The organism is Hyphomicrobium sp. (assembly GCF_003987855.1).
GTDB lineage: Bacteria > Pseudomonadota > Alphaproteobacteria > Rhizobiales > Hyphomicrobiaceae > Hyphomicrobium_B.
In genome coordinates this window covers 1-105242 of sequence record NZ_RXIZ01000003.1, presented here as the reverse complement: position 1 = coordinate 105242, position 105242 = coordinate 1, and the positions used below count along the sequence as shown (strand labels likewise).

Genomic DNA, 105242 nt, shown 5'->3' with positions numbered 1-105242 from the left:
GTCTGCGCTACCCTCAGCCGCCTTCGCCTCGAGGTTCCACGTTCCCTTCACCATCAAGTTTAGATTACCTTGGTTTCGCCGCCGTCGACGCGCAACGCCGTGCCCATCAACCACTGGCTTTCGGGTGAAAAGAGGAAGGCAATAGCGTTGGCTATATCCTCGGGCCGGCCGTAGCGGGCAATACCCACTTCAGCTGCAAAGCGCTCTGTCGCTGCTTCGAGACTAAGGCCGTTCGCGGTCGCGTAACCCTTTAGCATTGAGCGGCGGCGGTCGGTCATCACCGATCCCGGCAGAATGCTGTTCACTTGTACTCCATCTTTAATGCCACGATCGGCAAACGTTTTGGCAAGAGCCAGAATGGCCGCGTTTATGGTGCCGACCGCCGCGAGCGATGCCTTGGGCGTCAACGCGGAGGTCCCCGATGTGATCGCGACCGAACCGCGCGAAACCTTGAGCGCTTCCCACGCGGCGATGGTGAGCCGTCGGGCGGAATGGAATTTGAGCGCGAGCCCCTCTTCCCATTGCTCGTCGGTCAAATCGAACAGATCCTGCTGCGGGACTGCGCCGGCGATGCAGGCGACAGCGTCTATTCGGTTGAACCGTTCAAGCGTTGCGGCAACAACCGCGGCCGCCGCTTGTGGTTCTCGCAAGTCGCGAGCCACGACTAACGCATCGGCACCTGTGGACATGACCAAATCCGCTGTATTGCGAAGCGATTCTGGCGACCGCGCTACCAACACTATGGCGCTGAAGTCTCGGGCCAACCTGATCGCAGTTGCCCGGCCAATGCCGCGGCTGGCGCCGGTGACGATTGCGACGCGAGCCATCAGCGCCTCGCCTCGGCTATCGCCTGCGTGTCAATATACTGGCGGAAACGGGCGATCTTGCCGTCGCGAAGGGTCCAGACATGGGCGTATCGGGCCTCGGACCGCTTGCCCGACGTTGCGTGCACGCCGACAAACTCGCCAAGGGATACGACAGTGTCGCCTTCGGTGATGAACTCGGTCGGCACCAGCGAGAAGCTCGACCATTCGGCCATGAGCGGTTTGAACAAGCCTTCGGCAACACGGTCGGGGCCACGGCCGTTGACTTTGTAATGCCACATCGTGATCCACTCGATGTCCGGCGCCATCAGGCCAAGCGCGCCGGACGCATTGCCGTTGGAAAGGTAGTCGTAGAAGTTCCGGATAATGTCTTGCGAAGATTTCATGGTCCGTCTCCGAGTTGTTTTTATGAACGGTTCACCGCCAGTGGTGTGATGGTCCGGGCGGCTCGCGGTGCGACGACCGGACCAATGGGTGGTTAGCTCACGTGCTTGGCCAGGAATTCACGCATCGCAGCTCCGATCTCAGGCGCGTGGGTTTCGAGCGCGAAATGACCACTGTCGACGAAGCGAATGTCGGCCGCGGGAACGTCACGTTTGAACGCCTCGGCACCCGGCGGGATGAAGAACGGGTCATTCTTTCCCCAGATCGCCAGCAGTGGCGGCTGATGCTCGCGAAGATAGGCCTGGATGGTTTCGTAGAGCGCGACGTTGGTTTGATAGTCGAGCAGCAGGTCGAGCTGGATTTCGTCGTTACCGGTACGCGCTAGGTAATGGTCGTCGAGATTGCGGCCGTCAGGCGATACCATACTCGGGTCCGCAACGCCGTGGGTGTACTGGAACAGTGTCGTCTCGGGGGCGAGGAACCCGCGCAAAGCGTCACGATTGGTCTGGTTCGGTTCTTTCCAATAGGCCTGGACCGGCGCGAAGGCCTCCGACACGCCTTGGAGATAGGTGTTGCCATTCTGGGTCACGATAGCGGTGATGCGGTCCGGATGTTTCACCGCGATACGGAACCCCACAGGAGCGCCGTAATCGAATACATAAATTGCAAAATGATCGAGACCGAGCACCTCGGTGAAGCGGTCAACGACATTGGCGATATTCTCGAAAGTATAGGCGAACTGTTCACGCGCTGGTTGCTCGGTCATGCCGAAGCCGGGCAGATCCGGGGCGACCACGTGATAGTTGCTGGTGAGTTCGGGAATGAGATCCCGAAACATGTGGCTGGCACTTGGGAAGCCGTGGAGCAACAGAACAGTCGGGCGAGTTGCATCGCCAGCTTCCCGGTAGAAGACTTTGAGGCCATCAACGTCGGCGGTTTTGAAACGAACAGTCATAGGAATTCTCCTTGGTTTGAAGACGTGAGTTAGGGTTCGCGGACGCACAGTGTGCGCCTACGTCGTGGTGTTTTGCGTCGAGTGGGTTCAGGCGAACTTGCGTGCGCCTATGACGGGAAAGTCGATGTCAGTTTGAAGAGCGGAATTGGCGGTGCCTGCGAAAACATTGACGGCAACATGCGCAATGATCTCCACGATCTCGGCATCCGAATAACCGGCCTCTTTAACCGCTGCGAAGTCGGCGTCGCTCACCTTTCCGCGGCCGCGCGCCAATTTGACCGCAAAGCGCACGGCAGCGTTGGCACGGATATCGTTCGATGCGCCATTTCGGTTGGCCGTAATCTCGATGTCGTCGAGCAGGTGCCGCTCACGAACGCGATAGGTCTGCGCCGACACGCAATAGTCACTGCCGTTAACCTCGGCGACTGCCAGCGCGATGCGCTCACGCGTGAGCGGGTCAAGGTCGCCTTTCTCAAGAGCCTCGTAGAAAGCGATCAGGGCTCCCAGGGCCGCCGGGCTGGTGGCCACTATGCGATAAAGATTAGGTATCGCGCCGAGACGTTCGACCGCCTTCGCCAATAAAACCCGCGACGCCGCCGGTACACTCTCGATATTAAGCATAGGAATCCGCGACATTTTGAAATCCAAATTAAGCGTTCTCGCGACTTGCACCCAAAAAGTAGCGCCTTCCTGATTGGTTCAGCAGCCGCTAACTTGGAAACGAAGACTTCCGTAAAGCGAGAGGACCAATGGATAGGTTTGAGGCTATGCGCACGCTGGTGGCGGCAATTGACGGGGGAAGTCTCTCCGCTGCTGCCCGGGCGTTGAACATCCCTCTGCCGACGGTCAGCCGTCGCGTCGCCGATCTCGAGGCTTTTCTGGGATCTCAACTGGTTGTTCGCACGAGCCGCAAACTCCTGCTTACGGAGGCCGGCACGGCTTACGTCATCTCGGCACGCCGAGTACTTGACGAACTGGCAGAGGCGGAGCGCGCCGCTTCGGGCGAGTACCGCGCGCCGCGCGGCGAGTTACTCGTTACGGCGCCGATCGCGTTCGGCTCGCTCAACGTTGCGCCGATCGTTCACGACTTCCTGGCTGCCTATCCCGATGTAACGGTCAGGTTGGTTCTGTCCGACAACGTCATCGATCTCGTGGAATCCCACGTCGATGTCGCGGTCAGGATCGGACGCCTGCCTGACAGCTCCCTCGTCGCGCGGAGGGTCGGCGACATTCGATGGGTGGTCTGTGCGAGCCCAGACTATATTCAGAGACGTGGTGTGCCGAAAACGCCTGCGGCTTTGGCCGATCATGACTGCATTGCGTTCGAGGGACTGCAACGATACAGAGAGTGGCCTTTCGTCGATGGCAATGCCGAGCAGCAGGTGACGATCAACCCACGGTTCTCGATCAATACTGCTGATGGAGTAGTCGGAGGAGCAGTCGCAGGAGTGGGGATCGCGCGTTTACTCTCCTACCAAGCTGTTGAGAGCATCAAAGCAGGCACGCTGGTCCCGTTATTGGTCGATCGAGGCCCGCCAGCCATGCCGGTCCATCTGGTACATGCCGCCCACCAGCAGCAGCCGCTTAAGTTACGGGCGTTCATCGATTTTGTAGCGCCCCGGTTGCAGCAACGTCTGCAAGCTATATCGCGCGACGTTTCCGGCTTTGGCAAAGTGGGATCGACAGTCCCTTCGCCAGATGCGGACGCGTTTTCCTAAGAACGATTTCTCACGTCCGGAGAGTGGTCGTTTGCCCAATGGGCGTCGACCTGGCGTAGACTGGTCTCAGCACTGACCAACGTGATGTCGATCTTAACCGGGATTATGTGCGCCAATCAGAACATGCGTTGGTGCGGTCGTAGATCTCCAAACATGGGAAGTGCTGAAATCCGATCTTGGCTCCGCCGCATTGAGCGACGTCTCTATCAGAAACTCTTTTCTACCAGACGCTAACATCAATGGCAGATGAGTGGTTCAATAGGATTGCAGACGCTCCATCTCTTGCGTTCTGTCACCCGGGAAGGGCCGCGGAGCAGACGTCCGCTTTCTCGGCAAAGCAGCCAATCGTGATGTTGCCGCAAGCTGTCGCTGTCAGAGGCGCAGTTAGCCGAGTTGTAAGAAACACCGCTGGATTGTCGGTTCGGAAAACCGACCGTCCGCCCCAATTATGAAGAACCAGAGTAGGCAATTTTGGCCGCCCCACCCTGCCCCTGGGCTTGGGTCCCATACACCGGGGATCGTACGTGCACCCGGGGTGTGCACATCCTTGCTCACACTATCGGATGCGGATGCGATAGCGTTTTGCGCAAACTTCTCGTTTCGCGTTGATCGTTCGAACTCAAATCAACGACTTGATGTCTCAACGACATCGCACGTCGGCATGCCGGTGGGCGCGGCCGAGCACGTCACCAGGATGCACACATGACAACGAACTACGAGGAGCTCGTTAACGAGAAGACGCTATGTGAAGATCTTTGCTGTCACGATATCTTGCACGATCACTTTGCACCTTAAGCGGGTGAACCACCTTGATAAAGGCGGTAAGCATAGGCGCCGCCAACGACCGCTTGATCACCGTGAAAAACGTAATCGCCGAGAAGCGAGAAACTTCCGGCAGACGTGCCATCGACTTGAACGATTCTAATGCCCTCGACGGTCTGGGCGCCCGTGCCGCCGAGATTGATTACCTGCACATTCGTGCTGCCGGCCGTGTTGCGGCTGACGACGAGGCTATCGGTCGGCGACGCATCGCCGCCAAGCACAGACTCGCACAGAGTCGAAAGGCGAAAGGTGAGCGGAATACCATCCTCCAAGTTCATCGTGACCTTCGTTCGCTGTTGATGCAGGCGATCTGCGCGGCCCATCAATCCTCGTAAAAGGCGAAGTTATTTCGCCCGTTTTTTTTGGCACTATAAAGTGCCACATCGGCGGCCTTCATCAGTTGGTCGGCATCGCGACCATGCTGAGGCGCCAGAGCGATGCCAATGCTTGCGCCGGTGACGGCGATCTGACCAAGAATCGAGTGCGGCTCGTTTATCGTGCGCAGTAGCCGCTGCGCCAGCTCTTCCGCTGTGTTCCATTCTTCAACGCTGAACTGAAGAATGATGAACTCATCGCCGCCTAGGCGCGCCACCACGTCACTCTCACGTACCGATGCCCGCAGACGCTGCGCCACGTTTTGTAAAAGTGCATCGCCTGCAGGATGGCCGAGCGTATCGTTGACGTCCTTAAATCTGTCGAGATCTATCCAATGCAGTGCGAACCCAGTCGTCGGCCTCAGATTCAGAAGCGCGCTATCTAGGGCTTGTCGAAAATGCGTGCGGTTCGCGACTTCTGTGAGTGGGTCGTGGTGGGCAAGCCAGCTGATTTGTTGCTCTGCCTTACGCCGTTCGGTGATATCTTCTTGAACATCGACCCAGCCGCCATCGGGCAGTGGCTTGATCGTAACCAGTATGATTCGTCCATTCCTCAAGTTCTGGACGTGGCTGAACGTTGCGCCACGGCCGATTTCCCCGGCGTGCTGTTCGGCCCAAGCTCGCTGTTGGAGAATTTCTTCTGGGCCGTCTTTGCCTGTTTCCCTTACGACGTAGTAACGCGCAAGATCCGCCAGCGGAGTTCCTCGTTTGGTGAGCGCGTCGGGAAGATCGTAGAGTTCTTGGTAGAACTTATTGCAGACGATCAAGCGCTGCTCTGAGTCAAACATCGACAGCCCGCGAGCCATGTTGTTGAGGGCAATATCGAACCAGCCGTTAAGCTGTTTAAGCTCTTTCTCGCGTATGGAGAGTTCCTCGAGAGCCGCTTTCAGCTCCAGCGCGGTTTGATAGAAATCTTCCGGCGCCTCAGGCAGCCGCGATCCGCCAATCCTCGTTTTTGACGGTAAGTAATTGACGCGCCTCTTGGCCGTGCGCATTCGAGCGAATCCTCCTCCTCCAGGCGGACTCTATCTGCATGGGTGTGAGGCGAGCTTAAATTCCGAGTATCAATGCCTGTGAATCCGCTAGCATTCTGTTAAGCAAGTTGTTTGCGATTAAGCGCTTCAGCCGCTGAAACGGCGAGCCTGATAAATAGGACAACGAGAAACCACATGGGAAAGGACCCGTAGCTTTGCCGTGACGGGATCGCCGCGAAAAGGCAAATGCCGGAGCGAGCAAGTTCACGCTGCCAGCGGGTTGTTACTGCGGGAATTCTTGTTGCCGCTTCGAACTCGGGATTTGCTAGCAAAAGTCGCTCTATCCGACCTCAAACCGGAAAGGGCGACGTTAACAGAGTGCATCCGGCATTCTGACCGGTAAAGCCGGGGAGCAATGGTATCACCCGCCATCGCTCTTTTTATGCCAACGTCGACGAACGCGACGTGCTACACAGGGCAATGAAATATTCCATCCGCCGTTCGACGAAAGACCAAACTCTCCATCTCGTTTTCGAGGTAGGCAGCTTCGACAGTCTGCCTGAGCATGTTCGCGACCAGGGTCCGTGGCAGCACCTTAAGACTGGCGAACTCGACAATCTGCGCGAGGACTATTTGAAAGAAATAACCGCGCACAGGTACGTTATCGTCAGCCAAGCAGCGGCTGTATTTTCTGCCGAGACTTGATAATCGCGCAAGCAGCCGTTTCTGCGTAAGTGGCCTTGCATGTAAGAAACCCCGACCACTTACGCGGACGGGGCTAATATTCAAACCAACTTGTCGTCGAGACTAGTTGCAGTAGCGACGTCCATCTCGCCGATAGCAGTCGTCATTGTCCGCAGCCGCTGCTCCAAGGATGGCTGCACCTACTCCGAGCGCGATCCATTGACCGTTATGCCAATGGCCCCGCCCTCTGTAATGGCCGCCGTGGTAGCCGTTGTGTGAGTAGTGACCGCGACCGTGATCTTGACCACCATGCCTATGGAGGTCGCGAGCTTCGGCCATTGGAACGAACGCTGCAAATGATAGGGCGGCACAAAGCGCCGTTATCGTCCTGATATTTTTTCTCATCTTTTTTCCTTGAGTATAGAATGTTTCGGCTTTTTGCGAGCGGGCGCCAGGGCGTCGCTCTGCAAAGCGCCGCGCCAATTTCACTTGCCGATTTATTTGAGGACCCGTTTGACGGGGAAGAATAGCACTCAAACGATGACACGCCCGCATGCATTTCGGCCATCAGAACAAGAACGATTGAGAGGACGATTTAGTTGCGCGGCGTTTCAAGTTATTCGCGGGATGTACCGGAACCGTCAGTAAGATGGGCCATTAGCCTTCGAAGACATGTTGAACGAAAACAAATAGCAATATCATACTACGCATCGGGCATAGCCCAGAAAGACTTCCTATACCTTCGACACTGTCGCATCACTCGACAACGTAGACACCAACGCCTTTGCCATATCGAACGCTCTCGCCGAAGAAACCACGCCGCAAACATAATGGCGAGCGTCCAGACATTTACGCACCGACATTCAAGCTGACGCTTTCAACGCCCAACTCGACAACGCGTATCGCTCCCACATTGATGCGAAACTTCCGAAGTCTGACGTCGTCGAGCCAACACTTCGCGACCGAGCATGGCTTCTCCGTAGGCGGTCTATTCGGAGGAAAACTTCCGAAAGCGAAGGCCCCGAGCATTGCCAAATATGCGAACCCCACAGACCCCGCAGATACCTGGACAGGCCGAGGAAGAAAGCCGAATTGTCTTGTCGCAAGATGAAGAAGGGCGCGAAGCTTTCCGACTTCGAAATCTAGAATGCCATCCGGTTACCAACAATCTCCCGACTACGGAGGCCACCCGCCAGTCGATCCGCGCCGCGCGCATGAGGCGCATTCAATTGCTGCACATCCACGATAGTCAAATGCTAGATCCCCTCAGAGACTTAAGTTTGTGCGTCTCTCGCTCTGGCTCGTCGTGCATCGGATCGCGAAGCGATAAAGGCATGACGTATCTGCGACTGCTAATACCAATAATTCATCTAATCGCCGATTTTTTTGTTTGCCGCGCCTAGTAGACACGAACGCGAAAGCAATGAAAGATTGGCTTAGGGTCGAGGGGCGCTACCCCGAACTGGGATAGCAACATGACCGTGAGAAGAATATTAAAGGATCGTCGTGCGATCCTTACTTACTTAAGTATTGCTCTAGCATCATTTGGCATTTCTTCTGCGCGCGCTGATTGGGATGGGCCCGTCCTAGGTGCCATTGAAGGAGGTGAAGATTTTTGGCTGGCCACTGACGCCTATATTTACGGCTATCCCCTTGTGACAATGGAGATGACCCGGCGAGTGATCACGAATGTGGCTTCGCCCGAGGGCACACGCGCTCCAATGGGTCAATTGATCAAACTGCGGCAATATCCAAATGCGTCGTTTAAAGACGTAACCGCGCCAAACGCCGACACTCTCTACACGACCGCATTTATCGATGTCGGCAAGGAACCCTGGATCATCAGCGTCCCCGATATGAAGGGCCGCTATTTCTTGCTGCCGATGTTGGATGGGTGGACCAATGTGTTCCAGGTGCCTGGGAAGCGTACCACTGGCACCGGTGCGCAGACCTACGCGATCACCGGGCCGGGCTGGCAGGGCACACTTCCGGCCGGCGTCACGGAGTACAAGTCGCCGACGAGCATTGTTTGGATACTTGGCCGTATTTATTGCACGGGGACGCCTGACGATTACGCGGCAGTCCATGCTCTTCAGGATGAATTTAAGCTAGTTCCGCTCAGTTCTTACGGAAAACCTTACACGCCTCCCGCGGGATCAGTCGACCCATCGATTGATATGAAGACGGCCGTACGCGAACAAGTCAATCGGATGACGGCGGTAGAATATTTCACGCTGCTTGCACACCTTATGAAGTCTAATCCACCGGCAGCAGAAGATGCGCCTGAGCTTGCTAAGTTCGCAAAAATCGGCCTTGTCCCTGGTCAGGATTTTGACGCTAGCAAGCTCAAGGCCGACTTCGCAAAGCGTATCCCGCAAGTCGCTTTCGATCGGATCATGGTGCAATTCAAGATCAACAAGGACGTGAAGGATATCAACGGTTTTGCTTATACGACCAAGACCGGATTGTATGGAACAGACTATCTCATGCGAGCGCTCGTTACCGCCATCGGTCTCGGAGCCAATCGCCCCGATGATGCCGTATACCCGACCTCGCAAAAAGACGCCAACGGCGACGATTACGACGGGGCGAACAGTTATGTAATGCACTTCGACAAGGGCCGACTGCCCCCTGCCAAAGGCTTCTGGTCCCTGACGATGTACAACAGCAAGTACTTCTTCGTCGAAAACCCGCTGAACCGCTACTCCATCAGCGCCAGGCAAGACCTGAAACCGAACGCGGATGGTTCCGTCGATCTTTACATCCAGAACAAGTCTCCTGGAGCCGACAAAGAGGCGAACTGGCTACCGGCTCCGCCAGATAAGTTCATATTGATGCTGCGGCTCTACTGGCCGAACCCAGATGACCCCTCGATCCTTGACGGCTCGTGGACAATTCCTGCTGTTAAAAAGTCGCTACCCTAATTCGCTGCCACGGAACCTGTGGGCAGCATTCAAACGCAATGCTGCTCGCTTCCCTTGATTGCCCTTCTGCCAAGCATCCACTTCGTGTCATTAGCTAGAGGCGTCGACTGTGTTAGCGAAGATCACGCTAACACTTGTCGGAAGCTCCGGCTCATGGCTTCCCGCAACCAAGTATTGTCCGATTTTTTCATGTATTCATGTTTCTTCCAGCTTTGATCTTCCACGTACTTCAAATTCCAGCGCGAATACACAGGCGGATTTATTTTCAATAAAGCTCACGACTATTCTTGTTATGCACTAGGCGAAGGCCCATCTATTCAGTCGGATGGTTGAATAAATCTTGTTCTTATCATTCTTTTTCTGTGACTTTTTAGGAGTTTTATTATGTCCGAGAACATCGCCAACGCAACGCACCCTATCGGTATGCGCTCAGAAATCGCGGCTAAGTGGTCGAAGTTCAGTGCGTCGGATGTCGCTGCGCTCAAAAGCAAGGACGACCTCGTGGCCCAGGTTCAATCCAAGTACCAGTTGGACAAGGCCCAGGCCCAAAAGGACGTCGATGCATTTGCCAACGGCCGATCGCTCTAACGCTCCGCCTCTTTCGCGCGTCGCCTCTAGCATCAGCGCTAGGGGCGGCAGGAGGAACGGATCATACAAAGTGAGGCTAGCTTGCTCGACCGAACCACACGCAAATCCGTTACGTTCTCGCGCCCCTTCGAGCTGGCGGGCGTCAATGAAAAATTTGATGCGGGGACATACGAAGTCGAAACTATCGAAGAACTGATCGAAGGTTTGTCCTTCGTCGCTTACAGGCGTGTTGCCACAACTATAGAAATACCGACGAAAATATTGGGCGGCTTTGCGCGGCAAGTACTGACCATCGATCCTAATGATCTAGAAGCTGCCATTGGTGCAGACAGCCAAAGCGTAGCTCCGCGTAACATCAAAGCTACTTCTTAGGGGCGAGATTGCTCTCAGGGTTGAAGCGCAAGTCGAACATGAAATCATTTTTTGCGATAGCACATAGCCATGCCTAGCGAGGTTTTTCAATGCGCAGCGCGCTATTTGACAACATATCCGCGCGATTACGAATTGCGTCTAATGCAACGCTTAGACAACGTTATGTACGACGGCTAAGGCGGCATAGCTTCAATGATGTTCGCTCGGTCGCCCCGGTGTTTGAAGCACCATCGCCTGACGCATCTAAGCCATCTCCTAAATTAGGCCTCTGAACGAGCGCGTCGCGATTTGCGATTGTGCCCTCACCAGGGCTTGCGAAACGCGAGAAGCGGCCGACGGGAAGGACTCTCACGCTCCAACTGTAACAACAGCATTTGGCGTAATCGAAAGCGGACGCCGGAGAGAGAGACGACCGCCTTCGTACGCAAGACCGTGAATTGTCACGATGGACGTCAAAGCTTTGCAAAGAATGAAAAGGATGAGAATGGGCGTCAGCCGGGGGGGATGGCCGACGCCCACAAGTTGGTGCCGCACGGGGGGAGTGCTGGACCAACCATTCAGCCCCCCGAGGGCCAGGGGACCGAACAGTATGTCGTGTTTCGGTTTGGAGATTATCAGGGGGCAAGCGACCAAACCGCTTAAGATAGGCACAATCAACTCCACCTCGACGCCTTCACCCACACAAACTGATTAGCCCTCTGCCGCGCGTATGTCGTCAGGTGCCCTGCTGCGCTCGCCTTAATACGACAGGTCCACCCACGCTTGTGCCACTTCCTCGTCTAATCCATCGTAGTCAAAAGCAGGCTGCATAGCGACGGTCTCTTCTACGATGTGCTTTCGAATATCGAGCAACACCTGCGTCGTGGTCTCATCGTGTTGAGCATCTTCGATATGCTTGCGAGCTGGTGACATTCGCCTCTCTCTCCTCGTTGACAAGCTGGAAGTTGCTTCGAAAAGCTGCTACTCAGAATAGCAGTAGCAGGCGCTTTTATTGCTTAGAATCAATGCCTTATTCCCCGTCCCCTACGGGGCGCCAGTAACTTGTTGATATTAAAAGAAAAAATCCAAAAATTTTCTTCGGTCAGGCGGATTCAGCTTAGACATAGGCTGGGATCTAGGTCGCTAGACTCAGCTGTACGCATTCTGACGCGACGGTTGAAAGCAGCCATCTGCCTGCTGACGCTGTGGGCCAGAAGCGGAAAGGCAAATATTGCGACGGCATTGGCATGTTGCGTATCCCGGCAAGCGCTGCGGCGGCACGAGCGGCTAGTTTGATTTGCTCTCTAAAATCGACACACTAATCTTTTGTTGGCGTCACAAATGCGAAGTTCGTCTCACCTGAGCCGCGGAAGCGCTGTTCCTTGTGCCACAGCAGTTCACCGCTTTTAAGCCGAATGGCGAACACGTGGCCCATTGAGCCTGCAAGAATGATTTCGCCTACGATGCCTACGGTAACCGGCTGCCCTTCACACCCACTTGCTCCCTCCAGAGTGGCGAGAGCAACCGTCCACAGCCTTTCTCCCGAGGCCAATTGCACTAGATAAACATGTCCCGCGTGTCCGACGGCGATGACGCCTTCCGCGTTGATCATGTCCATGCGTGGCACCTCGACTTCTTTCATGAAGATGAGTCTAGATCCTCAATCGCGACGAAGATCAGCACCAACCCGAACAGGGAGGCAAATCTGAAGGCCGCCTCTTGACCATTCCAGGTCGCGGACTGCCACATTTGAAACCACTCCCCACCAATGACAAGGAAGCCGAAAAAGTAGAGGCCAAACCCAGCAGCCATCCCAACGACTGCAAGTGCTTTGGCTTCATTGAAGTACGCCGCTGGTCGTGCCCTTGCCGCGAATAGACGCCATGCCCCCGCTACACACAGAATTCCGACCGCCAACTCAGCTGCGATAATGCCGGCATACGCCGCGTGATGCGCCCAACCTAGGGTGATTGCCCGCCACATCAGCTTATTGCCGGGGAACGTAGTGTCCATGGACAAAACGTGCTGAACGAAAGCGAAGTTGGTTTCGTAATCGATGATGTTGTCGACACCGACGAGCAGTGCAAAAATGCCCAGAGCGAGAGTGAGCACAGACTTCGACACGCGAGTGCTCATGTGCGAGCTCATCTGCAAAGCTAGTTTCGCCAGAACGAGACCCCTTTACCTCGCAATCGCCTCAGCGATGATTTCAGCGGTCGTCCAGTATAAGTTCAGCTCACCCAAATCCACAACTGACGGTCTGGGCGGCCTTGGGTAAGCAAGGGGCGCGGGGAAGCGAGCGCTACCAGTCACGTCACTGGCAGATCCAAGTACGTGCGGATATCCGGTAGCGCCTGGGCGGTATCAGCTACGGGTCAAACGCGGTTGTTGATGTCATCACGAACGCTTCTGATTGACCACCGAAAGCCGACGTCGAGGCAGTCGCCGACAACGACCTTCCAAAACCACCTGCCGAGGTCCACTTCTGGGATTACGATGCCTCGAGGCCCGGTCGTCATCCCAACAAAAATGCGCATACGGATAAGAACGCCACAGGCGGCGCGATGATCTCCTCGGGGCCATGCAGGTCGGTCAAATTAAGAAGTAAAGAATCGCCCTTTGCGAGGAGGAAAGTCTGGCTCCCGCACCGAAAAAGAACGTGGCCCGCGAGCATATAAATGAAATTTGCTCCGGTCCGACCAAGCAAGTCGAAGTTTATCACGCGCTCGGTGAGAGTGATTAGATTGAACTCGGCTCGCAGACGCCCGAGCACGGTGTGGCCCAAGCGCTGGCTTTGATAACCGGGGATTATCACGTCTTTCGGCGCGTCCGCTGCTCTTGCATATGTGCAGTCGTGCTCCTCATAGAGCTGCGCGAAAAGTTCCGTAATTGGAACGTTCAATGCACGTGCGAGATTCTCAAGACATCCGACGGATGCTTCGACATATCCGTTCTCGATCTTCGAGACCATGGCGGTCGATACATTCGCCTGCGCTGCGAGCTCTTGGACGGTCAGGCCCAATTTGATGCGAAGAGCGCGAATCTGAAGTCCGGCTGCGGTTACGACGTGGGAGGATGTGCTTGGCTGAACGACATTTGCGACCGCTTTTCTTCGCCGCGTGAAAGTCGTGCGCTTGATCGGCAACGTCCACTCCTCGTCGCACACCTGCTTGCTCTTCAAGTGTCTTAGAGAGGGATCTGCGCGTCTATAAATAAGCTATAAAGAAAAGACGTCGAGTTATGTGGTTCGCGCCTCGCTGCGCCTAATCGCGAGCCAGCGATCTAAAGAACTGCTCATTCATTCATCACTTTCGGGGAGATGAAATCGAGCTTCAGATTTTCCACTGTGCATGATGCTTCATGCCCAAACTCGTTCGTTCGGGATCAAGATTTTTCTACCATTGCTCGCCTGGGAACCGTTCTCGAAGACAGCAAAATTACGATCATTGGGAGCGCTAAAACGCTTTATTAATCCGTATCCGGATTAATTCCAGAGAATGCAATAATTTTCGTCATGCGAAACCCAAAATTTGAACATCCTTCTTGCAGTTCAAAGATTTTTCATGCAAGGAAAGTTTAAAAACTTATTAGAAACAAGTACTTAGTGCATATGAGAGATGGCACATAAGTTGCCCTTCTCGCTGACGTTAGCTTGCCATCACGAGGCTCCGGCCAGGAAGGTTCAGCCAATGTCAGAAGTCGCAATTTCCAGTTACGAACACGAACTCGATGCAGGTCACCTGAAACGCGATATCGGGTGGGCGCACGCGACCTGGATCGCAACCGGTGCGCCCGCACTGGTGTTGTTCTCGATCGGCGCAATCGCGGCGACGGTCGGATCTCCATCATGGTTGGTGTGGGTGATCTCAGTTCTCATCGCCGTGCTTCAGATGTTTACCTACGCCGAGGTCGTGGGACTGTTCCCACATCGATCCGGTGGAGCGGCCATTGCTGGCGCTATGGCCTGGCTAGAGTACGGCAAGCCTATTCCTGCCATCTCAGTTTGGACCTATTGGCTTGGCTGGTCGCCGGTGATCGCGATCGGAACCGGCATCTTGTCAGGCTACGTTTTGACCGCGCTGTTTCCTGCGGATTCTGTAGTCAACACGTGGCAGCTCACCTTGGTCGATCTGCACTGGATCCAAGACGGTCTCTCGCTTCGCATCAACTCCAACTTTTTGCTGAGCGTAATCGTTGTCCTTGTCTCATTTGCCATTCAGCACGGTGGAATTCTCCAAGCGTCACGCGCGCAAATGATCTTTACGGTCGCGTCGCTGCTGCCGCTCGGCCTCGTCGGTATCGTCCCGCTGCTGACGGGTTCGGCGCCGCTGAGTTCCTTTACGCCTTTTGTCCCGCTCGCACATGACGCGAAAGGTGCCGTCATTCCAGGAAACTGGGATATGGCAGGCATCACGCTTTTTGTTGGAGGACTGTTCATCGCGGCTTGGTCGACTTACGGTCTAGAGACCTGCCTCGTCTACGTTCGCGAGTTCAAGAATCCGGCCAAAGACACGGTCAAGACGGCTATCGCAACCGGCCTCATTTGTCTTTTCTTCTATGCAATCGTGCCGATCAGCTTCCAGGCCTTCCTAGGACTTAAAGGATTGCTTGAACCGGGAATATACGACGGTTCGGGGGTCGCTGCCGCAATGGCAAAAATGGTGGGCGCAACGGGGATGGCAGCTAACGTTATCGTTGCCATGCTAGTTATTACGCTTCTTCTTTCAGTACTAACGGCAATCGCTGGTTCGGCGCGTACGCTTTACCAGGCTTCCGTAGACGGTTTCCTTCCGAAGTATCTCTCGAAAGTGAACATGCACGGCACGCCGATGAAGGCGATGTGGACTGACCTTGTTTTCAATATCATCCTGCTCACGATGTCGAACAGCGTGTTCCTGCTCGCGATCTCCAACGTTTGCTATCTGACCTTCATCTATCTCAACCTGCAATCAGGCTGGATCCATCGCATTGATAGACCGGGAGTTCCGCGTCCTTACAAGGCACCCAACTGGTTGCTCGCAATCGGCGCGGCACTCGGGTTCTTCGATATGTTTCTCATCGGCATGGGGGCCAACTCCTATGGCGCTGGCGTTCTGAAGGCCGGACTTATAACCGTGTTCCTCGCTGTGCCGGTCTTTTGGTATCGGCATTACGTGACCGACAAGGGCAAATTCCCAGCCGCTCTTGCGATTGACTGGCAACCGGGCAGCGCTTCGCGAGGCTTTGAGGCCAAAGCGGGCATTCTGCCCTATCTCGCGCTGGCCGGCGGGGCAGCGGCCGTCGCTCTCGGCTACTATCTCGCGGTCTACTGATGACAGGACGTGATCCCTTCACTGCGACAAGTTCCCTGTAGTCGGCATTGCGGTGGCGGCCAGTTACCAAGTCGCCACCGCTCCGCACCTCGTCGGGATCGTCTTTCTTCACCCGAGCTTTGCCTCAGATATTTGTCGGAGCGATCATGGAAGCGGCAGTCGTTGGTAACTCCAAAATCGATGAACTCTACAAAGAGCTAAAAAAGAAAGGCGTGAAATATTGTATCGGCGCTTACGTGGATATCCACGGAACGCCCAAAGGCAAGGTCGTGCCGATCGCTCACCTTGCCCATATGGCTGCAGGATCGGAACTCTATACCGGTTACGCGCTCGACGGCTTAGGACAGGAACCCAACGAAGATGAGTTCGCGTCGGTCCCGGATTTCTCTGGCGTCGTCCAGCTTCCCTGGGAGCCGAAACTCGCTTGGATGCCCGCCGATCTGACGTTTCATGGCCAGCCTTATCCGCTCAGCACACGTGTGGCTTTAAAAAACCAGTTGGCCAAAGCCGCGGAGATGGGTTTCGGCTTCAACCTCGGCATTGAGTGCGAAATTTATCTTCTGAAGAAGAATGCCGACGGGACCCTGTCCATACCCGACCCGGACGACAAACTGGCAAAGCCCTGCTACGACGTGCAAGGCTTCGTCAACGCGTTTGGCTGGCTCGACAAAGTCGCATCCTGCATGAACGATCTCGGATGGGATCTTTATTCTTTCGATCACGAGGATTCCAACGGACAATTCGAATTCGATTTTAGATATGCAGATGCTCTGACGACTTGCGATCGACTCACGTTCTTTCGCTTCATGGCAAAACATTACGCCAAAGAGGAAGGACTCATCGCGACGATGATGCCTAAGCCTTTCGCGCACCGCACCGGCTGCGGGGCTCACTTTAATATGTCGTTGTCCGATCTCTCCGACGGCCGCAATGCGTTCGCCTGCGATCCGGCCGACGATCCGCGTGGCCTGGGTTTAACGGAGACAGGCTACCACTTCATAGGCGGCATCCTCCGTCATGGCGCTGCGCTCTGTGCCGCTTTCGCGCCAACGGTCAACAGTTACAAACGGCTTGTGAGACAAGGCGCTATGGGCACCTTCTCGTGGGCACCCGTCTTCAACTCCTATGGATCGAACAACCGCACAAATTCGGTGCGCGTCCCTATGGGTGGCGGCCGGTGCGAATCGCGAAACGCCGACGGTTCGGTGAACCCTTATCTTGCAGCGACACTCGCCCTCGCTGCCGGCCTACAAGGCGTTCGTGATAAAATAGATCCTGGAAAGCCAAACGAAGATAATCTTTATGCGATCTCGGATGGAGAGCGCACGACACGGGGCATCGCGTTTCTTCCGCAGAACCTGCAAGAGGCTGTGGCGGCGTTCGCAGCCGATTCACTCGTCGAAGAAGCGCTCGGATCAGAGCTAAAAAGCGAATTCATCAAGTACAAGACCACCGAATGGGAGAGCTACCACCTATCGATCAGCGAATGGGAAATCGAGCGATATAGCCACCTCTTTTAGCTCTCATGTTCGGGTATGCGCGTTCTGACGCCGATCGTACGGTCATCCAGGAGACGCCAATGAGCACGCAAACGTCGATAAAAACCACCTGCCCGAGAGATTGCTACGATGCCTGCGGCGTCCTCGTCAAAATGGCCAGCGATGGCGGTGTTTCGATCGTTGGAGACCCGGACCACGACATGGCGCGGGGAAAGCTCTGCGGCAAATGCTCGATTGCTTATAACGGGGTGTGGCGCGACAAGTCAGAACGCCTATCGCGGCCATTAAAACGCGTTGGGCCCAAGGGGTCTGGTGAATTCATACCCGTTTCCTGGGACGCTGCTCTCGACGAGATTGCGGAGCGTTTGAAGACCATCCTCAATATCGGCGGCGGAAAAGCCGTTCTGCAAACGCACTACACTGGCACGTGCTCGCTTGTTGCCGGTAGCTTCCCACTGCGTTTTTTCAATCGTATTGGTGCGACCGAGGTTGACCCCGATACCGTATGCAACAAGGCGGGGCATGCCGCGCTTCAGTTGGTTTATGGGGAATCGACCCGCGGCTTTGATCCGCGCACTATCGGTTCGAGCCATTGCGTTCTGGTATGGGGCGCTAACCCTTCGGCATCCGCTCCTCACGTCCACGAGCATTGGCTCTTTGGCCATCGCGTGCCAACAATCGTCGTCGACCCGATACGCCATGCGACTGCGGCGCGGGCTGATATTCACCTCCAGTTGTTCCCAGGCACTGACGCAGCACTCGCGTTTGCCCTCCTAGCCGTTATCAAGAAAGCTGGGCGTCTCGACAAAGCTTTCATCGACGCCTTCTGCCAGGGTTGGGAGACGATCGAATCTCAACTCGACGCCTGCACGCTCGAATGGGGGGAAGCCGCGACTGGTGTTCCGGCGGATCTCATTGAAAAAGCCGCCCTAATGTATTCAAACGGTCCCTCCTTGTTATGGATGGGCCAAGGCTTCCAGCGGCAACGGTATGGCGGCAATGCCATGCGATCCGTCGCGTTGTTACCCGCGGCGACGGGCAACATCGGCAAGCTTGGCGCGGGATTTCTCTACCTCAACGGCTGGGATACGCGCGGTGTTGATGGTGCGTATCTTGCTGCGTCTCACCTGAACGCGGAGCCTTCCTCCATCAGTCACATGGACTTGGCTTCCCGGATCGAAGATCCAAGCATCAAAGCTCTCTTCACCTGGAACAACAACATCGCCGCTTCCAGCCCAGAGCAGAAACGACTTCGCAAGGCGCTAGCGCGCGAAGACTTGCTTCAAGTCACGATCGATCTTTTTCAAACCGACACTGCCGATCTAGCGGATTTTGTTCTGCCGGCGGCGAGCTTCTTGGAATTCGACGACGTCGTCATGTCGTACTTCAACCATACGCTTTCTGCACAGGCCCAAGCGCTCCCATCACCAGGAGAAGCGCTGCCAAACCAGGAGATCTTCCGACGTCTAGCGCAGAAAATGGGGCTGACGGAGCCCGAACTTTTCGAGACCGATAAGGAGATTATCGCGTCGATCTTGAGCCAAGCGCAACCAGGGTTGAACTTCGAGAGCCTAGCAGCCAAAGGCACGGTGAATACATCTGCCGACCCGACCATCCAATTTGAAAATCACGACTTCAAAACACCGTCTGGAAAAATAGAGATCTCCGGGAAACGGTTTGTGGAAGCGGGCCTGCCGTTCGCTCCCTCCCCCATTGTCGAAGATCGCCCATTGACCGGCGAATTTCGGATGCTTTCGCCGGCGTCGGAGTGGCTGATGAACAGTAGCTACGCGAACGACGGCAAAATACTTCGTCGGTTGAAGTTCTGCGATGCCTGGCTCAATCCGCTGGATGCCGCTGCGGTAGGAGTGACCGACGGGAGTCTCTTACAGGTAAGCAGCAAGGCGGGCAGCATCGAGCTTCGGATTGGACTATCCAGCGATATCCCTCAGGGCGTCCTCCTTGCACCTAAAGGGCAGTGGCCGAAATCATCTGCTTCGCATGCCAATATCAACATCCTCAATCCCGGAGAGAAGTCCGACTTAGCTCAAAGCTGCGCCGTTCACAGCATCAACGTATCAATCGCAACGACGTCGCCAAGAGTCGTTGATGCCTTGCAGACAGAAAGTTCACCTTTGGCAGACTAGCGGGCGCTGCGAGAACCACGAGCACGATTGGCAAACGGCCGATGAGGAGCGGGGAGCCGTGCACGATACCGATGCCTACCCGGTTATTATTTTTGTCTTGAGCTTTTATGCCTTCGGAACTTTGCTGGTTTATTCTCTCGCACGTGCTTGGGAACAAGCGCTCGCGCCTCGTCCGCCTTTGCCAAAGGTCGAGCTGCAGGCGCATGCGAATGGCGAGAGCTGTTTGTCGTCCGGGGCTCTTCCGACGAAAGCATCGGCCGGACACTCTGAGACAATCCAACATCAAGATCGCAGCGATTGAGTTCTATGGAACAGCTTCGCCAAAACTGCGGGAGCGGGGCGAAGACATGAGCCCCATCGTCGCTTATTCGTTACTTTTGATCGCCGCGATGCTTGAGGCTGCTGGGGATGCGCTCGCCCGTATGGGTCATCACGCGCTCGGGTCAGCATCCCGCCCGGGTTGGCATGTCCGCTTCCCTGCGAAGCAGTTGCCGAAGATGTCGTGCACATAATTGATCGTGCCGTTGGCGGACCCGGAGTTGGTGATCACCCGCGTGATCAGCTTACGTTTGACGACGCGCCTTCAAGCAGAAGCCAATAGCAGATTTTGAAGTGTATCTTCGGTAACCGCAGTTCATCGGCACCAAGCCGATAAAGGCCTCCTTCGGCGCCATTAGGGTGCGCTCGAAACATGGAGGTTGTCATGTTCACTTCACTCTACTCACTACTGGTATCGCGGCCGCAGGGGCTGGGGTACGATTCTGCATGGCAGAAGGAAGCCGATATCCTGACCGCCGCAGGTAGCAGCGTAAAGTAGTTTCGAGGCCCTAGAATCCAAGTCTAGGGCCGCCTCTAGTTAAGCCGAGAACCATCAGAGCCAAGATGAGAACTATCGGAGAAAAAATGGGCATAACTGATCACTTTTCTATGCTGATGCACGAACGTTTTTTACGCGTTCACGTATAGGTACGGATTCAGCACGCCAAGAGTTGCAACTCATTGCCGATGGGGCACGAATTCCCGCTGCATTGCTAAAAGCGTTACGAAGCCTTGCAGCTGCTTCGCCCGAAGCTCTCGGGCGACAAAGAAATGGTGGGTTTCAAGAAAAGCTGACGATGTTGCAGGAAGACGTCAGCCCACCTCATTAAAAGGCTCGCGCGGCGTAATCGGGGCGTGTTCGTTCGACTTTATCAACCGACAAGCCGGATCTATAGGGATCATGCTGCGCATCTTACTGCGGCCTTGCCTCACTCCATCAGTGATCTCGATCCACGCCGCTCGCTAGCGCGTAATCTCTCGCGCGAAACGATCTATATCGTCTAGGACTGGTGCCGTACCGCGCGAAAGTTTCGAAAGGGCCAGAAGTATGCCCGCGTGGGTCACACCGGGATAGATGCGTAGTTGGGCCCGGGCACCGGCTGCATCCATCATCATCTTTAGCCGTTGGCTATTACGCGGGCGGACGCGTTCGTCGGCCGCGCCGTGCAGCAGTAATGCCGGGGGGCTCGTGTGCGTTACAAAATTGACCGGCTGGGTTTCGCTAAGGCGGGGCCAATGCGAGAAGGCGGCTATGCTTGCTGGATCATCGAGCGGCAGGAAATCGAGCGGTGCGGCAAGAGCAGCGAAGCCGCGCACAGCTTTGTAATCGTCACCCAAAAAGCGCGAGTCTAGTGCCAGCATGGCGGCATTATAAGCACCCGCCGAATGGCCGACGAGAATAATGCGATTTGCATCGCCGCCGAGCCGTTGAGCGTTGCGCCTGGTCCAACGGACCGCGTCAGCGCAATCGAGGAGGAAATCCGGAAAATGGATCTCGGGAACCAAGCGATAATCGGGAATGATCACCAGATAGCCGCGCGAGGCGAGGGCTTTACCGACGAATGTGTAATCCTCCCTGCGCCCGCTGCTCCAAGCTCCGCCGTAAAAGAAGACGACAATCGGAAGGCTCTTTGCGGTGCGAACCGGGCGATAAATGTCGAGATGCTGGCGGGGGGTTTCTCCATATGCCACGCCACTGTCAATGAGGCTCGCTGCGTCATCTTTGGGAACCACAAAGTTGAAGGCCCTAAGCGGTTGCCAGACCGCTAGCCCTGATACCGCGAGGACAACTGCGGATACGGCGAGGAGTGGCCACCTGAGCCACATCAGACTTGTCATCATTTCTTCCCCGAGCATTCTGCTCCGCGCAACCGTCGACTTGGCGCTTGCTGCTCTGGCTATACGGCTGAATACGCGAGGGTGGTTTCACCACCTCGCATAATAATTTGCCGCGCTCGCCGCAGCCCAAAATTTTTTTTCCGCCGCGCATCCAAATTGGCTCGCTGCCCTGTTCTTGCGAACGACCACAGCAGAATGCGCATCCGTCAACTCGCGCACCTCATGGTCAGTCGGGTCAATCATCATGACTCCCGATCAACGCCGAACCAATTTTAGTTCCACAGGAGAAAGACCATGAAGTCGCTTTTCAAGTTTTCGATGATCGCGGCAATGCTTGCCATCGCCGCTCCCGCATTCGCAGAGAAGACCGTTGAAGTAGGCGGTGCCCCAATGTATCCGTCCAAAAACATCGTCGAGAATGCGGTTAACTCGAAGGATCACACCACTCTCGTCGCGGCCGTCAAAGCGGCGGGTCTCGTCGATACCCTCATGAGCCCCGGCCCCTTCACCGTCTTTGCTCCCGTGAATGCGGCATTCGATAAGCTTCCAGCCGGCACGGTCGACACACTTCTCAAACCTGAAAACAAGGGCACGCTGACCTCGGTCCTCACCTATCACGTCGTCGCCGGCAAGCTTTCGGCTGCGGATCTGAAGGCGAAGATCAAGGCTGGCGATGGCAAGGCCACACTGAAGACTGTCGAGGGCGATCAGCTCACCCTGTCGTCCGCAGGCCGGGCAATCGAGATCACCGACACCAAGGGCGACCAAGCAATGGTCACCATCGCCGACGTCAACCAGAGCAACGGTGTGATCCATGTGATCGATACCGTCCTTCTGCCGAAGTGATGCGGGCGGGGCTGGCTCCTTTCTCCTCCCCCCAGGAGCCAGCCCCAAATTTCTTGTAGGAATGCGAACTTCACGGAGGCACATGAAATGCCCCAAAGCACCACGCTGACTGTTCGTTCAGAGGCTTTACAAAAGCCTTCTCCACCCATTCATCCCTTGGCGATCCGCATCACGCACTGGATCAATGCGTTCGCAATGATCGTCATGATTTTGAGCGGCTGGGGCATCCACAACGCATATCCCACTTTGCCCTTCGCCTTCCCCGAATGGATGACGCTGGGCGGATCATTTCCAGGAGCGCTGCGCTGGCACTTCGCAGCCATGTGGTTGCTCGTCATCAACGGCGGGGTCTATCTCGCATACGGATTCTTGACAGATCGGTTTCGTCGCAAGCTTTTTCCGATCTGGCCTGGCGACGTTCTACGTGACGCATTGGCGGCGATGTCGGGCAAACTCGATCACGAGGATCTCTCGACCTACAATGCTGTTCAACGCGCGCTTTATGCCGGCGTAATTGCCGCGGGGGTGCTGGCGATTATCACAGGCCTTGCGATTTGGAAGCCGGTGCAGCTCAAGGAGATCACCTTGTTGTTCGGGGATTTCGACAACGCGCGCATCATGCACTTCGCGGCCATGTGCACAATTGTGGGGTTTCTTGCTGTGCACGTGACGATGTCGCTGATCGTTCCGAAGAGCCTCAGAGCAATGATAATTGGTCGCTGACAAACGGAATGCACACGCAAATGACGCCCAAGAAATCACCGCATCCTGACACGGGTCCCGCGCTGAAAGAGGCAGCGCGCCGTCTCGACGTACCGACTCGTCGTTTGTTCCTCCGCAACGCCCTCGGACTGGGAACGCTTACGCTCCTGGCTGGTCGGGAAGTCGTGGATGGAGCGTCGGCAGAGCAAGCGTTGTCTTTTATGTCCGACTTTAACGATCGCGTTCAGGCTTGGTTGTTCAATCCTGGCAAACTCGCGCGTGAATACCCCGAAAGCATGATCACCCGACCGTTCCCATTCAACTCGTTCTACCTTCCCAACTCGCCCGAAAAAGCTCCGATCGTCGATCCCACAACCTACCGGCTCAACATCACTGGGATGGTGGAGAGCAAAGCTGACTGGACGCTCGATCAGCTCTATGCACTGCCGCGGACGACCCAGATCACCCGACATATCTGCATTGAGGGGTGGAGCGCGGTAGGCAAGTTCACGGGCGTGCGCTTCTCCGAGTTCCTAGCAAGGATCGGTGCAGACAAGACAGCCAAGTACGTGACAATGCGATGCGACGATAATTACGTGACAAGCATCGACATGGCGACGGCACTTCATCCGCAGACGCAGCTTACGTTCTTCCTTGATGATCAGATTCTCCCGCGCCGACATGGCTTCCCCATGAAGCTGCGCGTGCCGACGAAGCTTGGTTTCAAGAACCCCAAGCACATCGGCGAAATTCAGATCGGCAACGAGTATACAGGCGGCTATTGGGAAACTTATGGCTATAATTGGTTCAGCGGTCTATGAAAAGCGCCGTTGACGGATTATTTTACGTTGCGGCAACAAGTGCAAATGGTCTTCCGCAGGCGAAAAACATCATCTATTGTGCCGCGCGAATGATCGGCGCAAAACCCAATTTCGCTCAGAACTCCCTCCTCGTTTCGAACGAGGATTTGCTCGTCGCAGTCGCTTCGGGCAACAAGAATGCGTTTCGCGAACTTTACGACGCCACCTCTTCCCGCCTTTATCCGATCTGCCTAAAGATGCTTCGGGACCGGGACGCCGCCAACGATGTTTTCCAAGAGGCGTATTTCCGTATTTGGCAGAAGGCTAACCTCTATAACCGAGATAAAGGGCCTGCTCTTGGCTGGATGGTCACAATTACGCGACGTTGCGTGCTCGATAGATTGGCTCAGACGAAACGAACATCCATATCGCTCGACGATGCAGACGAAGAACTTCTGTCCTCTGCTTCGGAACGACTTGGCGGAGGGTCGGTCGAAGCTCTGAGCCTCAAGCGGTGCCTTGAGAACCTCGATGCCAAGTATTCTCGCGCGATTTTGCTGGCATACTTCCACGGCCTGACACACGAGGAACTGTCATCGAAACTGAGCGTTCCACTGGGAACTGCGAAGAGCTGGGTAACCAGAGGGTTGGCGAAACTTCAAGATTGCTTGGCTTCATGACGACGAACGAGTTTGAAGAGCTGGTGGCAGGTCTGGTGCTCGGAGGCTTAAGTCAGGATGAGCGGAGACACGCTGGTGCGATTGAGCAACGTGAAGCCGATCTGCATCATGCGGTGGACGCAATCGCGATGCGGCTCTCCCCGCTTGCTACGCTCATTTCACCAGCTGAGCCTCCGCCCGATTTGTTTGCGGGCATCGAAACTCGCATAGCTGAGGCCGACGCCGCTCTGACTGGGACGCTTACTCTGCGGGCCGATGCCTATGATTGGCGACCGCTGTCGGATGGCGTCGAAACTGCGTTGCTGTGGCGAAATGAGAAAGCAAATCGTCAGTCGTCCCTCATTCGCATGAAACCCGGCGCCCGTTATCAGTCTCACGATCACGACGATGACGAAGAGTGCCTCGTGATTCAGGGCGATCTTAAGTTCGGCGATCTCCTGCTGAAGGCTGGAGATTTTCATTTCGCGCCGAAGGGCCGTACGCATCCATCGGCCTTTAGTCCTTCCGGTTGCTTGCTCTACATCACAGCCGGAATAACTTGATCAGTCATTTTGACGTTGCGCGCCGTTTATTCAGCCAACGTGCAAGAGCAGTGAAATAGAGCAGCGCCGGAACGATACCAAGCAGCATGACGACACCGCGACCAAAGTTGCCGAACGCTTCGCCGCAGTGAAGCGGATAGACCCATTCGTTGAATGTCTCACCTGCGGAAAACTTGTCACGATCTTGAATGGTGAGCACAGCCCCGCTGAATTGATCGACGACGACGTTGCGATACGTCGCGGCGCGGTTTGGCTCCTCTACCGACTGCCGGCCAACGATGTAAACGCCCTCGCGATTTTGCGGCAAGCTGAGAGAGTACAACTTCCCACCAGGAAGCGCCTCTTCAGCACGCTTGACAGCGTCTCCCGGCGAGATAGTAGCGCCCAGCGATGCCGCCGACCTGTAGCTATCCAATGGCTTTTCTGATCCCGCTACGAACGAGAGCAGACTGGGCATTACTTGGCGAATGATAACGTAGGTGCCAGTAAACAGCATCGCAATGAGTACAATCGATGTCCATGCCCCGGTAACCCGGTGCACGTCGAAAATCCGCCGTGCCGGGCTGGCGCCTCTTTTGATCGTAATGGCTTGGCGCCAGTTGCCATTGCGGGGCCACCAAAGATAGATCCCGGCAATGATGGAGATGATCATGAAGGTGGCGATGACAGCGACCAGAATTTCGCCGCCTTCGTTCAACAGAAGCGCCGAATGAAGGCTCATGAGGATTTGGATGAAGGGCATCGAAAGCGTGCGGCCGTCTTCCTGGATAGCACGCTGTCCGACCGTCGTCGCGGTGTAAGGGTCGATGCCTATTTCGTGGAGATCGATGACGCCTCCCGAGCGCTGAATTTCGTACAGCACCAAAGCGGCAGCATTCTCGTGTCGAGGCATGATTAAAATTCGTGCTTCTCCGCCCGGTTTCATCGCCGCCTTCGCCGAGGACATGATCTGGTCGATAGGGCGGTATTGACGATCTTCCGGTGGCGATGCAGCGACCAGCAGAACACCGGGGTTCAATGCTTCATCAATTGCCTGCCAGTAAGCAAGCATGCTCCCCGTCAGACCAATGACGACAAAGACGATGCCGAGCGTATGCCCAAGCGTTCGATGGAGGAAGCGCAGCATCCATCGAATGCGACCGGAAGAGCCAGCGACGGTTGCAGCCGAACCCGATGTAGCCATGCCGCTAATCATTTTCAGAACTCCGACCGCAGTGAAACAATGAATGTGCGCGGAGCTCCGGGTGCGATGCTGAAGCGATCGTAGGAATGCAGATAATACGTCTCGTCGAAGACATTCTTGACGTTGAGCTGCAAGGTCGCATTCTTTCCCCAGTCGAGCAGATAACGGGGCAGGCGATACATGATCATCGCGTCGACGCGGGCAAAGGCAGGAAGTTCAAAATCGTTCGTGTTATCGCCCTGCCGGTCTCCAAGCACCGTCACACCGCCGCCCAGACTTAGCCCCTTGAATGATCCGTCGGCATCGTACTTGATCCAAATGCCGACGGCGTTTTGCGGCACATTTGCCAGTCGGTGACCTTGATTGCCATTCGTGTCATCGAGGATTTTTGCGTCGTCGTACGCGTAGTTTCCGATGACGCTCCAGTGCTCATCAATGCGGCCCGCGATATCGAACTCGAAGCCACGGCTGCCCACCAAGCCTATCGTTTGATAGTAAAATGGATTGCCCGGGATCGGTTCGGCGACATTGGATTTCGTGATGTCGTAATACGCGAGCGTGGCGGTCAATCTGTTGTTGAAGAATTGCGATTTGACGCCGCCTTCCCACTGGGTTCCTTCCTCAGGAGCGAGCGGCGCGGAGCCGGGAAGAGGGCTATTGAAGGAATTCGTCGCACCGAACGATTTCGAGTAGTTGGCATAGAACGACAGCCAAGGCTGAGGCTGGATCACGATGCCGGCTCTCGGGCTGAAGGCTTCTTCGTGCGTGGTCCGGACGGAAGCTGCTGCCTCAGCGGCGGACGTGTTGCTGTATCCGTACCCCGTGTCTGCCCAATCATAACGGCCGCCAAAGAGCAGGTGCACCCGGTCGTTGAAGAATGACACCATGTCCTGAGCATAAACGCCGGCCCAAGACTCCTGAGCGTTGCCGTGGTCGTTGTTCGGTGGTTTCACGTAGCCTGAAAAGCTGTAATGCGGGTCGAAAATGTTGATCGGACCGATGACCGGATTTGTACCGTAATTCGGATCCGCATAAGCGGCATAGCCGTTCGGAATCTCCGAAAATTTCTGATAGTCGACGCCGAATAGGAGGGCGTGGTTGAGCGACCCAGTGCGAACATTGCCCTTGATATCGAGATTGGTGGCGTAAGCATCTCTCGATATGGCCTCGTCCCATAAACCGCGGTCTGCGATGCCGGTCGTCTCATTAAGCGACACAAGATTGGTTATTCGCTGGTTGTAGTCGGTGTGCTCGTAAGAAAAGCGATTGGTGACGCTCCAATCTCTGCTCAGATTATAGGTCCAGTCGTATCCGATGAGCGCGCGCTCCTGCGTGGTAGGGTCGGCAGCGGTCACCGCGGGGTCTTGAAGGTATCGGCTGATCGGAATAGGCGCTGGCCGGTTTCCAATTGCTGGAAGTGCTGTGTCGGCGTCGGCGACGAAGGTCGTGTTCTGATATTCGACGTCGACGTTCAATCGAAACGCGCTGTTGGGACGAAATGAAATTGTCGGCGCGATGAAGACATCCCGGTTCCACACGAAGTCTCTGAACGTGTCGCCATCGGAATAATTGAGATTGAGCCGGTAGAGCCAGGTCTTGTCTGGCGTCAGTGCACCTGTCGTATCGACAGAGGTATTGCTCTTGCCCCAGGAGTCGACCTGCTCCTCAACCGACGTGTAGGATGTGTCGAGCGGGCGCTTCAATACGAGGTTGACAACGCCACCGGGTTCTAGCCGCCCGAAGAACATGGCGGCTGGACCCTTCAGGACTTCGATCGACTGCAGATTGGACGTGTTGAGGTGCGACGAAGAGAGCGTCCGCAAATCGTTGCGGTAGATATTTGCCCTGTCGAAGCCGCGGATCGTAAATCCATCATAGAACGTGTCGCTCGAGGGAAGCACGCTTGAGACGTTGCCCACGATCGCATCCTGAACTGAAACCGCTTGCTGGTCGTCAAGGACCTCCCTCGGTACCACTTGAACGGCCACCGGGTTTTGCATCACCGCAATTCCATCCTTCGTCGAAACGGCGGATCCCACGACCGTGTAACCCGTAAAGCGGCCTCCGAGACCGGCGCCGCTTTGACTTGTCCCTGGTTCCGCATCGCCGATGCGTTCCCCGTTGACCGGGGTGAAGGCGTCGGATTGGATTGGCGCTGCCTTTTCCGCCCGAGAAAGGTTCTCGGCCGACGCGGGATTTGCTGTCATTTGTTTGGAGGCCGTCCTCTTCGCCGATTTGGCTTTTTTCCTTTCCTGCAAGACTTCGACGGCGGGCAATTCGGTTTTGGCGGAAGGAGAAGACGTGTTCAGCGTCGCTTCTGGCAGCTTGGCCTCCTCGCCTTGAGCGGCACGAAGGGTGCAAAGGAGAGCCATGATGGAAATGGTGGCGCGCACAGCAGCTGTTGGCTGCGTGCGAAAGCGCGAACAAGCGGTCGACATAGGAAAATGCTCCTGACAAGCCTCTGAACGAACGCCGCTACCGGCGTCGGGACAATCGGTTCAGTTCAGGAGAGTTGAGGGGGGCCGCGAGACCCGAGAGGAGGCCCCGCGCGTGCCGGAGGCAAGCCTGCAGCATCGTAGGTTAGAGTCGCTACGCTGTGATGACTCGGTACTGGCAGCCGAGCGTCTGCAAGGGAGGGCAAGGCGACTGCAGCCAAACCGCTGAAGGCGCAGGGTTGATGTTGGTGAGACGACTTTTGCCCGTGAACCGGTTTCCCATCCACGTCCAGGGTGAGATGCTCCAGTCCATTTGCGGAGCAAATAACAACCTGGAAGACGCCGTGAGAGGCAGCGCCGAAGTCGGGCATAAATCCGGCGGGGATCAGGGCGCGCAGCAGAAATGCGGCAAGAACGACGCGTACGATATTCGCGCGCCAGGTCCGGCCGTCGATTTTGCGCCCCTGGGCACTCATTATGATGCCGATTTCACAAACGTCTGTATTTCCGAGTGAAAATAGAATTGAACCTGCGCGTTTGGCAAAGGACTAATATCGCCCTCGTGAGGATGATCAATGCGCGTCACCAAAGCGCAACAATTGTAACGGTGCCCCGATCCCGTTCGGCGCGATCAACGTCGCCAATCGTCCACGGTTTTCACGCGGTTATCCCGCTACAACGGTCGGCCCTTAGGTAGTCGCTCGCGACTCGGCGCAATTGGTCAAGCCAGGCTCGGCACGAGAGGATTGTTTGCAACCATTCTTCCGGCGCATCGCAAGAGCGCGTGGGCGATCGGGGATAATGGATCTCGCTCCGACACGACGATGCCGATCGATTGGCTGTGTTTTGGGCCGACCAGTTCTACGAACGTGAGTTCTCTGCAACCCCGGAAGATGTAGGAAAAAGTGTGCGGGATTATGCTCGCCCATCCGCCGGTACAAACGTGCGAGCAGATAGCGAGATAGGAGTTGGAAGTAATAGAGGGTATGAGCTCGATCCCGAATGATCGAGCGAGGTTATTCAGAATGCGCCTGTTCTGCATGCTCTCGTTGAGGAGGCAGAGATTTTCCGCCGCCGCGTCGCGCCAGGAAACAGAAGGCATCTGTGCGAGTGGGCTGTCGATATGCGTGACTAACAGATATCGCTCTTCGTATAGCGGGATCTTCCGCACTTTTGTAAGCGGCTCATTTTCGAGATATGTGATCCCCGCATCCAAATCGAACTTATCGATGCCGACTTGAATTTCAGCCGAAGTCAGTGAAATTACGTTTACCGCCAGACCTGGATTCTGAGCGCAAAACGGAGCGGTCAGTTTTGCAACTGCGGGCATTGCTGCAGGCACTACCCCGAGGCGGAGAGTGCCCTTTAGGCCGGAGCGCAGTCCCGCAACATCTTGCTTCAGATTTTCGTAGTCAGATACGATATGAACGGCCCACGCAGCCACGCGCTCGCCTTCGGGGGTGAGGCCGATGAACCTGGATCCCCTTAGCACAAGAGGCATGTTCAGCTCTCGCTCCAGCGCTTTGAGCCCGGACGAGAGGGTGGATTGGGTCACACAGCAGCTTTCAGCCGCTCGCGTAAAATGCTTCTCGCGAGCAAGAGCTAACAGATAGCTCATCTGGCGAACGAACATCCGCATCTCCAACGATATAGCTATATGGCTATAGCTAGCACCTAGGCGTTGTGCAACCGATAACTGCCGTCGTTGGCCGTCCCGGCAGATTTCGCGTTAGTTCATCGACGGGATCGATCAGTCGAGAAATCCCTTCCGTTTGACGATGGCTCGCTTGAGCACGAGAACTCGGGCGCTTGATCGGTCATAGAGCTTCAAAAAGCCGGCTGCCAGGCGAGGAAACGCGAGAGGAATATGGGCAGCACTCCCAGGAGCGTTGCCAGCATCCCTCATTTTACGCTTACGTCAGCCGTTCGGCCCGCCGCACGGAGCGTCTCCTCATGTCCTATTCATCGAGGAATATGAGATGGCTAAAATCGTATGTGTGCTCTACGACGATCCCGTAAACGGATACCCCAAATCCTACGCGCGGGACGACATCCCCAAAATCACCAAATACCCCGATGGTCAAACGACCCCGACGCCACAAGCTATCGACTTCGTTCCGGGGCATCTTCTCGGCAGCGTGTCGGGGGAACTGGGTCTGCGCAGATACCTGGAAAGCAACGGCCATACGCTGGTTGTGACCTCTGACAAGGACGGCAAAAACTCAAAGCTGGACCAGGAACTGCCGGACGCTGAGATCGTCATCTCGCAACCATTCTGGCCGGCGTACATGACCGCCGAGCGAATTGCCAAAGCCCCGAAGCTCAGGATGATTGTGACTGCTGGTATCGGCTCCGATCACACTGACCTGCAGGCAGCCATGGATCGCGGCATAACCGTCGCGGAAGTCACATACTGCAACTCCAACAGCGTCGCAGAGCACGTTGTCATGCAGATGCTGTCGCTCGTCCGCAACTACATTCCCTCGTACAATTGGGTGATCAAAGGCGGTTGGAACATTGCTGATTGCGTGGAGCGGTCATACGACATTGAGGGTATGCACGTCGGCACGGTTGCCGCAGGGCGCATCGGCTTGCGGGTGTTACGCCTGCTGAAGCCCTTCGATGTGCATCTTCATTATATGGATCGTTATAAGCTCCCCGATGCAGTTGAAAGGGAACTGAATCTCACCCATCACACGAGCCTCGAAAGCCTCACGAAGGCCTGCGACGTCGTTACGTTGAATTGCCCGCTTCATCCCGAAACCGAGCATATGATCAACGACAAAACGCTGAAGAACTTCAAGCGCGGCGCATACCTTGTAAATACCGCGCGCGGCAAGCTCTGCGACCGGGACGCCATTGTTCGCGCACTCGAAAGCGGTCAGCTTGCTGGCTATGCGGGTGACGTGTGGTTCCCACAGCCACCGCCGCAAGACCATCCCTGGCGAACGATGCCTCATCACGGCATGACGCCACATATCTCTGGAACGTCGCTTTCGGCACAAGCGCGCTACGCAGCGGGTACGCGGGAAATTCTCGAATGTTATTTCGGCAAGAAGCCCATTCGCAACGAGTACCTGATCGTTCAAGGGGGTAAGCTTGCCGGTGTCGGCGCCCACTCATATAGCGCAGGCAACGCCACTTCCGGCTCGGAAGAAGCTGCGAAGTTCAAACGCTGACCCACATGGCGGCGCTGCTTCTGGTCAGCGGCGCCGCCGTTTCACTGCGCCCGCAACTTTGATTAAAGGCGGAAATATTGGGCACACCGGCACGACAAAGGTTCTTTTGGCTGACGCATGCGCGCTCCTGGCGCCCAGCCATTCTGGCGGGGGTTGGCGGCTTCATCGCGATTGGGCTGCTCGCCCTCGTGCGTGACATAAGCCAATTGAATTTGCTCGTCCCGCCGTTTGGCGCGACTTGTGTTCTGGCGTTTGGATTTCCCGCGAGCCCCTTTGCCCAACCGAAGAATATCATCGGCGGCCATGTGATTTCGGCAGTGATGGGATTATCGGCGTGCGCACTACTCGGCTATAGCGCCTTTGGTCTAGCGTCCGGTGTTGGCCTCGCCATCACCGCGATGATGCTGACGGATACTGTCCACCCGCCTGCTGGCGCCAATCCCATCGTTGTGGCCATGGCACGGCCGGGCCTCGAGTTCCTGGTCTTACCGATACTCGTCGGCGCCACTGCTATCGTCATCCTAGCCAGGATTTTCCGGCGAGTGACCCAGCACGGACCTTAGGCACGGCGGCTCGTTTGTGAGCCGCCGCAATGGAAGGCTTTATTGGCCAGGGCCTTTGCTAGCCGCTTGCGCTTCGGCCATGCGCTTCTGCATTTCGGCTTTGACCGCGTCGAGGTTGAAGCTTGCACCTCGCTGCATCGGTGGGAAGTCGAGGAACGTTTGTAGTTCCTTTCCGACAACCTGCTGGACGAATACGAAGCGCCAGAACTGATACTTGAACCAGTCGAAATATTGCTGAGCGCCTTCCTTGGTACCGTTATTTGGCCAACCTGTTCTCTCGAACGGATCGAGACGGAGGTTGGTGATATATGGAATGTCGGGGTGTGTCTTTTCGCCTAACCAGCCTGCAGGCTGATCGATGAAGCGAAACTTGTAGTCGTCGATCCGCACCGCACCGACGGTGCTTTCGCCGAGATAGAAGATTTCGTGACGCGCAGAGGGTCCTTTGCCGGTGATGCAGGCCAATTGATTGTAGCCATCCAGATGGTTCTTGTAGGTGCGGTCGCCGATCTGCTTACCCTTCAGCAATTCATCGGCAATGCTCGGATTTCCTGCCGCCGCAACGAAGGTCGGAAACCAATCAAGGCCTGAGAAGATCCCATTTTGCACGGAGTCCGCAGGTACGTGGCCCGGCCAGCGAACAATCGCCGGAACCCGGAAGCCGCCCTCAAGTACGGTTCCCTTGGATTGCGCAAAGGGCGTCTGTCCACCGTCCGGCCAAGTGAAGACTTCAGTGCCGTTGTCTGTGCTGAAGACGACGATCGTGTTGTCGTCGACGCCCATGTCCTTCAACTTTTTCATGACCAGACCGACGTCGTCGTCAAGTTGCGCCATGCCGGCTTCTTCTTCCGACCATCCATTGTCGGAGTTGCGCATGGCCTCGTATTTCGGGGAAAGGTGAGTGACGATATGCATGCGCGTCGGGTTCAACCAGACGAAGAAGGGCTTACCGTCGCTTTTTGCCTTCTCCATAAAGTTGAGCGCCAGGTCACGGATTTCGTCGTCAACCGTTTCCATGCGCTTGGGATAGAGCGGACCAGCGTCCTCTATCTTTTGCTTGCCGACTTTTCCCCATCGCGGCATGTCCGTTGGATCGTCGGTGTCGGTCGCCCAACTATGCACCATGTTGCGCGGACCAACGACATTCAGCAGGTTCTGCGGGTAGTTCGGATGAGCAGGATCCTCCATAGCGTCCAGATGATACAGGTAACCGAAGAACTCATCGAAACCATGGACTGTGGGCAGAAACTCGTTCTTGTCGCCCAGATGGTTTTTTCCAAACTGGCCGGTGGCGTAGCCCATTGATTTCAACACCGTCGCGATCGTTACAGCCTCGGCCGGCAGCCCTGTCGGAGCTCCAGCTTGCCCAACCGTGGTCATACCTGTGCGTATCGGAAGCTCGCCAGTGATGAAGTTCGCACGACCGGCCGTGCAGCTCGCCTCGGCATAATAGTCCGTGAAGAGCATGCCTTCCTTGGCGATCTTATCGAGATTAGGCGTTCGACCCGCCATCAAGCCGCGATGGTAAGCGCCGATATTCCACATGCCAATATCATCGCCCATAATGAAGACGATGTTTGGCTGCGTCTGAGCGTTGGCAGCGGGCGCCGAAATTTGCGAGGCGATCAATGAGGCGCCCACAGCCAGAGGAGCAATAAATTTAGTGGTTCGCGAGAAACACATTTTTCGACTCCTGTTGTTCTTAAAGATTCCAAGCGACAGCCTCCGGAACTACTGTTCTCCTTCCGTTAGCGTCGGTCGACGGACGACGCAGCGAAATCCAACGTGGCAAGTGGATGTATCGATTGGCTCGGCATGGCGTGCCGCCGGTCGATACCGGCGACAGTAATTCGGCGCACAGAGGTGAGAACCGCCCTTTAATACCTTGCGGGGGATGTGGATGTTCGGCTGCGAAGGATCGTAGCTTTGATCTTCTCTGGGGCCGCGCGGATTGCGAGGGATGCAGCAAGCCTTCTTCACATCCTCGGTGTGTTTGGGCCCATACCAATCACTGGTCCACTCCCAGACGTTGCCGATCATGTCGTAGATGCCGTAGCCGTTCGGCGGAAACGCCTTGACCGGAGAGGTCCGCTCGTAGCCGTCAAGCCCCAGGTTTTGATGCGGAAAGTCGCCCTGCCAGGTGTTGGCCATGTGCCGGCCTCCCGGTGTCAGCTCATTACCCCAGGCAAACTCCGCGCCATCGAGTGCGCCACGAGCCGCGAACTCCCATTCCGCTTCGGTCGGCAGCTCTTTGCCAGCCCAATGGGCATAAGCCTCGGCGTCGACGTAGGCCACATGAACAACTGGGTGGTCATCAATGCCTTTTATCCAGCTGCCACGACCATAGGGACGGCGCCAGTTCGCGCCGAAATGAAACTCCCACCATTGGGCCCAATTTCTAAGATCAACCTTGCCGGGCGGAGGTTTAAAGACAAGCGAGCCCGCCTTGAGCATGTGAGGAAGGGCGCCGGGATATTCGCTCGCCTTCGGCGTCAATTCGGCGAAGGTGACATGCCCAGTCTCCTCAACGAAACGGCGGAACTGCGCGTTGGTGACTGGTGCTTCGTCGATCCAAAACGGATCCACACTGACGAAATGCGATGGGGCCTCCTCGGGATAATGCTTGTCCGAACCCATTCGGAATGTGCCGCCTGGCACGAGCACCATCCCCTCGCCTGCCCCCTCGCCTGCTTGTTCCCTTTGCCTGCTGGGATCGATCAAATTCCTCACTGGGTAGGACGAGCATTCACTCATACGCTCTCCTCCGAAGAAGAAGAGCGTCCCCAAAAGCTCGCTGGCTGAAACGCGGGCGTGCTGTGGACGACGTCATGAACGACGTGCCGCGTTATCGCGGATTGCAAATCATAAACGAACGCTAGCATCAGCTGACTCGATGACGTTCGTAGTGGCCCGTCCATCCGCGAAGAACAGGACGCTCTCGTCCATTCGTCGTCAATTGAATTCGTCGTTGCGGTGCGAGCGGAGCGCTGGCTTGGTGAATACGTATATGCGTTCAGCAAATCCTAACGGCGAAAGTCAGAAGCGAAACCCGCGCACATCAATCCGCCGAAGCTTTCATTCCAGCGTCGAGCTTCTTGATATCTTCAGCCGACAATTGTGGGCGATCCACATTGATGGTCAGCTTGTTTAGTTTGGCTGATAGTGGGAATGGCGGAGTGTAATCGGCATCATTCACGCCGGTCAGGGTGTCGGAGCCAATATCAAAGCTCTCGTCCCACTGCAGGATCATGGGCAACGTTTTCGGCATAGTTTTGGAATCGACAGGGTTGCCATCGACTTTCAATGTGCCGGTGCCGGGGCGGCCGACGCCACTGAAGTTGTTGAAGGCCAGCGTGCCTGCACCAAGCCCATCGTACTTGAAGTCAAACTCTATCTTGTGTCTGCCAGGAGAAAGGGTATCTGGGCCTTGCCATTTTATCCGCTCCAAATCGACCATATTCCAAAGAAAAACCGGCTTGCCCTTGAGGAGATAAAAGCCATAGCCGCCGAAGCGCCCACCCGAAGTTAAAATCATGCCTTCGGCACCGCCTTCTGGAACATCGATGTCGGCAGATATCGTGTACGAGGTATTGAGCAGAACGGGTGAATCGCCCTGCGGCAACCCGGTCATCGGCCGCGTGTAGATGAATTCGGTACGCCCCGCTGTAATGTTAGGACGCGGCGCGACAATGCGTGCTGCAACCGAGGCGTCCATCGGGAAGACTTCATATTTCTTTGCTTCCGAGACGAACTCCTGACGCATCTGTGAAACCTTATCAGGATGGGCGGCAGCGACGTCCTCGGCTTGGCTGAAGTCGTTATGCAGGTCATAGAGTTGGAATACTTGGTTGTTCAGCGGATCGGGGTTCGCCGGTCCGAAGGCCTCCCACGGCGCGCGGTTCACTTTAGTGCTCAACAGCCAGCCGTCGTCGTAAAGCGCCCACTGGCCCATCATCTCAAAGTACTGCAGTTTATGACGAGCGGGCGCTTTGGCGTTATCCCGATCAAACGTGTAAGCAAAGCTTGTGCCTTCGATCGGTGATTGTTTGATGCCGTCGACGACCTCGGGCGCGGGGATGCCGGTGGCCTCGAGAATAGTTGGCACGACGTCGATGACGTGGATGAACTGCTCGCGCAATGCTCCCTTGTCGGTGATGCGGGCTGGCCATGATACGACCATGTTCTGGTTGATGCCACCTAGCCTCGACGCGTTCTGCTTAAACCAATCGAACGGTGTGTCGAAGGCCCACGACCAGCCCGCGCACATGTGATTATAGGTCTGCTCAGTACCCCAGACGTCGTAGAACTTCATCTGCTCTTCAGCAGGAATTTTGTTGAGGCCATTGAAGAACGCGACCTCATTCGGCGTACCCAGCGGTCCGCCCTCCGCGCTAGTGCCGTTGTCGCCGTTTATATAAATAATCAGCGTATTATCTTTCTTGCCCAGATCCTCCAGCGCTTGGATCACGCGGCCTATCTCATGGTCGCTATACGCCGCATAGGCAGCGAAGACCTCGACCTGACGGATGAAAAGCTTCTTCTCGATGTCCGTCAGCTGATCCCATGGTTTCAGGATATCATTCGGCCAAGGCGTCAGCTTGGTATCTTTGGGGATCACCCCGAGCCGTTTCTGATTTTCAAAGATGCGTTCGCGCAACTTCTCGTAACCGTCGTCGAACATGTGCATCGCGTGGATCTTGTCCACCCACTCCTGGGTCGGGTGATGGGGCGCGTGCGTTGCACCAGGTGCGTACTTGATGAAGATTGGCTTGGATGGATCCGTCTGGTGTATTCGGGTCATGTAGTCGATAGCATCGTCGGCCATACCGGTGACGAGGTTCCAGCCGGGCTTGCCTTCGAACGGATAGATCTGCGTCGTGTTGCGGAAGAGATTTGGCTGCCACTGGTTGGCGTCGCCACCAACGAACCCGTAAAAATATTCGAAGCCCATGCCGGTCGGCCACTGATCAAACGGTCCAACCTGGCTCGCCGCGAATGCGGGCGTGTTGTGATCCTTGCCGAACCATGCAGTGGAGTAGCCGTTATCGCGCAAAATGCGCCCGATCGTGGCCTTGTCCTTGCCAATGATACTATTGTAGCCGGGGAAGCCTGTGGACTGCTCCGAGATTACGCCGAAGCCGACTGAGTGATGATTACGCCCGGTGATGAGTGCTGCCCGAGTCGGGGAGCATAGTGCGGTCGAAAAGACCCGATTGTAGCGCAACCCCTCTTGCGCGATGCGGTCCATGGTCGGCGTCGGGATAACGCCCCCAAAAGTGCTTGGCACCCCAAATCCTGCGTCGTCGGTAATGATGAGCAAGACATTTGGCGCGCCCTTTGGCGGCACGATGCGTGGCGCCCACCACGGTGTCGATTGCAGGGCGCCGTCCTTGATCACGCCGCCGAATTTCGGGTCGGGAGGCGGAAGTTGCTTTCCATCAATCGTGGTCCTCGCCCCCGGCGATCCTAGCGTCCCGATTACTTCCTGAGCATCAGCCGAGCAGGTCAAGAGTGCTGCACCTGCAAACGCCAGTGACACGCCGGCGAGCTTTTTCATCACGCATACTCCATGACTTGTTCACCATGCTCCGCGGCCATGCAAAGCCACGGGCTCGTAATCGTTTCGGTGATGGAAGGAAATTCGACACGCTCTGCGGCGTTCGAAAGAATGGAAGTGTAAATGAATGCAAACAGCACTGCACATCCCAGTTCATCGCTGGATTACGTCAGTGCCCGACCCGTCTTGCTGATAATGACGATGCGCTGCGCACGTCCCGTGAGCAAGCGGAATCGTTGCTGCTTTGCAAAGGTAATCTGATGAAAATCAATTATTCAGCATAAGGAGGACCATCGCCGCCGCTAGATCCAGATGCCTTTCGTTACCACTTGCCTCGCTAACACTGCCTATTGGTGCGGCGAAATCCGAGGCTTCCGCCGCACTCTTTAATAGCTCACTCGTTAAACGCGCTATTTTGTCGTTGCGCTTGGTGTCGTCGGAGGCTTCACAGTTGCCAGGGCGTCTCGAACACTCGCAAGAACCTTCTCCGCCTCGGCTAGACGTGACTGGGACTCGGAGAGCTGCTTCTCAGTAGCTGCTAAACGCGACTTCGATTCAGCTAGAGCCATTTCTGCAGACGCCTTGGCGCCTGACTCGGTCGCGAGCTGTCCGCGGAGATCTCGCAACGAAGCATAGCAATATGCCGCTACTAGGATTGATCCAATCGTTGCGACGATCATGATAAATGTTCGAGCAAAATAGGTGGTATCGAAGGGTTCGTAGACAGGCGTAGGCTGTGCGGTCGATACCTCGGACCTCTCTTCAGGAAGCGGATTTTGGATTGGCTTCGCGTCGGCCGTGTCCCTGTCTTCCACATCGGTCTTCAAAGTATTCTGTAGGTCAGCGCGGAAGTCCTTTGCCGCCATCGGCCATGGCACGCTCCCCTCGTCATTTATATGGGTGTCGGGTTTTGCCGACTTCAGCGCCTCAATCGACTCCGGCCGCTCGAGCGTAATTTTAAGAGCTTGACCTTCTCTGCCCTCAGGGGATGTCGCATCTTTTTTGGCTTCAGAAGCTCGCGTTGCCCGTGGGAATTTCACCGCTTCCTGCATTTCATCGCTCCCTTGTTGACGTCACTTTTATTATTTCGGCCGATGAGATCGGCCCATCTAAACGTCGAGGCAGAACTTGGCTGGAGAGGATAGACCGCAGCAACCAAGCAGGTTCAACAATCAGAGAACATCTCGATAGCGAGCGTCAACAGGGGCCCATCCAAAGATTTGAATGGAATAGGATCCTCCAAGAAGCTGTTTCAAAATAAAAAAACCTCTGCCGGAACTGACTTTGTTACTTATGATGTCGGCAGATCAATTTAGACAGGCACGCGGGCAATAATAGCAATCTTCGAGAGCCACCCGGCGAAAGATAGACGTGCGGCGCTTCCTAACCGCGGCACGGCCGCACTGAAGACCTTTGCTCTCCAGTGCTCATCCCGGAAAAATCTGCAAGCGGGAGGCGGGCATCAGTGGACCGTCGCGGAGCACGAAATTCGCGTGTACTTCCGCTCGTCACCTATAAGCGGATGGGTCGATTTCTTCGGCCAGGGCCACGAGGGAAATTTCGAACAAGAAGGAAATTCATACGGACGCTTGGACCGTGGCTAACACCATTTCTTATCGCAGCACGCGATCAGTCTCCTGGGTCGCGGCAGCCGTTGCGCGAACTGCTTTGGTGATATCAGACAGCCCGCCAACGTGCTATGCAAAGCGATGCGATATTCAATCCGCCGCTCCATGAAAGATCAGAAGCTTCATCTCATTTTCGAGGAAGGTACATTCGAAAGCCTTCCTGAACATGTGCGCAACAGAGGTCCGTGGCAGCACCTGAAGAGCGGTGAACTCAACAATGTGCGAGCCGAATATATAAAAGCAATCACGGCGCATAGATACATCCTGGTCGAGCAATCATCGACTATCTTCTCTGCCGAAGTCGAGTAGGTCCCGCGACTGCAATCAAACTTGCATAGAGCATGCGCGGGTCGCGACCCACCATGGGCATCGCTCACTAACTGCATCGGTAAGCGAGGCCCGCTTTCTGTGAAGTTTCGCTCGAGCAAAATAGATATGAACCTAAAGAGGTGCGGTTGAGTTCCCCAAGCACAACTTATACCGAGGCTCGCAATGTCATCGAAAAGCAAGGCTCGGATATTAGTGGTCGAAGACGAATCCTTGATTCGTTGGGATTTAATGTTTCGACTTGAAGAGGCGGGTTTCGAAGTCGTGGAAGCAGGATCTGCAGCGGAAGCCACGCAGATCCTGGAAGGAAATGATGATATTCGTGCGGTTTTCACAGACATTCAAATGCCGGGGAAGATGGATGGGCTCGCTCTTGCCCATTACGTGCGCAAGCGTTGGCCGCCCACGGTTATCATAATCGCGTCTGGAAACATGGTCGGCTTTGACGAGCTGCCTGACAACGTTGCTTTGTTTTCGAAGCCATACGACTGGGACAAGTGGCCGAAGCTGCTCAACAGTATTATGGCTCAATTGGCGTGACGTGCGCGGCTTCAATAGCCGGTGGAACGCGCATTATTTGGTAACGCATCACCGCTATTCCTTTGGGTGACAGCGCCCCACCTGGCGTTCCCTGGAATGCGATCATCAAGGCACCCCACAAAATGCCATGCGCGTGGGCCAACGGAAATTTCGCATCGATGCCCCTCCCGCAGGCGCGCGTTGTCACGCGTGCAAAGATTGCCTATAGGGAACAAGCAAGAAAAAGAGGAAGGTCCGTTCGCGCTTGAGCCATCCTGACATAAGCAGCGTTCTGATCACCGACGTGCTGGATCTGCGCCCTCCTCCAATTCCCAATTACCTCCTCGAGAAAGTGGCTCTGCAGGATCTTGCCCATCAAATGGCGGAGTATCCTGCCGAAGTTCTGCCGAGGCTTGTGAAACTCGCGATGGAACTATGCGCAGCGGACTCAGCGGGCATCAGCGTGCTCGAGGGCCAGGAGTTCCGCTGGCTGGACCTTTCCGGCCGTCTATCGGACCTCGAAGATACACGGACCCCTCGCGGCTTCAGCCCGTGCGGAGTTTGTATCGACTCGATGAAGCCGGTTTTGATGGAACGTCCTGAGCGTGCGTACCAGTGGATCGCCGAGGCGGGTATTACCATTCCCGAGGTCCTTCTGGTTCCTCTCCAAATCAAGGGAAGCCCACCTCTCGGCACTCTGTGGGTGGTTGCCGAGGAGGGGCAACATTTTCACTCGGGCGACGCTCGCGTTATGATGGAACTCGCCGTATTTACTGGCGTAGCTTTGAAGATGATCCAATCGGAGAAAGAGCTAAGATCGGCTGTAGAACAGCGCGAAACTCTCGCTCTGGAGATGAGCCACCGAGTCAAAAATTTGTTTGCTGTAACCAGTGCGTTGGTAGAAATGGCCGCCCGTCACAGCAGCACCAAGGAGGAGATGAGGCAGAGCCTATCCGCACGGCTCAGGGCACTCGCCGATGCCCATGCCCTCATCAAGCTCGTCGAGAACGATAAAATATCGTTTGATGTTGTCTCCTTGAATGACGTAATCGAGGCAACACTCAAGCCATATAAGCCGCCCGTGTTGAACGGCCCTGATATCGCTCTCGGTGAACGGGCTATCAACTCACTCGCATTAGCTTTCCACGAATTGGCGACGAACTCGGCTAAGTACGGCGCTTACAGCAGGGGGGACGGCGAAGTCCAGGTTTCGTGGACCAAGCTTGACGAATCCTTAGTTCTGACGTGGCGAGAAATAGGAGCGGCGCACGTGGTCGCTCCGAGAGATATCGGCTATGGCACACGTCTAATTCTCGGTTCTATCCAGGGGCTGGGCGGGACGATCGAAAAAGACTGGAATCCGGACGGTATGGTCGCTCACATCACCCTGCCGCTAATCATGCTCCGAACGTGATGCCGACGGCGCTATCACTTCTTCTTGGTTCCGCTGGTCATCGTGGAACCCAGTGGGGCTTTTGTGAAACTCGCCGCGAGTTGACCAGGTTTCGATTTTGGAGCTTTCGGCTTCCGTATCTCGCGGTTGGTTCTTTGATTGCCTTTGGGCATCGCGTTCTCCTGAGTTTCAAATTTTTGTAGATCGACTTGGCCGCTGCTACACGAAGCTCGGCCACCTGTATCCGCGGTCCAAAAGGGACAAATAGCGTCCCATCGCGGGACCTATTCGGGACAACCTATCGGCACGAAAGTCTTTAACGAGGCGTTCCACTTCTGCCGAGCTGAATAACTGGAACGGCTCGTTTGCTGCCGCATGGCTCGAACGAGATTCGACAACAGCGTCATTGTAAGCATTGATGAGACGGATACTGCGTTCTCGCTCTTCTTGGGGCAGACGAGCAAAAGCCGCCAAGAACTCGTCAGTTTGTGACATTTCGGGCTCCAAACTTTCCTAGAGCTAAGTCAATTCGCTCGTATCCTCTACGAGCTCGTCCGCATCGTCATCCTCGGTCTCGATTAACAGTTCCTCGGCGGCTGACGGAATTTCCGCTTCATTATCGACTTGCTCGTCGACAACCTCGTCTTCGACTTTTGAGACTTCGATGGCTGGCTTCTTGGGCTCCGCCCACCGATTGCGTTTATTTGGACGGATCTTACCGAGCGTATCGAAGTTCAGCACAATCGCGGGGGTAGCATTGGACGGCGTGCCACAATAAGGGCATGCAGAGGGTTCCCGCTTCAGATCGTAGAACCTATTAGCGCATTCAAGATTTTCGCAGGTCTGCTTCAACCCGCGCTTGGCTAGCGCGGCAGATCTTGTGACGACGTGACTTGCTGTCATTATTTCTTTCTCTCGCGGTTTCTGCTGGATCCGTTCGGGTACACGGCAACAGCGAGATGCACAGCGCTAACGTCTTTTCCTACTCGAGGAGCATTGGATAGGTCAGGCTCGACGACGATTGCCGGATCGCTACTCCACTTTTGTCATCGACAAAGAGGATCAGCTTTCCTGAGAACGAGACGGCGCGTGCATAGGCGATTGCGTGAGCTTTCAAACGGAATGCGAGGAGCATGAGACTATGGGGCCCGCGAAACACAGTCCACGAGCCATCACGGCGCCGCGTGACGCGAATAAAATCCTCTTTCATGGCAGGCTCCTCATGCGCCCGGAATATCAGCTCCGAAGCAGCAACGGATCAGCAGAATTCAAGCTACAACGTCAGCTTAACGAAGTCGGCATCGATAGTGAGTTCGACAGCTGAACCGCGCGAAGTATGCCGAAGATAAGAGAGGCGCCGTCTGATGTTCATGCGCCTAACGCCATTTGTACGTTAGACCCTCGGGATCAGAATGTCCAACCTATTATCCGCTTCGTCCAAGGACGACCGCTGCAGCGACCGCTCGGCTCGCAATTCGTGTGTGACCCACACGGCGAACTTGCGGCATACAGATTTCTCTAAATCAAAGACATCAAACGCGCCCAAACCGCTGAGAGACGTGTTGCAGCGGATGGAATGCAAAAGTCACTTCTTCAGTGTGCAATGTGCGGGGAATGCTTCCACAGTCATCACACCGCCGGAGACTTGACTGCGTGCCGCATATTGCAATCTAAAGACCACAAAAGCGTCCTCACCACTGTCATCCTTCGCTCCAGTGAAGCCGATCCGGATCCGCGCCGACGCATCGACGAGTGAGGATGACGGTGACAATTTTTGAATACATTGATCGCGGCCCGTCGCCATATCATCTGCGGACTTGCCGGCCCCCTGGCTGATGCACGCGTCGAGTTCGTCCAGTCGAGGTAATTTCACTTGCACCGCTGCGCTGCCGTCGATCGCTTCTCCCATCTCGCCCGGCTGAATTTGTAATGGCGCGCGTGTCGCCGGAAGCGTGAAATCACCGAAGACGCCTCCCACCTGGAGTGTTCCGTGATCGGACCCGTCATATCGGAACGTCAACGGCCCATCCCACGCCGGGTTGACCACATCCGCGCGCGCGCAATGAAGTGAAAATTCGGCGGCTCGCAGCTCATGTGGAGTGGCTAAGATCACTATCGTTGCCGCGGCAAACTTGCATGCGCCGCTGTAGATTATCCGCCGCATACGCACAGAACTCCCTCTGCTCCGAGCTCAGTCACCTCGCACACAATTGTACGCTTGGATGCTCGCACTTAGGCGGGACCTCGCGGAACACATCGCCCACCCTGGTCTATAAATCCCGCCGGACAGACGCAGAGTCCGTCAGGATTTCGCGGCACCTTTCCGCCAGTGCAATTCGGGGGCGTCTTTTTCGGCGGCGGCTTCTGAATTTGCACGCACGTCTCATTGCGATTGACCGTGCCCGGCGGACAGATGCGATGACAATTAGGCGGCGTGCCCGTCATGTTAGGTCCGCACGATGCCGGCCGGCAGAACCCGCCTCGGGAGACGGTTCCGGCTGGACAATGGCAATTGGGAGGCGTGCCTTCTGGCGCACTTGGCGGGCACTTCTGCGACTGATCTGGCTCACAATAGGCACCATACTTGTTCGGACGGCGAAGGCGGTGGTAGCCCGGCGGGCATTTGCGATCATCCGGAGACGTCGTTCCGTTCGTGCCGCCAGAACCCTGGTCAGATGTTGAGGGGCGTCGGCAAGAACCGTTCCTGAATTCCATGCCGATTGGGCAGCAGTTCGGATACATGCCGATGGGTCGGAACGATGGGCACTTACGGGGTGGCAGTTCAGTGCCGGGAATGGTTCCATCCGCGCCGCCTCCCCCGGTCGGCGCACGTCGGCACGACCCGAACCGGAATTCCATGCCGAGCGGGCAACAATTCGGATACGTGCCGATGGGTCGGAAAGATGGGCACTTCCGCGATGGCGGTTCTGTATTCGGATAGGTGCCGTCCGCACCTCCCGTTCCCGGACCTGTCGTCCCGCGGCGGCGGCATGAGCCGTACCTGTATTCCATACCGAGCGGGCAGCAATTCGGATACGTGCCGACCGGTCGATACGAGGGACAGACCGGCGGGCGCTCCACCGCTGGCGGCGGGACTACGATCGGAGAAGGTCGGCGGCAGGCGCCGAATCGATAATCGGTTCCGAGCGGGCAGCAGTTCGGATAGATACCGACTGGCCGGAAGGCTGGGCACCGCGGCGGCTCCACAGGCACGACGACATTGCCCGGCTGGACGGCCGGATACGCGCCGCCCTCTCCGCCGTCTGAGAAGCAACGCCTGCCATTGAAGCGCGACCCTGGCGGGCACTGGCAGAGATTTCCGACCATGATCATGCCGCCGAAGCATTCGCGGGGCGGCGTTGTGACTACGGGCGCCGTCTCGCGCGGCGGAGGAACGGTTGTCACTACGGGCTTAAGCGATACCGGATGGCACGACTCGTCATCGCTCCGCGATTTTTCACCCGCCGTCACGCTTACGCAGTTGGCGAACTGCGTCGCGCTCGTATCGTTTGGCAACCGCACCACCATCTGGAAGGTCAGCGGTCCGCAGGCATCACCAGCCTTGGCGCCGATTTTCAGACACACGTTGCCAGGTGACGTGCACGAAAATGGAATTTGCGTCGGCTGCGTCGCACACGGCAACGGCGGATTGATCGATACGATGGTCGCGGACGACAAACCGTTGAGGTGATCAGTGATCGTTACCGGCGCGTTGTGATCGATCGGCCCAGGGTTGAAGAGATTGATCGCGAAATGGCAGTCGCCTCCTGGCGTGCATGACTGATCGCCCGTCTTCGATACCTTGACGTTGAAAGGGTCAAGCTTGACGGATTTGCATGCGAGATCGTCGGCTGGGTTGGTGTCGCTCTTGGAATTTGCGGGTGCGATCTTGGCGCAAAGCGTCAAGGTATCGTTCTTCTGCCAACCCGGTCCGGCAAGGACTTCGATCTCACCCGGCAACTGATTTCCTACGGCCAGCAGCTTTTGCTGAAGACCGTCTGAGCACTCTATCTTACCGCCGTTATTGGGGCTGCATATCCATCGGTTGTCACCCGCCTTCAGGCTTTGCGGAACATTTGGCGAGACAGTTGCGGTAAACCGGGCTCGTTCCGGAAAATCGACGGTGCCGTTGCTGCGAACGAGGGTTTGGAAGCGGCACGGCGAATTGATGGCGCATTCGCCGACGCCATCCGGTCCTTCATTGGGCGCCGTAAGCTGCATTAGAAGATTGGGTCCGGCATGCGCCGTATCTTTGACGACCGCGCATAGTGGACCGGCATCCTGATCGAAGGGACTGGGCTTTGCCTGGACTGCGGGATCGTATTGCACGCAGTTCTTATATTCTGGCGATACCGAGCTGATGTTGAACAGGATCACGCCGGAGATTGTCTCTCCGGGTCGCAATGTATTCGCGCCCTTGTTGGTCGAGATGCAGCCGATCGTGCCATTGGTACTCGTGCACGCGAAGGCGCTGTCGCCGATCATCTTGAAAGAGTCAAAGCCGTTTGCGGCCGTGAAAACGTCCTTCAGCACGAATGGCCCTTGCGCGTCGGTCGTACCCACGTTGCTCATCGTGATGATGAATTCGCAATTGGGTACGCAAGTCTGGGGATTGCCGACTGCGATCTTCTTGGCGCGGAGCAGCGGACCGTTCTCACCGAACGGTATTGTCACGCATTGCTGTTCTCCTCCGGGAAGCGAGGCGCAGTTCTTGACGGCCTTGGCTGTGGTGTCGCCCCCGGGGGTGAAGCTCATAGGGATGAGAATCTTCTTGCCGGGCGGTATCGTCAGCGAGGCACCGCTTGACGTGCAGTTCACGTCATTGCCGTTTTTCCTGCAACCGAGCACCCCGCCCTTGATCCCCGAGTCTGCCAGCGGGTTTATCGGCGTCTGGACCGTGACATTCGGGAACGGAGATCCGTCCGGTTGTGAAATATGATCCGTGAAGTCCACGGGACCGACGAAGTCGACTGCCGGATCAGGATTGAATACCGAGATAACGAAATCGCAGCCGCCGCCGGTCGAGGTACATTTGCCGGCAGCCGGATTTTTGGAGAGCGCGAGCTTGCCTGCCTGCTGCGGATTTGGGGCAGGCTTTTCCTCTAGTTCGACGGTTACGCATTGATTGCCGGCCGGCTGCTGAACCTGGTCGCCCCCCTGGCCATTCGCGCCATTGTCGTTGCCGGGATTGGCCGGTCCGCCGGCGCCGGGATCGCCTGCGCCGCCAGCGCCGCCGGGAGCACCTGCTCCACCGTCACCGTTCAACTTCGCGAGCTTGCAGGCGTCGAGTTTCTCCTGCACGCCCTGCACCAATGCCTCCGGACTAGCTTTTAAAGCCGCCGCTTTGCAGGCGTCCTTCGCTCTGTCCGGCTGCAATGACGGTATCGCGTCCTTGCAGTTGAGCGCTTTCATCTCGTCGTTCTTCGCGGCGATCGCGAGTCCGGCCTGAGTGCATTTCGCATCGAATGCGCGACAGGAGTCGAGCCGCTTTGTGCGCTCTTCTGTTTCGACGGGGATAGGACTGCCACCACCGCGGGTTTGCGCCATGCACCAATCGATATGCTCTTGCTTATTGAGCGAGAAACGGCCCGGACCGACAGAACCGCATTTCAGGCTTTGAAATTCCCTCACTGTCGCGATGGCGTCGTCGGCGTATTTTTGACAAAGGTCGTCGAGCGAACACTTGAACCAGATCTTACTGCTCTTGAACGTCGCGGTGTTGCCGTTTGAGGCTCTGTTCAAACCGGAAAAGTCGCCGTCGGGCTCGATGGTGCCCGTGTAATGGCCGCTTTTGACGTTGTTGTTCTTCCAATTGACCGTGAGATCGACCTGAGATCCGATGATGGTTCCTGTCACGGTGCCGCCCACCGGCCCGTCATTGGATATGAAAGAAGCCGTTCCGGTGACCTTGCCGTCGGGCCCAACTTTCACATCGCCGAAGCCAACGTGCGGTCCGTTACTCTGTATGATGTTGAAGCCGTTCTGCGGCATTCCCCATTGCTTGCATTTGTTCGGGCCGACGCCGCCGATATTGCCGCCTGCCCCACCCGTGAAATGCAAAAGCGACGTCGCGTGCGGTAGCGATTGCGGACGAAACGCTGCAAAGTCGAAAATCGCCTTTCTGCCGAAGGGAAAGAGATCCGACTTCTTGCCCGGCGCGAGCTGATTTTTCTGCTGGCCTTTTCCTCCCCCGCCTTGGCCCTGCCCAGCGCCACCTTGCCCACCTGCGGCTTGCGGCTGCGTCGGCACGGCGCAATTCTTCAATGACTTGGTACCGGCCGGCGCGTCGATATTCAGAGTTAGTGCGAGCGTTTTCGTTTCTTTCGGCTGAAGGGTGCCGTCGAACTTGCATTTGAATGGAGGTCCCGCCGCGTCGCACGAAAATGGCGCGGCGACCGGGGTGGCTATCGTGGCATTCGGCAGATCGATCGTGTCTTCAATTTCGATCGGCCCTTGTACGGGCGCGTTGGAGGCGTTCGTCACGTCAATGGTGAAGGCGCATGGTCCCTTGATCGCGCACTTCGCGGGCCCTTTTTTGTTGACGACGATCGGTCCGCTTGGCGCGATCGGAATGCTTGCGCACGCAGGTTCGGCCGGTCCGGCGTTACCCGGCTTCTGAGCGTCCGCGCCTGGCTCGGGCAGCTTGGCGTTGTCAACGAAGGCGACCGCCGCCGTTGCTTCGCCGGTGAGTGGCCCGAATGTGACGGCGCTCTTGTTTTGGACGAAATTTGCGTCCCCGCCTTCGGTGGTATCGACCGAATATGCGACGGACATCGTAAGTGCACCGTTCGGAGCGAGCGTCAGCTGATCCTGCGAGCAATTGAATTCGCGGCCTTCTGGCTGGCATGTCAGACCAGCAGGAAGCTGCATCGACTTTGCTTCATTCTTCGCCTGCGATTGTGTGCCCACGGCGAGCGTGTTGAAGATCTTTAGCGGCGCCGTAATTGGCTGGCCGGTCGTGTTAGTGATCGTGAGCTTGAACTCGCAATTGCCGGTCGCAGGCGAACAAGACGCAGCCGTAGGCGCCATCTCGACTTTCAGACCGCCGTTGTTAGTTCCACTCGGCGGGGGCGGAGGCGGCAGCGCTTGCTGCGGACCGTTTCCTTGTTGGTTTGCCCCGGCCGGAAACGCCGCGCAGTTCTTCAGTTCGGAAGCGCCAGCGAGCGAACCCGGATCCGGCGTGAAGGAAAGCGTGAGTTCGGTCGATGCCTTCGGCTGCAAGGGATCGGCGTTCGTGCATTGCATGCCCGGCGCCGCAGAGGCTTCACATTTCCAGGGAGCCGCAACGTCGCCCAACTTGAACTTCGTGAACGGGGCGCCGCCGATCGTTGGGTTGTCGGTGAAGACGATTTTGTCGACGGGCTTGTCGCCGTTGTTCGTGACTGTGATTTTGAAAGAGCACGATTGATTTTCCGCGCATGTCGCCGACCCGGGCGACTTGGTCATCGTCAGCGGACCGTTCGTCGTCGTGCCACCACCGCCTTGTTGATCATCGGTTACCGTACCGCCGCCGCCCTCTGCGGACTCGTCCACCTGGGGGAACATTTCGCCGCCGCCGGTCGCTCCTGGAGATCCTCCGCCCGGCTCGCCGCCTGCAACGGGAGGCATCTCTCCGCCTTCACCACCGGCCACTGCCGGGAAGCCGCCGGCACCGCCAGCGCAATCCCGTAAGACGGCAATGCCGCCTGCGTGGCCGCGCGCCGCCGGATCGTCCTGTTTGGCATCGAGATCGATAATGGAAGTTTGGACAGGCGGGGCATTGGCGGGCCGCACGCGTTCGATACTGCTAAGTTGCAAACCGAATGCGGTCTTCTGCGCTCCAAGCGCGTCGCCGGATGCGATGATGGTGCCGCTGCAGGTGCTGAGATCGATGCTGCCATCGTCCCTGTAGCCGTACTGAATCGCAAGACCACCGCTTGAGGCGCGAAAATCTTCGATATTGCCGACGGCGTATTCGTCCGGCGTGGGCTTCCACTGCCCCGGCGTTTGCGGATTGTCGGGGTTTTCTGGTGTGAAGCGGAGCGTTTGGGCCGGGCCCTTCGTCGTGAATTGCGAATAGTCTGCGGGATTGTCTTGTGTGCCGCGCTGCGTAATGATCATGCGACCGGCGGCATCAAACACGATCGCCGTAATTGGAAATGGCTTTACAGTCGACGGAGCCAACTCTAAGCGCGGGTCTTTGGTGAACTTGCCGCTTGAATCAATCCCGATCGACCAAATCTCGGGTCCGTCCGCGGCTGCGTAATAGAGGCGCCCGTCGTGAATGGCGATGGCATCTATACGCCGTTCTGTCTGCGTGAAACCCCACGTCGCAGGGTCGGAAGCGATGAATTCCGGTGATGAGATGTCCGCGCGCTTGCCATTATCACCAACCGCATTCCTTTTGCCAACCGGACGACCGTCGGCACCGTGATCAAACTGCGCGACGTCCGATCCATCGGCTGAAAATGCGTGAATGAGCCCCGTGTCGAGATCGGACGCGTAAAGGGTTTTACTGGCGGGGTCGAATGCCAAGCCGCCGAGTCCGGGCCCACTGTTCGCAATTCCATTCGTGGCGACGTTGCCGAAGACCCGTATGTCTCCGTTTGCCCGATCAATCTTGTAGATCGTTCCAGGCCCCGAGCTGGGCAGACCACCAAATTGTCCCGGCATGAATGCTGCGCCTGGCGCACCCTTCCAAATCCGAGTCGGACCGCCTCCATTCTTGTCGGGCGCGATGATCTGCAAACCGAAAGCCGACGAGGCTGCCGCGTAGAGAGCTGGCGGCGTGGACTTATCGGAGCTTGCCTTTTCGAAAGCCAACGCGAAGACTTGACCCAAATCGCGAGCCTTGCCTTCAAATACGGGACTCGCACCGAGAATTTGTCCCGTGGCGGCACTTGGCAAGTTGCCTAACGAATAGACGCGTAAAACAACTCCATCGGGGTCGAGAAAGGACTTCGATACTGGATCGACGCCGGGCGGCAGACTTTGGACAATGAGTTTCGTGCCCGAGAAGCTGCTGGCCGCGATATCGCCCGGTTTGAACACATCAATCGGGGGAGCGCCCGCTTCCGTTGCCGGCTCGATCGGCGGCATCGGAACATCGTCCGCATACGATGAAAGCGCGATACCAGGGCCGGCAGCAGCAATCGCTGCTATGACGATTAGCCTAGCGGTAACGGCTGTTCGGACTATTGCGAGAGCGCGGTGAAAACGCTTGAGTATCCCCCGTGGCTCCGTGCCCTGATCGATGGTTGTTTCGCGCGTTAATTCGCCTGCGCCGTGGGTCCGAGCAAGTTTTTGCATCGTTTGAATTCTTTAAAACGCAGCCACGACCGCCCGGAAGTTTGATCACCCGGGTTGAAAACGATCGGCATCAGACTGAGAACGTCAGTACTGCGCGGCCCTCGTTCCCTGAGCTTTCGTAGACGTCGTTATATTTTCTGGCATCAACCTTTCGGTTGATAGTCTAACGTGGCGTCGCGTGACGCGAGACGAACAAGGTCTGCTTGGCGACGCAGGCCTGTCTTCGAGAATATATGGTTTAGATGCGTCTTGACTGTCGCAGCAGAGATGCCGAGCCGTTCGGCGATTTGCTGTACTCCGCTCTCCTCCCATACAGCAGCCAGCACGCGTAGTTCACTAGGCGTCAGGAGGAAACGCGCGGCGATTTCTTCGAGTGGAGACTGAAGCGCCAATCTAACTTCGTTGACGAAGAGAGCCGCAACGGCGCCGCTCGTCGTGACGTCTCGCCGAGCATCGGACGCGAGACAAAGAACGTGAGCTACAAAGCGGCTCTTTCCACCATTGGCCAAGACTACTTCGATGCCTTTTACGCCCAGGACAGAGTCCCCCCTTGCCGCCGCCGCGAAGGCATCCTTGAGCGCGCGTTCCGCATCTCTATCGATAGCGTGCAGGATACCCTGATCCGCTCTAATGATGGCAGCGTGCGCCAAATATTCCTCCGATTTGGCATTCGCGAAAACGATGCGGCCGGTTGCATCCACCATCAGAGCAGCTGAAGAAATGAGATGTAAAGCGTTCTCTAGGAGGCGCTCGTGCGCGCGTCCTTTTTCGATAACTTTGCCGATCGAAACGGCTCTTCTGATATGTGGAAGAATAAGGTTACACCGTTCGCGAGCGCGCTCGTCGACGACCCCTTGGCGCTCATGTCGCTGCACAGAGAAAAAAGCCGTGCTCGTCAGTGTTCGTTCCAAGTTGGCGCCAAGAACGTCGATGTAGTTCTGCGGCTTTACCCATTCCATATAGAACCTGGTCTGACGAAACTCGTCGTGAGGGATAAGATCGCCACCGGAAACCACCTTACCAACCTCTACGAAGGCCAGCGCCGGGAAATACGGATTCAGGCTCGCGTATTTCTCCGTATACAGCTGCCCGTAATATGCGTCCTCGTTCCAAGAATGAAATACGGCGGCCTCGTTGGTCGCCAAGTCTTGCCAAAATAGATTAGCCGCTTCACCGCCGATGAACCGAGTCGTTGCCTCTAGAGCTTCATTCCACTTGGATGGATCGAGGACTGCATCGTAAAGTCGCTCGATGGAATATGATAATTCTTCGGAGTCGCTTGCCAACGCCAATTGCAATTCCCTCAATGAATTCGCATAAGGCTATCGAATCACCATAAGGACGCAAGCGTTTCATTTTTAATCCGACCGGCATTCCCACAATCAATTCCATTGTCCGGTAGGCGACATTTATGTTTTGATTGAACGGCGTTCCGGTGCACGTTGCCGGTGGCCCAATGCTGCTTTCGATTTTCAAACGATCAATGGCGAAATTCGACTGCACGTATTTTCTGCCACGAGATGATCTGACGACTCTCGCCCCCATCAACTCGGAAATGGCAATCGCGAGTTGCTCCAACCGGCGGTGCTTTGCGAGACGTGGAAGGTGGCCAAGCTTCAGGCAGCACTCATCCTGAGTGTCCTGGAGGTTGGTTCAAAGAAACACCGGCCGCGTTCAGCCCGGCGGCCGGTGCTTCCCGTGGATACCAGGCAAAACGTTTTCCGTGAAGTGAACGTGAGCGAGGCTACATCGTTACTTGCCGGTTGACCTGATCAGTAGCCGCTCACCAACATCTAAAACGGATTAATTAAACCAGTTTGATAGTGCTTACTGCGGTCTTACCACTCCGGCGATCAACTTCAGTCTCGAAGCTAACCTTTTGATTTTCGCGTAAGCCCGTCAGTCCAGCACGCTCCAGCGCCGTGGCATGCACAAAAACGTCATTGCCACCGCCATCAGGAGCGATGAAACCGTAGCCTTTTTGATCGTTGTAGAATTTTACCGTTCCGGTAGGCATTGAAACACCCTGTCTAAGATACTCGCCACTGTGGGCCGCCCTCTGTATCACGGAGTGCTGTTGGAGAACAGGTTTTAGACCGCTGTGATCTACCCATCTCGCTCGGAAACCTGACGGATGTTCGGATCCGTGACCACACCCCAGGCTCGCAAGGAGTGAAACTGACGACCAGTAAGCATTGCTCGCAAGCCTTTCAACAGCATAGGGCATGCCTCTGAAGGTAATTTGTGGTTGCCGGCAACATGCGCGGACGCTTCACGTCCCCCGCCCCATCTGCACTTGACCAGCGATTTTGCATGGGGCCATCAAGCATCGCACCCGCGGTTTGGGTTTAGGGAATTTCTTAGAAGATTAAGGCTGTGTGGGGCACCGATTTCTTCAGGAGCGATCGACGGGCAGATAGCCAGTTTCTATGGAAACCGGCAGAAACGAGCATTGGTCTTCAATGCTCGATCAGATCAGATTGGGATGTGAGCTGAGCCAACAGGCGAGACCGTGCAAGAGACTAGGATAAAAGGAGCTGATCCTTGACGCGCGCGTCGACACTTGCGGAAGCCTTCGCGGAGGTCTGCGCGATGCAAGCGCCCTTGAATGCAAGGCTCGCTGCTTATGCCGATAAACTACGCGAGTTGAACTTCCCGTTTGCCGAAGCTTACGACGATCTCGTCGCGCGCCTTTTTTCCGGCGAGGTTGGGAACATGGTCCCCGAGTTAGGCGCGGCACTCCCCCAGTTTGTGTTGCCAGATAGGTCTGGGCTTCTGGTCAGCCTAGAGGAACTAACAAAACAAGGACCAGTCATCCTCAGCCTTAACCGAGGCCACTGGTGCCCATTCTGCCGGATAACGCTGCGCACGATCGCAGAACATAACGACGAGATTGCAAAGACCGGTGCTCAAGTTGTTTCTATCATTCCCGATAGGCAGCAGTTCACAGATGATCTGAGACGAACAACTCAGCACAACATTCGCATCCTTACCGACGTCGATTGCGGTTATGCGCTGTCGCTTGGCCTCGTTGTATGGGTCGGCGAGCATCTGAAAACTTTGATGAAAGGGCGCGGCTACCACCTCGATACATATCATGGCAACGACGGCTGGTTCCTGCCGGCTCCGGCGACTTTCGTAGTCGACGGCGATGCCCGCATAATCGGCCGGTTTGTGGATCCTGACTTCCGCAAGCGAATGGAAGTCGACGATATTTTGTCGATCCTCACGCGCTTTCGCTCGGATCGTTGAGGACTCGGCTGATCCGAACTAGATTGGGAAAGGCCCAAGCAATGCCCGGAATTTCGAGCGCGGAGCCGCACTGAATGGCTGAGAAGACGCTTTCGGAAGCGCTGCATGATTGCACGGTGCGCTGCCAGAGTATGGAAGCGCCGCTCACAGCGAGACTGCAGGCCTTCGCCGCCGATGTGCGCGACCTCAGTCCCGATTTCGCCGATGTTGTCGACCGAATGGTCGCGCACTTAAAGGCAACGGGAGTTGGCGCGAATGCCCCAAGACCCGGTGAGCCCCTGCCGAATTTTATGTTGCCGGATCAGAAAGGGCGGCTCCATACTCTCGATGATCTGATCGCGAATGGGCCGGCGGTAATCGCGTTTCATCGCGGGCATTGGTGCCCCTACTGCCGCATCAATGCACAGGCGCTTGCCCAGATATATGGAGAGGTTAAGTCTCTCGGGGCGGAGATCGTCGCGATCACTCCTGAAAGCGAGCGCTTCAATTCGGAACTTGCGCCTGAAGTTCGAGACACTTTCCCAATCCTCTCAGACATGGACAATGGGTACGCATTGCTTCTCAACTTGGCGTTTCTGGTAAGCGACGAAAAGCGCGAGGCGATGACGGCTGCCGGCTGGGATTTCTCTACGTTTCAGGGCAACACGAACTGGACGCTTCCGATACCTGCAACGTTCATCGTAGGTCAGGATGGTCTTGTGAAAGCGCGGTTTATCGACCCCGACTACCGCAAGAGAATGGATACGGACGAAATTCTCGAGATCCTCAAGCAACTCGCGAGCTGGGCAGGATCTCCGGGCCCCCGTTGACGGGGTTGAGCTGTTCCTCGACCGCATGCCAATCAGCGGCACGAAGCATTTTTATCAATGTACTTGCAGCCGTTGAACGCTGTCGCCCGGCAACGGCATAGGCGAACACTGTTCGAGTGATTTCGAGACCCTCGATTTTCAAGCGTCGCGCATTCACACTGAGCACCGAGCTTCTTGGCGCGATTCCTATTCCGAAATTGTTCTCTAAGAGGGCCGTTAGGTCAGGTTCGGTCGAGATGTCGTGCTTCACTCTAGGCTGACCGCCGTGAGCGGCGAGAAACTGCAGAATTTCCTTAACATTCTCACAATTCGTGCGACACAGAAGCCGTTCAGCCGGTAGCTCGGAAGGTGAAACCGGCTCGGCTAGCGATGCGAGGCGGTGTCGGCTGCCGACTACTAAAAGATATGGTTCGGAAAACAGCTGCCAGGAGTCGAGCCGCTCCCAAACTCCCTCAAGCGCGCCGCCGATTCCGATTTCAGCTTCTCCCTTCTTCAAAAGCTCCGCGATCTCATTGTTCGTTCCGCGATAAAAACGCAGTTCAAGACCGGGTAGCACGCGCATCAGCTCCGAGAGGAAGGGGATGAGCAGCATGATGTTTACTGTAACGGATAGGGCGATGGCGAGCGGTGCCACAGCACCACTCTTGATAGATTGCGCCAGTGATTTGGCGTTTAAGGCGCTGTCGTAACACTGCTGAAGCATCGGCAGCATGCGCTGTCCGAGTTCGGTTAAATGGGAGAGGCTCCGCTCGCGGCGAAAGAGTTCGCCTCCCAATTCGTCTTCAAGTTGCTTAATCGCGCGTGTCAACGACGGCTGCGCCACGTTACAGCTCTCGGCGGCGCGCGTGAAATTTAGCTCACGCGCAACGGCCAAGAAGTATCTAACTTGGTGCATTTCCATCTGGATATGGGTCCGAATTTCAGCTGCCGATGACAAGGTCGGGCGCAAGCACCCGGCCGATAGTCAAAAGGTATCGAAACTTAGCTCAAAGGATATTTCTGATCCAGCGCTACCGCAGATAGTTTGCACGCAAACGAAGTCGCAGAGAGCATCGGCAATGAATCGGCTGGTTCAATGCGGTTTCGGCGGATGACCACGCCTCCGCCTCGTTCGCCTCAGGATCCGGTGAGCCCTCCCCCGTGCCATCGGATCCTCCCATTTTTTCCTTGGAGTGTCACCAATGAACGTCGATACGCGGATGAGGGAGTCTTTTGATCGCGAGCTCAGCGGAAAATCCGCCATCATTACGGGTTCAACGAGCGGCATTGGCCTCGGCATCGCCCGCTCACTCGCAAAACGCGGGGTGAACATTATGATCAATGGGTTCGGCTCGGCGGGAGACATAAATAATGTCCGCAAAGAGCTGGAGAAGAGCAGTGGTATCTCGACCGCTTTTTCAGGCGCCGATATGTCCAGCGAGCAAGCTATCGAGCAGATGATCGAGGACGCCAGAAGTGCATTCGGACAAATCGATATTCTGGTCAACAATGCAGGAATTCAGCACGTCGAGGCGATAGAATCGTTTCCGGCCGCCAAATGGAATGCCATTATCGCCATCGATCTCTCAGCGGCTTTTCATACCATCCGCGCCGTCGTTCCCGAGATGAAAAAAAGGCGATGGGGCCGCATCGTGAATGTCGCCTCCGCTCACGCTCTCGTCGCGTCGCCCTTCAAATGCGCCTACGTGGCTGCCAAGCATGGACTCCTCGGCCTAACGAAAACCGTCGCTCTTGAGCTCGCGGAGCACGGCGTCACCGCAAACGCCATTTGCCCAGGTTACGTTCTCACCCCTCTGGTAGAGAAGCAAATCCCAGAAACCGCCCAAGCTCGCGGTCTGACGGAAGAGCAGGTCATTCGGGACGTACTGCTTCATGCCCAGCCGACAAAGACGTTCGTCACCACTGAAGAGGTCGGCGAAATGGCCGCCTTTTTGTGCGGTGAGAGCGCGCGATCCATCACCGGCGCTGCGCTCCCCGTGGAGGGCGGATGGACGGCCCATTAGGCGCCACGAAAAAGCGACTGACCAGAACAAGCGAGCTTCCTGGCTCGCTTTTTTTGTTACATGCGCCGCAATAGCTCGATGCTATCGAACAGCGAACAAATCGATATTTAAAAATCGCACTCGCCCTCGGCAATGTGTCTTCGAAGGCGCTGCCGCGCTTCGCAAATTGAATTCAACTTCGGAGACACACACAATGACACTTCCTCTCAGCAAATCGTTGTTTGCTTTGACCCTTGCAGGCGCCCTTACCGGCGCACTCATGCTTCTGGCCAACGCAGCAAGTGCCGGCGAATGCCCGGCGGGTAAAGTTGTGACCAGTGATGGACAAAAGCCTGGCGCGACCGCCCACAAAGACGTCACAGAAAAGCTGCTCGGCGAAATCGATCTCACCAATGAGAAGGTGGCTGTTCAGGGCCATCACTTCCGCATGCGACGCCTCGAAGTTGCCCCGGGCGGCGAAGTGGCTTGGCACAGCCATGACGAACGGCCGGCTCTCATCTACGTCGTATCCGGAAAGATCACCGAGTATGCAAGCACCTGCTCGGTGCCTATCGAGCACGACGCCGGCGATCTCTCGGTCGAGAGCCATCTATCGCATTGGTGGAAGAACAATTCAGACAAGCCGACGGTCTTGATCTCGGCGGATATCGCAGCCGATCCCAAAGATCACAACATGTAAGATCGTCTTATCCGGTCGTTGCTGCCGGCCCGTCTGGTCCGGCAGCAATCATCCGTTCGGAGCTAGGAAGCGATGCGCACAGACGCTCAAACAAATGTTTTCGAAACTCCGTCGGAGCTTGCTGGCACGGCCACGTCGTTCGACCTGCTTGTGATTGCGATCACAGCATTCCTGACAGTCGTGGACCTGTTCGCAACGCAGGCGCTTCTTCCCACGCTCGCGAGCCATTACAAGGTCAGCGCCGGCACTATGGGACTGGCGGTCAATGCATGCACGCTCGGAATGGCCATCGGTGGGCTATCGATCGCCCTCTTGAGCGATCGCATCGAACGCCGCAGCGGAATTCTGGCAAGCTTGATCGCGTTGTCCGTGCCCACGCTGTTGCTCGCATTCGCCCCAAATATCGGCACGTTTGCGGCACTGCGCATCCTGCAGGGCCTCTGCATGGCGTCCGCATTTGGTCTAACTCTCGCTTATCTGGGCGAACACTATTCTGCCGATCAATCGGCGGCGGCATTCGCGGCTTATATAACGGGCAATGTTGCGAGCAACCTCATCGGGCGTCTCGTGGCAAGTGCGGTGACCGATCATGCCGGCCTTACTGCCAACTTCATCGTCTTCGCCGGACTGAATTTGCTTGGAGCCGCACTCGTCTATGGCACCATCAGTCGAATGCCTGCGAGACGAACTGTTTGCGCTTCGACTGAGGGATGTTCGGAACCCTGGTGGACGCACCTCCAGGTGACCGAGATGCGCGCGGGCTTTGCGATCGGCTTCTGCATCCTTTTTGCTTTCATCGGCACGTTCACCTACGTCAATTTCGTTCTCGTCGCGCCACCTCTTGGCGTCGGTATGATGACTCTTGGCTTCATTTACTTCGTCTTCCTGCCGTCGATCGCCACCACGCCCCTTGCCGGAGCGATCGCCAAAAATCTGGGTCACAAAGTATCTCTTTGGGCTGCGCTCGCGATAGCCGCTTGTGGGCTACCGCTTCTAGTCGTTCCCCGGCTAACCGCCATTCTTGTGGGAATGGTTTTGGTAGCGGCCGGAACATTTCTGGCTCAAGCTCTGGCTACCGGCATTGTTAGCCGCGCGGCGAAACACAATCGCGCCTCTGCGAGCGGCATCTATCTCGCCAGCTACTTTTCCGGCGGCCTGATCGGCACAGCTGTTCTCGGGCAGATCTTCGATCGGTTCGGATGGGCCGCCTGTGTGGCTGGGATCGGTGTATCCCTTGCCGTCGCCGCTTGGTTGACCCAGCACCTAAAACCTGCGCGCTAACTATCGGAACGCCGCGACGCGGGCTGCATTTTCGGATATGACACGGGCGTTATCGCTTTCGGCATTTCCCGCCGGCACGCCCCGTATCATGACCCTGGGGTTCGACCAAACCGGCACGCGCGGGCAGCCATCGCAACTGTCTTTGTACGCCATCATCGTTCGCCAGTTCTTGCCCGAAACATAGCCATGACCAAAAGAGAACGGATCTTTGCTGTCATCGAGCGCTTCGTCATGCCGTGCACCAATGATGTGGCCGATTTCGTGAGCCAATGAATACATGTTGGCGGCACATTCGTGATGAACGACCGTGAATGCCCGGTCTGCATCCACATGCACTCCGGCTGAGAGACCGCACCCGTGGGGATCGTCAACGATCAACACACCAACGTCGGCTTTATAACGGTCGCGGAGCGCATGAACTTCGTCCATGTAGCCGTCATTCTTGTCGGCAAACCGAAATACGTGTTCGAAGTGGGAGCCGCTTTCGACGTAGTCAGTTTCGTACGCGTAAGCGAGTTCCAGCTCCACGTTATCGATGCCACTCATGCGAAACGATTCATTCGCATCCTCGATCGCAAGCGGAATGAGATCCATCTTGATGTCTTGATAATGAGCCGCGGCCGCCTTCGTATAGGCGACGATGAGGCGAATGACGGCTTTTGGCGTCGCCACTTGCGGCAACGAGCCGACCCGAATGATATCCAGTGGCCCCGGTGCAATAACGCCGGCCGAGGCCGAAGGTATGTCCCGCGCCTCCTTTACAGCTTTTTCGGTGCCGCCGTCCTTTGGTGCCCCGGCGCCGCGAACACCGGTCAGCGCGCTCGGATCTCCCTGTGTGACGAGCGGATCCTTCGCGAAATGCATCTTTTCCATCATGTTGAAAGGCATAGGCGCATGTTCTTGGGGCATGCGGGCAGGGTCCATCTCGATGACCGCTTGCATGTCTCCCCCAAGTTCGTGAACGGAGTAGACATGGCCACGGTAAGTGACGGAGCCCGCCACGCGCCCGGTTGCCCACCATAGGATCGTCACGGGTTCGCCGGTTTCCGTTACCACGCCGTGCCAGGCATACCCATCATCGCGCTTGTGCAGGCTGATCCGCTTCGCAGTTACGGCGACGCCGCCAGCAAGGGGAATTACGATTTCGCCTCCAGACAAAATATGCTCAGCGACGGCCGCGGGAGCGACAGACATAACGGCGGCACCAACTGCAGCCTTGGTGTCCATGGCGGCGTGCATCACCGCACTCTGAGCTGCCGACATCCCCTTAGATTCAGCCATTGGGAGCAGTAGGTGATTTGCGGCAGGACTGAGCTTTTGCGCATTTGACCCCGCCTTCTGCGCAAGAACGAGGAAGGCTTCCCATTGCCCTGAAGGTATTTTCCAGATCTCTGCTTTGCTCATTTCCAGGACTTCACGGTCCGGCTTGCCGGCGGCTTCGTACAACTGCGAATAAGCAGAACTTTGCTGCTGCGGTAGGTTGGTCAACATGACATCGAGGGATGACGATGCATCAAATCCGCCAGCCAACGTGGCTGCCACACTTGCGGCAGCAAACAAGCCCATCCGAACGAGCCTACGTTGACGCACGGCGGTCATCGAAAAACCTCCAATAAAGAAAGCCCCGCAGCAGATGTGCGAGGCTTCTCGGCATGCTCTTCGTCAGCGCATCACTTGCCGTGCTTCGCCTGCATGTCGGCCTCGATCTGGTCCCAAACGCCATGGGGCGAGAAACCATCCCCGGCCTTGCACGAGTTGTAGGCGTCGAGCGACTTACGGACCGCATCCGCCAACTCATAGCCTGACATCTTGTCGATGTAGATCGACATCTTACCCATGTGCGTCTTGAAACCGCCGTCGCAATCTTCGGCTGCGTAAGTCGGAGTTGCAATCGCGGCAAAAATGGCAACGAGCGTTGCTGCTGAAGCGAGTTTCATTGATTCTCTCCTGGTGTCTTAGTTGCCCCTGCGAAGCGGGGTTGGGGAGAACCTATGAGCTTCCTAAAATCGACTGAAATGCCGTTTGGCACTGGAATTGATAGCTCGGTGCTATCCCCGGCAGCATCCAGCCTCAATTGATAGGCAGCGACTATCGACTTGGAAGCCAATCGATATTTTCGTGACGAGAGCCGCTTGGCCATTTTCCCCCTGACAATGATCGCTGAGATCGTGATGAAGAAGGAAGATGGTCATGCTCGTGAGGTCTGGGATATTCAGCGCTCTAATAGTCTCGCTGCTTCTAGCTTTGCCGCCGATGAGTTATTCGGCTTCGTCCTCCGACGGAGCGCCGGACAACGGCATCATCAAAGTGAAGAGCGTCTACAGCTTTGGTGAAACTGTCGCTCGTCTCAAAGCCGATATTTCGAGCAAGGGCATCATGTTCTTCTCCGCCATCGACCAGTCGCAACTTGGCGCAGGCGCCGGCATTACTCTCAACCCTTCGACTTTATTGATCTTCGGCAACCCGCCACTGGGAATTCAGTTTTTGACGTCAAATCCCGATTCCGGACTCGACTGGCCCGTGCGCCTTCTCGTCCGAAAGGATAGAGACGGGCAAGTCTGGGCCGTCTACACAGACTTCGGATGGATCGCCCGCCGCCATGGCATTAGCGACCGTGACGCGCAATTCAAAATGGCATCAGCAGTGATTGCTTCGATCACATCGAGCGTCGCGTCAAAGCGATGAATGAGAGGCCGCTATGACGCTGCACCCCAACTATCGCTCAACACCGGCAATGCAAGCACAACATCACGACCGCACCACCGGATACGGCCAAATCGTTCTGGTGCTGCAAGGTGGTGGCGCGCTCGGAGCTTATCAGTCGGGTGTCTATCACGCACTGCATGAAGCGGGTATCGAGCCTGACTGGGTGATTGGAACGTCGATCGGGGCAATCAATGCAGCTCTCATCGCAGGTAATGAACCAAGCGACCGGCTTGATGCTCTGCATGAATTTTGGCAACGAATGGCTCAGCGCTCGGCGTGGGACCCTGCGATGCTATGGCCGCAGGCGGGGACGATGTTTTCTTACTGGCAGGCTTTGTCGAGCGGTATTTCGGGGTTTTTCAGGCCCAATATGCTTGCCTTTCTCAATCCCCATTTCCCGCTAGGTGCAGAGCGCGCTGGCTACTATTCCACCTCCGAACTCGAAACGACACTGAACGATCTTATCGATTTTTCACTGATAAGACGGAACAAGCCTCGATTGACGGTCGGCGCCGCTCAGGTGCGGACGAGCCGAATGCACTACTTCGACAGCCAGCAGACAGAAATCACCGCGAAGCACATCATGGCATCGGGTGCTTTGCCACCGGCATTCCCGGCTGTGCGTATCGACGGTGAACTCTATTGGGACGGCGGTATTCTCTCTAATACCCCGGCCGAAGCGATCTTCGATGATTATCCGCGCAAGAACTCATTGGTCTTTGCGGTTCATATGTGGAACCCGACGGGACCGGAACCCTCGACGATTTGGGACGTGCTTCATCGCCAGAAGAATATTCAATATTCAAGCCGGGTGGCTACGCACATCATGCGCCAGGCGCAAATTCACCGCCTTAGGCACATAATCAAAGAGCTCGCGATGCATATTCCTGAGGAACTTCGCTCGCGCGAGGACATCAGAGAACTCGCAAGCTACGGATGCTTGACGCGCATGCACTTCGTTCGCCTCCTCTGGCAAGGCCACGAAACCGAGGACCACACAAAGGATGTCGACTTCACCTTATCCGGAATCAAGAAGCGGTGGCAGGCCGGCTATGAACAGACGATGCGTGTGATCGAGCAAGCGCCATGGCAACGAGAAATCGACCCGATCGAGGGCGTTTTCCTCCACGAAGCAGGAGACTCTAAGCCGATCGAAAGCATCAGCGCCGTTAACAACGAGACGTTTGTGCGGAAGACTTGACTGCTGATGCAGCAAAGGTGAGCGATCGCGGCTCTACGAAGCTTTATCCAGCGCTGAAAGGATCGCGTCGATGTCCATCCTGTGGCGAAAATCAGGATCGACGAAGCGGTCTGCGATCAGACCATCTCGGCCAACAACAAAGGTGGCTGGTATCGGCAGAAACCAGCTCTCACTTCTGTTGTACTGCTGCAATTCGATCCCGTGCTTGAGGTAGAGATCGCGAAACTCATCACCTAGCCAGATCGCCAAACCAAGATCGAGCGCATAACCGTTGTCGGCGTCGCATAGGAATTGAATGGTGTCATTAAGTTCCAGCCCAAGTCGGCGCGGTTGGAACTCAGGCATGATCGAGAAGACCAGCGCATCTCTTTGCGCGAACTCGTGGAGAGCCGACTGAAGCGCGAGCAGTTCGATCTGGCAATATTCGCACCAGTGCCCACGATTGAAACTGATGACGACGGGTCGCTTGCCGATGAACTCTGCCAGCTGAGTGACGCGATTGTTCTCGTTGGGAAGTACAAAGGGCGGCATCGGCTCGCCCGGCCTCGGCGCACCGCTACCGGCATCAGCAGATTTCAGCCTCGCAACGAGATCGTCATAGACGGCGGCGAACTCAGGCGCAAACTGGCAAACAGCCGAGGAAAATTCTTTCAAGCGCTCTCTAAGAGGCTCGTCCGAAGAACAAATCCGACGGAACGCGTCTTCAAGACTATTATCATTCATCGGAATTGAGCCGTTGAGATGTTCTTGGAGCAAGATACAGCGTTCTCGGAATCGTTGAGGGCTTGTGCCGCCAGCTTTCCTTCATTTCCGCACCCTATCTGGTTTCATCCGAGGGGGGCGAAACGACGTTCGATATTGCGGCGCGCAGAGCTTCGACCTGAGCTGTATCGACAGTCTTGCCGAGCTTCGCAATCAACTTTGCTTCCGCCGCGCACCAGTCGGGCTCACCACAAAAGCGATGGGCCAGCGTGATCCAGAGATAGGCTTCCGTGGTGTTCTTATCGACGAGGACATCGTCGCGATAGAGGTTAGCCAGAATGTTCATTCCGTTCGAGATCCCGAGCGAGGCGGCCTTGCGCGCAAACTCCGGAACCTTGCGCCGGAGATCGGCGTCCTTGCCGTATTTCGCGCCATACCACGCGAGGGCCAGATAGCCTGATGCGAGATGATTGGCGATGAATTCGTTTGCGATCGCGACAGCTTTCTCATTGCCCTGAAGCGCCATGTCGGTGAGCTCTGGTCCCGTAGGCCCAAGCGATTGAATATCGACGTCCATCTGTTGGGCCACTGTGCTCGCCCCTCCGGTGCCCTCGCGCGCCGCGAGCGTCACGAGTTCGCGCGCCGTGCGATGATCTTGCAGGACGAGCTGACCTTCCTCCAATATTTGCGCGAGCTTCATGCGAGCCGGTCCCACACCCATATCGGCCGCTTGACGTAAGTACATCAACGCCTGTCCATCATCCTTTCCGACAACGGGTCCAGCAAAATAGACGTTCGCCAGATCGAACTTGGCCACGCCGATCCCTTTATCGGCGAGCTTGGTGAGGACGGCGACCGCGGCGGGTGTCGGTGAGGTGCTCATCGCATCGGCGGCCGCAAACTCACCCAGCATGTCGATCAGAAAATCGCTGAGGTGAAGTGTGTTTTGCAGCTTCGCGACCGCTTCGCCGGGATAATCGATGTTGGGGAGCAGCCTATTGGCGGGAGCAACAACAGGACTTTTAGGAGGCTGCGGGGTGACTTCCAGAACGGGTGGCGACGGTGTGGTCACCGGCGCGGCAGGTGCCGATGCCTGTGCAGAGGGCTTGACTGGAGGTTGCACCGACGACGGTGGCGAGACTTTACCCGACGTATCTACCGGCGGCGCCTCGGCAGCGACGTTGGGCGGTGCATCTGGCGGCAACGCGTCGTGTGTGGCGGCCGCCACCTCTTTGGGAGGGTTCAAAGTGATTGCCGTGTCCTGTGTAGATTTCACCGCTTCCTGAGGAGGCTGCGTTGCCTGAGCGCTTTCTTTCCGAGGGGATGACATTGGCCAGAAAGCGAAGATCAGAACGGCCCCGGCCGTGATCGCCGCGACGCCGCTCCAGATGAATGATGGAGAGACAGCCGGAGGCGGAGGCGCAGGGTCGGGCGAAGGTATTGGCGCTTGAGAGGAGAGTTCTTCTCCGCAGACGGGGCAGGCGGTGAGACCCGCGGCTTGAAAAACGTGACCCTGGCTGCAGCGCGTGAGCCGTCCTGTCATGTTGTGCTCGACCTCTCACACATACCAAGGACTAACGTGACGCTTGCCGGGCCGGGATATCTCGTATCCCCTTCAGCAATTGGCGCACGTCTTCATACTGTTCATCAGTGATCTTATCGAGGAACATGCTGATGCGTTTGTCGATCAACACTGCATCATCGCCGAATACCGCGTTCTCACGAGCGATGTAGGCCAACGTCACGGCCTCGGGGACGTTTCTGGGTGTTGATTCGCCGTTGAACGACCATTCCGCGACGGCCTCAATGCAAAGGGCATCGAACGTGCGGGCGCCCTTGGCGATCAGTTTGCGTCCGTAGTCCGGGTTCTTGTCCGTCCCCTGGCCTTCGTGGATGAAGGAGCCTGCCCAATAATATGCGCTGCCCGAACCCTGCGAGATCAGCGTGTTCGCAATGCCGAACGCTTCTTGATAACTTCGGCCAAGGGCGAGCTCGAGGTCCGTCCGCGTTGGCTTGATTTCGGCTCTCGGCACGCCCATCTCCGACAAGATACGGTTGGCCTCGCCGCGATCTTCCTTGGCCGCCATCATCAGCCACGCCTTGGCTTTGCTCGGATCGCGCGGAACACCGGGATAGTCGCCGTTGCTAAAGATCTTCCCGAGCCGCAGTTGCGCCGGGTAAAATCCGCCGTTAGCGGATTCGGCATAGAGACCCAACGCGTTCGCGGCGTTTTTCTGAAACCCGTTACCCGCCGCTACCATCTCCGCGATATAGAAAATTGCCGCCGGATTGCTCTTGGCCACATCAGACATCAGCCAGGCTTTGGCAGCCGCATAGTCCTTGCGCGCGTAGGCAGCGTCCGCATACGAGATCGCCAGCAGTTCGCGCGCGAGCGGCGTGAAAGCGTATTTGTCTTCGAGCGCGGCGATCGCCGCATCGGAAGGCGGGGCACCGGATTGCGCTCCCGATGCATTGCCGGTGTTTACCCCGGCGATCTGCTTGCACCCGTCGACGATTTTTGCCAGTTCATCGAAGCGGCCGCCGGTCTCGACCATGTAGACCTTGCTGTCGCCGAGGATTTCCACGCGCTTGGCAGCCTTCATCGCTGAAAAGAGCGGCTCCGTCGGGGCAACATCTGCCACGAGCCTGTGCCCGTTCTTGACTGTCAGGATACGCTCGTGCGTGAGCTTGAAGTCCTGACCATCGATGCGCAGCGAAAGATCGAGCGTAAACTCGACACCATCGACCTTAATCTTCGGCGCAGGTTGTTGGTTGAAGAGATCCGCGGAATTGCCATCGGCGTACATCCAAACCGTGATCGCGCCGCTGCCGAAGCGATCCTTACTTGGATCTTGACAGACGAGCGCAGCGACGACTCCCGTCTTGCCACGCATCCCGATCGCGAAATCCTCGGCTGCCTGTTCGAGGACGACACGGTGCGTCGCCTGTTTCGCTGGAGAATAGTCCGACATAAATCGAGCGCCCGCCATAGGGTCCAGGCCGGCGTCGTCAAAGGCCGGCTCTACGGGAGGTGGCGACGGCGTGCCTTCCTGGGGAGCCTCAGGCTCGACTGAGGGTTGCTCTGTGGGTTGTGGTGCTCGCGGGGCAGCGGCTGCCTTCAGAGTAGGTTGCGATGGGCTCGCAGCCGGTCCGGGCTGGGGTGCTGGCGGCGCCTGAGTGGGGACGGCTTGCGCCGGCGGGGTTGTATCCTTGGTTTCTTTCACACCGGACGGAGCCGTCGCTGGCGGGTGCTCGTCGGCCGGTGGTTTCGCCTGTTCTGACGGCGCAGGTGGTTTGGTCACAGCGACTGAAACCGGCGGTGACGGGACCGGAGAAGGGCTCCGCGATGTCAAATACCAAACAGAACAGGCGAGCACGACGAGAACTGCGCCAACCACCGCATTGAGCGGGAATGTCAGCAGGTGTTGGAGAAGACCGTTCGACGGCACCGGCGCCGGTTTCGGCAACGGTACATCCTTCTTACTGGCGGTATCATCGTCGGTGGCGAAGATTTCGCCGCACTGGGGGCACGCGGTGTTTTGATCGAGGTCGAAGACGTGACCTTGCCTACAGCGCACCAGTTTGGTCATGCTCGTCAGTTCCTCTCCCCACGTCTCCACGCTGCGAATGAAATGCGCAAGGCTATTTCTGCATCTCGCCGTAGACTTGCTTGATCTGCTCCATCGTCAATGCTCCCTCGGAATACTGCCGAGCGAGCAACTCCACCAGAGCAGCGGGCAGCTTCATGCTTCCTTCGATGGCGCTCTTGGCTGCCATCAATTTTATTTCCTTGTCTTGCCGGCCTTGCGCAATGACTTTTGTCCAGGCCGCCGCGGCGCTGTCCGATATCGCTCCGGACGCTACCAGCGGGCCCAGGGTCGCATCGACGCGTCCATTGCTGTTAGCCGCCGGTTGCGATGATGGCGGCGGCTGAACCGCGTTGAATTGAGGCTTACTGGGAGCGGATTGGACCGCCGCGCCAAGGAGCCCCAACACCTGCTCACGCGTCGTCTGCCCATCGTTAACTGCTTTTGCCAACGCGGCGGCGAGCGGCACCGCGACGCCGACCCTTGCTCCGCTCACCTTCGGAGTTTGCAGGATCGCGAGTTTCGTCGTGTCGTATTTCACAGGCCCGCTGACGTTCGCCTTCTTGAGCAGATCCGCCCACATCTTCGCCTCGTCCTCCGACACCACCTTGTTGTCGATTGCACGCGCGAATTTATTGGCGAGCTCCGGGGGCATGCCTTGATTGCGGAGGCCTTCAGCTATGGGGTAGAGCGCTGGATCGAGCGCATCCGGCCAATCCTTCATCTTCTTGACGGCGGCACTGAGCGTCGTCTCATCTGAATACGCATGTTCTTGCGCTTGAGTGCGCACGGTCGGCGGCGCGCCCTTTTCTTCCAGCAGTCCGCTGAATTCACCGGACTCCATACCTGCGTTGCCTGTCGGAGCGTCTTTCAGATCGAGGACGAGCTGGCCCCACCGGAAAGCTGCAGCTGGCGTCATTCGATTGGCGGCCACCGCTGAGGCCAGCTCTTTGGCTACATCTTCCGGCACCTTGGCCTTGACGAGATAGCTCGCGAAGGCGCGGTCGACGTCGGTCTCGCTGCCGGGCTTGTCTTTCGAGAAACAGGTTAAATCCTCGCAGTCGGACGCCTTCAGCGCGCTGAGATCTTTTTCGACTTCCGCGCCTTCAACTTGCCCGGGTTCGATCGAATTTGCGGTCGTCTTCACGCGGCCGACGAATCCGACTGTCTCGTCCTGTACGTCGAAGGTACCGAGCGGATGGACTAAGTTTTTGACATGAACCTCGGCTTTGACGTGACAGGTGCTGTGATCGCCCGGCACGCCATTCAATCTCAGAAAAAAGACGTCGGTCGTCTTCTGTCCGTCTCCAATCGGAAGAGAAGCGCGGCTAACACCGCCATCATCATCGAGCTTCCAGGTGGACTGCGCGGTTTGAAATGGCAAATTGGAGGTGAGCGTTATTGGCGCGGACGTGCTGCCGTCGGCGCCGGTCAGGCGCATAAGGGGAACAAAGCGCGTTCCCACGCACCCGCTCCATGTCAGCTGGGAAATGACGAGAGGCGGATCGCCCTGATTTCTCTTGAGCCTCTCGATTTCCTGCTTGAGATCTTCGATTTCCTTTTGCAGGCGGGCGATCTGCGACGCCTGCTGCTTAACCTTGGAATTGAGGCGTTCGACCTCTGTCCGCGCCTCGGCGAGATCGGTCTCCAGCTGCTTGATCTGTGCCTGAAGCTCGTCGATCTCACGGTCGGTCAGCCTGCCCTTGCCCGCCCTTTGCAAAGCCTCCTTGACGTTTTTGAGCGTCTCGCTGCTTTGGCTTTGGACCTTGTCCATCTTCTCTTGGACGTTCTTGGTGAGCCCCTCGATGTTGATGTTGACGACGTAGTACGGCATGAGCAGCACGACCAGAACGAGAAAGGCGCCCATGGCCTTCGTGATGACCGCCATCATCGCGATTTCGCTGCCCGCCGAAGGGTCAGACCGGCGCGGGCGCTTCATGACACGACGTGTCCCGTGTTCTCGGGAATGTAGATCCGGTTGATCAAGTTCTTCAGGCAATATTGCCCGGCTTCGTTGAGGGCGCTTTCTTCTTCCCTCTGAACCGCATGCTGGAGAAAAACGATGATTGCGCTGACGATCAGGGCAACCAGGGTCGTATAGAAGGCGACGCCGAGAGCGCCAGTGACCTGGCCTAGATCCGGATTGTTCGGATTGATGTATTCGAGCGCCACCGCGATGCCGACAACCGTTCCAATAAAGCCGATCGTCGGGATCAGGTAAGCGATATAGCGAACCGTCTGATATCTGAGATCGAGTTTGTGGATCATCAGATCGAGGCTCGACGTCAGGATGGCGACAGCCTGATCGACCGAGCGGCTGGACTGGAGCTGGGTGATCGAGATGTCGATGAGATAGGGCAGAAAACCGTTCTGACTGTCATAAAGACGGGAGACGTCGCGACGGATGACACCGAGATCGCTGATTTGCAGGACGGTCTTATCGTCTTCCGGCAAAAACTTGCGATGCAGAAATGCGCGTTCGTATCTCGCGGTTCGCCACCGCACATAGAGATCGGCGATGCCGACCGCGAAGATGAGGTAGGTCGCGTTTTGGATCGTGAATGGGTAGGGAAAAACGCTGTACTTGTGATGATCGAGCAGAAGCGCGGCGGCCGGCGACCCGAACGGAAGCAAGAATGATAGCGCTGTGATGATGGCTATTGCAGCGGCCAGGGCGAACAGCATCGCGGACCAAGCATTCGGCACAGCTTTTGCAGCCGCTTGTTTCCCCGGCATCGTTTCCCCCTACGCTGTTCGGACGAGACACGTTCAGCCTAGCGATTAGTCCGCTAACGTGCAATCGTATGTAGCCGCTGCGAATTCCGCTCTAGCCGCTCTGGCATCGTCGAGTCGGCATTTGTCTCCCTAATCACGACGTGAAACTGTCATCTCGCCGGCCATTCGATTGGGCGAAGAGCATCCCGCTGGACAACGCTCGGTCGGCAGACCCTGCAGACGGAGTACAGGTGCGATGGCTGCCCTGTACTTGACCGCAAGTCGTCGCCATGGTCTCCGATTTCTGCCGAGGCAAATCGCGGTACTGCCAGGACAGCGCATGGCTGTCTAAATCGACGATAGTGCCGTCGAATGTCTGTACGTCTGTACCAGACCTTATTGGGGGAACGTCGATGAAATCTTCCAGCGCACCAAACGCCACAAACGAGGCATCGGAGATCGCGGTCGAAGCCGTTCAGCATTCCTCTGGGAATTTGCTGACCGTCATGATCTCCGGGCTGGCACTCACTGCATCGGCCGTGTCGCTATGGGAGACGACACTCAGGCAGCCGGAGATCAAGCTCTACGTTTCCGAGAACATTCAATATACGCGTGACCCTTACGGTCCGTATGAAGTTCTAGCCGTCCCAGTCACCATCACCAACAGCGGAGCACGGGATGGCGCAGTGCTCTCACTTCAGCTGGAAGCGAAAAATCTCAAGACCGGCCAAGTAGAGAAATTCAAAAGCAATTATGTTGCTGATGCCCAGTATTTTGGCGGGCGAGACGATGTTGCGGCGCGCGTGAAACGTCCGAAGACGCCGTTCGCGCCGATCTCGGTATCCGGTCGAAGCGCGTTCACCGGCACGGTCCTGTTCTACAGTGCGGGAGGCGGCGAGAAGAACTTGATCGAACCCGGGACCAAGATCGAGATGATCCTCTCCGTCACGCTGCCGGCTCAAACCGATTGGCTCGACAAGGCGCTCGCTTCGACGCCGCCCGCAGCCACGATAGAGGCAGAGGTGCCCGCCTTCTTCCCTGGCGCGCTCCTGAGCGGAGATAACGCGCCGCTAAAGGTTTCCTCAGGCACGTTCTAACTTCTGACGGATCATACCGCCAGTACGGTCGCTGAGTTGTGAGGGCGCGCGTACGGTGCGAAGTTCATAAGCGATCAAACGAACGCGCGCCTGGAGGCTTTTGACCCTTTCAGCTGCGCAATCTCTTTTGCCAATCCTTTGGCACGTGCCCAGCCGGACCGGGTACAGGCTGGTCTACAGGATGACTGTTCGGGGGTGCGAGTTCTGGGCCATAGAACGCCTCGTTTGTGCGGTAATCGTAGAACCAGTGTTCGCCCGGTTCGAAGCTCGCGATGATGGCGTGACCCGTTTCGGCGGCATGCTTCGACGCATGCTGACTTGGTGAACTGTCGCAACAGCCGATTTCACCGCACTCTGCGCAGCGCCGCAAATGGAACCACCAGCCACCCGTGGAAAGACATCTGGCGCAGCCGGTGCCGCTCGGCTTTGAATCGCGATTGATACCGTTTGTTTTTGACACGACGCACCCCAAGCTGAAAAAAGGCTTTGGCGCGGACCACATCTTCGTGCGCCGGTGGACATAGCTTCCAGCAGGAACTCCCGTAAATGTCGGCGTTCGATATTGGCGCTCTTCTTCTGGTCCTCGCTACCGCCATAGGTATCATCAACGAGCGATATCTGCATCTGCCGAACGTCATCGCCCAGCTCCTTGGGGCGCTCGCGGTTTCCATCATTCTATTAGCAATCGCCCGTGTCACGGGGCATAGCCAGTTCGCTGTCGTCCTCCAGAGGCGAGTGGACGATGCGCATCTTCCAAAAATTTTGTTGGATGGTGTTCTCGCGTTGCTCCTCTTCGCGGCTAGCCTGCAAACAGACGTATCCAGCTTACGTCGTAACGCGGCGTCCGTATTCTGCCTCGCGACTTTGGGTGTCATCCTATCGTGTACTGTCTTTACGTTGTTGTTTTGGGCGATTTTGCAGATCTGCGGTATGCCGATTCCATTGTCCTGGTGCTTTGTTTTAGGCGCGATCTTGGCGCCGACAGACGCAGTCGCGGTCGAAGAACTCCTGAGTAAAAGCGCCTTGCCGGAATCGTTAAAAACGATCGTCGTCGGCGAGAGCCTGTTCAACGATGGCACGGCAATCGTGCTGTTTCTTGCGTCGCTAGCTATTCTGACGGGCCAGCATGACGTGCTTGGCAACGGGCATCTTCTCTATGCCATGGTTGTGGAGGGCGGCGGAGGCGCCGTTTTAGGTCTGGTTACGGGGCTTGCGGCGTCATTCATTATATCGATGGTCCGCGATGACGAGATCGCCATCTTTGGTTCGCTCGCCCTGGCGCTTGGTACATATAGACTTGCATCCGCTTTCGAGCTGTCTGCTCCGGTTGCGGTCGTCTGCTGCGGAATTCTTTTGTCGAACCGATTGGCGCCGGGAGAAAAGTTGCGGCGAGCCAAGCTCAACGAATGTTGGTCCCTCGTCGATGGACTTCTGAATGTTTTCCTGTTCATGCTTTTAGGATTCGAGATTCTGACCCTGAATTTCAGTCCACTCGCTCTCTTGTCCGCCGCTGTCGCGATACCGCTGGCCTTCATAGCCCGCTATTTCAGTATCGTGCTGCCGTTCTCGATATTTGGGTTTGGATTGCGCGGTGACCGGCGAATTCCCATCTTGATGACCTGGTTGGGCTTGCGCGGCGCTATCTCTGTTGCACTCACGCAGGTCGTGTCCGACACCGGGGCCTATCGTGATGCACTGGTCGCCGCATGCTATGCGGTTGTGATCTTCACGATCGTCTTTCAAGGTCTGCTTGCGCCGAAGGTCATTCGCGGACTTCTTTCGCAGGACGATCGACGCCTCAACACGGCTCCGTGACCTTATCATCTGATATGGGACGGAAGGTTCGGAGACGATCATGTTTGAAGTCGTGTTCTTGGGTACCTCCGCCAGCATTCCCTCCACGGAGCGCAATCAACCTGGGCTCCTCGTCTCGTTCGGAGGCACGCGGATGCTGGTCGATTGCGGCGAGGGCACCCAGCGGCAGATGCTAAGAGCAGGTGTCGGCTTACGGCGCCCGCATCGCATTCTTTTCACGCATGCTCACTTCGACCATGTTCTCGGTTTGCCTGGGCTACTCGCTACACTTGGCCTGCAGCAATCGCATGGGCCTATCATGATCAACGGGAGCCGGCATACGCTTGAGATCGTCGCGGGCATCATCGCGGGCTTTTGGCCAAACCAGTGTCCTCCGATCGCGCTGGAGCTAGAGCCCTTAGAGGGAGGGCAGCGGATCGAAGTGGACGGTTTTGCGATCAGCTGCTTCCCGGTCTCACACTGAGACAGCGACAGCTTAGCGTATATTTTCGAGGTCGCGCCACGCCGCCATCTTCTGGCGGAGCGTCTGCAAGAACTCGGCGTGCCCGACGGTCCCATCCGAAGCAGGCTTGCTAGCGGAATGGAGGCAACGCTTCCATCGGGCTTGAGTATCAGGCCTGATGATGTTCTGGGCCCCCCCGAAGGCGGGCGTAAACTGGTGGTGGTCGGCGATATCGAGTCGACCCAGGGGATTGCGCAGCACGTACGCGACGCCGACATGCTGATCATCGAAGCGACATTTCTTGATCGCGATGCAGCGATCGCGCGCGATTACGGCCATTTAACTGCGGCGGAAGGCGCCCAGCTGGCCGCGCAGAATGGCGTGCGACGGCTGGTGCTGACGCATGTCTCGGGCCGATATGGCGCGGGAGAAATTTTCGCAGAGGCCAGCGCGATCTTCCCGGGCGCAGTTGTCGCTGCCGATTTCGATCGGTTTTCAGTTTAGTCGGTTTGCCTGCCTTCTTTGGCGTCAGGGTTACTCAGCTATGATCTCACCCGGGAGTGCCTCATAGGGATCCGCATGAGCCACCGCTACCGTCCTGAGTTTCGTGCCGGGCATGATTTCGAATCGTGGATCGAAGTCGACCATCAGGCCGGCCAGCTGGTAAAGAATCTGGACGTCTCCTTGGACCTTTGCGGTGCCGTCCGCGATTTGGGCTTCGAGGGTTTTTAGGCCCATCATCGTTTGCTCTAACGCGGAGCGGTCGATCGTTAGAGTGAGATCCGGCTTTTCTGACTGAAAGCCCTGGATGTTGGTCAGCGTTGCGTTGGCAAGCTCAATGATGAATTTCTCGCCGTTGTCGGGTGTGATTAGATTTATCGTGAAATGCAGGTCTTCAGCCTTCGTAGCATCCATGCGAATGGCGAGAAAATTTAAGAACAGTTCGGTCGACATGGCGCGGATCACGTCCGGACTGCTGGAACTCGCGGTCTCACCTTGCGGAATGCCGGTCCGAAGTTCGTAGGCGCCTGCGAGGAAACTGTTTCTCAGACCCGGATTTTCCTGCTGATAGCCGAGCTGCTCAAAGATGTCGGCCAGGAGATCTTTGGCCTCGCTGTTCTCGGGCTGCGCCTGAACCAACTTGTTCACAATTTCGGAGGCGAGCAGATACTTTCCCGCGTCATGCAGCTCGCGCCCGCGCGCAAGAATCTTATCGGCGCCTCCCATCATCTCAACATACAGGGGTGCAGAGTCTTCGGGCGAATGCGGTATCAGCGTTGTGGGATTGCAGTCCCAAAATCCCAGATAGCGTTGAATAACACCGCGGGCGTTGTGCTGAGGAGAGCCGTGGTAGCCGCGGCAATGCCATTTATCCTGCAGACTTTTAGGGACGGCATAGACGTTGTGGACCTGGTTGATGGTGACGCCATTGTTGGCCAGGTGCAGAACCTGATTGTTCATATTGGCGTAGAGATCGCGCTGAGCCCGCAAAACCTCCTGAATGCGCTCATTGCCCCATCTCGGCCAGTGATGCGATGCGAACATGACCTCGGCCTCAAGGCCAAACCGGTATAAGGCCTCGCCAATATATTTCGACCAATTGAGCGGATCGCGAACGGGCGCACCACGAAGCGTATAAATGTTATGGAGCGATGCGATCACATTCTCCGCCATCCAGAGCGCCTTCATTTCCGGGATGTATGTGTTCATCTCCCGGGGTGCTTCGGTATTCGGCGTATTCTGAAACACCATGCGCACGCCATCGACTTCAAGTTCCTCGATGGGCTGGGACACGAATTGGGTTGGCGCGATGAGACCGGAGGCTCCGGCAGAGACTGCTTGACCCAAGCCTTGCCCAACGTAACCGAATGGGCTCGCGGGCAGCAGTAGACCGTATTGATAGAAGAGGCGCCGGTTCATCGCGTTCCCAGCGTAGACGTTCTCCGAAATCGTGAAGTCCATGAAGCCCGCAGGCGCGATGATTGGAATCTTGCCCGAGCGCACGTCTGCGTCATTCACAATACCGCGGACACCGCCCCAATGATCACCATGGGTGTGCGAGTAAATCACCGCAGAGATCGGCAAACCCTCACCCACGTGGTCTTGGAATAATTTCCAGGCTGCGCGCGCCGTTTCAGCAGAGACGAGCGGATCGAAGACGATCCAGCCTGTTTTACCGCGAACGAAGCTGATGTCCGAAAGATCAAACCCTCGGACCTGATAGATGCCCGGGATGACCTCATAGAGTCCGTAGTTGTTGTTCAATCTCGATTGGCGGATCAGTGAAGGATGCACGCTTTCAAATTCCTCCTCACTGTTAAGGAATTGAAAGCGCTCCATGTCCCAGGCGACATGACCTGCATCCGCCATGATCTTGAGATCTTTCATGGGCGCAATGAGCCCCTTCTTTTGCTCCTCGAGATCTCTTTCATCGGCAAGGGGCAACGAGGCTTTCGCTTTGCGAAGCACCTCGAGCGTATACGTAGAAGGAGCCTTGCCTTTGGGATGAAAATGTCCGGCGGCCGGAACCGATGCCGGTTGTGCTCGCGCGGGGCTGTCTTCGAAGGCGAAGGATCCGGCAATGGCGAACGCCGCGCCGGCGGCGGGAAGCGTGCCGATGAATTCGCGGCGAGTGGCCATGAACTGCTCCAGATTTGGACGAATTGTACTGACGGTGCTGCGCTGATTTTAGGAAACGAACTACGACTGCGAAGGCCGAACCGACCATCACCATCATCCCTATACTGTATATCAAGCGGCGAACTCTGGGGAACACAAAGCCCCTCTTAACGAAGCACCGATAGCGAGCCGCCCGCAATGCTTACTTCCGCGACGCAACACAAATTTGCTCCAGGTCAACGATTTCCGAGCCAGGCGAAGTTAACAATCGATGGGATGACGGCGCGATGCACGGTGAGATCGAGGCTTCCGGCACGCTTGCGCACCTGGGGTAGCGGTCCAAAATGCAAGTTGAGCAACCGACGACGCAGAAGCCTGCCGAATTCACGGAAATGCCCGCCGCCGATCAGCGGGCTGGAGGCAAAGCTTTATCGCCGCAATCTCATCTCGGGATCGACAAAGACTCGCGGCGCTTTTTTCGATGGCGTCTGCTCGTCGCCGCACTCGCCGGTCTGGCGCTCGCAGTCGGTGGCGGCTATTGGTGGCTGCATCGCGTTCCGCCCCTTCCTGCCGCGATCGTATATGGCAATGGGCGCATAGAAGCCGACCCTATAGACATAGCGACAAAATTTTCGGGCCGCATAGCCCAATTGCGCGTCGATGAGGGAGCGAAGGTCGCCGCTGGACAGGTCCTCGCGGTGATGGATACCCGCGACCTCGAGACCTCGCTGAAGAAATCCGAAGCGCAGGCTGAGCAAGCAAAGAAGATCATCAGCGAAGCAAATGCGCTTCTCAATCAGCAGCATAGTCAGGTCATTCTCGCCCAGCAGGAGATGGCTCGCGCGGAGGCGCTGTTAAAGTCCGGCTGGGTCACGAAACAAGTTTTCGATCAGCGCGAGCAGGCGTTGAATTCGGCGAAGGCCGGCGAACTTGCAGCTCAGGCGAGAGTTACGGAGGCTGAGCACGCGCTTGAGGCCGCCAATCATGATGCAGACCTTTATCGCGTGAACATTGCCGACAATACGTTGGTCGCACCGAGAGATGGACGTATCGCTTACCGCATCGCCAATACCGGCGAGGTACTCGGAGCCGGCGGTAAAGTCTTCACGATGCTCGACTTCGGTTACGTCTACATGGATGTCTACCTTCCAACGCTCGATGCCGGACGTGTCCGAATTGGGAACGACGCACGAATTGTTCTCGACGCTTATCCCGATCACCCGATCCCGGCAAAAGTGACCTTTATCGCCGACCAGGCGCAATTCACGCCGAAAATGGTCGAGACACAGACCGAGCGTGACAAGCTCATGTTCCGCGTTCGGGTTCGCATCGATCCAGCACGATCGTTGGAGAAAGCTGACTATGTTCGCAGCGGTTTGCCGGGGGACGCTTATGTTTTGACGGACTCGAAGGCGGATTGGCCGGAGCGCCTCAAGGGGACGCCGTGAACGCGACAGGCGGACCAGCCGTCGCTTGCCTGGAAGGCGTCACCCACAGGTACGGCACCGTGGCCGCGCTCGACAATCTAACGATTGAATTGCCGTCCGGCCAAATGATTGGACTTATAGGCCCGGACGGAGTCGGCAAGTCAACGCTACTGGCGCTGATCTCAGGCGCACGGCAGATTCAATCCGGCCGCGTTACTGTCTTTGATGCCGACATGTCGAGCGCGGTCGCGCGAAGAGGGATTTGCCCACGCATTGCGTATATGCCTCAGGGATTGGGTAAGAATCTTTATCCGGACCTCAGCGTGCGAGAGAACATCGAGTTCTTTGCCCGTCTCTTTGGCCAGGCGCGATTGGAGCGAGAGGCGCGCATCGCCAACCTGCTTGAAAGCACGGGTCTGGAGCCATTCGCGGACCGTCCAGCCCAAAAATTGTCTGGAGGCATGCGGCAGAAGCTCGGACTTTGCTGCTCTCTCGTGCACGATCCGGATCTGCTGCTTCTTGACGAACCCACTACCGGCGTGGACCCCCTCTCTCGCCGCCAGTTCTGGGAACTCATCGGAGAAATGCGCTCGCGTCGACCGGGCATGAGTGTTGCGGTCGCAACGGCCTACATGGACGAAGCAGAACGCTTTGATTGGCTGGTGGCAATGAACGCCGGCAAAGTTCTGGCAACGGGCTCGCCATCGGACCTTAAGGAAAAGACTGCGAAAGGCACCATAGAAGAAGCTTTCATCGAGCTTCTGCCGACTGAAATAAAGTCAGGTCGACATACCCTCACGATACCGCCAAGAAGCCAAATTGCCGATGACGCGGTGATTGTTGCCCGCGATCTCACGCGTCGCTTCGGCGATTTCACCGCAGTAGATCACGTGAGCTTCGATATCGGGCGCGGAGAGATTTTCGGCTTCCTGGGCTCAAACGGCTGCGGGAAATCGACCACGATGAAAATGCTGACGGGGCTTCTGCCGTCGAATGAAGGGAGTGCAACACTTTTTGGCGATCCCATCGACGCCAACGACATGCGCTCTCGAATGCGCGTCGGTTACATGTCGCAAGCTTTCTCTCTCTACAGCGAGCTTACGGTGCGGCAAAATCTTGATTTGCATGCGAGGCTTTTCAACCTAGCGCCTGCCGCGATCAAGGATCGCCTTGCCTACCTTGTCGACCGGTTCGGACTGGCTGATTACATCGACAAGCTCGCGGAGGATCTTCCGCTCGGCATCCGGCAGCGACTGTCGCTCGCCGTTGCTGTCGTACACGAACCAGAGCTTCTCATTCTCGATGAGCCAACGTCTGGCGTCGATCCGATTGCGAGAGACGGATTTTGGGAGTTGTTGATCGAGCTGTCGCGAAAGAACGGCGTGACGATCTTTGTGTCGACGCATTTCATGAACGAGGCGGCGCGCTGTGACCGGATTGCGCTCATGAACGCCGGACGCGTTCTTGCGACCGATACGCCAGAAAACTTGATGCGAGCTCGCAACGCGGCAACGCTGGAAGACGCGTTCATTTCATACTTGGAGGAAGCCGCTCCCAAGCGGCCCAAGGATCATCAGCCTCAGTTTGAAATTGGCTCGCTGTCGGCACGGGCCGAAAACGCGACGGCGGAAGAGGTTTTGGAAAGTTTCTCCCCACGGCGGATGATGGCCTACACGATCAGAGAGGCTCTTGAGTTGTGGCGCGACCCAATCCGCATGAGCTTCGCGCTTCTGGGCACTGCCTTTCTCATGCTCATCTTCGGGTTCGGAATAACGACGGATGTCAATTCCCTGTCGTTCGCCGTCCTAGATCGTGACGACAGTTTCGAGAGCCGGGCGTATCTCGGCGAATTGCGAGGCTCGGCCTACTTCGTCGAACAGCCGCCGCTCAAGGACGCGGCTGACTTGCAGAACCGCTTAAAGAGCGGAGCGGTTTCGGCGACGGTGGAGATCCCGCCTGGTTTTGGACGCGATATCCGGCGTGGAAGGCCGACGGAGGTGGCCGTCTGGGTGGATGGCGCGATGCCGTTTCGAGCCGAGACCATTCGTGGCTATATTCAGGGTGCGCACCAGCAATTTCTCTCGGATCCGGCGATCCGGGGCCACGTCGGGCTGTCGAGGGCCGACGCCCCTGAGAACATCGAGGTTCGCTTCCGCTATAATCAAGATTTCGACAGCATCTATGCAATGGTGCCATCGACTATCGCGATGCAGCTGGCACTCATTCCGGCAATCTTGATGGCGCTTGCGATCGTACGCGAGAAAGAGCTTGGCTCGATCACGAACCTGTACGTTACGCCGGTCACGCGGCTCGAGTTTCTTATCGGCAAGCAGATTCCGTATGTTGCCGTGGCGATGATCAACTTCCTGGTTCTGTTCCTGATGGCACTCTTCATTTTCAACGTGCCGCTGAAGGGAAGCTTCTTGGCTCTATTGCTTGGATCGCTTGCCTACGTGACCGCCACCACCGGGTACGGGATGGTCATTTCTTCCTTCACGCGAACGCAGATCGCGGCCCTGTTTGGAACCGCCATCATGACGGTGCTGCCGGCCACGATGTTCTCCGGAATGATGACGCCGGTCTCATCGATCACGGGATTTGGCGCGATTCTCGGCCGGCTGTTTCCGATGACCTACTATGTCCCGATCAGCGTGGGAACCTTTACAAAGGGCCTCAGCTTTTTCGATCTCGCGCGGCATATAGGAATTTTAGCGCTTTTTATTCCCTGTCTCACGTTCCTCAGCTTGATCCTTTTGCGCAAGCAGGAAACGTGATGCTGATGCGCAAGCTTTCGAACATCTACTGGCTCGGGATGAAAGAGCTGCGCAGTCTCTCGCGCGACTGGGTCTTGCTTGGCCTCGTAATATATTCATTCTCGCTCGCTGTGATCGCACAGGCGCAGAGCAACTCGCAGGAGCTTCACAACGCCTCCATAGCTATCGTGGATGAGGACCATTCGGAGCTGTCGCGACGGATCGCGCAGGGCTTTCTGCCGCCCTATTTCAAGACGCCTCAGTACATCGACGAGCGCGATGTCGATCGGCTAATGAATACGGGGCAGTACACGTTCGTCATCGACATCCCGCCGAGATTCGAGAGCGACGTCCTAGGCGGTCGAAAGCCCACGATTCAAATCATCGTAGATGCCACTGCTATGATCCAGGCTGGGATCGGCTCGAGTTACGCCGAGCAGATTGTTGCTGCCGAAACAGCGAAATTCGTATCGCGCAGCGAAGCGACGCCCACCCCTGCAGTGACGCTATCGTTGCGTATTGCGTTCAATCCAAATGTCACGACGGCTTGGTTCACGTCCGTGATGGGCATCATCAGTTCGGTCAACATGCTCGCGATCATTCTGGCCGGCGCGGCAATCGTGCGCGAGCGCGAGCATGGAACGATGGATCACCTTCTCGTCATGCCTGTAACGCCTTTCGAGATCGCCATGTCGAAGATTTGGGCCAACGCGCTCGTGATCACAATTGCCGTCGCGTTGTCGCTGTTTTTTGTCGTTCAGCGATTGCTGCATGTCCCGATCGCCGGGTCCATCCCACTCTTCATGGTTGGCGTGATGATCTATCTGTTTTTCTCGACCGCGATCGGCATATTCCTGGCGACGATTGCGCGAACGATGCCGCAACTAGGATTGCTGTATATCTTGGTCGCGGTGCCTTTGAACCTTCTGTCCGGCGCCAATACCCCGCTCGAAAGCATGCCGCCGTTCCTTCGCGCGGTAATGCAGGCATCACCCTCGACGCACTTCGTGGCCTTCGCTCAGGGAATACTTTATCGCGGCGCCGGCTTCGATGTCGTTTGGCCAAAGTTCGTTGCCGTTGGCCTGATCGGGGGATTGTTCTTGCTTGTGGCGCTGCTTCGGTTCCGCAGGGTCGTAGCCCTATCAGGAGGCTAGTAGGCCCTTGGGCGCGGCTGACTAAGTCAGGGCGCCGGGTCCCAATAGTTCGGTTCGGAAATTGTTGCGGTGTTTGAAGCCGTTTCCTCCGCGAGGTAGCGGCGGTTCACCCAGCCTACCAACGTCCGATGCTTCACCGGACACCAATCGTTCTGGCAAGGTCCGGTGATCGCGATACCCCGGCTGTCCGGCGCTATCGATCCGACCGACTGATAGTCCGACGAGGGCCCGGTTCTGATGTTCAACACGTCTGAGGGATCGACACCGGCGACGCGGAACGGATGGCGCTCAACCGTCGGAGCCTGAACACGGATGGGCTCAACCTTGGCCGCACGCGCTTTTGCAGGTTTGAAAAACTGAGGCTTCACGGACGCGACGGCGACCTTGTCGTGATGAACGGCCGGCCGAACGGCAGGTCGGGGCGGGGGAACACTCATCGCGACGACCGTTTCGTGCGGCGGGGCCGTTTTTTTCACCACTGGAGCCGCAGCTGCCAAAGGCTTAGCTTGCGGAGTGACGGAGGACGATAACTTCGGTTTTGGCTCCGGCAATTCTGAGGCAGCGAGGATCGTGGGCTTATGCTCGGCCTTGTGCGCAGGCAGCTCGGACTTCTTGGGCGCCTCGGCCACGATCGCGGCTGGTCTGGAGACAGGTTGAGCCTGCTCGACAATCGTGCCCGTGCCGGTGTCGCCGTCGGACTTGCGCCACGTTAGATGCGTGCCCTCGATCGTGAACGTGGCACAGCGCTCTTCAGCGTCGAACCAACGAAACCACTTAAAGCAGACCTGATCTTGCGCGACCCACCAGCGACCCCGGTCCTTTGCCGCGCCAAGGACAGCTCCCAGAGCCGTTCCGGCTTCGCCTGTCATCATGCCATCATGGCCGATCCGCACGGACACAGTGCTCCCGACCGGCGTATCGATCGCGATCAAGGCTCCGGCGAGCGTCGTTTTGATCGCTTCGCCTTTAAGCTTCGCCTCCTCGGCAACCAGGGGGCTCGCGGCAAAACAGCCTAACAATAGTAGGAACTTGCGCACGTCATCTCCTGGCCGGGACATGTTAAGGACTTTGCTAGGGAAGTGTGGCAGAGATTCGATTGCGAGCCGGTAAATGTCCGTCCGATTGGCGACCTATCCGGCACCGGATTCTACCGATCGCGGGCAAAAAGGCCGAGATTGTGCCGGCACGAGCTTTGCGGCCCACGGCCGCCGTTCGGTTTTTGCGTAATTTGTTGTATGAGCGTTCGGCGAGCCAGGAGTGGGGCATCGCCTGTGATCACGCACAGCGTGCCAACTGGGGGATGGCAAAGTATGCGAGCGAGATGGAAGATTGCGTTGAGTGCGGCCATGGTCGCTTTGTCTCTTTGCCCTCCGGTGATCGCGGACGAGGCGTGCCCGGCGGGCGCGCTCGGCGTCTCCCGCACGATTGAGGTTGATCCGAAGGACGGGCCTTGGTTTGGAGAACCCCACGGTGACCGCAATTTCCTCGCGCCCGGCGAGGTCGTCCTGACATTCGACGATGGCCCGTCGCCGGCTGACACCCGTGAGATTCTGGCAGCTCTCGCCAAACAGTGCACGAAGGCGACCTTCTTCATGGTCGGCGAGATGGTGGCTGCGCATCCCGAAGTCGTGAAAGAGGTCGCTGCGCAGGGGCATACGATCGGTACGCACACATGGTCTCATCCCAACGTTGCGCGTCTCACCCTGCCGGAAATAACTCATGAGGTTGAGGCGACGATCAACATCGTCCAAAAAAACAGCCCCGAGCCTGTCGCACCGTTCTTCCGCTACCCGTACCTGAGCAGCAGCAAGCTTGCTGAAGACTATTTCAAGAGCCGGAACATCGCGCAATTCGCCGTGGACATCGACTCTTCAGACTGGCGGATGCGAAGCTCCGGCCCCGTCATTTCGCGTGTCATGGCCGGACTGAAGGCGCGCGGGCGCGGTATCATCTTGATGCACGATATCCATAAGTGGACAGCAGACGCAGTACCCCAACTGCTGCTCAAACTGAAAGAGGGCGGATACAAAGTCGTGCAACTGAAGGCCAAAGCCCCGGTTCAGTTGATCGCCGACGTCACACCCCCCGTTAAAGCCGCGCCGAAATATGCCTCGCGGAAGCGAAGCACGTTGCGGAGATATTCGAGCCACTCTAAGCGGTCTGCCCAACTTAGCCGCAGGTCGTCTGAAATCCGGTAAAGTGAATTTGCACGAGCTCGAACATTGTAATCGCAAATGCGACGTAGAAATCGCCTTACCCGCTCATGTATGAATAGCATAGCGATCGTCGGCCATTTCCCCCGACGTGGTTCGGATAAAAGGCAGGCCTTGGGCTTAAACATCGAGACTGTCAGGGCGATGCTGCTAGCGTCTCAGGAGGCTTGGAACTCCGGGAGCATTGAGGGCGTGCTCGAAAAATACGTCGATGATCTCGTCTACATAACGAATGCCGGCGGTCCCAACGGGGAAACGTTGAGGATCGAGGGAAAGGACAACTTGCGGCGACGCCTTAGGGCATCAATGGATGCTTGCGATAGCCAGGCCCGCATCGACTCAGTTCGTGAGGATCGCGGGCTCATCCGCACGCGCCTCTCCGCGGTCATCCGGCACAAAGCGTCAGGGCACACCATCAATCTCTCACTTAGGCAGATCCTTCGTCTGGAAGGATTTCGCATTGCCGAACAGGTCGAGTATCACGATGCAGCAAAACTCGCGGCATTCTGGCGGCTCGCCGGCGATACGCGCGGCGAGCGGAAGGATCCTGCATCCGTGGGTTGAGACATTCGCTCTGGATTTTTGTCACCCGAACGTAAACGCGAATGCCTGAACGCCTGGATCAAGAAACTCGATCCTGAAGACATGGTCTTCGACGGAACCCGATTGTCGAACCAGCTGATAAAGCCGTTCATTCGCCACGACGCCCGTGCCCTCGGCATCCGTGTCGGCGCCGTGATTGTCCCCGGGAGCCTTGCCGTCGATCGTGATCTTAAAGCGCACCGGCTTTTGATCGGCGCCGGGGCCCAAGACGAGATGGAGATCTCGAGCGCGAAACTTGTAGGCGATGCTTCCGCCCGCCGCGTTCAGCTGGGCGTGTTCCGGTGTGATCGTCCAATTACCGTTTAAGGACCAATCATTGAGGTCGCGAGGTGATCCAGTGTAGTCGTGCGAGACGTCGCGAACAGCTCCACCGGCCGACACGAAGTTTTCCGCGCGGCGGTAGCCGACATAGGTCTCTGGAGAGTTCACGGTCTCGGACGGCTTCGCTTCGATTCCCGATGCGCTGACAGAGACGACACCAGTGGATACATTCTTGTTTCCCGCTTCAGCCAGCAACTTCTGGATGACGCGCTCTGAGACGTCATACTTGCCTTCGCCGAAGTGGTGGTGGCGGATATCGCCGTTCGCATCGATGAAATAATGCGCGGGCCAATACTCATTGTTGAACGCGCGCCAGATGGCGTAATTATTGTCGATCGCGACGGGATAGGTAATGCCGAGATCGGCGACGGCCGTCTTCACGTTCGCGATGTTCTTTTCGAAGGCGAACTCGGGCGCGTGAACGCCGATGACCACAAGTCCTTCGTTCTGATATTTCTTTGCCCAGGCCTCTACGTAGGGCAGCGCGCGCAGGCAGTTGATGCACGAGTAGGTCCAAAAGTCGATCAGCACCACTTTGCCTTTGAGCTCCTCGCGGGTGAGCGGCTTTGAATTGAGCCAAGCGACAGCACCATCGATGGACGGCATCTTGCCTTCAATCTGGAGGTCATCGGAATTGTCTTCACCGCCTGTCGCATCCTGCTTTGCCATTTCGGCATGCCCGCCGAACGCATCGACGAGGCGCTGCTCGATCGCGCCAGTACTGGCGACCGACAGTCGCGTGAGGGCGCCGGTGTCGGCACCGAGGGCGATAGCGGCAACCGCAACGAGGACCAGCACGCCGACGCCGCGGCGCACCCACTCACCGGCTCCCAGCGACCTCTTCATGGCTGCGAACACCTGCCCGCCGGCAAGCAGCGCGAGCGCCAACGACGTCGCCGCGCCAGCGGCATAGGCGAGCAGCAAAATCGTCGTACCGGTGCTTGCACCGTTCAGCGCGGCGCCGGTAAGGATCAGACCCAGCACCGGCCCGGCGCAAGGGGCCCACAGCAGACCGATCGCGACGCCGAGAAGAAGCGACGGCCAAATGGAGGCATGCCCTTCGGCTGCCGCATCTGCCTTTTGCGACAGTTGGTTACCCAGCGCAACGAGCGGCCGTGACAGACGATCGGACAGTTCCGGGAATACTAGGGCGAGCCCGAAAACCGCAACTAGGATCAAAGCCGCGTAGCGTCCATACTCATTTGCGGCGACCGCCCATCCGCCTCCGACCGCCGCAAGGCTGGCCACCACCGCGAACGTCGCGGCCATGCCGAGAAGCGTCGGCATGCCGTTCTGGAGGAAAGGCTTGTCTGCGCGCGCGAATACGAAAGGGAGCACCGGCAAGATGCACGGGCTGACAATCGTCAGGACGCCGCCAAGGTAAGCGAGGATGAACAGCAACATTTCCGATCTCTAACGTAAACCGATCTTAATGCATCAATGCCGGTCGAATTCCGGGCATGTGCACAGATGAGTACGTAGCATCGGACGGTCCCGTTTCATTATTCGTCGGGAAGACCGCAGATTGGGGCTGGCGGAACCTACGCCAGATAGAGTCATGGCGCCAACTCGCGAGAGCCGGCGCCATGATTTGAAGGCTTAAGCAGCCTTCGCGGCAGCGCCCGTCGGAACCTCGGAGATCGTTTTGAGGATCTGAGAAGCAATCTGGTATGGGTCGCCCTGCGAGTTCGGGCGGCGATCCTCAAGGTAACCCTTGTAACCATTCTTCACGAACGAGTGCGGAACGCGGATCGAAGCGCCACGGTCAGCAACGCCGTAGCTGAACTTGTTCCACGGTGCCGTCTCGTGCTTGCCGGTCAGACGCTTGTCGTTGTCTGGACCGTAGACGTTGATGTGATCCATCAGGTTCTTGTCGAACTGCGCCATCAGCGCCTCGAAGTACGGCTTGCCGCCGACGGTGCGCAGATACTCGGTCGAGAAGTTGGCATGCATGCCCGAGCCGTTCCAGTCGGTGTCACCGAGCGGCTTGCAGTGGAACTCGATATCGATGCCGTACTTTTCCGTGAGGCGGAGAAGCAGATAGCGAGCGATCCACATTTCGTCAGCGGCCTTCTTGGAGCCCTTGCCGAAAATCTGGAATTCCCACTGGCCCTTCGCCACTTCGGCGTTGATGCCTTCGTGGTTGATGCCGGCAGCAAGGCACAGGTCGAGATGCTCTTCAACGATCGAGCGGGCGACGTCGCCGACATTCTTGTATCCAACGCCCGTGTAGTACTCGCCCTGGGGAGCCGGGTAGCCAGCCTCGGGAAAACCGAGCGGACGGCCGTTCTTGTAGAAGAAGTATTCCTGCTCGAAGCCGAACCAAGCGCCGGAGTCATCGAGGATGGTCGCGCGCTTGTTCGATGCATGCGGGGTGACTCCATCAGGCATCATCACTTCGCACATTACGAGCACGCCGTTCGTGCGAGCGGGATCGGGATAGTGAGCGACGGGCTTCAAGACGCAATCGGAACTGTGGCCCTCAGCCTGCTTCGTCGAAGAGCCATCGAAGCCCCAGAGAGGAAGGTCGGCGAGATCGGGGAAAGAGCTGTATTCCTTAATCTGCGTCTTACCGCGCAGGTTGGGCACGGGCGTATAGCCATCGAGCCAGATGTACTCAAGCTTGTACTTCGTCATTCTGGACAGCTCCCTAAGTTGACGTCTCTGAATTTCCTAGTGCGTGCGCAGCCGCCGGAGGACCGACTCGCTGCGATGGCGCGAAGGCGTGGAGGGCGTAGCAAAGGCGCTACGGCGCAAACGGGAGCCTGCGTTCACTCGGATACCGCTGACATGCTGTCCGACAGCGCTGCTAGCGAATACGAAAATGCCTTGGAATGAATTCTCGGCGAGGAGATCTCTCTCGGCCTGGAACCCATCTGTCAGCATCAAACCTCCTCGAGCGATGCATTGCCCATCCGCGTCAATGCAGTGGTGGGAACAGGTCCTGGCGACGCGCGTTCACCACCGATGGGATGCTACCGAAAGATGCAAATGCTGGCATGCCCATAATATGGGCAATTGCTGATTTTAATTGAGGCATCAGGAAAATCAGACTTACATGTGTCATGAGCCGCCAGCCCTGACTGCCCGGCGAACCTAAACGAGAGGCGAAAATGGAAGAAAGGCAATTGCGGCCGACCGCGAAGATCTACCAGTTCCCCAGGGGCGGGCGCGCGTCCCTGCATGGCGACCGCATGGTGAAAAAGGCCGCAGCGATTCTGCCCGCTTGGCACTTCCGCAACATCGGTCAGAGCGACTGCTGGTATCACGAAGAAGCGATCGCGGAAGACGCGCGCGTTGTCCGCTGGAGCTAATGTAAGCGTTTGCCTAAATCGGCGGAATGTCTGAGCTGATCGCGCTAAAGGTTACCTTGACCTTGTTGCGCGAGACGGGACCGGACGACGGACGAGTCGTCAGGCTCCGAAGATCGACCACCCCATGCGCTTGGCGAGCCTTTCGAGCGCCATGCGGCCCAAATGAGAGTTGCCGGAGGGATCAAGACCCGGCGACCAGACGGCGATTGACGCCTTCCCTGGAGCGACGGCGAAGATGCCGCCTCCGACCCCGCTCTTACCGGGAAGTCCGACGCGATAGGCGAATTCTCCCGATCCGTCGTAGTGTCCACAGGTCAGCATGAGCGCGTTAATCCGACGCGCCCGTTCCGGTTGCACAACAGGCAGGCCGGTAGATGGATTGCTGCCAAATTGTGCAAGAAATCTTCCGGCCATCGCCAGCTGTCGGCACGACATCGAGATCGCGCAATGGTGAAAGTAAACGCCAAGCGTAAAATCGACAGGATTGTCGAGGACGCCGAAGGATTTCATGTAATTGGCAAGCGCCGCGTTACGGAAGCCAGTGCGCTGTTCAGAGGCCGCAACCTCTTGATCGATCGTGATTGTGGGATCGTCGGCGAGAAACTGCATGAAGCGAAGGATTTCTCCCAACGCCTCGCGCGGCAAGTGGCCTGACAGGATCAGATCGGTCACGGCGATCGCGCCAGCGTTGATGAATGGATTGCGCGGTATGCCCTGCTCGCGTTCCAGCTGAACGATCGAGTTGAATGGACTTCCCGACGGCTCTCGGCCGACGCGCGTCCAAAGACGATTGCCGAACTTTCCGAGCGCGAGCGTCAGCGTGAACACCTTTGAGATGCTTTGGATCGAGAACGGCATGTCGCCGTCACCGCCGACGACGGCATTTCCCTCGGCCTCGATCACGGCGATGCCGAAATAGTCGGGATCAACGCATGCCAACTCCGGGATGTATGAAGCAACAGTTCCCCGATCGGGGATCCGCCGCATCTCGTCGACAATCTCCGCGACCACCGTGTCGAGCTTGGCCACCTGTCGCTTACCCCGCCATTGCAATTCAATCCGTTCTAACGGGCAGTTGGCAAAGCAGACAAGTTCCGCAAGCCAAATTGGGAGAGATGGTGGCGCGGTAAAGCACCGCGCACGTGATGCGCGATGCAGAGAGATGTCGGGCTTAGTTTGAGTCTACGCGGAGGCTTTGACGCGATATCTCGGAGCGGGATTGACATTGCTCAGCTTGCCCGCCATCGCCTTCCGCTTCGCCTCGTACGTTTCCCAATCTGTTGCATCTTGCAAAGCAGGAATGGTCACGACTTCGCCGTTGTCGAGGCCGGCGAGTGCTGCGTCTACCATGTCCTCGGCCGACATCACGAACGAGGAGGGAAAGTTCTGATGGGGATGCCCCGCGACGTCCCAGAACTCAGTTGCAGTTGCGCCGGGCAGGACGGCCTGGATGCGAACGCCTTTGTTGGCCAGCTCGTGCTGAAGAGATTGGGATAGCGCGAGCACGTATGCCTTCGATCCTCCATAGACGCCGTTGAGCAACTCCGGCGCGATGGCGACGATGGAAGAAATGTTGATGATTGTTCCCTTGCCGCGCGCGGCGAAAGCTGGCGCTGCGGCGTATGTGAGGCGCGTGAGCGCCGTCACGTTGACGTCGATCATCTCGACCATCTTGTCGATGTCGGACTGCAGCAGAGGCACGGCCGAACCAAAGCCAGCGTTGTTCACCAGCATGGTGATGTCGGCATTGCCTTTCAAAGCCGCCTCGACATGCGACAGGCCCGCGCTGTCATTCAAATCGGCGGGAAGAACCGTAACCGATCGGCCGGTCTTCGCGGTTATCCGGGCCGCGACATCCTTCAGGCGCGCCTCATTGCGCGCTACGAGGATCAGATCGAACCCCCTCTTCGCCAAGCGATCCGCATAGATCGCGCCTATTCCGCTCGATGCGCCAGTGATGAGGGCCGTGCCCTGAGATACCGTCATGATCGTCTCCGAAGCCTGCTGTAATCGCCGCATCTACGTAGGCTTGCGGGGCGATGTCTCAAACGACATATATGAGGCAGTTTCGGTCATCGGCTGCAGCGGACATGGTCATGCGCATCGGGTTTCTGGTCTATCCGAATTGTTCGGTGATGGGGCTCGCGGTTTCCAGCGTGTTCGAAATCGCCAATGTGGTTCGCGGGGAAAAGGCCTACGACATCCAGTTTCTATCGGAGAAGGGCGGGCCGATAAAAACCTCTGCGGGATTGGTTTTCCAAACGCAGCGGATTAGCGGCGGGAGCATCGATACGCTGGTGGTCGATGGCGCCAATGACCCGAAGCCCTCTTCGCCACAAATCATATCCTATCTGAAAGCTGCAGAACGGCGATGCCGGCGCGTCGCGGCGTCATGCACGGGCGCGTTCGTTCTTGGTCAAGCGGGTCTGCTCGACGGGAAGCGCGTGACCACACACTGGCTGTTCGCACGCACCCTACAGGAGATGCATCCCACCGCGCACGTCGATGATGATCGCATCTTCATCAATGACGGAAAGATTTGGACGTCTGCTGGAATGAGCGCGGGAATTGATCTCGCGCTGGCACTAGTGGAAGCGGACTTCGGCATCGATACCGCGCGATCCGTAGCGAAGAAGCTGGTGCTGTACCATCGCCGCTCCGGCGGACAATCACAATTTTCAGAACTCTTGGAGCTTGGACCCAAGTCGGATCGGATTCAAACGGCGCTGGACTATGCCAAGCGGAATTTACATCGACCGCTGACGGTTGCAAAACTTGCAGAGGCAGCTCACTTGAGCCCCCGTCAGTTTTCCCGCGCGTTTCGCGAGGAGACTGGGCAATCGCCGGCAAAAGCCGTCGAGGCCATGCGGGTCGAAGCGGCACGCATTCTCATGGAGCAAACGCGTCATCCAATCGACGTGATCGCCCGGCAGACCGGATTTGCGGATCGCAGCCGGATGCGCCGCGCGTTCATTCGGATCCTGGGTCAGCCGCCGCAAGCGATCCGGCGAAACGCTCGCCTCGAAACGAGAGAACTGCGGAACGCCGAAGGCGCTAAGCCGAGGCTCCGCAGTCCGCGCGAGGCGCGCAAGCGAACCACACGTGAACCAATTCCTGCCTAGTGGCCTGCTGCTGCTCGTGATGCGCGCCGCCAAGTTCCGGCGATTGGAACTTAGTCGTAATACTCGTCAACGCGGCTTCCGGGCATGAACTTAGAGGCGTAAATTACTGTTCCGGCTTACTGAGTCGACGACCTCGCCACGACTGAGGTGGTAAGCCCCTGCGGTCGCCAGCGAGGAACTTTTAGAACGCGTAACCCGTTCTGCCGCCATATTTCCGGAGGTTGAACCGTGAGCGATTACATTAGCGACGCACTGCTGGTGCTCTCTTTGATCGCGCCGCCGACTATCCTCGGCATCCTATTGTTTTACGGCTTGTCGATGGGCCGCCGCCACCATAGCGATGCTGACGAGGAGCCCCTCTCTCCACCGAAAGCCCGAAGTCCCACCGCTCCCCGCGCACATTGAGCGGCCGAGTCGCCCGCCGCTATTGATCCGCTTGGAACCGCCAGAACGTTCCTTGGGGAGACTCCACCGCAAGAATGCTTTTCAGCCGCCGATTGGGCGGCCTTATTCCGTATTCAACCAGCGCCTTCACATCGTCCAGCAGCGCGGGATTTTCCGCATAGCCTGAATGATTGAGGCCCAGCGCGTCCGTCGAAACGGCCGTTACATCGATTGTATCCACGCCCGGCACGATAAGCGGACCATCCTTGGGAATATCGCCGGCGCGGGGCACTCCTCCCCAGAACTGCTGAGAATATCCCAATGCTCGGTCGTTGGAGGCGGCGTAAAGCGTCACGCCTTTAGCGAAGTTCGAGATCTCGCGGGCAATGATGTTGAACTTGTCCCGGTCAACATCCGGCGCGGCCAGAATAACCTGACTGATCACGACACCGCGAGGGATTTTTGGTTTCAAGGTTTGAAGAACGCGCAGGAGCAATTCGTTGCCCATCGAGTGGGCGATGAGGCTAATTGATTTGGCCCCGCTCTTTTGGATGACCATAGTCAGAAACTCGGCGAGCGTCGGCTCCGCCTGCTCGACGCTTCCTCGATCATACGTGTAGCTCGCGACTTTACCCCCGGACGGCCAGCTGTAAACGAACGGTGCGCCATCAAAACCGAGATCGTAGGTAATTTGCGCCGTTCGATAGAGGGCGCAGTCGAACGAGGTGTTGAACCCGTGAATGAAAACGAACGCGTGATCCTTGAACGTTGAGGAGTCCTTTAGGCGCGCCCGAACCATTGCGAGCATCTGATCTTCCGTCAGGCTGGTAATCTCCTGAACGGTGAAGTGCTTGTTTGGGTCTTCCTGCTCGGCATAAATCTTGTAGCCGAAGACCTCGTAGATGCGAGGCCGCTCAATGTGCGGTACCTCGTGACTTAATGGCACTGAGATGAGGGCCCGGCCGAGCTGGAGCTTGTGGCCTCTTCCCGATCCAAATTGCAGCCTTTTTGGGTCCGGCTCTATTTCCCGGTCCGTGCCGTAAAACACGGGCACGATTTTGTACTTCTTATTGGGGTCGCTCTCGATCGCGGCGCGAGCTGCCGTCGCAGGGGCCGCTGGCGGAGGAGCGGCAGCGACCGGAGGCGGAGGCGCAGGCGCAGGCTTCGCGGGCGCCGCGGATTCCACCGCCGTCGGAGGCGCAGACCCGCCTGCGGGCTCCGAAGCGGAAGGTGGTGCGGGCTGCGCCGGGGCGTTCGCTTCATTGGAAGGCGACGGCTGATCCTGTGGCGCCTCGGGCTGTGAGGCCTGCGAGCTGCCAAGCGTCGGCTCGGATTCTGGCGTGTCCTGAGAGGCGCCAGCGGGCGGTCGCGCGGACTTCTTATATTTGTGATGTGTCTCAGCCTCCTTCTCGGCGTCGGCATCGGGGGGCGCTCGATCTTGATCATGCGACTGTTGCGGCGGCGTTGCCTCCGGCGGAGGCGGCATCGTTGCCTGAGGCCCGCTAGGCGCTGGCGAAACGGCCACATCCGAAGGCGGCGGGGCCGGCGCGGGCGCTCCGGCAGAGCGCGTCTGCTCCTCGCCAGTCTTCGCGAGCCGTGGGGCTTCCGTGCAGGCTGAGAGCAGGCCGGAGGCGACGAGCGCTGTCAGCCCGAACTTCCAAAGTGATGCTGACCGAGGCCAGCCTTTTGCCAAGGAAACCACGCTACCCCTCCCCCACTTGCGCCGCAGCCGAAGCTAAGGAGCTTGAGCCCCCCAAGCAACGGCTCTATGGCACGGGATTGTGACGGAGTGGAGCGGCGAAATCTCGGCTTGCGCAAGGATGAACTTGCCGTCCAACGTCACCGCTCCGAAAGAACAGGGTTCATCATCTCAGCCATGGCCGCTACAGCACTCCCAGCCAACAAAATTCCGGTGGCCGATTACGTCTCGGGGATTGCTGAAGGCGATCGCGCCCTGCTCGCACGGGCCATCACCCTCGTAGAAAGCTCAAACCCGGATCATGGCCGCCTCGCACAGAGCGTGCTGCAGGAATTACTTCCCAGAACCGGGCGCGCGGTCCGGCTCGGCATCACCGGCGTGCCCGGCGTCGGCAAATCGACGACGATCGACCAGCTCGGCATGAATCTGATCGGCGAGGGTCATCTTGTGGCGGTGCTCGCCATCGACCCCACCTCGAAGCGATCGGGAGGCTCGATCCTCGGCGACAAGACGCGCATGAATTCGCTGGCGCAAGAGAAGAATGCATTCATCCGGCCCTCCCCTTCGTCCGGCACACTTGGAGGCGTGACGCGGCGCACGCGGGAGACGATGGCGCTCGTCGAGGCCGCGGGCTTCGACGTCGTGATCGTCGAGACGGTTGGCGTCGGACAATCGGAAGTAGCCGTTGCCGACATGGTCGACTTCTTTCTCGTATTACTCTTGGCAGGCGGTGGCGACGATCTTCAGGGTATCAAGAAAGGCATCATCGAACTTGCCGACATGATCGCGATAAACAAGGCGGATGGTGACAACATCCGGCGCGCGGAAAGTGCCGCGGCGGACTACAAGAATGCGCTTCAAATCTTCACCCCTCACGGCGCCACTTGGTTTCCCCCCGTCATGACGGTATCAGGCCGCGAGAACCGCGGATTGAAAGAACTTTGGGCGAAGGTTCTCGAGCATCGAAAGACGATGACTGAAACCGGGGAGTTCGCCCAGCGGCGCCAGGTTCAAGCGGTCTCGTGGATGCGGGACATGCTGGAAGATCGATTGATGGGCGCGCTGCGCGCAAATCCAAGCGTGGCGACCGAGTTGCCGAAGATCGAAGCATCGGTGCGCGACGGACGGCTGCTGCCGACGCTGGCCGTCGATCGGGTGATGGCATTGATGGGTCTATAAAGACTCACGCCAAGAGATGAGAATCAAAGAAATTCACGATCTCTCCAAAAGCTTCCGCCGTCTCGGGCAGGAACGGCGTCAGAAATTGCGCGTGGCTTTCTCCTTCGAAGACCTGCAGAAATGCGTTCACGCCTGCCTGGCGAAGCTTGCGATGAGTACGCACCGTATCGCTCAAGAGCAGGTCGCGCGTCCCTGATGTCAGGATCGCAGGCGGAAAGCCGGTGAAGTCGCCGAAGATCGGCGAAAGCTGTGGGTCGCGAAGATCATGCGTTCCGGCATAGAGGTTGATGGCAGCGCCGACCCACCCGGTACGCGAGACCAGCGCGTTGTCTACGTAGGCGTTCGCCATGACTGTGTCGCCTGACCATGTCAGATCCGCACACGGGCTTCCCGGCGCTATAGCTCCCGGAAGCGCCATCCCTTCTGTCTTCGCCCGCAACACGGCCGAAAGCGTCAGGGCTCCGCCGGCAGACGTGCCAAAGATGCCCATTTTCCGGGGATCGTAAGACGCCAGCAGAACTCCCCAAACCGCCGAGATGTCGTCAAGTGCAGCTGGAAAGGGGAAATCCGGTGCCATGCGATAATCGATCGAGACGACACGGCATTTGGAGTAGCCAGCCATCATCATCCCCTCGCCGGCTCCGGCTTCACCCGGATACAGCACGAAGCCGCCGCCGTGGATGTGGACGAGCAAGCGATTGCGATTAGCTGGTGCGATCTCGCTCGGCGTGATCACGAACACCGGCACACCGGCCATTGTGGTTTTTTCGACCTGAAGATTGAAACGTTCCCGGATAGCGGTGATCGCGTCCGCAGCGGCGGCTGAGCTGCTCGCTGCGAGATCTCTCCAGGCTGCTGCATCTTTGGGGATGGTATCCCAACCCGGACTGTAAGGAGCGGCAATGACACCTTGCAGCTGCGCACTGACAGTTGTCGGCACGGGTAGCTCACGAGATGGAAGAAGGCGGGGAGAAAAACCACTTGAAGCCGGAGCTTCAGCGGGCGCTACCTCCTCAGCCTTCAGCAATGAGGGTAGAGCAGCCGCCGCGACGGAGCTTCCAAGAAACAGGCGCCGCGAAATCCTGGTGCGGCTCTGTCGTGGTGCAAATGAATTTTCGCTCATTCCCGCACTCCTCCGGCTATGCCGAAGGAGGAACGGGTATTCGCTTATCTCGTCAAGAGCGGGCTGAGGGATGATTTAGGCTAAGCGCGGCAGGCGTCACTGAAGAGCGGAAGAACCATCCCTGCCAAAACCTGCCCAAGACAGCCAATCCACCTGCTCGTTAGCAATCGCGTCTAGCGCCTCGACATCCTTCAGGCGAAGGCCGTGCGGGGGCGCCGTCTCTACGAAACCGCGCATTTTAAGCTGCGTCAGTGACAACGCGAGGAGATCAACGCTCATGCCCAGGAAGTCGGCGATCACACCGCAATCGACGCTGTCATCGATGAGAGTGGGGTCTCCGCCTTCTTCGCGAATGCGATTGGAAACAGCAACGAGAAATGCCGCTAAACGCACCATCGGACGTTCGCGCGCCGAGTTCACCAGGCTCTCGCGCCGGAAAGCGAATTCACGTGCCATCGCTTCTTCATAACGCGCGGCATTGTGCGGATCGTCTTCGATCAATTGCTCGACGGCATCGAGGGCAATCGCGCGCACCGTAGTTTCGACCTCGGCCCGCGCGCTTACGGCATGGCGCTCAAGAAATCCCATACCGACGAGTTCACCGGCGAGGACGTGCTCGACGACTTCGATGGTGAAGTCAGGGCGGGTGCGATAGATGCACAAGGCACCGCTTTCCACGCGATAGACGTTGCGCTTGATGTCGCCCGCTTCGAAAAGAAGCTCGTTGCGCGCCATGTGCCAGACGTCGCTGGTTGCGTCTTTATCGCCGATAAAGCGAAGCTCGAAATCGTCGCCGACACCCGCGTTCTCGGCCAACTCCATCCGCAGCATAACTCAATACTCCACACTGCATACCAGCGAGCGCTGTGCGCTAGCCTGACAACGACAGCACCGGAACCGGACGACGCTCAAAGCGTCGGCGGTGGCGGCAGTCCCGTTGTGGCAAAAACTAGGCAACATAAAACTCCCAACCGGCATAATGACGCGCATCGCTGGAATTGTCCACGCGCGAGCGCTGGCCTTTAGTTCTATCGGAGATTGGAACGCAGTTCAGATCCCGCCAGCCCCGCCCTCATTGCAAGCGTGAACGTTAACGCGGTCCATGAGTTCCACTCAGGGCAGGAATTGCGACCCATAGATTTCGGGTGTCGCTCGAATAACTCACATCCTACTGGGCGCTCTCGGCTTTTGGTGCAGCTACTGGTGCCAGGTTTGACCAGCTTCAACAGAGAGGATCAGGTCAAGAGATTGGCGCGCTTTATCTATCGCACGGCGATCGACGCGCTCGCCAAAGAGAACGGTACGTACGGTTGACGCCGATACGAATGCATCGAGAGCCAGGGATGCATTTTTGATATACCAGAGGTCGAGCGCATTCCACGGCAGCGGTCGGCACAGCCGAAGCGAATAGGGTTGCGGCGAGAACCACTCCAACACGGTTGAATCTTTCTTCAATCTCCTCAAACGGGAAGGGCACCATCAGCATTGCAGCGAGAAGCATCTTCACCGCAGTCTTGCGGAATTCGCCTTCCGTTATAACGCACGTTTAGCATTGGGCATCGAAGACAAGGCTCGCTGCGAAAGCGATCAAAGGCGCAAAAGGCAAGCGGTTGACGTATCGACAGCCTGACTGCGAATGGAAAAGCTTAAATGTTCGCGGAGCCGACGTAATGCCTGAGCAAAAAAACTATGACCTTGGCGAAGTTATGCAGCAGGCGGCGGCGGATCGCATCTGGGCTGTCCGAGGCAGATCCATTCAATCATACGCTAGCTTGGAGCAGTCTCTTTGCGCGCTGTTTGCATACTGCGGAGACATCGACCCAAAAGTAGCCGGGATCATCTTTTTTCGAATATCGAGCACTCAGGTTCGCAATGACATACTGGAAAAGCTCATCCGCCGAAAATTCGGATCGGTTTATAATCTCTTTTGGAATTCTTATCTAAAAGAGCTTCGGCCCATTGATATAAAGCGAAACGAAGTCGTCCATTGGAACATGATCACGCTGATTGGCGACGATGGTGTATCACTTCAGTTGAGGCCGCCCAATTTTGCGGGATGGGACGAGAACACTCCGCAACTTCTCGATAGCGACTTGGTTGCGTTCATGGAGAAGTGCGGCGTTTTTGGACGTCTCGCAAACATGTTCCATTTGGCAACCAGCATTATGACGGGTGCCGAAGCGCAGCCATGGCTCGATGTATTTAAAGAACCACTAGTCTATCCGCTTCCAGACGGACATCCGTTAAATCCGCGTCCCACAACACCTTAAGCCCAGCTTCAAGCATATCCTCGGTGACTATTTCTATTTCCGAGTTTCCGTCATGCATGCGCACCTCGCGGCACGCCAGCAAATCAAGTAGACTTACGCGAAGACAAAAACCAAAGCTGAGAAGCCCGACACGCGTTCGCAACGCCAGAAGTTCATTGACGCCGCCAAAAGACAAGGCCAGCAAGAAATCCAAGTAGAAGCCGCGTGGGCGCTGAGGCCCCTGGCGTCCCTGCGGTAGGGGTGAAGCCAAAGTGCTAGGGCTAAGGTTTGTTAAATACGCAAACCTCAATTTTATTATAGTACTTATTGATCATCACTGGTCGGATTATCTCAGCGGATACGGTTTGTGTGCTCTAAGAGCTCCAAAAAACCCTTTTGGACATCAAAGGATTATTGGAGCGCATGCCATGATGGCTTTGTCGCAGAATTATTTGAGACGACAAGATACTCGCCGCCGCGTGATGTTCTCGGCGCTGCTTGAATGTCGAGGCGTGACCCAAAAAGTCAGGGTCGCCGACTTCTCGCCCTCGGGTCTACGAATTGATCAGACCCAGGGGCTCGCGATCGGAGACCCCGTCGAAATCAGCCTGGCTCCCGGCCTGAAGCTCAAGGGCGAAGTGGCATGGGCCGTCTGGCACAAGGCGGGCATGAAACTCCTCAAACCGTTGTCGGAGGATGATGCTGCCTATCTCTTCCTGGCCGAGCAGGCAAATGCGATAGAGCGCGCGCGAACACTCGCCCTCGTGGCAATCGCCAAGGAACGGGGCCGGGATTAGTGTTGGCTATCCTCCCCTTGTCGCGAGTCATATGTAACGCCGCAGTCTCCAGCCTCGCGCATGGTTGAGGGGCTAGTCGAGAGAATTGGGTCGGTATGACTTTAGCGCCGGCTCAATGAACGCCGCCATCGCCGGGAACTCGACGCAATGAACCAACAATGGCCATCGCTAGCCGACCTTCCCGACGCAGAAGATCCGGCGGCAGACAAAGCCGCTGAGTTTGATGCGGAAGCGGCGTCTGCGGTCGACTTACTGCTCGTCGGATTGCAGATCGCGCGGAGCGGCGAGTTCGATGTCGCCGCCGAAGCCTTTGCGAAAGCCATCGTCAAGGATCCGGAGTTGGCCGAAGCCTATGAGGCGCTGGCGACTGTGCTGGTTCCTTTGAACAAGATTGAATTTGCGATCGGCGCCAAATCGAAGGCGATTTCGCTCGGCTACAATTCCGCAGAGTCGTGGGGCACGCTCGGGGACATGCTGGCAAGCGTTGGCCGGTACGACGAGGCCGTGGATGCATTCCGGACCGCACTTAACCTCGATTCCTCAGTCGCTGACTTACGTGGCAAGCTAGAGATGGCTGAGGCACGAAGCACCCGACCGCTTTCGCAATCGATGGCTGCCGCGCAACCGGCGAACGATGACGCGGACCTGTTCGGCGCTGATTTCCTCAACGAGGATGCCGATGCCATTGGCGAGGCGTGGCGTCAGGTGAATCTTGTGACCATCGAGCCCGAAGGCAACGTGCATAAGGCTGCCTTCGACGATTTGGCGAGCGGCTTTGAACATGCACTTCGTTCGCTAGGAGCAAACGTCCGCCGGCAGAGCAATAAGCTTGAGAATGCTGGCGTCAATCTCGTGCTCGGTGCGCATCTCGTTCCGACGCAGGAGATGGCGGACCGTATTCCCCAAAATACCGTCATCATCAATCTTGAGCAGATCACCGGCTTCAACGTTCGCGAGCGTCCAATCTATCTCAGCCTCCTGAAGCGTCTCGCGGTTTGGGACTACAGCGTTCGCAACATCGTTGAATTGCGGCGCATGACTCAGAACAAGTACATTCGGCATGTCAGCGTCGGCTATACGCCGGAGATGACGCGCGCGCGCCCTTCGCAATCACAGCCTGTTGACGTTCTTTTCTATGGCAGCACCAACACGCGTCGTTTGGCGATCCTGAGAGAACTCGAGCGCGCCGGACTAAACGTGAATCACCTTTTCAGCGTGTATGGCGAGAAACGCGACCGCGCGATTGCCGAGGCAAAAATCGTCCTCAATATGCATTTCTACGAAGACAGCATTCACGAGATTATTCGGACGTCCTACCTGCTGGCAAATAGCAAAGCGATCGTCTCTGAGTGTGGACCGAGGACAGAAATCGACGACGACATTCGCCGGGCCATGGTCGCCGTGCCTTACGAGAACCTCGTTGCAAGCTGTGTTGCGCTGGTTCGAGACGAGCCCCGGCGGCGTGCGCTCGAACGGACGGCGTTTGAAATCTTTTCCAAGCGCGATCAAGCAAAGATACTGCGCGAGACGATCGCGGCAACTGAATTGGCGCCTTTGGCAAGTTGAGAGAAGCTGCGGTCAGGCGGCGATAGGCAGGACTCCGCTCAGCGCGGCAAGCTTCGACCAACGACCATCAAGCTCGGCAATGTCAGCCTGATGCTGCGCCCCGAAACCGTTCTTGATGTCGAAGCTGTCTCGCTTGGAGCCGATCTGCAGTTTACGAGCCTTGAAAGCGGTCGACCAAGGGCTAAAGCCGTACCAACGGATAGAACCCATATCTCGGCTTGCATTGCCCTGCCGTGGCAAATGCGAGCTGTGCCGGCCGGGCGTATACGCTCCGATGGCGTAGCGATGATAAAGGCGGTTGCGCGTGGGAAACGTCAGGCCCGGAATCGCAAGCCCCTTGAAATCAATTTCATCTTCCCAGATGCCAGTTGATTTCTGCGCAACTAGAGAGACTGCGGGGTCCGGCGGATTGTCGGGGTCGGTATCGACCATGACGGCGCCCGGGAGACGCGCGCCGATCAGATCATGCTGGAGCATCACACGCTCCATCTTTGCAAGACCTGGCGCTACGAAGAATTCGGTGGTGTTGAGGACAAGCTTCCAAGCGTCCGGAAAGCGCTGCTCATGCTTCATGACTTCGAAATCGCAAAGGAGCGCCGCGAAAGTTGCGTTTTCCGAGGATACGACTTCCCAACCCGGGACCAATTCGCGGCAAATGTCGACCGACGCGTCGGTGGAATGGTAATCGATCAAAACGCCATGGTCGAAAATTTCGCGATGATGGCGAAGCCACCATGGAAGCATGTAGGCTTCGTTGTAGAAATGGGAAATGACGACCCGCTTCGGCATCGCGCCTAACCGATTTCCTGGAGCGTTGGGAAATAGACAACGAACTTGGGATTCGTGTTGCCGCTAATCGCCCTGATCTTGCGCATCAGTTCATCGGCGAAGTTCCAAGCACCGATCAAAAAGGTCGTATTGCCGGCAAGTTCGGCCGCCTTTTGCAATGGTTCAATGGCCTGCTGCGTGCCCGGAATCGTCAAACCAACCTTGAGCTGCGCCTCGTCGAGGTAAGTATCGGGCGTGATGCCGGCGGCCCTGATAAATGTCATCGCCTTGGCTGCCACGCCGACGAGCGCCACTTTCCGCCCGGCTGCCTGATGGCGGGCAACAGCTTCCGCGGCGGATTGCATAGCATCCTTGGCGCCATCAGCAAATTTCACGTAGGCTCCAGCAGCGTCTTCCTCGGACAGATTTGGCGAAAGTGCTGCCGGCTGCGGCGATGGCCACGCGATGCTGAAAGGCGCAGATTCTTCGAACGCGAACGGCTCAACGTCGTCTTCCGCTCGGCGCAAGAACGAGAGAAGGCTGGTGCCGTGCACGGACGTTAGTTTCGACGCCTCCACGCGCAATCCGCTTCTGGCCGCGAGGCGGGCCATCGATGCGACTGTGTAGAACGAGTAATGTTCGTGGTAGACGGTGTCGAATTCGCCGTTGGCAACCATCAGTGCCTGGCTCGTCTGAATGATCGCAACACCGCCCGGGGCCAAGCAATCATGCACGCCCCTCATGAATGTAGCTGGGTCAGGCGTGTGCGCGGCGACATTCATCGCAACGATGATGTCGAACTTTCCTTCGGGTCGAGCTTCCGGAAAGAAGCCGGTTACGACCTTCCTGCCTGCCGCAATCGCGACCGCGTTTAGGTTTTCTGCGGGATCAACGCCGATCGCGTCAAAGCCTTCGGCTTCAAGGCAACCAAGAAAGCTGCCGTCATTGGAGGCGATGTCGAGAACTCGGGCGCCAGGACGGCTCGCGCGCCGAAGCGTTGCAGCGAACCATTCGAAATAGGCCTTCAAAGTGCCGCTTGTGCCGCTGGCGTATAGGTAGTGCTTGAAGAGCTTCGCGGGGTCGACGAAGTGGGTCAGCTGCCCGTGCGAGCAGGATGGGCAATTCGCAAATCCCAAGGGGAAAGCCTCGTAGTCGTCCTTCGCGTCGGCAAGCAGCAAGTTTGCGGGCGGCTGGACGTCGAGGTCGAGCAGCGGCCTGACATTGCTGCCGCAGACGATGCAGGTACGTTGTGGTTCGCAGATTGCGGTCATGATGCCACTTGGAGTTCGGGCCGGAAGTCTTGTTGGAAACGTGCGCAGCGCTCTGCGATGCTCAACGCCGGAGGCGCCCCGCAGAGCGCTTGAATTCGATCCCAATTCATCTGGAAGGAGTATGTTACTCCGTTGCCGTGATCGACAACCGGCACCCCATGGAACGCCGCGATCTGGTCTGCGAGATCGCCGATGCTCGTGTTCAGAGAACCGGTATTGAGAATGGGCGGGAGGTCATCAGCCTGCTTCATCAGCTGGAGGACGTAGTGCGCGAGGTCTTCTAGGAACAGGATGTTGCGGTAGGAATTGCGATTGCGAACCTGCACGAAGCCATCGCGCATCGCAGCGATGTTCATGGCGTTGAAGATCAGCTCCGCGCGGAGGAAGGGGCTTGCGCCGCAGACCGTTCCGAGGCGCAATCCAGTCACTGCGTTCGCGAAGCAGCGCGCAAGCGCATCCATCGAGATTTTTGAGCAGTCATAAGGGTTGACGGGATCGAGCCGCGTCTCTGTCTCATCCAACGCGGCCGGGGGCGTGCCATCTTCCGAAGCGAGCGACGAGTACACGCTTGCCGTGCTCGCATAAATCAGCCGGGCGTTGATCGGCTTGCGGCGGGCAAAGTGAAGTAGATCAAGACAGTTATTGGCGAGCGCCCCATCCGGATCGCGCAGGGACATCGGCACGCTGGAGTGGCCCGCGAACCAGAGAATGATGCCGAAATCGGCCAAATCAGCGATCGTCAGTTCTTGATAACGGCAGCGCATCGAGTTGCGCACACCAGTGAGACGGTCAACGTTCTGATCACAAACAGAAACGTCAAGACCAGCGCGCGTCAGGATCGGCAGCAGGTACGAACCTACATAGCCATACCCGACAAGAAGAACCTTCATGACAGCGCCTCCCCCTACGCGCTTTTCCCCACCCGATACCTTTCAGGTTCGCCTTGCGCGTGGCTGGAGATGGCGCGCGATCAGGGTCGGACTGGACCGCGCTCACCAGAGCCAAAAACGTGACTGGCTTTATAGGAGGGCGCCGGACGCAGCCACTTCCTTGGGCTGGGCACAGCCGGCACCTGCGCCGCACGGCGCGCCGGTTCCGACTTCGAGCTGCAAAGTCGAGTGCCGGATTTCAAATTCGTCGTGCAGCATCTTGGCTGTCTGTTCTATCAGCGCGTCTCCGGGTGGCGCATTCGGCACGACGAGATGACATGTGAGAGCGGTCTCCGTCGTGCTCATTGGCCAGATGTGCAAATCGTGAATGCTCACCACTCCCGGCATGGCGAGAAGCCGCGCCTGCACGGCCTGGGCATCGATATTGACCGGCACACCGTGCATCGCGAGGCGGATAGAGTCTTGCAAAAGGCCCCAAGTTCCCCAAACGATAACGCCGGCGACGACGAGACTGACCAGCGGGTCGAGCCAATCCCAGCCCGTCAGAAGCACCGCGATTCCAACCAAGACCACGCCAAGAGAGACAGCCGCGTCCGCCACCATGTGGAGGTAGGCGCCGCGAATGTTCACATCGCGCTCTCGCCCGGACATGAACAGCCAAGCTGTGAAACCGTTGATCAGGATGCCTATGCCCGCAACGATGATCATCGTGCTGCCGACGACGGGTTGCGGCTCTATCAGGCGCTGGACCGCTTCCAGAACGATGGCGCCAACCGCGACGAGCAGCAGCACTGCGTTCGCCAGCGCCGCGAGAATTGTGGAAGATCCGAACCCATAGGTGAAATTGAAAGTGGCTCGCCGCTTCACCAGGACGCTCGCGCCCCAGGCCATCAAAAGCCCGAGCACGTCGCCCAAGTTGTGTCCCGCGTCAGCCACCAGCGCCATCGAGTTGGCGAGAAACCCGAACGTCGCTTCGACAATCACAAAGCCGAGGTTCAGAGCAGTGCCCAGCGCGAATGCGGGCCCGAAGTCCTTGGGCACATGACTATGGCCGTGCGCGCCGTGACTGTGAGGGCCATGACTGTGCCCGACGGTTTCCGGACGCTGATGATCGCCGGAAGTGTGCGCGTGCCCGCTGTGATCGTGGTCGTGGTCGTGATGGGATGTTTCGGCTTGAATCATGATAACTGGCCAACGGGTTTCGGCCACGGGATATGGCACGCGCTCATCAAAAATGGGACTTAAAAATCAACGCTGCAAGCCGACGTTTGATCCGACCGAGGTTGATCAGCCCTTATCGATGCCGCTAATGCGCTCAAGTAGCCGCGGGCGGCGTGCGTTGGGGGCGCCATTCGAATTGTCATCGGATCCGGCAACAGGCAGCGGCGGCGGTCGAACCGCGTCTGTCACGGAGCCAAGTGAGGACGATTGAGCGGGTGGTGGACCATTCAGGGACCTAAGGAAGGCTCCAGGCCGGCTGACCTCAGGGTCCGCGACATTCACTGCATCGTTAGCGGCCGGCTTTAAGCTTCTGGGCGCAGCAATGCGCTCGGCGAGCGAGGGCCGCCCAGCGCCGCCTTCGTCATCGACATCGGAGTCGGGCGCGATCCGGCGCATTTCTTCGTGGAAGCGCAACGCTTGACGCGACAGTCGCTCTTGTCCTGCAGCGATCTCTGCCCGCAGCTGAGCGATCAGCTGCTCCTGATGCTTTATTTCGGCCTGCAGAGCGGTCTGATCCGCTTTCTGAGCGAAATCGGCGCTCGGCTCAGTCCGATCCTCATAAACTTGCAGTGCCGCTTTCAGTTTAGCGATCTCAGTCGATTTGGCGTCGCTGGCTGATTGCAGGTCGGCTATGCGATCTTCGAGGGTCATCCTCTCGGCGTCCTCGCCACCCAGGCTTGCTTTAAGCCCCGCGAGTTCGGCTTCCGTTTTCGCCAAAGCAAGCAACAGACGTTTGATCTCGGCGTTCTGCTCGTCATTCGACGCTGCAATCTGAGCAGCCGCCTGCAAGCGCTCGATCATAGCCGCCTGCTCACGGCTTCGCTCGCGAACAGCCTCAAGTTCGATCCGCAGGGCCACGTTGGCATCAGCGGATGGGCCTTTGAGCCCGTCCCGATTGCGAACCGCGCGAGTATCGAGGGCAGTG

The 105242-nt window shown here is 57.2% G+C and carries 87 protein-coding genes and 4 pseudogenes; 42 read left to right on the top strand and 49 right to left on the bottom strand.

What is annotated here, in order from left to right:
• Positions 1–59: 59 nt before the first annotated feature.
• The 4 genes from EKK30_RS02185 to EKK30_RS02170 all read right to left on the bottom strand — a co-directional run bounded on the left by EKK30_RS02185 (position 60) and on the right by EKK30_RS02170 (position 2799).
• A complete protein-coding gene (locus tag EKK30_RS02185) occupies positions 60–830 on the bottom strand; it encodes an SDR family oxidoreductase (RefSeq protein WP_366927314.1) in 771 nt (256 codons plus the stop codon).
• Positions 827–1210, bottom strand: coding sequence for a nuclear transport factor 2 family protein (locus EKK30_RS02180; protein ID WP_290979580.1), 384 nt, complete (start codon positions 1208–1210; stop codon positions 827–829). The genes EKK30_RS02185 and EKK30_RS02180 overlap by 4 nt, the downstream gene beginning before the upstream one ends.
• A gap of 92 nt (positions 1211–1302) precedes the next feature.
• Positions 1303–2163 carry an alpha/beta hydrolase gene (locus tag EKK30_RS02175; RefSeq protein ID WP_290979577.1) on the bottom strand — a complete coding sequence of 287 codons (861 nt, stop codon included), beginning with the start codon at positions 2161–2163 and terminating at the stop codon, positions 1303–1305.
• An 87-nt stretch (positions 2164–2250) separates the two neighbouring features.
• Positions 2251–2799: a carboxymuconolactone decarboxylase family protein gene (locus EKK30_RS02170; RefSeq protein WP_290979574.1), complete on the bottom strand. Its 549-nt coding sequence runs from the start codon at positions 2797–2799 to the stop codon at positions 2251–2253.
• A 113-nt stretch (positions 2800–2912) separates the two neighbouring features.
• Between EKK30_RS02170 and EKK30_RS02165 the strand changes: the two genes are divergently transcribed.
• A complete protein-coding gene (locus EKK30_RS02165; protein ID WP_290979571.1) occupies positions 2913–3881 on the top strand; it encodes a LysR family transcriptional regulator in 969 nt (322 codons plus the stop codon).
• 794 nt (positions 3882–4675) lie between these two features.
• Here EKK30_RS02165 and EKK30_RS02160 read toward each other — a convergent pair.
• Positions 4676–4939: pseudogene (locus EKK30_RS02160) on the bottom strand (autotransporter outer membrane beta-barrel domain-containing protein); the annotation flags it as partial.
• An 86-nt stretch (positions 4940–5025) separates the two neighbouring features.
• Positions 5026–6072: a diguanylate cyclase gene (locus tag EKK30_RS02155; RefSeq protein WP_290979567.1), complete on the bottom strand. Its 1047-nt coding sequence runs from the start codon at positions 6070–6072 to the stop codon at positions 5026–5028.
• Positions 6073–6531: 459 nt separating this feature from the next.
• Here EKK30_RS02155 and EKK30_RS02150 point away from each other — a divergent pair, with 459 nt between their 5' ends.
• The 5 genes from EKK30_RS02150 to EKK30_RS02130 all read left to right on the top strand — a co-directional run bounded on the left by EKK30_RS02150 (position 6532) and on the right by EKK30_RS02130 (position 10619).
• Positions 6532–6756 carry a hypothetical protein gene (locus EKK30_RS02150; RefSeq protein ID WP_290979562.1) on the top strand — a complete coding sequence of 75 codons (225 nt, stop codon included), beginning with the start codon at positions 6532–6534 and terminating at the stop codon, positions 6754–6756.
• Positions 6757–7651: 895 nt separating this feature from the next.
• Positions 7652–7846, top strand: a complete 195-nt coding sequence (locus EKK30_RS02145) for an H-NS histone family protein (RefSeq protein ID WP_290979599.1) — start codon at positions 7652–7654, stop codon at positions 7844–7846.
• A gap of 364 nt (positions 7847–8210) precedes the next feature.
• Positions 8211–9659, top strand: a complete 1449-nt coding sequence (locus tag EKK30_RS02140; protein WP_290979560.1) for a DUF1254 domain-containing protein — start codon at positions 8211–8213, stop codon at positions 9657–9659.
• 384 nt (positions 9660–10043) lie between these two features.
• Positions 10044–10247 (top strand): hypothetical protein, encoded by a 204-nt coding sequence (locus EKK30_RS02135; protein ID WP_290979557.1) that lies wholly within the window; start codon positions 10044–10046, stop codon positions 10245–10247.
• Positions 10248–10328: 81 nt separating this feature from the next.
• Entirely contained in the window at positions 10329–10619 is a 291-nt protein-coding gene (locus EKK30_RS02130; protein ID WP_290979554.1) for a hypothetical protein, read from the top strand.
• A 738-nt stretch (positions 10620–11357) separates the two neighbouring features.
• Here EKK30_RS02130 and EKK30_RS02125 read toward each other — a convergent pair.
• From EKK30_RS02125 to EKK30_RS02110, 4 genes are all read right to left on the bottom strand, one after another.
• The gene (locus EKK30_RS02125) at positions 11358–11531 is read right to left on the bottom strand and encodes a hypothetical protein (protein WP_290979551.1); all 174 of its coding nucleotides are present in this window, start codon (positions 11529–11531) and stop codon (positions 11358–11360) included.
• A 385-nt stretch (positions 11532–11916) separates the two neighbouring features.
• Positions 11917–12240, bottom strand: a complete 324-nt coding sequence (locus tag EKK30_RS02120; RefSeq protein WP_290979548.1) for a PQQ-binding-like beta-propeller repeat protein — start codon at positions 12238–12240, stop codon at positions 11917–11919.
• Positions 12237–12734: a DUF2165 family protein gene (locus EKK30_RS02115; protein WP_290979545.1), complete on the bottom strand. Its 498-nt coding sequence runs from the start codon at positions 12732–12734 to the stop codon at positions 12237–12239. Before EKK30_RS02115 ends, EKK30_RS02120 begins: the two co-directional genes overlap by 4 nt.
• Before the next feature lie 379 nt (positions 12735–13113).
• Positions 13114–13743: a helix-turn-helix domain-containing protein gene (locus tag EKK30_RS02110; RefSeq protein WP_290979543.1), complete on the bottom strand. Its 630-nt coding sequence runs from the start codon at positions 13741–13743 to the stop codon at positions 13114–13116.
• Positions 13744–14287: 544 nt separating this feature from the next.
• On the opposite strand from EKK30_RS02110, the gene EKK30_RS02105 reads away from it, so the two are divergent.
• The 4 genes from EKK30_RS02105 to EKK30_RS02090 all read left to right on the top strand — a co-directional run bounded on the left by EKK30_RS02105 (position 14288) and on the right by EKK30_RS02090 (position 20068).
• On the top strand, positions 14288–15910 hold the full coding sequence (locus tag EKK30_RS02105; protein WP_290979540.1) for an APC family permease: 1623 nt from the start codon (positions 14288–14290) through the stop codon (positions 15908–15910).
• 146 nt (positions 15911–16056) lie between these two features.
• Positions 16057–17430, top strand: a complete 1374-nt coding sequence (gene glnT / locus EKK30_RS02100) for a type III glutamate--ammonia ligase (protein ID WP_290979537.1) — start codon at positions 16057–16059, stop codon at positions 17428–17430.
• A 59-nt stretch (positions 17431–17489) separates the two neighbouring features.
• A complete protein-coding gene (locus tag EKK30_RS02095; protein WP_290979534.1) occupies positions 17490–19556 on the top strand; it encodes a molybdopterin-dependent oxidoreductase in 2067 nt (688 codons plus the stop codon).
• A 209-nt stretch (positions 19557–19765) separates the two neighbouring features.
• Complete coding sequence (locus EKK30_RS02090) at positions 19766–20068, top strand: hypothetical protein (RefSeq protein WP_290979531.1); 303 nt, start codon at positions 19766–19768, stop codon at positions 20066–20068.
• 769 nt (positions 20069–20837) lie between these two features.
• On the opposite strand, the gene EKK30_RS02085 is transcribed toward EKK30_RS02090, so the two are convergent.
• On the bottom strand, positions 20838–21731 hold the full coding sequence (locus EKK30_RS02085) for an alpha/beta hydrolase (RefSeq protein ID WP_290979528.1): 894 nt from the start codon (positions 21729–21731) through the stop codon (positions 20838–20840).
• 300 nt (positions 21732–22031) lie between these two features.
• Between EKK30_RS02085 and EKK30_RS02080 the strand changes: the two genes are divergently transcribed.
• From EKK30_RS02080 to EKK30_RS02060, 5 genes are all read left to right on the top strand, one after another.
• Entirely contained in the window at positions 22032–22559 is a 528-nt protein-coding gene (locus EKK30_RS02080) for a fasciclin domain-containing protein (RefSeq protein ID WP_290979596.1), read from the top strand.
• Positions 22560–22646: 87 nt separating this feature from the next.
• The gene (locus tag EKK30_RS02075; protein ID WP_290979525.1) at positions 22647–23282 is read left to right on the top strand and encodes a cytochrome b/b6 domain-containing protein; all 636 of its coding nucleotides are present in this window, start codon (positions 22647–22649) and stop codon (positions 23280–23282) included.
• 20 nt (positions 23283–23302) lie between these two features.
• On the top strand, positions 23303–24082 hold the full coding sequence (locus tag EKK30_RS02070; protein WP_290979522.1) for a molybdopterin-dependent oxidoreductase: 780 nt from the start codon (positions 23303–23305) through the stop codon (positions 24080–24082).
• Positions 24079–24741, top strand: coding sequence for a sigma-70 family RNA polymerase sigma factor (locus tag EKK30_RS02065; protein WP_290979519.1), 663 nt, complete (start codon positions 24079–24081; stop codon positions 24739–24741). Before EKK30_RS02070 ends, EKK30_RS02065 begins: the two co-directional genes overlap by 4 nt.
• Positions 24738–25283 carry a cupin domain-containing protein gene (locus tag EKK30_RS02060; protein WP_290979518.1) on the top strand — a complete coding sequence of 182 codons (546 nt, stop codon included), beginning with the start codon at positions 24738–24740 and terminating at the stop codon, positions 25281–25283. The genes EKK30_RS02065 and EKK30_RS02060 overlap by 4 nt, the downstream gene beginning before the upstream one ends.
• A gap of 4 nt (positions 25284–25287) precedes the next feature.
• Here the strand turns inward: EKK30_RS02060 and EKK30_RS02055 are convergent, their stop codons facing one another.
• The 4 genes from EKK30_RS02055 to EKK30_RS02040 all read right to left on the bottom strand — a co-directional run bounded on the left by EKK30_RS02055 (position 25288) and on the right by EKK30_RS02040 (position 30534).
• Positions 25288–26478: a PepSY domain-containing protein gene (locus EKK30_RS02055; RefSeq protein WP_290979516.1), complete on the bottom strand. Its 1191-nt coding sequence runs from the start codon at positions 26476–26478 to the stop codon at positions 25288–25290.
• A 2-nt stretch (positions 26479–26480) separates the two neighbouring features.
• Positions 26481–28904, bottom strand: a complete 2424-nt coding sequence (locus EKK30_RS02050; RefSeq protein ID WP_290979514.1) for a TonB-dependent siderophore receptor — start codon at positions 28902–28904, stop codon at positions 26481–26483.
• Positions 28905–28969: 65 nt separating this feature from the next.
• Positions 28970–29272, bottom strand: a complete 303-nt coding sequence (locus EKK30_RS18135) for a hypothetical protein (RefSeq protein ID WP_366927313.1) — start codon at positions 29270–29272, stop codon at positions 28970–28972.
• 350 nt (positions 29273–29622) lie between these two features.
• A complete protein-coding gene (locus tag EKK30_RS02040) occupies positions 29623–30534 on the bottom strand; it encodes a LysR family transcriptional regulator (protein ID WP_290979508.1) in 912 nt (303 codons plus the stop codon).
• Positions 30535–30880: 346 nt separating this feature from the next.
• On the opposite strand from EKK30_RS02040, the gene EKK30_RS02035 reads away from it, so the two are divergent.
• Entirely contained in the window at positions 30881–32080 is a 1200-nt protein-coding gene (locus tag EKK30_RS02035) for an NAD-dependent formate dehydrogenase (RefSeq protein WP_290979505.1), read from the top strand.
• 77 nt (positions 32081–32157) lie between these two features.
• Positions 32158–32643 (top strand): HPP family protein, encoded by a 486-nt coding sequence (locus EKK30_RS02030; RefSeq protein ID WP_290979502.1) that lies wholly within the window; start codon positions 32158–32160, stop codon positions 32641–32643.
• Between the two features lie 39 nt (positions 32644–32682).
• Here the strand turns inward: EKK30_RS02030 and EKK30_RS02025 are convergent, their stop codons facing one another.
• The 4 genes from EKK30_RS02025 to EKK30_RS02010 all read right to left on the bottom strand — a co-directional run bounded on the left by EKK30_RS02025 (position 32683) and on the right by EKK30_RS02010 (position 39252).
• Positions 32683–34326 (bottom strand): arylsulfatase, encoded by a 1644-nt coding sequence (locus tag EKK30_RS02025; RefSeq protein WP_290979499.1) that lies wholly within the window; start codon positions 34324–34326, stop codon positions 32683–32685.
• A 48-nt stretch (positions 34327–34374) separates the two neighbouring features.
• The gene (locus EKK30_RS02020) at positions 34375–35310 is read right to left on the bottom strand and encodes a formylglycine-generating enzyme family protein (protein WP_290979593.1); all 936 of its coding nucleotides are present in this window, start codon (positions 35308–35310) and stop codon (positions 34375–34377) included.
• A 391-nt stretch (positions 35311–35701) separates the two neighbouring features.
• On the bottom strand, positions 35702–38200 hold the full coding sequence (locus tag EKK30_RS02015) for an arylsulfatase (protein ID WP_290979496.1): 2499 nt from the start codon (positions 38198–38200) through the stop codon (positions 35702–35704).
• A gap of 410 nt (positions 38201–38610) precedes the next feature.
• A complete protein-coding gene (locus EKK30_RS02010; protein ID WP_290979493.1) occupies positions 38611–39252 on the bottom strand; it encodes a hypothetical protein in 642 nt (213 codons plus the stop codon).
• A 1068-nt stretch (positions 39253–40320) separates the two neighbouring features.
• Here EKK30_RS02010 and EKK30_RS02005 point away from each other — a divergent pair.
• Together EKK30_RS02005 and EKK30_RS02000 are read left to right on the top strand one after the other, a co-directional pair.
• Complete coding sequence (locus EKK30_RS02005) at positions 40321–40695, top strand: response regulator (protein WP_290979490.1); 375 nt, start codon at positions 40321–40323, stop codon at positions 40693–40695.
• A gap of 244 nt (positions 40696–40939) precedes the next feature.
• Positions 40940–42088: an HWE histidine kinase domain-containing protein gene (locus EKK30_RS02000; protein ID WP_290979487.1), complete on the top strand. Its 1149-nt coding sequence runs from the start codon at positions 40940–40942 to the stop codon at positions 42086–42088.
• 498 nt (positions 42089–42586) lie between these two features.
• On the opposite strand, the gene EKK30_RS01995 is transcribed toward EKK30_RS02000, so the two are convergent.
• The 6 genes from EKK30_RS01995 to EKK30_RS01970 form a co-directional block, all read right to left on the bottom strand.
• Positions 42587–42970, bottom strand: a complete 384-nt coding sequence (locus tag EKK30_RS01995; RefSeq protein WP_290979484.1) for an FYDLN acid domain-containing protein — start codon at positions 42968–42970, stop codon at positions 42587–42589.
• Positions 42971–43049: 79 nt separating this feature from the next.
• Complete coding sequence (locus EKK30_RS01990) at positions 43050–43277, bottom strand: hypothetical protein (protein WP_290979481.1); 228 nt, start codon at positions 43275–43277, stop codon at positions 43050–43052.
• A 375-nt stretch (positions 43278–43652) separates the two neighbouring features.
• Positions 43653–44045, bottom strand: coding sequence for a hypothetical protein (locus EKK30_RS01985; protein ID WP_290979479.1), 393 nt, complete (start codon positions 44043–44045; stop codon positions 43653–43655).
• A gap of 254 nt (positions 44046–44299) precedes the next feature.
• A complete protein-coding gene (locus EKK30_RS01980; protein ID WP_290979476.1) occupies positions 44300–51355 on the bottom strand; it encodes a hypothetical protein in 7056 nt (2351 codons plus the stop codon).
• 143 nt (positions 51356–51498) lie between these two features.
• Positions 51499–52647, bottom strand: coding sequence for a helix-turn-helix transcriptional regulator (locus tag EKK30_RS01975; protein ID WP_290979473.1), 1149 nt, complete (start codon positions 52645–52647; stop codon positions 51499–51501).
• A gap of 515 nt (positions 52648–53162) precedes the next feature.
• On the bottom strand, positions 53163–53372 hold the full coding sequence (locus EKK30_RS01970) for a cold-shock protein (protein WP_290979470.1): 210 nt from the start codon (positions 53370–53372) through the stop codon (positions 53163–53165).
• Between the two features lie 527 nt (positions 53373–53899).
• On the opposite strand from EKK30_RS01970, the gene EKK30_RS01965 reads away from it, so the two are divergent.
• Entirely contained in the window at positions 53900–54607 is a 708-nt protein-coding gene (locus EKK30_RS01965; RefSeq protein WP_290979467.1) for a redoxin domain-containing protein, read from the top strand.
• Positions 54608–54681: 74 nt separating this feature from the next.
• Complete coding sequence (locus EKK30_RS01960) at positions 54682–55416, top strand: peroxiredoxin-like family protein (RefSeq protein WP_290979464.1); 735 nt, start codon at positions 54682–54684, stop codon at positions 55414–55416.
• On the opposite strand, the gene EKK30_RS01955 is transcribed toward EKK30_RS01960, so the two are convergent.
• A complete protein-coding gene (locus tag EKK30_RS01955) occupies positions 55373–56311 on the bottom strand; it encodes a LysR family transcriptional regulator (RefSeq protein WP_366927312.1) in 939 nt (312 codons plus the stop codon). The two genes, EKK30_RS01960 and EKK30_RS01955, sit on opposite strands and share 44 nt — an antisense overlap.
• 286 nt (positions 56312–56597) lie before the next feature.
• On the opposite strand from EKK30_RS01955, the gene EKK30_RS01950 reads away from it, so the two are divergent.
• The 3 genes from EKK30_RS01950 to EKK30_RS01940 all read left to right on the top strand — a co-directional run bounded on the left by EKK30_RS01950 (position 56598) and on the right by EKK30_RS01940 (position 59379).
• On the top strand, positions 56598–57419 hold the full coding sequence (locus EKK30_RS01950) for a 3-hydroxybutyrate dehydrogenase (protein ID WP_290979461.1): 822 nt from the start codon (positions 56598–56600) through the stop codon (positions 57417–57419).
• Between the two features lie 193 nt (positions 57420–57612).
• Entirely contained in the window at positions 57613–58098 is a 486-nt protein-coding gene (locus tag EKK30_RS01945) for a cupin domain-containing protein (protein WP_290979458.1), read from the top strand.
• A gap of 72 nt (positions 58099–58170) precedes the next feature.
• Positions 58171–59379, top strand: a complete 1209-nt coding sequence (locus tag EKK30_RS01940) for an MFS transporter (protein WP_290979455.1) — start codon at positions 58171–58173, stop codon at positions 59377–59379.
• Here the strand turns inward: EKK30_RS01940 and EKK30_RS01935 are convergent, their stop codons facing one another.
• The gene (locus tag EKK30_RS01935) at positions 59380–60978 is read right to left on the bottom strand and encodes a M12 family metallo-peptidase (protein WP_290979452.1); all 1599 of its coding nucleotides are present in this window, start codon (positions 60976–60978) and stop codon (positions 59380–59382) included. It abuts the gene before it with no gap.
• Between the two features lie 71 nt (positions 60979–61049).
• Positions 61050–61316 carry a hypothetical protein gene (locus EKK30_RS01930; protein WP_290979449.1) on the bottom strand — a complete coding sequence of 89 codons (267 nt, stop codon included), beginning with the start codon at positions 61314–61316 and terminating at the stop codon, positions 61050–61052.
• 253 nt (positions 61317–61569) lie between these two features.
• Here EKK30_RS01930 and EKK30_RS01925 point away from each other — a divergent pair, with 253 nt between their 5' ends.
• Together EKK30_RS01925 and EKK30_RS01920 are read left to right on the top strand one after the other, a co-directional pair.
• On the top strand, positions 61570–62064 hold the full coding sequence (locus tag EKK30_RS01925; protein WP_366927311.1) for a DUF302 domain-containing protein: 495 nt from the start codon (positions 61570–61572) through the stop codon (positions 62062–62064).
• Between the two features lie 49 nt (positions 62065–62113).
• Positions 62114–63286, top strand: a complete 1173-nt coding sequence (locus EKK30_RS01920; protein WP_290979587.1) for a patatin-like phospholipase family protein — start codon at positions 62114–62116, stop codon at positions 63284–63286.
• 33 nt (positions 63287–63319) lie between these two features.
• Here the strand turns inward: EKK30_RS01920 and EKK30_RS01915 are convergent, their stop codons facing one another.
• The 5 genes from EKK30_RS01915 to EKK30_RS01895 all read right to left on the bottom strand — a co-directional run bounded on the left by EKK30_RS01915 (position 63320) and on the right by EKK30_RS01895 (position 70311).
• Positions 63320–63940: a peroxiredoxin-like family protein gene (locus EKK30_RS01915; protein WP_290979443.1), complete on the bottom strand. Its 621-nt coding sequence runs from the start codon at positions 63938–63940 to the stop codon at positions 63320–63322.
• Between the two features lie 163 nt (positions 63941–64103).
• Complete coding sequence (locus tag EKK30_RS01910) at positions 64104–65531, bottom strand: hypothetical protein (RefSeq protein WP_290979440.1); 1428 nt, start codon at positions 65529–65531, stop codon at positions 64104–64106.
• A gap of 31 nt (positions 65532–65562) precedes the next feature.
• Positions 65563–67578 (bottom strand): hypothetical protein, encoded by a 2016-nt coding sequence (locus EKK30_RS01905; protein ID WP_290979437.1) that lies wholly within the window; start codon positions 67576–67578, stop codon positions 65563–65565.
• A 52-nt stretch (positions 67579–67630) separates the two neighbouring features.
• Positions 67631–69514, bottom strand: a complete 1884-nt coding sequence (locus tag EKK30_RS01900; RefSeq protein WP_290979434.1) for a hypothetical protein — start codon at positions 69512–69514, stop codon at positions 67631–67633.
• Positions 69511–70311: a MotA/TolQ/ExbB proton channel family protein gene (locus tag EKK30_RS01895; protein ID WP_290979431.1), complete on the bottom strand. Its 801-nt coding sequence runs from the start codon at positions 70309–70311 to the stop codon at positions 69511–69513. Before EKK30_RS01895 ends, EKK30_RS01900 begins: the two co-directional genes overlap by 4 nt.
• 392 nt (positions 70312–70703) lie before the next feature.
• Here EKK30_RS01895 and EKK30_RS01890 point away from each other — a divergent pair, with 392 nt between their 5' ends.
• Complete coding sequence (locus EKK30_RS01890) at positions 70704–71387, top strand: hypothetical protein (protein WP_290979428.1); 684 nt, start codon at positions 70704–70706, stop codon at positions 71385–71387.
• Positions 71388–71496: 109 nt separating this feature from the next.
• Here EKK30_RS01890 and EKK30_RS01885 read toward each other — a convergent pair whose 3' ends face one another.
• Complete coding sequence (locus EKK30_RS01885; protein WP_290979426.1) at positions 71497–71889, bottom strand: UBP-type zinc finger domain-containing protein; 393 nt, start codon at positions 71887–71889, stop codon at positions 71497–71499.
• A gap of 44 nt (positions 71890–71933) precedes the next feature.
• On the opposite strand from EKK30_RS01885, the gene EKK30_RS01880 reads away from it, so the two are divergent.
• A complete protein-coding gene (locus tag EKK30_RS01880; protein WP_290979424.1) occupies positions 71934–73202 on the top strand; it encodes a cation:proton antiporter in 1269 nt (422 codons plus the stop codon).
• Between the two features lie 40 nt (positions 73203–73242).
• A pseudogene (locus EKK30_RS01875) lies at positions 73243–74148 on the top strand (ribonuclease Z).
• A 30-nt stretch (positions 74149–74178) separates the two neighbouring features.
• Here the strand turns inward: EKK30_RS01875 and EKK30_RS01870 are convergent.
• Entirely contained in the window at positions 74179–76284 is a 2106-nt protein-coding gene (locus EKK30_RS01870; protein WP_290979421.1) for an alkyl sulfatase dimerization domain-containing protein, read from the bottom strand.
• Positions 76285–76607: 323 nt separating this feature from the next.
• Between EKK30_RS01870 and EKK30_RS01865 the strand changes: the two genes are divergently transcribed.
• Genes EKK30_RS01865 through EKK30_RS01855 form a run of 3 tightly spaced genes read left to right on the top strand, consistent with a single transcriptional unit; the run spans position 76608 to position 81597 of the window.
• The gene (locus tag EKK30_RS01865) at positions 76608–77711 is read left to right on the top strand and encodes an HlyD family efflux transporter periplasmic adaptor subunit (protein WP_290979418.1); all 1104 of its coding nucleotides are present in this window, start codon (positions 76608–76610) and stop codon (positions 77709–77711) included.
• Positions 77708–80464 carry a ribosome-associated ATPase/putative transporter RbbA gene (gene rbbA / locus EKK30_RS01860; RefSeq protein ID WP_290979415.1) on the top strand — a complete coding sequence of 919 codons (2757 nt, stop codon included), beginning with the start codon at positions 77708–77710 and terminating at the stop codon, positions 80462–80464. Before EKK30_RS01865 ends, rbbA begins: the two co-directional genes overlap by 4 nt.
• A 5-nt stretch (positions 80465–80469) precedes the next feature.
• Complete coding sequence (locus tag EKK30_RS01855) at positions 80470–81597, top strand: ABC transporter permease (protein ID WP_290979412.1); 1128 nt, start codon at positions 80470–80472, stop codon at positions 81595–81597.
• 26 nt (positions 81598–81623) lie between these two features.
• Here the strand turns inward: EKK30_RS01855 and EKK30_RS01850 are convergent, their stop codons facing one another.
• A complete protein-coding gene (locus EKK30_RS01850) occupies positions 81624–82634 on the bottom strand; it encodes an SH3 domain-containing protein (RefSeq protein WP_290979409.1) in 1011 nt (336 codons plus the stop codon).
• A 273-nt stretch (positions 82635–82907) separates the two neighbouring features.
• Here EKK30_RS01850 and EKK30_RS01845 point away from each other — a divergent pair, with 273 nt between their 5' ends.
• On the top strand, positions 82908–83795 hold the full coding sequence (locus EKK30_RS01845) for a polysaccharide deacetylase family protein (protein WP_290979406.1): 888 nt from the start codon (positions 82908–82910) through the stop codon (positions 83793–83795).
• Positions 83796–83954: 159 nt separating this feature from the next.
• Complete coding sequence (locus EKK30_RS01840) at positions 83955–84374, top strand: nuclear transport factor 2 family protein (RefSeq protein WP_290979403.1); 420 nt, start codon at positions 83955–83957, stop codon at positions 84372–84374.
• Positions 84375–84395: 21 nt separating this feature from the next.
• On the opposite strand, the gene EKK30_RS01835 is transcribed toward EKK30_RS01840, so the two are convergent.
• The gene (locus EKK30_RS01835) at positions 84396–86138 is read right to left on the bottom strand and encodes a cytochrome c biogenesis protein DipZ (RefSeq protein ID WP_290979398.1); all 1743 of its coding nucleotides are present in this window, start codon (positions 86136–86138) and stop codon (positions 84396–84398) included.
• A 195-nt stretch (positions 86139–86333) separates the two neighbouring features.
• Positions 86334–87371, bottom strand: a complete 1038-nt coding sequence (locus tag EKK30_RS01830; RefSeq protein ID WP_290979395.1) for a glutamine synthetase beta-grasp domain-containing protein — start codon at positions 87369–87371, stop codon at positions 86334–86336.
• 476 nt (positions 87372–87847) lie between these two features.
• On the opposite strand from EKK30_RS01830, the gene EKK30_RS01825 reads away from it, so the two are divergent.
• Positions 87848–88048, top strand: coding sequence for a DUF2735 domain-containing protein (locus tag EKK30_RS01825; RefSeq protein ID WP_290979392.1), 201 nt, complete (start codon positions 87848–87850; stop codon positions 88046–88048).
• A gap of 99 nt (positions 88049–88147) precedes the next feature.
• On the opposite strand, the gene EKK30_RS01820 is transcribed toward EKK30_RS01825, so the two are convergent.
• On the bottom strand, positions 88148–89077 hold the full coding sequence (locus EKK30_RS01820; RefSeq protein WP_290979389.1) for a glutaminase: 930 nt from the start codon (positions 89075–89077) through the stop codon (positions 88148–88150).
• A 153-nt stretch (positions 89078–89230) separates the two neighbouring features.
• Positions 89231–90034 (bottom strand): SDR family oxidoreductase, encoded by an 804-nt coding sequence (locus EKK30_RS01815; RefSeq protein WP_290979386.1) that lies wholly within the window; start codon positions 90032–90034, stop codon positions 89231–89233.
• Positions 90035–90144: 110 nt separating this feature from the next.
• Here EKK30_RS01815 and EKK30_RS01810 point away from each other — a divergent pair, with 110 nt between their 5' ends.
• Both EKK30_RS01810 and EKK30_RS01805 read left to right on the top strand, forming a co-directional pair.
• Positions 90145–91170: a GlxA family transcriptional regulator gene (locus EKK30_RS01810; protein WP_290979383.1), complete on the top strand. Its 1026-nt coding sequence runs from the start codon at positions 90145–90147 to the stop codon at positions 91168–91170.
• 228 nt (positions 91171–91398) lie between these two features.
• Complete coding sequence (locus tag EKK30_RS01805) at positions 91399–91575, top strand: hypothetical protein (RefSeq protein WP_290979380.1); 177 nt, start codon at positions 91399–91401, stop codon at positions 91573–91575.
• A gap of 19 nt (positions 91576–91594) precedes the next feature.
• On the opposite strand, the gene EKK30_RS01800 is transcribed toward EKK30_RS01805, so the two are convergent.
• A complete protein-coding gene (locus tag EKK30_RS01800; protein ID WP_290979377.1) occupies positions 91595–93256 on the bottom strand; it encodes an alpha/beta hydrolase in 1662 nt (553 codons plus the stop codon).
• A 174-nt stretch (positions 93257–93430) separates the two neighbouring features.
• Here EKK30_RS01800 and meaB point away from each other — a divergent pair, with 174 nt between their 5' ends.
• Positions 93431–94432: a methylmalonyl Co-A mutase-associated GTPase MeaB gene (meaB, locus tag EKK30_RS01795; RefSeq protein ID WP_290979585.1), complete on the top strand. Its 1002-nt coding sequence runs from the start codon at positions 93431–93433 to the stop codon at positions 94430–94432.
• Positions 94433–94436: 4 nt separating this feature from the next.
• Here meaB and EKK30_RS01790 read toward each other — a convergent pair whose 3' ends face one another.
• The 3 genes from EKK30_RS01790 to EKK30_RS01780 all read right to left on the bottom strand — a co-directional run bounded on the left by EKK30_RS01790 (position 94437) and on the right by EKK30_RS01780 (position 97010).
• Complete coding sequence (locus tag EKK30_RS01790) at positions 94437–95555, bottom strand: alpha/beta hydrolase (protein ID WP_290979374.1); 1119 nt, start codon at positions 95553–95555, stop codon at positions 94437–94439.
• 96 nt (positions 95556–95651) lie between these two features.
• Positions 95652–96386, bottom strand: a complete 735-nt coding sequence (locus tag EKK30_RS01785) for a Crp/Fnr family transcriptional regulator (RefSeq protein ID WP_290979371.1) — start codon at positions 96384–96386, stop codon at positions 95652–95654.
• Positions 96387–96752: 366 nt separating this feature from the next.
• Positions 96753–97010, bottom strand: coding sequence for a hypothetical protein (locus EKK30_RS01780; protein ID WP_290979369.1), 258 nt, complete (start codon positions 97008–97010; stop codon positions 96753–96755).
• On the opposite strand from EKK30_RS01780, the pseudogene EKK30_RS01775 reads away from it, so the two are divergent.
• From EKK30_RS01775 to EKK30_RS01760, 4 genes and pseudogenes are all read left to right on the top strand, one after another.
• A pseudogene (locus tag EKK30_RS01775) lies at positions 96985–97177 on the top strand (transposase); the annotation flags it as partial. The gene EKK30_RS01780 and the pseudogene EKK30_RS01775 overlap by 26 nt on opposite strands.
• Positions 97178–97225: 48 nt before the next feature.
• Complete coding sequence (locus EKK30_RS01770; protein WP_290979366.1) at positions 97226–97825, top strand: hypothetical protein; 600 nt, start codon at positions 97226–97228, stop codon at positions 97823–97825.
• Positions 97826–98232: 407 nt separating this feature from the next.
• Entirely contained in the window at positions 98233–98601 is a 369-nt protein-coding gene (locus EKK30_RS01765; protein WP_290979363.1) for a PilZ domain-containing protein, read from the top strand.
• Positions 98602–98748: 147 nt separating this feature from the next.
• Positions 98749–100167: a tetratricopeptide repeat protein gene (locus EKK30_RS01760; RefSeq protein ID WP_290979360.1), complete on the top strand. Its 1419-nt coding sequence runs from the start codon at positions 98749–98751 to the stop codon at positions 100165–100167.
• 12 nt (positions 100168–100179) lie between these two features.
• On the opposite strand, the gene EKK30_RS01755 is transcribed toward EKK30_RS01760, so the two are convergent.
• From EKK30_RS01755 to EKK30_RS01735, 5 genes and pseudogenes are all read right to left on the bottom strand, one after another.
• On the bottom strand, positions 100180–100956 hold the full coding sequence (locus EKK30_RS01755) for a glycosyltransferase family 2 protein (RefSeq protein WP_290979357.1): 777 nt from the start codon (positions 100954–100956) through the stop codon (positions 100180–100182).
• A 5-nt stretch (positions 100957–100961) separates the two neighbouring features.
• Complete coding sequence (locus EKK30_RS01750) at positions 100962–102206, bottom strand: class I SAM-dependent methyltransferase (RefSeq protein ID WP_290979354.1); 1245 nt, start codon at positions 102204–102206, stop codon at positions 100962–100964.
• The gene (locus EKK30_RS01745) at positions 102203–103096 is read right to left on the bottom strand and encodes an NAD(P)-dependent oxidoreductase (RefSeq protein WP_290979351.1); all 894 of its coding nucleotides are present in this window, start codon (positions 103094–103096) and stop codon (positions 102203–102205) included. The genes EKK30_RS01750 and EKK30_RS01745 overlap by 4 nt, the downstream gene beginning before the upstream one ends.
• A 129-nt stretch (positions 103097–103225) precedes the next feature.
• Positions 103226–104278 (bottom strand): cation diffusion facilitator family transporter, encoded by a 1053-nt coding sequence (locus tag EKK30_RS01740; RefSeq protein WP_290979348.1) that lies wholly within the window; start codon positions 104276–104278, stop codon positions 103226–103228.
• 105 nt (positions 104279–104383) lie between these two features.
• Positions 104384–105242: pseudogene (locus EKK30_RS01735) on the bottom strand (hypothetical protein); the annotation flags it as partial.

Excerpts from the sequence above, each read along its gene's own strand:
- EKK30_RS02180 (WP_290979580.1), bottom strand. The coding sequence starts at position 1,210 with ATGAAATCTTCGCAAGACATTATCCGGAACTTCTACGACTACCTTTCC.
- EKK30_RS02175 (WP_290979577.1), bottom strand. The coding sequence starts at position 2,163 with ATGACTGTTCGTTTCAAAACCGCCGACGTTGATGGCCTCAAAGTCTTC.
- EKK30_RS02170 (WP_290979574.1), bottom strand. The coding sequence starts at position 2,799 with ATGTCGCGGATTCCTATGCTTAATATCGAGAGTGTACCGGCGGCGTCG.
- EKK30_RS02165 (WP_290979571.1), top strand. The coding sequence starts at position 2,913 with ATGGATAGGTTTGAGGCTATGCGCACGCTGGTGGCGGCAATTGACGGG.
- EKK30_RS02155 (WP_290979567.1), bottom strand. The coding sequence starts at position 6,072 with ATGCGCACGGCCAAGAGGCGCGTCAATTACTTACCGTCAAAAACGAGG.
- EKK30_RS02150 (WP_290979562.1), top strand. The coding sequence starts at position 6,532 with ATGAAATATTCCATCCGCCGTTCGACGAAAGACCAAACTCTCCATCTC.
- EKK30_RS02145 (WP_290979599.1), top strand. The coding sequence starts at position 7,652 with ATGCGAAACTTCCGAAGTCTGACGTCGTCGAGCCAACACTTCGCGACC.
- EKK30_RS02140 (WP_290979560.1), top strand. The coding sequence starts at position 8,211 with ATGACCGTGAGAAGAATATTAAAGGATCGTCGTGCGATCCTTACTTAC.
- EKK30_RS02135 (WP_290979557.1), top strand. The coding sequence starts at position 10,044 with ATGTCCGAGAACATCGCCAACGCAACGCACCCTATCGGTATGCGCTCA.
- EKK30_RS02125 (WP_290979551.1), bottom strand. The coding sequence starts at position 11,531 with ATGTCACCAGCTCGCAAGCATATCGAAGATGCTCAACACGATGAGACC.
- EKK30_RS02120 (WP_290979548.1), bottom strand. The coding sequence starts at position 12,240 with ATGAAAGAAGTCGAGGTGCCACGCATGGACATGATCAACGCGGAAGGC.
- EKK30_RS02115 (WP_290979545.1), bottom strand. The coding sequence starts at position 12,734 with ATGAGCACTCGCGTGTCGAAGTCTGTGCTCACTCTCGCTCTGGGCATT.
- EKK30_RS02105 (WP_290979540.1), top strand. The coding sequence starts at position 14,288 with ATGTCAGAAGTCGCAATTTCCAGTTACGAACACGAACTCGATGCAGGT.
- glnT (WP_290979537.1), top strand. The coding sequence starts at position 16,057 with ATGGAAGCGGCAGTCGTTGGTAACTCCAAAATCGATGAACTCTACAAA.
- EKK30_RS02095 (WP_290979534.1), top strand. The coding sequence starts at position 17,490 with ATGAGCACGCAAACGTCGATAAAAACCACCTGCCCGAGAGATTGCTAC.
- EKK30_RS02090 (WP_290979531.1), top strand. The coding sequence starts at position 19,766 with ATGGCGAGAGCTGTTTGTCGTCCGGGGCTCTTCCGACGAAAGCATCGG.
- EKK30_RS02085 (WP_290979528.1), bottom strand. The coding sequence starts at position 21,731 with ATGCTCGGGGAAGAAATGATGACAAGTCTGATGTGGCTCAGGTGGCCA.
- EKK30_RS02080 (WP_290979596.1), top strand. The coding sequence starts at position 22,032 with ATGATCGCGGCAATGCTTGCCATCGCCGCTCCCGCATTCGCAGAGAAG.
- EKK30_RS02075 (WP_290979525.1), top strand. The coding sequence starts at position 22,647 with ATGCCCCAAAGCACCACGCTGACTGTTCGTTCAGAGGCTTTACAAAAG.
- EKK30_RS02070 (WP_290979522.1), top strand. The coding sequence starts at position 23,303 with ATGACGCCCAAGAAATCACCGCATCCTGACACGGGTCCCGCGCTGAAA.
- EKK30_RS02065 (WP_290979519.1), top strand. The coding sequence starts at position 24,079 with ATGAAAAGCGCCGTTGACGGATTATTTTACGTTGCGGCAACAAGTGCA.
- EKK30_RS02060 (WP_290979518.1), top strand. The coding sequence starts at position 24,738 with ATGACGACGAACGAGTTTGAAGAGCTGGTGGCAGGTCTGGTGCTCGGA.
- EKK30_RS02055 (WP_290979516.1), bottom strand. The coding sequence starts at position 26,478 with ATGATTAGCGGCATGGCTACATCGGGTTCGGCTGCAACCGTCGCTGGC.
- EKK30_RS02050 (WP_290979514.1), bottom strand. The coding sequence starts at position 28,904 with ATGTCGACCGCTTGTTCGCGCTTTCGCACGCAGCCAACAGCTGCTGTG.
- EKK30_RS18135 (WP_366927313.1), bottom strand. The coding sequence starts at position 29,272 with ATGCCCGACTTCGGCGCTGCCTCTCACGGCGTCTTCCAGGTTGTTATT.
- EKK30_RS02040 (WP_290979508.1), bottom strand. The coding sequence starts at position 30,534 with ATGTTCGTTCGCCAGATGAGCTATCTGTTAGCTCTTGCTCGCGAGAAG.
- EKK30_RS02035 (WP_290979505.1), top strand. The coding sequence starts at position 30,881 with ATGGCTAAAATCGTATGTGTGCTCTACGACGATCCCGTAAACGGATAC.
- EKK30_RS02025 (WP_290979499.1), bottom strand. The coding sequence starts at position 34,326 with ATGTGTTTCTCGCGAACCACTAAATTTATTGCTCCTCTGGCTGTGGGC.
- EKK30_RS02020 (WP_290979593.1), bottom strand. The coding sequence starts at position 35,310 with ATGGTGCTCGTGCCAGGCGGCACATTCCGAATGGGTTCGGACAAGCAT.
- EKK30_RS02015 (WP_290979496.1), bottom strand. The coding sequence starts at position 38,200 with ATGAAAAAGCTCGCCGGCGTGTCACTGGCGTTTGCAGGTGCAGCACTC.
- EKK30_RS02010 (WP_290979493.1), bottom strand. The coding sequence starts at position 39,252 with ATGCAGGAAGCGGTGAAATTCCCACGGGCAACGCGAGCTTCTGAAGCC.
- EKK30_RS02005 (WP_290979490.1), top strand. The coding sequence starts at position 40,321 with ATGTCATCGAAAAGCAAGGCTCGGATATTAGTGGTCGAAGACGAATCC.
- EKK30_RS01995 (WP_290979484.1), bottom strand. The coding sequence starts at position 42,970 with ATGACAGCAAGTCACGTCGTCACAAGATCTGCCGCGCTAGCCAAGCGC.
- EKK30_RS01990 (WP_290979481.1), bottom strand. The coding sequence starts at position 43,277 with ATGAAAGAGGATTTTATTCGCGTCACGCGGCGCCGTGATGGCTCGTGG.
- EKK30_RS01980 (WP_290979476.1), bottom strand. The coding sequence starts at position 51,355 with ATGCAAAAACTTGCTCGGACCCACGGCGCAGGCGAATTAACGCGCGAA.
- EKK30_RS01970 (WP_290979470.1), bottom strand. The coding sequence starts at position 53,372 with ATGCCTACCGGAACGGTAAAATTCTACAACGATCAAAAAGGCTACGGT.
- EKK30_RS01960 (WP_290979464.1), top strand. The coding sequence starts at position 54,682 with ATGGCTGAGAAGACGCTTTCGGAAGCGCTGCATGATTGCACGGTGCGC.
- EKK30_RS01955 (WP_366927312.1), bottom strand. The coding sequence starts at position 56,311 with ATGCACCAAGTTAGATACTTCTTGGCCGTTGCGCGTGAGCTAAATTTC.
- EKK30_RS01950 (WP_290979461.1), top strand. The coding sequence starts at position 56,598 with ATGAACGTCGATACGCGGATGAGGGAGTCTTTTGATCGCGAGCTCAGC.
- EKK30_RS01945 (WP_290979458.1), top strand. The coding sequence starts at position 57,613 with ATGACACTTCCTCTCAGCAAATCGTTGTTTGCTTTGACCCTTGCAGGC.
- EKK30_RS01940 (WP_290979455.1), top strand. The coding sequence starts at position 58,171 with ATGCGCACAGACGCTCAAACAAATGTTTTCGAAACTCCGTCGGAGCTT.
- EKK30_RS01935 (WP_290979452.1), bottom strand. The coding sequence starts at position 60,978 with ATGACCGCCGTGCGTCAACGTAGGCTCGTTCGGATGGGCTTGTTTGCT.
- EKK30_RS01930 (WP_290979449.1), bottom strand. The coding sequence starts at position 61,316 with ATGAAACTCGCTTCAGCAGCAACGCTCGTTGCCATTTTTGCCGCGATT.
- EKK30_RS01925 (WP_366927311.1), top strand. The coding sequence starts at position 61,570 with ATGCTCGTGAGGTCTGGGATATTCAGCGCTCTAATAGTCTCGCTGCTT.
- EKK30_RS01920 (WP_290979587.1), top strand. The coding sequence starts at position 62,114 with ATGCAAGCACAACATCACGACCGCACCACCGGATACGGCCAAATCGTT.
- EKK30_RS01910 (WP_290979440.1), bottom strand. The coding sequence starts at position 65,531 with ATGACAGGACGGCTCACGCGCTGCAGCCAGGGTCACGTTTTTCAAGCC.
- EKK30_RS01905 (WP_290979437.1), bottom strand. The coding sequence starts at position 67,578 with ATGACCAAACTGGTGCGCTGTAGGCAAGGTCACGTCTTCGACCTCGAT.
- EKK30_RS01900 (WP_290979434.1), bottom strand. The coding sequence starts at position 69,514 with ATGAAGCGCCCGCGCCGGTCTGACCCTTCGGCGGGCAGCGAAATCGCG.
- EKK30_RS01895 (WP_290979431.1), bottom strand. The coding sequence starts at position 70,311 with ATGCCGGGGAAACAAGCGGCTGCAAAAGCTGTGCCGAATGCTTGGTCC.
- EKK30_RS01890 (WP_290979428.1), top strand. The coding sequence starts at position 70,704 with ATGAAATCTTCCAGCGCACCAAACGCCACAAACGAGGCATCGGAGATC.
- EKK30_RS01885 (WP_290979426.1), bottom strand. The coding sequence starts at position 71,889 with ATGTGGTCCGCGCCAAAGCCTTTTTTCAGCTTGGGGTGCGTCGTGTCA.
- EKK30_RS01880 (WP_290979424.1), top strand. The coding sequence starts at position 71,934 with ATGTCGGCGTTCGATATTGGCGCTCTTCTTCTGGTCCTCGCTACCGCC.
- EKK30_RS01870 (WP_290979421.1), bottom strand. The coding sequence starts at position 76,284 with ATGGCCACTCGCCGCGAATTCATCGGCACGCTTCCCGCCGCCGGCGCG.
- EKK30_RS01865 (WP_290979418.1), top strand. The coding sequence starts at position 76,608 with ATGCAAGTTGAGCAACCGACGACGCAGAAGCCTGCCGAATTCACGGAA.
- EKK30_RS01855 (WP_290979412.1), top strand. The coding sequence starts at position 80,470 with ATGCGCAAGCTTTCGAACATCTACTGGCTCGGGATGAAAGAGCTGCGC.
- EKK30_RS01845 (WP_290979406.1), top strand. The coding sequence starts at position 82,908 with ATGCGAGCGAGATGGAAGATTGCGTTGAGTGCGGCCATGGTCGCTTTG.
- EKK30_RS01840 (WP_290979403.1), top strand. The coding sequence starts at position 83,955 with ATGCTGCTAGCGTCTCAGGAGGCTTGGAACTCCGGGAGCATTGAGGGC.
- EKK30_RS01835 (WP_290979398.1), bottom strand. The coding sequence starts at position 86,138 with ATGTTGCTGTTCATCCTCGCTTACCTTGGCGGCGTCCTGACGATTGTC.
- EKK30_RS01830 (WP_290979395.1), bottom strand. The coding sequence starts at position 87,371 with ATGACGAAGTACAAGCTTGAGTACATCTGGCTCGATGGCTATACGCCC.
- EKK30_RS01825 (WP_290979392.1), top strand. The coding sequence starts at position 87,848 with ATGGAAGAAAGGCAATTGCGGCCGACCGCGAAGATCTACCAGTTCCCC.
- EKK30_RS01815 (WP_290979386.1), bottom strand. The coding sequence starts at position 90,034 with ATGACGGTATCTCAGGGCACGGCCCTCATCACTGGCGCATCGAGCGGA.
- EKK30_RS01810 (WP_290979383.1), top strand. The coding sequence starts at position 90,145 with ATGCGCATCGGGTTTCTGGTCTATCCGAATTGTTCGGTGATGGGGCTC.
- meaB (WP_290979585.1), top strand. The coding sequence starts at position 93,431 with ATGGCCGCTACAGCACTCCCAGCCAACAAAATTCCGGTGGCCGATTAC.
- EKK30_RS01790 (WP_290979374.1), bottom strand. The coding sequence starts at position 95,555 with ATGAGCGAAAATTCATTTGCACCACGACAGAGCCGCACCAGGATTTCG.
- EKK30_RS01785 (WP_290979371.1), bottom strand. The coding sequence starts at position 96,386 with ATGCTGCGGATGGAGTTGGCCGAGAACGCGGGTGTCGGCGACGATTTC.
- EKK30_RS01770 (WP_290979366.1), top strand. The coding sequence starts at position 97,226 with ATGCCTGAGCAAAAAAACTATGACCTTGGCGAAGTTATGCAGCAGGCG.
- EKK30_RS01765 (WP_290979363.1), top strand. The coding sequence starts at position 98,233 with ATGATGGCTTTGTCGCAGAATTATTTGAGACGACAAGATACTCGCCGC.
- EKK30_RS01760 (WP_290979360.1), top strand. The coding sequence starts at position 98,749 with ATGAACCAACAATGGCCATCGCTAGCCGACCTTCCCGACGCAGAAGAT.
- EKK30_RS01755 (WP_290979357.1), bottom strand. The coding sequence starts at position 100,956 with ATGCCGAAGCGGGTCGTCATTTCCCATTTCTACAACGAAGCCTACATG.
- EKK30_RS01750 (WP_290979354.1), bottom strand. The coding sequence starts at position 102,206 with ATGACCGCAATCTGCGAACCACAACGTACCTGCATCGTCTGCGGCAGC.
- EKK30_RS01745 (WP_290979351.1), bottom strand. The coding sequence starts at position 103,096 with ATGAAGGTTCTTCTTGTCGGGTATGGCTATGTAGGTTCGTACCTGCTG.
- EKK30_RS01740 (WP_290979348.1), bottom strand. The coding sequence starts at position 104,278 with ATGATTCAAGCCGAAACATCCCATCACGACCACGACCACGATCACAGC.